Annotated in this window: 70 protein-coding genes, 2 tRNA genes, 1 rRNA gene and 2 other annotated features; of the genes, 64 read left to right on the top strand and 9 right to left on the bottom strand. The window is 48.5% G+C overall.

Features of this window, described 5'->3' with window-relative positions; genetic code table 11:
* Positions 1–610: 610 nt before the first annotated feature.
* The 4 genes from DFQ00_RS23715 to DFQ00_RS23700 all read right to left on the bottom strand — a co-directional run bounded on the left by DFQ00_RS23715 (position 611) and on the right by DFQ00_RS23700 (position 5,871).
* Positions 611–2,191, bottom strand: a complete 1,581-nt coding sequence (locus DFQ00_RS23715; protein WP_110898941.1) for an oleate hydratase — start codon at positions 2,189–2,191, stop codon at positions 611–613.
* A gap of 268 nt (positions 2,192–2,459) precedes the next feature.
* Positions 2,460–3,032: a TetR-like C-terminal domain-containing protein gene (locus DFQ00_RS23710; protein ID WP_110898940.1), complete on the bottom strand. Its 573-nt coding sequence runs from the start codon at positions 3,030–3,032 to the stop codon at positions 2,460–2,462.
* 462 nt (positions 3,033–3,494) lie between these two features.
* Positions 3,495–4,850 carry a dipeptidase gene (locus DFQ00_RS23705; protein WP_110898939.1) on the bottom strand — a complete coding sequence of 452 codons (1,356 nt, stop codon included), beginning with the start codon at positions 4,848–4,850 and terminating at the stop codon, positions 3,495–3,497.
* Between the two features lie 145 nt (positions 4,851–4,995).
* The gene (locus DFQ00_RS23700) at positions 4,996–5,871 is read right to left on the bottom strand and encodes a DUF72 domain-containing protein (RefSeq protein WP_110898938.1); all 876 of its coding nucleotides are present in this window, start codon (positions 5,869–5,871) and stop codon (positions 4,996–4,998) included.
* Between the two features lie 177 nt (positions 5,872–6,048).
* On the opposite strand from DFQ00_RS23700, the gene DFQ00_RS23695 reads away from it, so the two are divergent.
* The 5 genes from DFQ00_RS23695 (at position 6,049) to DFQ00_RS23675 (ending at position 10,207) form a co-directional block, all read left to right on the top strand.
* Positions 6,049–6,792, top strand: coding sequence for a class I SAM-dependent methyltransferase (locus tag DFQ00_RS23695; protein WP_110898937.1), 744 nt, complete (start codon positions 6,049–6,051; stop codon positions 6,790–6,792).
* A gap of 59 nt (positions 6,793–6,851) precedes the next feature.
* The gene (locus tag DFQ00_RS23690; protein WP_110898936.1) at positions 6,852–7,847 is read left to right on the top strand and encodes an MBL fold metallo-hydrolase; all 996 of its coding nucleotides are present in this window, start codon (positions 6,852–6,854) and stop codon (positions 7,845–7,847) included.
* A 210-nt stretch (positions 7,848–8,057) separates the two neighbouring features.
* Entirely contained in the window at positions 8,058–8,468 is a 411-nt protein-coding gene (locus DFQ00_RS23685; RefSeq protein WP_110898935.1) for a hypothetical protein, read from the top strand.
* A complete protein-coding gene (locus DFQ00_RS23680; protein WP_110898934.1) occupies positions 8,465–9,514 on the top strand; it encodes an FAD:protein FMN transferase in 1,050 nt (349 codons plus the stop codon). The genes DFQ00_RS23685 and DFQ00_RS23680 overlap by 4 nt, the downstream gene beginning before the upstream one ends.
* A gap of 36 nt (positions 9,515–9,550) precedes the next feature.
* On the top strand, positions 9,551–10,207 hold the full coding sequence (locus DFQ00_RS23675; RefSeq protein ID WP_167433816.1) for a ferric reductase-like transmembrane domain-containing protein: 657 nt from the start codon (positions 9,551–9,553) through the stop codon (positions 10,205–10,207).
* Positions 10,208–10,404: 197 nt separating this feature from the next.
* Here the strand turns inward: DFQ00_RS23675 and DFQ00_RS23670 are convergent, their stop codons facing one another.
* Positions 10,405–10,971, bottom strand: coding sequence for a phosphatidylglycerophosphatase A family protein (locus DFQ00_RS23670; protein WP_110898932.1), 567 nt, complete (start codon positions 10,969–10,971; stop codon positions 10,405–10,407).
* A 323-nt stretch (positions 10,972–11,294) separates the two neighbouring features.
* Here DFQ00_RS23670 and DFQ00_RS23665 point away from each other — a divergent pair, with 323 nt between their 5' ends.
* The 9 genes from DFQ00_RS23665 to DFQ00_RS23625 all read left to right on the top strand — a co-directional run bounded on the left by DFQ00_RS23665 (position 11,295) and on the right by DFQ00_RS23625 (position 21,468).
* Entirely contained in the window at positions 11,295–12,353 is a 1,059-nt protein-coding gene (locus DFQ00_RS23665) for a GerMN domain-containing protein (RefSeq protein WP_110898931.1), read from the top strand.
* Between the two features lie 118 nt (positions 12,354–12,471).
* On the top strand, positions 12,472–13,227 hold the full coding sequence (gene rph, locus DFQ00_RS23660; RefSeq protein ID WP_110898930.1) for a ribonuclease PH: 756 nt from the start codon (positions 12,472–12,474) through the stop codon (positions 13,225–13,227).
* Position 13,228: 1 nt separating this feature from the next.
* Positions 13,229–13,852 (top strand): XTP/dITP diphosphatase, encoded by a 624-nt coding sequence (locus DFQ00_RS23655; protein WP_110898929.1) that lies wholly within the window; start codon positions 13,229–13,231, stop codon positions 13,850–13,852.
* 410 nt (positions 13,853–14,262) lie between these two features.
* The gene (locus tag DFQ00_RS23650; RefSeq protein WP_110898928.1) at positions 14,263–15,105 is read left to right on the top strand and encodes an STM4015 family protein; all 843 of its coding nucleotides are present in this window, start codon (positions 14,263–14,265) and stop codon (positions 15,103–15,105) included.
* A 3-nt stretch (positions 15,106–15,108) separates the two neighbouring features.
* Positions 15,109–16,398: an STM4014 family protein gene (locus DFQ00_RS23645; RefSeq protein ID WP_110898927.1), complete on the top strand. Its 1,290-nt coding sequence runs from the start codon at positions 15,109–15,111 to the stop codon at positions 16,396–16,398.
* The gene (locus DFQ00_RS23640) at positions 16,391–17,176 is read left to right on the top strand and encodes an STM4013/SEN3800 family hydrolase (protein ID WP_110898926.1); all 786 of its coding nucleotides are present in this window, start codon (positions 16,391–16,393) and stop codon (positions 17,174–17,176) included. Before DFQ00_RS23645 ends, DFQ00_RS23640 begins: the two co-directional genes overlap by 8 nt.
* A gap of 33 nt (positions 17,177–17,209) precedes the next feature.
* Positions 17,210–18,574, top strand: a complete 1,365-nt coding sequence (locus tag DFQ00_RS23635) for an STM4012 family radical SAM protein (RefSeq protein WP_110898948.1) — start codon at positions 17,210–17,212, stop codon at positions 18,572–18,574.
* Positions 18,571–19,434, top strand: a complete 864-nt coding sequence (locus DFQ00_RS23630; protein WP_110898925.1) for an STM4011 family radical SAM protein — start codon at positions 18,571–18,573, stop codon at positions 19,432–19,434. The genes DFQ00_RS23635 and DFQ00_RS23630 overlap by 4 nt, the downstream gene beginning before the upstream one ends.
* A gap of 336 nt (positions 19,435–19,770) precedes the next feature.
* Entirely contained in the window at positions 19,771–21,468 is a 1,698-nt protein-coding gene (locus tag DFQ00_RS23625; RefSeq protein ID WP_110898924.1) for a methyl-accepting chemotaxis protein, read from the top strand.
* A gap of 126 nt (positions 21,469–21,594) precedes the next feature.
* On the opposite strand, the gene asnB is transcribed toward DFQ00_RS23625, so the two are convergent.
* Positions 21,595–23,439 carry an asparagine synthase (glutamine-hydrolyzing) gene (gene asnB / locus DFQ00_RS23620; protein WP_110898923.1) on the bottom strand — a complete coding sequence of 615 codons (1,845 nt, stop codon included), beginning with the start codon at positions 23,437–23,439 and terminating at the stop codon, positions 21,595–21,597.
* A 194-nt stretch (positions 23,440–23,633) separates the two neighbouring features.
* On the opposite strand from asnB, the gene DFQ00_RS23615 reads away from it, so the two are divergent.
* Positions 23,634–23,933 carry a hypothetical protein gene (locus tag DFQ00_RS23615; protein ID WP_110898922.1) on the top strand — a complete coding sequence of 100 codons (300 nt, stop codon included), beginning with the start codon at positions 23,634–23,636 and terminating at the stop codon, positions 23,931–23,933.
* Positions 23,934–23,994: 61 nt separating this feature from the next.
* Positions 23,995–24,351, top strand: coding sequence for a hypothetical protein (locus DFQ00_RS23610; RefSeq protein WP_110898921.1), 357 nt, complete (start codon positions 23,995–23,997; stop codon positions 24,349–24,351).
* Between the two features lie 199 nt (positions 24,352–24,550).
* Here DFQ00_RS23610 and DFQ00_RS23605 read toward each other — a convergent pair whose 3' ends face one another.
* The gene (locus DFQ00_RS23605; RefSeq protein ID WP_110898920.1) at positions 24,551–24,844 is read right to left on the bottom strand and encodes a magnetosome magnetite crystal formation protein family; all 294 of its coding nucleotides are present in this window, start codon (positions 24,842–24,844) and stop codon (positions 24,551–24,553) included.
* A 326-nt stretch (positions 24,845–25,170) separates the two neighbouring features.
* On the opposite strand from DFQ00_RS23605, the gene DFQ00_RS23600 reads away from it, so the two are divergent.
* From DFQ00_RS23600 to DFQ00_RS23590, 3 genes are all read left to right on the top strand, one after another.
* Positions 25,171–25,244: transfer RNA gene (locus DFQ00_RS23600), tRNA-Arg, on the top strand.
* Between the two features lie 409 nt (positions 25,245–25,653).
* Positions 25,654–26,433: a class I SAM-dependent methyltransferase gene (locus DFQ00_RS23595; protein ID WP_110898947.1), complete on the top strand. Its 780-nt coding sequence runs from the start codon at positions 25,654–25,656 to the stop codon at positions 26,431–26,433.
* A 415-nt stretch (positions 26,434–26,848) separates the two neighbouring features.
* A complete protein-coding gene (locus DFQ00_RS23590; RefSeq protein WP_167433815.1) occupies positions 26,849–30,796 on the top strand; it encodes a S8 family serine peptidase in 3,948 nt (1,315 codons plus the stop codon).
* Positions 30,797–30,978: 182 nt separating this feature from the next.
* Here DFQ00_RS23590 and DFQ00_RS23585 read toward each other — a convergent pair whose 3' ends face one another.
* Together DFQ00_RS23585 and DFQ00_RS23580 are read right to left on the bottom strand one after the other, a co-directional pair.
* The gene (locus tag DFQ00_RS23585) at positions 30,979–32,241 is read right to left on the bottom strand and encodes a CynX/NimT family MFS transporter (RefSeq protein ID WP_110898918.1); all 1,263 of its coding nucleotides are present in this window, start codon (positions 32,239–32,241) and stop codon (positions 30,979–30,981) included.
* 1,147 nt (positions 32,242–33,388) lie between these two features.
* Positions 33,389–33,462 (bottom strand) — tRNA-Arg (locus DFQ00_RS23580).
* Between the two features lie 185 nt (positions 33,463–33,647).
* Here DFQ00_RS23580 and DFQ00_RS23575 point away from each other — a divergent pair.
* From DFQ00_RS23575 to DFQ00_RS23355, 45 genes are all read left to right on the top strand, one after another.
* Positions 33,648–34,643 (top strand): hypothetical protein, encoded by a 996-nt coding sequence (locus tag DFQ00_RS23575; protein WP_174812154.1) that lies wholly within the window; start codon positions 33,648–33,650, stop codon positions 34,641–34,643.
* A gap of 135 nt (positions 34,644–34,778) precedes the next feature.
* Complete coding sequence (gene tig / locus DFQ00_RS23570) at positions 34,779–36,119, top strand: trigger factor (RefSeq protein ID WP_110898917.1); 1,341 nt, start codon at positions 34,779–34,781, stop codon at positions 36,117–36,119.
* Positions 36,120–36,504: 385 nt separating this feature from the next.
* Positions 36,505–37,095, top strand: a complete 591-nt coding sequence (gene clpP / locus DFQ00_RS23565) for an ATP-dependent Clp endopeptidase proteolytic subunit ClpP (RefSeq protein ID WP_090919143.1) — start codon at positions 36,505–36,507, stop codon at positions 37,093–37,095.
* 12 nt (positions 37,096–37,107) lie between these two features.
* Positions 37,108–38,361 carry an ATP-dependent protease ATP-binding subunit ClpX gene (gene clpX, locus DFQ00_RS23560; protein ID WP_110898916.1) on the top strand — a complete coding sequence of 418 codons (1,254 nt, stop codon included), beginning with the start codon at positions 37,108–37,110 and terminating at the stop codon, positions 38,359–38,361.
* 120 nt (positions 38,362–38,481) lie between these two features.
* Positions 38,482–39,579 carry a flavodoxin-dependent (E)-4-hydroxy-3-methylbut-2-enyl-diphosphate synthase gene (gene ispG / locus DFQ00_RS23555; RefSeq protein ID WP_110898915.1) on the top strand — a complete coding sequence of 366 codons (1,098 nt, stop codon included), beginning with the start codon at positions 38,482–38,484 and terminating at the stop codon, positions 39,577–39,579.
* Positions 39,580–39,771: 192 nt separating this feature from the next.
* Positions 39,772–41,514 carry an ATP-dependent protease LonB gene (gene lonB, locus DFQ00_RS23550; RefSeq protein ID WP_110898945.1) on the top strand — a complete coding sequence of 581 codons (1,743 nt, stop codon included), beginning with the start codon at positions 39,772–39,774 and terminating at the stop codon, positions 41,512–41,514.
* Positions 41,515–41,600: 86 nt separating this feature from the next.
* Entirely contained in the window at positions 41,601–43,940 is a 2,340-nt protein-coding gene (lon, locus tag DFQ00_RS23545; RefSeq protein ID WP_110898914.1) for an endopeptidase La, read from the top strand.
* 278 nt (positions 43,941–44,218) lie between these two features.
* A complete protein-coding gene (gene yihA, locus DFQ00_RS23540; RefSeq protein WP_110898913.1) occupies positions 44,219–44,884 on the top strand; it encodes a ribosome biogenesis GTP-binding protein YihA/YsxC in 666 nt (221 codons plus the stop codon).
* Between the two features lie 330 nt (positions 44,885–45,214).
* The gene (hemA, locus tag DFQ00_RS23535) at positions 45,215–46,600 is read left to right on the top strand and encodes a glutamyl-tRNA reductase (RefSeq protein WP_110898912.1); all 1,386 of its coding nucleotides are present in this window, start codon (positions 45,215–45,217) and stop codon (positions 46,598–46,600) included.
* Between the two features lie 14 nt (positions 46,601–46,614).
* A complete protein-coding gene (locus DFQ00_RS23530) occupies positions 46,615–47,442 on the top strand; it encodes a cytochrome C assembly family protein (RefSeq protein ID WP_425271052.1) in 828 nt (275 codons plus the stop codon).
* Between the two features lie 5 nt (positions 47,443–47,447).
* The gene (locus DFQ00_RS23525) at positions 47,448–48,098 is read left to right on the top strand and encodes a precorrin-2 dehydrogenase/sirohydrochlorin ferrochelatase family protein (RefSeq protein WP_110898911.1); all 651 of its coding nucleotides are present in this window, start codon (positions 47,448–47,450) and stop codon (positions 48,096–48,098) included.
* A 2-nt stretch (positions 48,099–48,100) separates the two neighbouring features.
* Positions 48,101–49,057 (top strand): hydroxymethylbilane synthase, encoded by a 957-nt coding sequence (hemC, locus tag DFQ00_RS23520; RefSeq protein WP_110898910.1) that lies wholly within the window; start codon positions 48,101–48,103, stop codon positions 49,055–49,057.
* 4 nt (positions 49,058–49,061) lie between these two features.
* Complete coding sequence (cobA, locus tag DFQ00_RS23515; protein ID WP_110898909.1) at positions 49,062–50,642, top strand: uroporphyrinogen-III C-methyltransferase; 1,581 nt, start codon at positions 49,062–49,064, stop codon at positions 50,640–50,642.
* A 133-nt stretch (positions 50,643–50,775) separates the two neighbouring features.
* Positions 50,776–51,777, top strand: coding sequence for a porphobilinogen synthase (gene hemB / locus DFQ00_RS23510; RefSeq protein ID WP_110898908.1), 1,002 nt, complete (start codon positions 50,776–50,778; stop codon positions 51,775–51,777).
* Positions 51,778–51,910: 133 nt separating this feature from the next.
* Positions 51,911–53,215: a glutamate-1-semialdehyde 2,1-aminomutase gene (hemL, locus tag DFQ00_RS23505; protein WP_110898907.1), complete on the top strand. Its 1,305-nt coding sequence runs from the start codon at positions 51,911–51,913 to the stop codon at positions 53,213–53,215.
* A complete protein-coding gene (locus tag DFQ00_RS23500; protein WP_110898906.1) occupies positions 53,212–54,132 on the top strand; it encodes an RluA family pseudouridine synthase in 921 nt (306 codons plus the stop codon). The genes hemL and DFQ00_RS23500 overlap by 4 nt, the downstream gene beginning before the upstream one ends.
* A gap of 200 nt (positions 54,133–54,332) precedes the next feature.
* The gene (locus DFQ00_RS23495; protein WP_110898905.1) at positions 54,333–55,871 is read left to right on the top strand and encodes a LysM peptidoglycan-binding domain-containing protein; all 1,539 of its coding nucleotides are present in this window, start codon (positions 54,333–54,335) and stop codon (positions 55,869–55,871) included.
* A gap of 163 nt (positions 55,872–56,034) precedes the next feature.
* Positions 56,035–56,315: a binding site (T-box leader), on the top strand.
* Between the two features lie 120 nt (positions 56,316–56,435).
* Positions 56,436–59,099: a valine--tRNA ligase gene (locus DFQ00_RS23490; RefSeq protein WP_110898904.1), complete on the top strand. Its 2,664-nt coding sequence runs from the start codon at positions 56,436–56,438 to the stop codon at positions 59,097–59,099.
* 90 nt (positions 59,100–59,189) lie between these two features.
* Positions 59,190–60,566, top strand: coding sequence for a bifunctional folylpolyglutamate synthase/dihydrofolate synthase (locus DFQ00_RS23485; protein WP_110898903.1), 1,377 nt, complete (start codon positions 59,190–59,192; stop codon positions 60,564–60,566).
* Positions 60,567–60,622: 56 nt separating this feature from the next.
* On the top strand, positions 60,623–61,942 hold the full coding sequence (gene murC, locus DFQ00_RS23480) for a UDP-N-acetylmuramate--L-alanine ligase (protein ID WP_244213980.1): 1,320 nt from the start codon (positions 60,623–60,625) through the stop codon (positions 61,940–61,942).
* 228 nt (positions 61,943–62,170) lie between these two features.
* Positions 62,171–63,373: an SPOR domain-containing protein gene (locus tag DFQ00_RS23475; protein WP_110898901.1), complete on the top strand. Its 1,203-nt coding sequence runs from the start codon at positions 62,171–62,173 to the stop codon at positions 63,371–63,373.
* 147 nt (positions 63,374–63,520) lie between these two features.
* A complete protein-coding gene (locus DFQ00_RS23470) occupies positions 63,521–63,763 on the top strand; it encodes a DUF4321 domain-containing protein (protein ID WP_110898900.1) in 243 nt (80 codons plus the stop codon).
* 93 nt (positions 63,764–63,856) lie between these two features.
* A complete protein-coding gene (locus tag DFQ00_RS23465) occupies positions 63,857–64,468 on the top strand; it encodes a Maf family protein (RefSeq protein ID WP_110898943.1) in 612 nt (203 codons plus the stop codon).
* 32 nt (positions 64,469–64,500) lie between these two features.
* On the top strand, positions 64,501–65,190 hold the full coding sequence (radC, locus tag DFQ00_RS23460; protein WP_110898899.1) for a RadC family protein: 690 nt from the start codon (positions 64,501–64,503) through the stop codon (positions 65,188–65,190).
* A 193-nt stretch (positions 65,191–65,383) separates the two neighbouring features.
* Complete coding sequence (locus tag DFQ00_RS23455) at positions 65,384–66,418, top strand: rod shape-determining protein (protein ID WP_110898898.1); 1,035 nt, start codon at positions 65,384–65,386, stop codon at positions 66,416–66,418.
* A gap of 180 nt (positions 66,419–66,598) precedes the next feature.
* The gene (gene mreC, locus DFQ00_RS23450; RefSeq protein ID WP_110898897.1) at positions 66,599–67,471 is read left to right on the top strand and encodes a rod shape-determining protein MreC; all 873 of its coding nucleotides are present in this window, start codon (positions 66,599–66,601) and stop codon (positions 67,469–67,471) included.
* Positions 67,471–68,004, top strand: coding sequence for a rod shape-determining protein MreD (locus DFQ00_RS23445; protein ID WP_110898896.1), 534 nt, complete (start codon positions 67,471–67,473; stop codon positions 68,002–68,004). The genes mreC and DFQ00_RS23445 overlap by 1 nt, the downstream gene beginning before the upstream one ends.
* 74 nt (positions 68,005–68,078) lie before the next feature.
* Positions 68,079–68,741: a septum site-determining protein MinC gene (minC, locus tag DFQ00_RS23440; RefSeq protein ID WP_110898895.1), complete on the top strand. Its 663-nt coding sequence runs from the start codon at positions 68,079–68,081 to the stop codon at positions 68,739–68,741.
* A gap of 3 nt (positions 68,742–68,744) precedes the next feature.
* Positions 68,745–69,539, top strand: a complete 795-nt coding sequence (minD, locus tag DFQ00_RS23435) for a septum site-determining protein MinD (RefSeq protein WP_090919093.1) — start codon at positions 68,745–68,747, stop codon at positions 69,537–69,539.
* Between the two features lie 213 nt (positions 69,540–69,752).
* Positions 69,753–70,601: a M23 family metallopeptidase gene (locus tag DFQ00_RS23430; protein WP_110898894.1), complete on the top strand. Its 849-nt coding sequence runs from the start codon at positions 69,753–69,755 to the stop codon at positions 70,599–70,601.
* Positions 70,594–71,454 carry a M50 family metallopeptidase gene (locus DFQ00_RS23425; protein ID WP_110898893.1) on the top strand — a complete coding sequence of 287 codons (861 nt, stop codon included), beginning with the start codon at positions 70,594–70,596 and terminating at the stop codon, positions 71,452–71,454. The genes DFQ00_RS23430 and DFQ00_RS23425 overlap by 8 nt, the downstream gene beginning before the upstream one ends.
* Before the next feature lie 107 nt (positions 71,455–71,561).
* Entirely contained in the window at positions 71,562–72,812 is a 1,251-nt protein-coding gene (locus DFQ00_RS23420) for an Rne/Rng family ribonuclease (RefSeq protein ID WP_110898892.1), read from the top strand.
* Between the two features lie 56 nt (positions 72,813–72,868).
* Positions 72,869–72,952: a sequence feature (ribosomal protein L21 leader region), on the top strand.
* Positions 72,953–72,966: 14 nt separating this feature from the next.
* Positions 72,967–73,278 (top strand): 50S ribosomal protein L21, encoded by a 312-nt coding sequence (gene rplU, locus DFQ00_RS23415; protein ID WP_110898891.1) that lies wholly within the window; start codon positions 72,967–72,969, stop codon positions 73,276–73,278.
* 13 nt (positions 73,279–73,291) lie between these two features.
* Complete coding sequence (locus tag DFQ00_RS23410; protein ID WP_110898890.1) at positions 73,292–73,621, top strand: ribosomal-processing cysteine protease Prp; 330 nt, start codon at positions 73,292–73,294, stop codon at positions 73,619–73,621.
* A 23-nt stretch (positions 73,622–73,644) separates the two neighbouring features.
* Positions 73,645–73,956 carry a 50S ribosomal protein L27 gene (gene rpmA, locus DFQ00_RS23405; protein WP_110898889.1) on the top strand — a complete coding sequence of 104 codons (312 nt, stop codon included), beginning with the start codon at positions 73,645–73,647 and terminating at the stop codon, positions 73,954–73,956.
* Between the two features lie 150 nt (positions 73,957–74,106).
* Entirely contained in the window at positions 74,107–74,844 is a 738-nt protein-coding gene (locus DFQ00_RS23400; protein ID WP_244213979.1) for a Spo0B domain-containing protein, read from the top strand.
* A gap of 16 nt (positions 74,845–74,860) precedes the next feature.
* A complete protein-coding gene (obgE, locus tag DFQ00_RS23395; protein WP_110898887.1) occupies positions 74,861–76,171 on the top strand; it encodes a GTPase ObgE in 1,311 nt (436 codons plus the stop codon).
* Between the two features lie 195 nt (positions 76,172–76,366).
* Positions 76,367–76,804 carry an ACT domain-containing protein gene (locus DFQ00_RS23390; RefSeq protein WP_110898886.1) on the top strand — a complete coding sequence of 146 codons (438 nt, stop codon included), beginning with the start codon at positions 76,367–76,369 and terminating at the stop codon, positions 76,802–76,804.
* A gap of 106 nt (positions 76,805–76,910) precedes the next feature.
* Complete coding sequence (locus DFQ00_RS23385) at positions 76,911–78,197, top strand: homoserine dehydrogenase (protein ID WP_110898885.1); 1,287 nt, start codon at positions 76,911–76,913, stop codon at positions 78,195–78,197.
* Between the two features lie 114 nt (positions 78,198–78,311).
* The gene (thrC, locus tag DFQ00_RS23380; RefSeq protein ID WP_110898884.1) at positions 78,312–79,382 is read left to right on the top strand and encodes a threonine synthase; all 1,071 of its coding nucleotides are present in this window, start codon (positions 78,312–78,314) and stop codon (positions 79,380–79,382) included.
* Positions 79,379–80,347 carry a homoserine kinase gene (thrB, locus tag DFQ00_RS23375; protein WP_110898883.1) on the top strand — a complete coding sequence of 323 codons (969 nt, stop codon included), beginning with the start codon at positions 79,379–79,381 and terminating at the stop codon, positions 80,345–80,347. Before thrC ends, thrB begins: the two co-directional genes overlap by 4 nt.
* Positions 80,344–81,219: a prephenate dehydratase gene (gene pheA, locus DFQ00_RS23370; protein WP_110898882.1), complete on the top strand. Its 876-nt coding sequence runs from the start codon at positions 80,344–80,346 to the stop codon at positions 81,217–81,219. Before thrB ends, pheA begins: the two co-directional genes overlap by 4 nt.
* 147 nt (positions 81,220–81,366) lie before the next feature.
* On the top strand, positions 81,367–82,248 hold the full coding sequence (ilvE, locus tag DFQ00_RS23365; RefSeq protein ID WP_110898942.1) for a branched-chain-amino-acid transaminase: 882 nt from the start codon (positions 81,367–81,369) through the stop codon (positions 82,246–82,248).
* 197 nt (positions 82,249–82,445) lie between these two features.
* On the top strand, positions 82,446–84,011 hold the full coding sequence (locus DFQ00_RS23360) for a LysM peptidoglycan-binding domain-containing protein (protein WP_110898881.1): 1,566 nt from the start codon (positions 82,446–82,448) through the stop codon (positions 84,009–84,011).
* Positions 84,012–84,592: 581 nt separating this feature from the next.
* Positions 84,593–84,763 (top strand): 16S ribosomal RNA (locus tag DFQ00_RS23355); the annotation flags it as partial.

Raw genomic sequence — 84,763 nt, 5'->3', positions numbered from 1 at the left:
CGAAATTTTTTCTTTGGACACATCTAAACCGATGAATTTTGTGGTAGACTGCATAGTGATAGCTCTCCTTTGCTGTGTAGCTCTGAAATGGTGGTATTGACACTTTCCATTTTAACCTACGATGCTCAGCAATATGTGGGGGCTATCCTTGTTTACGTTCATCATAGCTAGAGCGTGGAAGCTGTTGTTTCCTTGTCTGCATGACTGTCCAGTTAGAGTCAGTGCTGTTGTATTAAACGTTATCTGGATGAGCAGTCAGTGAACGGCTGCTTTTCAGAGTTGCTGCTGTTCGGTTGGTGCCGCGTAAAATACAAACTGTGGTGTTGGTTCTCGTGCTACGACTTCTATAAGTCTATCCTTTATAATTCTATACTCTTATAGTTGGAACTCCCCATTATTCTTCATGGATAGGTTCAGTTCAGCGTGTAGGCGACCAAAATCAAAAGCACACACCATTAAGAGTCCTGTCATCTAATCTGCAGGACTCTTAATGGTGGATAAATCTTGCAAGCACATCTGAGCACAAAGCTGAGTGCCTCTCTGAATGCACATCTTAAACGTATATCCGATTATGCAGCTGAATGTGTATTTGAACGCATATGTGAAATTTTTATCTGAACGAAGTTACGAAGCTGCTGAACAGTGTGCGCACATCGTATTGATATTGATGGATCGGCTCCACCGGGCGGTTGATGCCAAGCAGTGTATATATGGCGATGCGTGCGGCGCGAACCGAATATTCCTCCGTAAACACCACATCATCAGGAATCTCGCAAAATTGACTGATAAACGCCAGGTTGGTTGAGCCCTCCGGCACCACTTGAGGGCGGTCACTGTTCAGGCGTGGCATGAATTGCGCGGTGATATATGGCATCATACAAGGGATGCAATTGGCTGTTGCCATGATCGACTCCTGATGCTCCTGAAAATGCAGATGGCCGATCAGTTCCTGCATAATCTCTTCTCCGGTGCAATCACACATTCTTTTTTTCACATAGTCACCTACGTTATCAGGATACAGTCCATAACCCCAGAAGACCTTGACATGCTCCGGCTGATTCCGGAAATGCGGCTGAAAAGCAAGCACAACGGACATGAACCAGCTTGAATCCTTGAATGTGACGAGAGCACCAGTGCCAGCTCTGTTGCGGGTGAACTTTTCCATCAGATCGAAGAAAACCGAATCCTGAAACGTAACCGTGAACGATTCCCATTTGGATTCATCGACATGCTCGTTAAAAGAGGACGGGTTGCCGAGCCGCGGTTTTTTCGCCGCGATGTTCTCCCACAGATGCCAGGAGCTTCCCTTGCCGTTCAGCTTCGGAGCGCAGGTCATCGAGCCGAGATCAGCACCTTCGGTCATGGAACCATTTGTTACAATTACGAGATCCCCTTCACGAATTTCGATCACTTCGTCAGCACCATTCCGCCGCACATGCATCCGTGTGACCGTAATACCATCGCCTTCTTTGAAATCCAGATCGGTGACGGTGCATTTCAGCGTGAAATCTACGCCGAACGGCTCCAAGTATCGGTGTAGCGGTAGAATAATCGAGTCATATTGGTTATAGGGTGTGCGCGTAACCCCTTCCAGCGTCTGAATGCGTGGAAACTCGTGAAAAAATCGAAGCATATATCGTTTGAACTCCACCGCACTGTGCCAAGGCTGAAAAGCAAACGTCGTCGCCCACATATACCAGAAGTTCGTTTGGAAAAAATGGGGGGCAAACCAGTCGTTAATCCGCAATTTGCCCAGCGTATCTTCAGGGGTAATGATCAGCTTGCCCATCGCCAGCCGGTCGGCCATGTCAAAGCCCATGGACAGAACATCCTCGACCTGACCGTCACGATTAATCAACCGTGCATTGGAATGTGTCGGGTTTGCATTGTCAAAGGCCGTGATCTCTTCTCTCACGGACATGCCCGGATGGTCAATAGAAGGAATGGTCCCCAGCAGCTCCCACAGATTCTCATATGCCTCATCATTAAGCATACGTCCACCGCGAATGACGTAACCCTGCTCAGGATTACCTGCCCCGTCATTGCTGCCGCCGAGAATAGGCATTTCTTCGATGATGTGAATATTTTCACCAGGAAAGTCACAGTCTCTCACCAAATAAGCTGCTCCCGCAAGGGATGCAATACCGCCGCCAACAAAATAAACCTGTTTAGAGTCATGTTCTTTTTTCACGACCAATCGCCTCCAAATGATGGTGTACTCACATTCCCAATGTAAACCCAGGCAACGAAAGAAGGTATGATCAAACGAAAGCAGGCGTCTGTTTTTTAGTCACTATTGGAAAAATGTCTAGTTTTAGGACGGTCGGTTTAGTCTCTATTTCTGTTGCAGCAAGCCTGTAATCTGACAGCTTCAAATCTCCTTATCAAGCCAAGCTTAACCTGATTATGCCTAAAAAGCCGCTCACCCCTTGAGGGGATGGCAGCTTTCCGTGTTGTGTTTAGTGCTCATATTTAAGCTCATACTTGTGCAGTGCCCTGACTACATTTCCTTCAATCAGCTCGCTTAGCTTGTTGATGATCTGTTTGGGTGGCTCCTTCATGTCATTTCGCATCCATTGAATAATTAGTCCGGTGAAGGCGAGCGTGTAGAAATTGGCGACAAATTCTTTATCCTCCATGCGAACCTTGACCCCGGAAGCGAGCTCGTTTATTACCCCCATAATCAGATCATGCGTAACCTGATAAAGATATCCATCCAGATGAGCACGCCCCAGCGATTCGAGGGTATTGCAGCAGAAGGTTTTATTATTTTCAATGTAACAGAAGATCTTGTAAAACCCTTCGGTCCATGTATCGTAGCTGCGATATCCCGCAAGGCTGTTCACAGCCTCCGTTTCATAGATCCACCCAAGCAGTGCATAAATGTCCTGAAAATGATAATAAAAGGTTTGCCGGTTTACACCGCAGTCCTCTACCAGATGTTTTACCGTAATTTTGTTCAGCGGCGTATGTTCCATTAAATGTTTGAGTGAATGAGCCAGTGCAGTTTTGGTCAAATGAGAAGCAGACATCACAGTTCACCTCATCATTCAGATTCGGCTTGCAAGAGCGGAGATGCAGGAGTGTATCAGGTTTGAAAAAAGTACCCGAGGTTACAGATACCGTTCCTGTCCCGTAAAAAAGTAATGTTACGAATGCGTTTAGCGCTGCAAACTCTTTATAAGAAGATTAACATGATCTGCCATGACATGGAATCATATGGATCACAGCATCCATGGCGTACAGCAAAAAGAAGAAACCGATAACCATACAGGCTATCGGTTTCTTCTTATCTCGTGATATGAATGACATCTGGCTAAAGAAGGCGCTAACGTAGTGGAGGGGCGAAATCGCGATTCTGTAGAAGCGAAGCGCTCGCCTTTATTACCGGATTTCTCCCTCTGAAGAAGGGATCAAAGAAATCTGGGAGTAACAGCGATCGGAAGCTTGTTCTCCCTACGTAGTGATCTCCGTGTAAGCGTATTTTTTAACTATTATAAACTTTTCATAAACTCTACTACAGTCAGCAATCCCTTATCAAAGTTCTCCAGATTGAAGTGCTCGTTCGGTGCATGCAGATTTTCGTCTGGCAGACCAAAGCCCATCATGACAGCAGGCACGCCGAGCACACGGGAGAGCTTCTCTACAATCGGAATCGAGCCGCCATCTTTGGTGAAGAGGGCACGCACGCCGTATACTTTTTCATAGGCATCAGCGGCTTTTTGCAGAATCGGATCAGTCGGATCGGTGTTGAACGCAAAAGCCTTCTCGATCTGTTTGATCTGAAGCGTTGCCCCTGGTTGTACATGAGCGCGCAGATGAGCTTCAATTGAATCAAGCACTTGCTGCGGGTCTTGATCTGCAACCAGACGGCAGGTGATTTTGGCATGTGCTTCTTTAGGGATAACCGTTTTGCTGCCTTCACCCTGGAAGCCGCCCCACACGCCGTTCAGCTCCAGCGTTGGACGTGCACCGACACGCTCCACGAAGGAGTAGCCTTCTTCGCCATACAATTGCTCCAGTCCGAGATCCTGACGAAGCTGCTCCTCGTTGAAGCCCTGCTTCACAAACTCTTCTCTCATCTCAGGTGACAGCGGCAGAACCCCGTCATAGAAGCCGTCCACGCTCACACGCCCTTGCTCATCATGCAAGGATGCCAGCAGGGATACGAGTGCGTGAAGCGCGTTCGGTACACCGCCGCCGAAGGAACCGGAGTGCAGATCGGTGTTGGCGGTGAACAGGTCCACATGCATGGAGCACAGGCCGCGCAGGCCCGTGGAAATCGCCGGTTTTCCTTTTTCCAGCAGGGACGTATCCGAGATCAGCACCATATCAGCACGCAGCTTTTCGGTATGGTCGTTCAGGTAGATCGGCAGGTTCGGGCTGGAGATTTCCTCTTCGCCTTCGATGCAGAATTTTACGTTGATCGGAAGCTCTTTGTTCTCGGCGAGCAGTGCTTCAACGGCTTTGATATGTATAAAAATTTGTCCTTTATCATCCGTTGCACCACGGGCATACAGCTTGCCATCCCGAATCGTTGGTTCAAAAGGAGGTGTCTCCCACAGGTGAAGCGGATCAACCGGCTGCACGTCATAGTGTCCATAGATCAGTGCTGTTGGTTTGCCCGGAGCATGCAGGTGGTCTGCATACACAATCGGATGCCCGGCGGTTTGGATAATCTCCACATTCTCCATACCAGCACGTGTAAGAGCGTCTGCTGCCCACTGTGCGGCACGTTGGATATCTTCTTTATGCTCAGAAATGGCGGAAATGCTCGGAATGGATAACCATTCATTCAGTTCTGCCAGATGTTTGTCCCGGTTTTGCTCAAAATATGCTTGTTCTTTCATTGAAAAAGGCCTCCTTCAAAATCTGCGTTCAATCTATTGTAATCCATTTTGCCACGTTAATAAAACATTGGTTAAAAAAATGCTGTTCCCCGTATATCTTCAATAAAAAGCGAATTGTGCTTAGAAGGAGGGGGTTAACTCGATTTTAAAATAACTCTAGCTGCTCAGGCCCTTCTTCCTTTTCGGGCTCCGTACGGTCGGGAAATGGCTTGATGGGCTGACCCAGCAGTTCCATCATCATCTGTGCATTGGCAGCGGCATCTCCGGCGGAGTTGTTGTTGAAAATGACAAATACATCTTCGCTCTGCGCCTGCAGCTGCTGCAGATAACCCCTCCATTCGAGCAATTCTTGCTCATTGTACCGATACAGATAACGTGTCTCGCGCCAGTTGGGTGCGCCGTTCTGATGCCAGCCCGACACATTGCGACCATGCATGCGCACAAGCGTCATGTGGGGATCAGTCGCAATCGGCACGATGGGGATCGATCCCGGCCCTGCCTGGGGCTCGTCACAGACGCTGTGAATCCAGCCCTGCTCCTTCAGAAAAGCAAGTGTGCGCTCGCGGAATTTGTCCTCATACCAGCTTCGATGCCGGAATTCAATGGCACATGGAATGCCCTCCATGCGAAGCTTCACTTCCCGCAGTTCATTTACATTGTCCCGGTTGCATTCAAACCAAGGTGGATATTGAAACAAGGCCGCTTGCATTTTGCCAGCTTCGATGACAGGCTCCAGTGATTCCCGAAACGCTTTGTACATCTCGGATGTGCTGTTAAAATACGGCTTGCCCCGCAGATGTCCCGTCATTCCCTGATAGGCCTTCACGATAAATGAGAACGAATCGGGTGTCTCCGCCGCCCAGCGGGCCATCCGGTCACGAGGCTGTACAGCATAGAAGGAGCTGTCCACCTCCACCGTAGAGAAATATTGACTATACAGCTGAAGCTTGTCCTTTGCTTTGGTGCGGTTCGGGTAGAGGTCATCTTGATCGCCCCATCCTGTGAGTCCGATACGAATCATAAGAACACCTCCTGTTGTTTATATTTAACCGATTCGCAGGAGTATGACATGTGTACCATTATATCGTGCGTTATAGGGGCATTCAATGAGACGGCAGGCCGTCATTTTGAGTTTGAGACATAAACGGTTACAATAACTTGAAATGATGAATCACAGACGTGGAGGGCGAAGGTTTTCATGACGGAATGGTACGAAAAGAGCTTTGGCGAAGATTATCTGCTCGTATACAAACACCGGGATGTGCATGGTGCCTATGAGGAAGTACATAAAATGATTAACTGGCTCAAGCTCCGCCCTGATGCAGAAGTGCTGGACCTATGCTGCGGCATGGGCAGGCACTCTCTTGCTCTGGCGGACGCCGGATTACAGGTGACAGGGGTCGACTTGTCGGATGTGCTGTTACAGGAGGCGCGGGAGCTGGATACAGAGCATCGGGTCAGATGGGTTCATGCCGACATGCGCAGCGTTCCGCTCGCAGGTGGATTTGACGCGGTGGTGAACCTGTTCACTTCGTTTGGATATTTTCCCGAGGATGTAGAGCAGCTCAAGGTGTTGCGTGCAATCCATCACATGTTAAGGCCGGGCGGCCGATTTATTATTGATTTTATCAACACGGCCTATGTGAAGGAACATCTGGTTCCACATTCGGTTCGTGAGGATGAAGGGCAGCGAATTGAGGAGCTACGCAGAGTACAGGACGGATTTGTGCAAAAGGAGATTCGGATCACGGACATGGCGGCCGGAGCCGAACCGCGCGTTTATAAGGAAAGTGTCAAGCTGTACTCACGTAAGGAGCTCAGCGACTTGATTCATGAAGCAGGTCTCAGGGTGGATCAGGTTCACGGCGGCTATGATGAAGAGCAATATGACGAGCAGACATCGCCGCGTATGATTTTTGTTGGACATCGTCCTGCGGAATGAGCAAACGATATTCATTGAACGCTTGATTTACACAGAAACGAAAAGGACAGGGGAGAACGATGAAACGTACACGAACTGAAACCATCTCTATGCCAGCGGGTATGCACCGTATTCAGATCACGATGTCTTTTCCGCTACGATGGGTGAATAGCTATATTTTAACCGAGCCAGATGGCAAGGTGAGCATTGTTGATCCGGGACCGCGTACAGCGGGGACCGAGCAGGAGTGGCACGAAGCATTAGCGGCACTTGGCTTGACCTTTCAGGACATTCACCAGATTGTGCTGACTCATCATCATCCAGATCATCTCGGCTTATCCGGCTGGATGCAGCAGATGAGTGGTGCGCCTGTGCTAATGTCGGCGCGCTCCCGTCAGGAGGCGGATTATATGTGGGGACCCGAAGCGAGCATAGACGAGAGGCTGCCGGAGTATTATCGTATCCACGGCATGCCAGAATATAAAACAGTTGAAATCAAAGCGCATATGAGAACCTTTATCTCACAGCTTACCCCGCTTCCCGAGGTAACACTCATTGCGGATGGTGAGACGTTGCATATGGGAGGGAAAGCGTGGATTGCGCTGGAGACGGGGGGACATGCCCCAGGACATCTGTCGTTCTATGCGCCTGAATCGAGAGAAATATTGTGCGGAGACGCGGTATTGCCACAAATCTCACCCAATATCAGCCTGCTGCCGGGCAGTGATCCTGAGCCATTACAGTCCTACATGCAAGGCTTGACTCGTTTGCATGCATTGACGGTGGAGCGAGCCTATCCGGGGCACCGCAATCCGTTTACCCGATTTACGGAACGTACAACAGAGCTGCTTGCACATCATGAAGAACGCCTTGCGAAACTGTCGGAACGTTTGCAGGAGAGCTCGGCTCACGCATACGATATTTGTCTGCATCTGTTTGGCGATCGGCTGGGAACACACCAGCTGCGTTTTGCGATGAGTGAGACGCTGGCACATTTGCAGGAGCTAATCCGGCGTGGCCTGGCGAGAGAGGCACAGGAGTCAGGAGGCATCATTTATTTTCAACATCAGCAGTAAGTAAATGGATATAAAACAGGTGCATTCATTTTTTAATTAACATACAGTCATAATCCAGAGTGAGGATGTTAGCGCATCCTTGCTTTTTTTGTTTGTAATTAGGCCTTTCCAAAAAAGCTTTAGCCGCTCTTAACCGTTTATTCAGCTTCTTTTAAGCCTTCCTGCCTATCATACAACTATGAACTTCGCTATAGAAAGCAGGGATGAGCGATGGCAAGGCGTAAACAAAACCAATGGCGCAAATGGCAAGCTTCGGCTGCAGCTACGTTGACTGTAGCTGCACTCTTCCAATATGTAAGAACTTCAGAAGCGTTTGATGTTGCTTATGCATCAGCAAATGGTTCAGATGCAGGCATAATGACGTCTGCACAGCAGGATTCACGGGATGATGTCATGCATGAGTGGTCCCCGAATTCGACAGATTCGTATAGCCGGGATACAGATGGATACACGGCTGAGTCCAATCAGGAACAGACGGATCATTCCGTGGCAGCGCCCGATGATAGCATCAACCGTGGAAGCTTGGGTTCACCGGGCGAGCAATTCGGACAACGTGATCGGGGCAGAGACTCCGGGACTAGCAGCAGTGGCAATTATCGGTCACACACAGGTGTATCATGAGCCGCGTAGAGCAAGTCTCTCGTCCACTTCGTTTTCGATTTGAGGCTATGAACACAAACGTTGAGTTGCAGCTCTGTGCAGACAAGGAGCAGGCTGAACATGCGGCATCTCTTGTGAAAAACTGGTTTGAAACGCAGGAGCAGCGCTTCAGCCGCTTTGTGGCTGACAGTGAGCTGAACCGTCTGAACAACAGCAGCGGGTGGATGCCCGTATCGGCTGCGATGGATGAAGTCCTGAGTCTGGCTTACGGATATATCGGGCAGACAGAAGGTATTTTTCAGCCAGGCATCTCACAGGCTCTTCGTTTATCCGGTTATAATGCAAGCTTTGAAAAAGTGCTGGAGCGAGCATCTTATCGGCCTTCGATGGATATACCTCATCTGATTGGTGCAAGAGAAATGGAATCGGTCAGCAGAGGGCAAGAGCGATTTGACTACAGTCGTCCCACATGGATACAGCAAGAAGGCAGTCGGATGGTTCATCTGGACCCGGGAACAGAGCTTGATCTTGGTGGAATCGTGAAGGGCTGGGCTGTAGAACGTATTGCGGACTGGCTTCAGAAGAAGATGAGGATTGCTGCGGGCATGATTAATGCAGGCGGTGATGTTCAGGTATGGGGAACAGCCGATCATCCTGGGTGGACGCTTGAGGTGACCAGTCCCTTTGCACAGGAGCAAGGCATGTCCGGGGAGGTTCGACTTCGTAACGGAGCTGTAGCTACATCCGGGATTACCCGAAGACAGTGGCGGTATAACAATGGTCGTACAGCGCATCATTTAATTGATCCCCGTACGATGGAGCCGGCGGATACAGACATTCTACAATGCACAGTTGCCGGAAAGCACACATCACAGTGTGAGATTATTGCCAAAACGGTATGTATTCTGGGCAGCAGCGAGGCGGTAAAATGGCTCAATCGCCATTATGACCGGCACGATATTCTCTGGATGACAAGAGAGGGTACTGTTTATTTTCGAGGCAATACCGCGGCACTTGCAGAATGCTGGCCCGGCTTTGACCCGGATCACCGTTTCAGTCTGATATAAAGGAGTACAAGTCTAACAGATATGGGGGAGCCGGTTATGGCACAGTGGATCGTAGATTACCTGCCAACGTGGAATATCATTCGGATTAGCGGTATTGCGGCATATTTGCTCCTTTTTGTTGGTGTCTTTCTGGGTATTGCTCAAGGCATGCCTATGGCAAAGGGCAAGCCCAAAGCCGTGATGTTTAAGTGGCATACACGGACAACCTGGCTGGCCTTCGGGCTTGGCATCGTACATGGACTTACATTGATTGTAGATCATTATAGTCCGTTCACTTGGAGTGAATTATTCCTACCCTTTACCGCTTCGGTTCATCCAGTAGGTAGCGGACTCGGCACATTAGCGTTCTACGGCCTGGTGATCGTATTGTTATCCAGTGATCTGCGTGACAGGCTGGGACGGAAATGGTGGTTTCTGTTCCATATGTTATCCTACCCGGTGTTCGTGGGATTATTGATTCATGGTCTGGTGACGGGAAGTGATTCCGGGAATGTCTTCATCCGTATGATGTATGTATTTACAGGGCTCAGCATGATCGGCATCACGGTGTTGCGTGGCATGTTACGAGAGCGGAAAGGGCCTGAGATCACGATTGGACCCAAACAGACACCCCCTGAATCGAGGACGGAGCGTAAATGGGCGGAAGCTTACGGACTGGCTGTGCCTGCGGGACAAGAGCAGTTTAACAGGTAAATGCGCTCTGCATGCTTGGATAGCGGCGCATGTTAATTAGGCAGGATGCTCAATGGCATCGTCCAAGAAAATGATAGTAGAAAAGCGGCCTGCATGGGCCGCTTTTTACATGGTTTTGGCGTAAACTTCGATTATCGCTGATATGTATGGATGCGAAATCCAATCAATCCATGTAACTCGCAGCATTGTTATGAATGCTACATTTGTTCATCACTGACCGGCTTTTCTCCCATGGCCTCTTCCATCTCGGACTGCTTGCGGTGGGCAATCCTGCTGCTGGCAGCTGATGCGATAGCGCCTACAATGTCATCAAGGAATGTATGCACAGGTCCAAGGCTTTTGTCGTTTAACCGGTCCAGTACACCGGGCTTCAGCTTGTCCACATATCCGTAATTCGTGAAGCCGATGCTGCCGTAAACATTCACAATTGAAAAGGCCAGAATTTCATCCACGCCGTATAAACCCTCATCGTTCTCAATCATCTCTTGCAGCGGAGAGAGCAGTTGTCCCTGCTCAGCCAGCAGATCAAGCTGAATACCTGTCAGGACAGCGTTCTGTACCTCGCGTTTCTTCAGGACCATCTCCACATTTTCGATACATTCTTCCATTGTCAGTCCAGGATAATACTTTTTCTGTAGCAGCATAACCAGTTCTGCGATCTCAAGGATCGTGACGCCCCGCTTGTGTAGCCATTCCCTTGTGGCTTCTGCAACTTTGCGGCTATTCAGACTGTAAGGGATGTTTTCCTGCTCCGGATGTTCCATGGGCGAGTCCTCCTCTGATGTTAATATAAATTGAACGAAGAGGTTTACACGGGAACACTCCGATGACAGAATAACCTTCCAATCGCTGTTATCCCCAGGTTTTTTCTGTCCTCTCCGTTAACGTGTAAAAAAATCGTTCAATTTATATAGAAATACGTTTATTACCTACATACGTCATTAACCAGATTGCGTTGCTTTTATGTTTGTATCATATGCAGATCGTCAGGTCCAGCAGGAGCTTGTATAAAAAGTAGTTATTTTTTGAGCAAAGGCTCGTATACATGGTAGTACAAACTGTAAAAATGATGAGGGGGAACGTGATCATGAGAAAGATCCCATCTTTGCGTAAGGCATCAGCAGCAGCAGCTTTGCTGAGTATTCCTGTAGTGTTGAGTGGCTGCGGTATGTTTGGTGCCCAATCTTCAGAAGCCATTGATCCGCCGCCGCGTATTCAGGAAGCTGCCATGATTCAGGCTGCGGAAGGCAATGGAAAGCTCGCTACGCTTCCGCTGACGACGGTATATTTGCAGGATCAGCAGGGACTGCTTGCGCCTGTATCCTTAACACTTCCGTCCGGAACAGATGTAAGCAGTCCGAAGACCGCACTGGATACCCTGGTTACGGGCGGAGCATATGCAGGAATGCTGCCTGAAGGCTTCAAGGGTGTACTGCCACAAGGTACGGTGGTACAGAATGTAACACTCCATGCGGAAGACAAACTTGCTGTTGTGGAGTTCTCGGGTAACTTTGCCAAATATGACGCCAAAGATGAACGTAAAATGCTGGAAGCCATCACATGGACGCTGACCGGCACGCCGGATGTGAAAAATGTGCAAATCTGGGTCGATGGCAAAAAGCTGAGCCAGATGCCGGTGAACAGTACACCGTTGCCAGAGCCGCTGAATCGTGCGGTCGGCATCAATCTGGACCTGGGTGACTCCTTTACAACGAACAGTAGTCCGGTAACGGTTTATTTTTCAGCTGCTTCCCCTGCTGGTGTGCAATATTATGTTCCTGTTACACGTCTTGTAACGCCAGGTGGCGACCGCGTTCAGGCGGCTCTGAACGAGCTGATCAAAGGACCAGCCAAGGGTGGGGAGCTGGAGGAAGTGATGACAGGCGGCACAGAGCTGCAATCGGTGAAAACGTCTGAGGATGGGACGGTGACCGTTGCGCTCAAGGACGATATGTTCACCGAAGGTGATATGGTGCCAAGTGAATTGCTGCAGTCCGTTGTCCTGACAACCACTGAGAATACAGCCAGCAAGGATGCCAAGGTGCAGATTGAATGGAATGGACAGAAAACAGTCAAGGGCGATGATAACCAGGACTACAGCGCACCTGTGTCGAAGCCGGAATATATTAACGAAATCCCGATTTAACAGATATGCGCGGCTCAAGGGTGCTTTTAAACGAACTCTTTGGTAAAATATAAAGGATTGTTGTTAGAGAGAACAAGTTCAACATTACAGGATGCTTAAGTCGTAGGAGGCAGAAAATATGAGATCTAACGGACGAACTAGCGAACAGCTGCGCCCGATGAATTTAACAATTAACACAAATAAATACGCCGAGGGCTCTGTATTGATTGAAGTCGGTGATACAAAGGTAATCTGCACAGCAACAGTGGAGGAGAGAGTTCCTCCCTTCATGAAAGGTCAAGGCAAAGGCTGGGTAACGGCAGAATATTCCATGCTACCTCGTGCCACACATACCCGGAACCAGCGTGAAGCCAATCGGGGTAAATTAACAGGACGTACGATGGAAATTCAGCGTCTGATTGGTCGCGCTTTGCGCTCTGTAGTGAATTTGCAGGCGCTTGGGGAGCGTACCATTACGCTGGACTGTGATGTAATCCAAGCAGATGGAGGCACGCGCACCACGTCCATTACCGGTTCATTCGTAGCTCTTGCACTGGCGGTGAACAAAATCGCGCAGCAGCACAAGCTGCAGGTGTTTCCGATTACGGATTTTCTGGCTTCCGTAAGTGTAGGTGTTGTGGGCGAACAGCCGGTGCTGGACCTGAACTATGACGAGGACTCAAAAGCCAAGGTGGACATGAACCTGGTGATGACGGGGAGCGGTAAATACGTGGAGCTTCAGGGTACAGGAGAGGAAGCGCCATTTGACCGCCGTGAACTGAATGCCATGCTGGAGCTTGGTGAGCAGGGGATATTGGAAATGATCGAGCGTCAAAAGGAAGTGCTTGGACCGATTGCGCTCAAGATTGGCTCCCGTGGATTGGGAGAGGCATAAGATGAATCTGGATAGCCCGGTAATCGTTGTTGCCACTCGAAATGCAGGGAAGGTGCGAGAATTTGCACATGCCTTTGCGCCTCTGGGAAAAGAGGTCAAAAGCATGTTCGACTATCCGGAGCTGCCGGATGTTGTGGAAGACGGTGTGACGTTTGCCGAGAACGCGTGGAAAAAAGCCAAAGCGGTTGGTGACGCGCTCGGGTTGCCTGTTCTGGCAGATGATTCAGGGCTATGCGTTGATCTGTTGAACGGGGAGCCGGGGGTTTATTCGGCACGTTATGCGGGTGAGGGTGCAGCCGATGCACAGAACAATGCCAAGCTGCTGGATGCTCTTGCCACGCTGAAGGCAGGCGAGGATACTCAGCCGCCGCTGCTGAGTACAGCACGCTTTGTATGTGCGCTTGTGCTGTACGATCCGGCAAGCGGCGACAAGGTGGAGGCGGAAGGTGCGGCTGAAGGCTGGATTACGGCTGACGCAGCAGGTGAAGGTGGCTTCGGTTATGATCCACTCTTCTATGTGCCGGAATATGAGATGACAATGGCCGAGCTTACGCTGGAGCAAAAACAGGCGATTAGTCATCGGGGCCATGCGTTGCGAGCTCTGGTATCCCGTCTGGAAGCATAAGTCCAAACAAATGCAGGCATGCTTCCTAGTACAACTTGACCCTGATCTTGTCCTTTGAACAGAGCAAGCCTACAAGCTGAAGCACAAGGCGTTAATGGAATTATTGTGTTTATTCCTGTGGAATAAGCCATGATTCTGTTGGCGTCTTTTTTGTGCCTTCTGAAACTTGCTCTTGCCTGTTGTACGTTATATGTAATACGTCATGCTTCAATATACCTAACTGAAAGGACGGACTCAGGCAATGAAATAACGGGAACATATGTTCTTTTTCCTATGCGGAGAATAAGGTGTTTTGCATGATTGAGAAGCGCACTGGGACTGGGGTTGGAAGAAGTTGCAAGTCAGGCCGGGTATGGGTTAACATTCAAAATAGCAAATGATTATGGAACCATAAACGGGAGGGATTTGACATGCAGGAAGTCAAGCTGGTGGTGTCTTATGATGATTACGAAGAAGGCATGCGGATGGAAACGTTGATCCGTGAATTGGCCTCGAAACCGGAAGCAGCATCGCTGGAAAGTCTGATCATTGGAGATTGGGGACAAGCCTATGAAAATTCACCGCAGGATTTCAAGGATACGCTGATTGAGCTTGCTCCGAGCTTCCCGGCTTTGAAGCAGCTGTTCATCGGAGATATGGAATCCGAGGAGTGTGAGGTATCCTGGATTGTACAGACCAATCTCTCACCCTTGGTACAAGCCTTCCCGAATCTGACCTCCTTTGTGATCAAGGGCAGTAGCGGCTTGGAGCTGGAGCCCCTTCAGCATGGCAAGCTTGAAGAGTTAATTATCATCTGCGGAGGACTTCCGAAGGCCGTATTAAGCTCCATTGCTGCAGCCGAGCTGCCTGGGCTGCGCAAGCTTGAACTGTATTTGGGGGTGGAGGATTACGGCTTCGATGCTTCGATCAACGATGTGTTGCCATTACTTGAGCAGGGACGTTTCCCTAAGCTCGAGTATCTGGGTCTGAAGAACAGTGAGATTCAGGACGAGATCGCCAAAGCGGCGGCGAACGCTCCGATTCTCGACCAGCTTCAGGTGCTTGATCTCTCCGAGGGAACCTTATCCGATGAGGGTGCGGAAGCACTGCTGGCAAGTGACAAGATCAAACAGCTTAAACATCTCAATCTGAGCTATCATTATATGTCAGACGAGATGGTGGCTCGTTGGGAACAATCGGGCATCACGGTGGATGTCAGTGACCAGCAGGAAAGTGACGAGGAAGACTGGCGCTTCCCGATGCTGACGGAATAATTCATGCCGGATGAACAGCCTTTGTTATTGATCGGCAATCCCGACAATCGGCGGACCTCAGGATTGCAGGAGGCCAGGGAACGAATGGGCATGTGCCCGGCAGTGGTGTTGTCGTATGAAAAGTTGCTTCGGACCTGGAGACAGGGAGGAACGCTGGCCGAGCTTGTGAAGTCCAGTCTCCTCTCTTCTGCTCCATTGATTCGGCTGGATGCTCCGGGCGAAGACTGGCATGTGGAGCGGGGGCTGTTACATCTTGGCGCAACAGAGAATGAGATGTGCAGCAATCAAATATCGGGTGCTACAGGACTCGAGCTAGCAGGAATAGAGTCCGTCGTGACCAATGTGTTGTCCTCATCTCCACCAATGATTGGCCAGGAGATGTTGTCCGCCGAAGCCTGTCTCACATTGAAGCAGCAGTGGGGAAGAATTTATGCCCCTGCTCAATGGTTTCGCGGCTGGAAGGCTTGCCTTGAACGGATCAGGGTGGAGGCGCGGGAAGTGTGGCCGGATGTGCGCTTCTGGAATGAGCCGGAGGATATTGGCCTGATGTTTGACAAAAGAGCCTGTCAGCGCCATTTGGCACGCCATGGGATTTCAGTGCCGCCATTATTATCGTCCTCACAGCCTGTCACATGCCGGGAAACGTTACGTGCGGCGATGGAAGACTCGCGGATGCATCGGGTCTTTGTCAAGCTTGCCTGTGGCTCGGGTGCTTCCGGGGTGGTTGCTTACCAGATGAATCCGCGGACGGGTGCGGAGATCGCAACAACTACGGTCGGCATGGAGGCTGTTCGGGGAAAGAACATTTTCTACAATGAGGGGAAGCTTCGGAAGTATACCAGCCCTGACGAAATCGGGATTCTCATGGACTGGCTCTGTGCTGAAGGGGCTCAGATCGAACGCTGGATGCCCAAAGCAACGCTGGGTCAACACGTTTATGATATTCGGCAACTCGTTGCTGCTGGGCAGGCGGGGCATGCAATCATGCGTCTGAGCCGTACACCGATAACGAACTTGCATTTACGTAACGAACGGATGCTGCCAGCCGAGGCGGGTGTGAGTGAGCAGCATATGTCGATGATCCAGCAGGCAGCACAGCAGACGATGATGACTTTTCCTGAGTCATGGTCGGCTGGCATCGACGTGATGCTTACGGGGGGGATGAATCCCCGAGCCTATGTGCTGGATGTGAATCCGTTCGGAGATTTGTTATACAGGGTTCAGCATCACGGCTTGAACACGTATGAATGGCAAATGATGCTCTTACGAAAGGAGCCTGTAACACATGCCTGATATGAACACCATTGTGGGCTCCCACGATATATTGATGATTACACTAGATACACTTCGTTATGACGTCGCCAAGCTGGAGGAGCAGCATTGCCCTAATCTGTGTGGTTCAGGTACCTGGGAGAAAAGGCATACCCCTGGAAGCTTTACCTATGCTGCACATCATGCTTTTTTTGGCGGCTTTATGCCTACACCGGCCAATACAGACAAGGCATCACATATCCGGCTGTTCCATTCACGGAACACGGGAATGAAAACTCACCCTCATACGTGGCTGTTTGATACACCGGATATCGTGTCCGGCTTTGCGGCTGAGGGGTACCGTACGATCTGTATTGGCGGGGTTATTTTTTTCACGAAAAAAAATCCTCTTGCCAAGGTGCTGCCTGGTTATTTCCAGCAAAGTTACTGGCGAATGAATTTTGGTGTAACCCATCCGAGGTCCACAGAAAATCAGGTGAACCATGCATTAAAACTGCTTGGTCAGACTGCACCCGACGAAAAGCTGTTTCTGTTTATGAATGTATCAGCTATTCACGGACCTAATCATTATTTTGTTGAAGGAGCTAGAGAGGACTCGGTGGAGACTCAGCGCGCAGCTCTGCGATATGTGGACAAGGCATTGGGACCCTTGTTTTCAGCGATGAGAGCGCGTGAGCGTCCAACCTTCTGTCTGGTTTTTTCGGATCATGGTACAGCTTATGGAGAAGATGGGTACCACGGACATCGACTTGCACATGATGTCGTCTGGACCGTGCCGTACCGTGAATTTATTTTATAAGGAGGAAGCAGGGTGAATGATTATTCCGAGCGAATGACAACAAGAACTGCAACGTCTGGTAATGATCCGGCATCAAGTCTGCGTGACGTGCTGACATTCCCTTATCGTTCCTATCTGTACTCCTATCCGCACAAGACGGCATATCGGGAGCTAAAGCCCCCCATTCCACTACAGTCGTTGTGGGACAAGGAAGAGACCGAAACTTATTTTTTGTACATGCATATTCCCTTTTGCGCTGCCCGCTGCGGATTCTGCAACCTGTTCACTTTGCCGGACAAGCGGCAGGACAGTCATGAGCAATATGTGCATGCACTTGAACGTCAAGCAAAGCAATGGGCACCCATTACATCGCGCAGGCCATATTCGAGATTTGCCATTGGTGGGGGAACACCAACCCTACTGAATGAGGCACAACTGAGCCGTCTGTTTGACATTGCAGAACATACTATGGGCCTTAACCCGGAGCAGGCCTCGATCTCGGTGGAGACATCACCAGACACGGTAACAGATAGCAAGTTAAGTATTCTGAAGGAGCGGCGAGTGGATCGAGTCAGCATGGGCATTCAGAGCTTCATCGAAGCGGAGGCATCCGCGATCTATCGTCCGCAAAAACCGCAGGAGGTTGAGCGGGCGCTGGAGAAGCTGGTGCGTCATGACTTTCCACTATTGAATCTGGATCTGATCTATGGGCTGCCTGGTCAAACGGTGGAGTCGTGGACGTATTCACTTGAACGAGTGTTGGCTTACGAGCCGGGGGAAGTATTTATTTATCCCTTGTATACAAGAGAAAATACCATTGTGAAGCCGGAAGATATTCAGCGTCAGGGACCCGATATTCGCATGGAGCTGTATAAGGCTGCACGTGAGCTGCTAAAAAGCAAAGGCTATACGCAGCATTCCATGCGGCGATTTGCCAAACCGCAATCCTCTGCCAAAGCATTGCTGCCCTACAGCTGTCAGGAAGAGGGGATGGTTGGCCTTGGATGTGGCGCACGCTCCTATACAAGCGAGGTGCACTATGCTTCCAAGTATGGCGTAACCTACAAAGCGACACAGAGCATTATTGCCGATTATGTTAGCTCGAAGCGCTATGATATAGCGGATTATGGCATTGTGTTAACCCGCGAAGAGCAGAGACGCCGTTTTATTTTAAAAGCACTGCTCCATCGGGAGGGACTGATGCTTACTGCTTACCAGGAGCGCTTCGGGACAGATGTCATGTCTGACTACCCATGGTTGATGGAACTGCTGGAAGAGGATATGGCATGCTTCGAGCGGGATGCAGGTGAGCAAGTGCTGCGTTTGACAGAGGACGGACTGGGTTACTCCGATGCCATTGGAGATTGGCTGATTTCTGCGGACGTTCGGGAGCAGATGGAAGGATTTGTTTTCTCATGAGAGCGACGTTGTATTATCGGGGGAAGCTGTCTTCCTGTAACTATGATTGTCCCTATTGCCCTTTCAGCAAAACGGTGGATTCCAAAGAAACGTTAACTACAGATCAGCAGCAGCTCCGGCAGTTTGTAAAATGGGTGAGAGAACAGGAGCGACATGGGCATCGTTTCTCGATCTTTTTTAATCCATACGGAGAGGCCCTTGTCCGTCGATGGTATCGGGAAGCGATGGTTGAATTATCCCATATGCCCCATGTGCAGAAGGTAGCCATCCAAACCAATCTGTCGGTCAAGCTGGATTGGGCACGTGAGCTAGATGCTGATAAAGCGGCTTTTTGGGCAACGTATCATCCCAGAGAGACGAAGGAGAGTTCTTTTGTCAAGCAATGCATGACTTTACGAGAGATGGGACTTTCTTTTAGTGTAGGTACGGTAGGGCTGCGTAGTGCGTTTCCAGCCATCGAAGCGATGAGGAAGGCGTTGCCTCATGATGTCTACATGTGGATCAATGCGTTTAAGGATCGGCCCAAATATTATACCTCGGACGAGGTTCAGTTTCTGCGTGGAATCGACCCGCTGTTTGAAGGGAATTTGCAGGACTATGATAGTTTAGGTAAACGATGCGCCGCAGGGGAGGATGTTTTTTATGTTCAGGGCTCGGGGCATGTAAAAAGATGTTACAAGGATCGCCGCATCATTGGTCATCTCTATCGTGATGGCTTGCAGGCTCTGTCAGCAGAACGGCCTTGCGGTATGAAAAAATGCGGCTGTTATATCGGGTATATTCATATGCAGGATTCTCCGTTCAGAGACACATTCGGCCAAGGACTGCTTGAACGAAATCCGGCATTTATGCATCAATAAATCAATCCTTCAGCAAGGGCTTGCTTCAAACCGTGAGGTTTGTGTGCGAACCGCACTGAAGGGTATTTTTTGTTCAATTTGGCATTGGATTAATGTAAATGAATTACAATAAAATAGGTCTTGACTTAATTTTTTTGACGAAAAAGATCATTTTGTGATTCAAGTTTATCGTCTTTTGGGTTAGTATTAATTAGTAATAAAGACCTGTTTGTAAGATTGTATGTATGTTTATTATATTGACTTCATCTTCATATAGGTCTTTTGACTCAATAAAGGAGGGTTGGTTACGCAAACGTATAATGTACATCCTTTTAATGACTATCGGGAGGAATCAACGTGAAAAGAGTATCAATTAGTCAAAAATTACTTATTGGTTTTTCATCTGTATTATTATTGCTGGTAGCGGTTACAGTTACATCGTACTCGCAATTTGTAAGTCTGGAGAAAACGTATACCAATTTAATAAATGACAGGACAAGCAAATTGCTGATGATCAAAAATATGTCGATTGATCTGAAGTCACAGCAAGTGGCTTTAAGGAACTACATTATGAAGCCTGTTCAGGAGAATGAGGATGCATTTACGAAGTCGTACGAAGATTACATAAAAACGGGTGAAGCATTAAAGTTAACCATTGCAAGCTCGACGATGAAAGATAATATGGCAAGATCCGACGAAATGATGGGCAAGTATTATGATTTTGCTAAAAATATAATGTCGTTGACCAAACAAGGCAGTACAGAGGAACTATCTCGGTTAATGGAAGGAACCGGACCGCAGATCATTGGTGAGTTTGAGAAAATTGTAGAGGCTATGGAGACTCATCAGCAAAAAGCAATGGATGAAGGAATTGCTGCGGTGAACACTCAGGTAGCTCAGGTCCTTCGCTGGATCAGCATCATGGGTGGTGTATCTATTGTTGCAGGTTTGATCATTGCGATTATTATAGGCGGAATAATCTCCAAACCGGTTCAGTCTGTTGCGCAGGCTGCGAACCGGATTGCGGAGGGGGATTTAACAGGGGAGCCGCTTGTTGTTCGCAACAAGGACGAGATTGGAGAAATGGCGCAGGCGTTTAATACGATGTCTGGTAATTTACGTGCACTGATTCATCAGGTGGGTGATGGTGCGGAGCGTGTGGCGGCTTCTTCGGAGGAGTTGACGGCAAGTACAGAGCAGACCGCGACTGCTACGGAGCAAGTGGCGAAGACGATGGAAGAAATTGCATCAGGCATGGATACGCAAGTAAATATGGTTAGCGAAGGCTTCCAGACGATGAATGAGCTTGCAATTGGTTTTCAGCAGGTAGCGGAGAATACAAGTCTTGTTTCGGAGCAAGCTGCAGAGGCTTCGGCCCAAACGATCTCTGGTAGTGAATCCATTCGCTCAGCGGTGGGGCAGATGAACTCTATTCAAACTACGGTTTCCGGCCTTGCTAAAGTCATCGAGGAACTGAGTAAACATTCCACAGATATTGTGAAAATGGTTGATACCATCTCTGAAATTTCGGCACAGACAAATCTGCTATCGCTTAATGCAGCGATTGAAGCAGCGAGAGCTGGAGAGCATGGACGTGGCTTTCAGGTTGTTGCTACTGAAGTTCGAAAGCTGTCAGAGCAATCGGCGCAATCTGCGGGGGAGATTGTGACTCTGGTTTCGTCTATTGAGTCAGGTATGAAAAATGCTGCACAATCTATGAGTGTCGTGTCATCCGAAGTTGAGGAAGGCATTCAGTTGGTGCGTCAAGCTGGAGGAACTTTCGAAGATATTCGCAACGCAGTTAGTGGTGTGGCTGGACAGACTCAGGAGGTATCGGCTTCGATTGAGCAGATGAACGCAGGGGTGGAGCAGATTAATGCATCCATGAAGTCGATTATGGAGGTTACGGAGAGTGCGGCCGCAGGAACAGAGGAAGTGAGCGCGACAAGTGAGGAGCAGTTATCTGCGATGCAGGAGATTGCTTCCGCTGCTAATGATCTTTCATCAATGGCTGAAATGCTGCAGCAGTCGGTTGCTCGTTTTAAAGTCTCATAATTCAAGTGTGTGGAGAAATGCCCTTACACCGTTTTGGTGGTGTAAGGGCATTTTTGCTTACTTATAATCACATAATACCAGATGCTGACCACTGAATAGATATCGGTGATATCCGTTTCGGCAGAATTATCGGATAGCAACGTTATATGTTTTTAACCAACCGTTGATCTGGGTCAAATAAGCAAATAACTGAGGTCCTGACATTAATTGTCCAAACCATGGCAGATTGGAGGAGGCTTCAGGGGAAGAGGCCAGATTTCGAATCTGTACTTTGTCAATTAACGGAAGGATTGGGGATGCTGGATCATCCAGAATATCAAGCACCTGCTGTTTAACCGCTGCCAGATACTGAGGGTTATGCGTTTTGGGATAAGGACTCTTTTTACGATATAACACATCATCCGGCAGTACGCCTTCAAGTGCTTTTCGCAATATTCCCTTCTCTCGTCCACCGGTGATTTTCATTTCCCAGGGAATGTTAAACACGTACTGAATCAGCCGGTGATCGCAGTAAGGGACTCGCACTTCCAGACCAGCCCCCATACTCATCCGATCTTTGCGATCCAAGAGTGTAGGCATGAAACGGGTAATATTCAAATAGGACATGACGCGCATCTGAGCTGTCTTCCCTGTTTCCCCATCCAGTAACGGAACCTCGGCAACCGCATCCGAATATCGGTCTGCAAGATAGTCAAGTGGTCTGATCCATTCGCGAATGTCCTGAGAAAGTAATCCGGCTCTCATGTCAGGTGCTACAGACCAAGGAAAAGTGCCGGAGTTCAGCATCTCATCCCGGTGGAACCATGGATAACCGCCAAATACCTCATCAGCGGCCTCGCCGGAGATGGCGACAGTGGCTCCTTTTTTAATCTCCTTACAGAATAAATACAGCGATGAATCAACGTCTGCCATACCCGGCAAATCTCGTACCAGCATAGCCTGACTCAGTGCGTGAACAAGCTCTCCGTTCTCAATCTCGATCCAGTGATGATCGGTTTTGAGCTCATCCACCATCCGTTGAATCCACGGGCCGTCTGCACCGGGCTGGAAGGAATGTGCTTGAAAGTGCTTGGCATTATCAACATAATCGACGGAATATGTGCTGATTTGACCTTGCCCTGTTCGATTATAATAGTCAACTGCCAATGCAGACAGGGCGCTGGAATCCAGGCCGCCGGATAAAAGGGAGCATACAGGAACATCGGAAGCTAACTGGCGCTCCAGCGTATCCTGTAACAATCGGCGCACTTCAACGGCAGTCTCCTCCAGGTTATGTTCATGGTTGACGGATTCGAGCTTCCAATAGGCATAGGTTTTAATGCCATTACGACTGTAAATCATTGCGTGAGCGGGCTTTAACTCATGAAGAGAGGAATATACGCCGTGTCCCGGTGTTCGTGCAGGACCAACAATAAATATCTCTGCCAGCCCTTCCGGGCCAACGACGGCTTCTACATCCGGGTGAAGCAGCAGAGCTTTGGGCTCGGAGCCAAAAATAAGGGCGTCCTTCGCATGGCTGTAAAACAGAGGTTTGACCCCTAAACGGTCACGGGCCATGAAGACCTGCTCGCGTCCGCCATCCCAGATGGCAAAAGCAAATATTCCGTTAAACTTTTCAACGCATGCAGGTCCCCATTCGATATATGAGGCAAGCAGCACTTCGGTGTCACATTGAGTGCGGAAGTGATGTCCACGCTGAAGAAGCTCCTTCTTCAACTCGGGTGCGTTGTATAGTTCTCCGTTATACACAACGGTATAGGAGGTATCTCCTTGTAATGCATGCATGGGCTGTGCCCCGTTCTCCGGGTCCATTACGCTAAGGCGGCGGTGTCCAAAAGCACAAGGGTTGGAAATCCACGTACCTGAAGCGTCGGGCCCGCGGTTCGATAAGCTATCCGTCATCCGGACCAGCAGCTCCGATTCCTGCGTCAAATCCCGATTCCACTGCACGAAGCCGGTTATACCGCACATGGTTTGTTCATCCTTTCTTGGTCGAGTCGTTCATCCGTATGCTGCTATGAGTGGAGAGCAGCTAGCAAATGTTGTCTTTTTCGTCAGAAGTCGTAACAAATATATGCCGAATGCAGGCATAAAATGTCTGTCCTCTTCGGAAACTACATCTAGGGATATCAGCTTCTAGCTACCTGTGAAGGAGAGAGCATGCAATGGACAGGATCAACTATTACGTGTCTGTCATGGGTCGCTCGGTTATACCTGATTCCTCTGCAACATCATATGAATGGGTTATTCAGGCCACACCGCAGGAAGCTGAACATTTACTGGGATTGCTTTATCTTATGCAGGAAAAGGAAGAAGAAGCCTTTCCCGGAATGGTATTTCCGTGGCCGGATACGCCAGAACATGATGTGAATCGTGCATACGAGACGGTCTTGCAGCAGGTATATCGGGAGATTTACCGACTAGGCACACCGGAGACCAGGCAACAGATTGAACAAACGACATGAGCAAAGCGAGCAACATGATTGGACTGAAGCAACGGATCAGAACAAAAGGAGAGAGATGAAGATGTATGCCATTCAGGATGCTAAAATACGTAGATTAACGGAAGTGGATGGATTATCTTGTGCAGAAGTTGAAGTACAGCCTGGCAACGCTGGAGATCCCTCATTGCTTGTCTATGTTGCCTCAACCCAACCGGGGAATGAGCTTCAGGTGGTGCGCATTGTGCGCAATCATTCGGATGCAGCGATTGACTGGTACAACAATAACATGCATACAGCCTTTGAAGATGCAACAGACACGGCGTTTGAGAATAGTGAGGGAATCACTGCCGAGGAGGACAAGGCGCAGTTTCAAAGTAATCTGTTTGCGTTTGGCTTGCTTGGCCCCACGCTTCAGCGTTATTTGATTGGTCAGGCTTGAGAGATGAGACAAACAGAGTGGGAGATCAAGGTAGTGTAGAATGAATTGAAATTGATTTGATTTTGAATGTGCTGGAGACAAAGCAGACACCCCCGCCGTTAGAGTACGGAGGGGGTGTTGTAATGTTGTTGTTATTATAGTCTGAGCGGAATGGCCATATATAAATTGAGAAGCAGATGGGATATGATTTGCCGGACAATCAGTAGTATTCACGCAGGACCTGAATGCCTTTTACAATATTGTAGACAAAGCTCAGTCCATAAATTACAAAGAACAAAACAACAAAACCAACAGCCGATCCAGCGCTTTGGGAGGTCACGAAGAAATAGAGCAGCGGAATCGCAGCAAGGAACGGGAAGACGTGGGAGAAGAGTGCGCGCTTTGCATGTCCTTCAATGTATTCATCCCGAGCAACAATCCAAACAATGATAGGAAAGAGAAAAGGGGCAAAGAAGATGCTGAAATAGGATAGTGATGATAAAAGTTGTCTCATAATAAATCGCTCCTTCAATAAAGCTCTCAAATGTATGTATGCAAACCAATTACCCTGCAAGAGGGAAGTTGAATAAGCAGGCGAGGTCCTGGTAATCAATACATAATGGTTAAATTTGGGTGCAGGATTCTGCATATGCTTCCTACGGGGAGGGTGTTATTACTATTACCTCAAAAACACGAGCCTATTCGGCCTCGGGTAGCAGTATGTAACTTATACGTATCAGGGTGTTTGATGGATACATTATTAATTTTTAATAAAACTATTGAAAAATATAGAAATCGGAGTATAATAGAGAACGTTCCGCATTTTTGTTATACATATTTGTCTCAGTAGCTCAGCAGGATAGAGCAACGGCCTTCTAAGCCGTCGGTCGGGGGTTCGAATCCCTCCTGGGACGTCACAAAAAGAAGCTTCCTTCGGGAAGCTTTTTTTACGTTCAAGGGATGAGAACCCCAATGGTTCGTCGGAGCCTAAGCCTTCGGGAGCATTCACTTCGCAGTCTCGACTGTAAGGAGAGTATCCCTCCTGGGACGTCACACAAAGAAGCTTCCTTCGGGAAGCTTTTTTTACGTTCAAGGGATGAGAACCCCAATGGTTCGTCGGAGCCTAAGCCTCGAAAGCATATGCTTCGCAGTCTCGACAGAAAGGAGAGTATCCCTCCTGGGACGTTATACAAAGAAGCTTTTTGCTTTTAATGGCTTCTTTTATTGGTTTTGCCTATGAATCAAATAGATTATATATATTTAAACAATAAGCACGGGTGTGTCACAATATATCTATCAACTAGGAAAGCGACGGTGGAGCATATGAAATCCATTAATCAGTGGCAAGCCGAGGAATACGACGATCAGCTGGCATTTGTATCGGAGTATGGAAAAGATCTGATCTCCTGGCTGCGTCCCAAAACAGGGGAGTACATCCTTGATCTCGGTTGTGGAACAGGGGATTTAACGCATGAGATTTCACTGTTTGGAGCAGAGGTGACGGGCATGGATGCTTCCTCGGATATGATTGCCCGGGCAAAGCAAAAGTTCCCGCAATTGGAGTTCGTAGAGGCAGATGGTGAACAGTTTCATACAGAGCGAGCATATGATGCGGTTTTTTCCAATGCTGCATTGCACTGGATGCGTAATTCGCAAAACGTTGTAGACTGTGTGTGGCATGCTCTCAAGCCGGGAGGGAGATTTGTGGCTGAATTTGGCGGTCAGGGGAACGTGCAGATTATTGTAGAGGCGTTGGAGGAAGTGCTGGCGCGGTACACGGGTATCAATGCTGCCGCACGTAATCCATGGTATTTTCCGACCATCGGGCAATACAGCCGTATTTTAGAGGATAGAGGGTTTATGGTTCGTCAGGCCTACCACTATGACCGTCCTACGAAGCTGGAGGATGGAAAGGATGGAATCGTAGGTTGGCTGACTCATTTCGGAGACGACTATTTTAAGGGGTTTAATCCCGAACAGGTGAAGGCATGGTGTCGTGAAATTAGGGACATCGTAAGCCCTAAGCTGTGGCAGGCTGACGCGATTTATGCAGATTACAAGCGACTGCGCATTGAAGCATTTAAGCCGAATAATCAGGTTTAAATAAATTTAATTCTTTGTTATATGAATTTTAATCTTTAAAAAAGGAGTGCAAATGCACCTTCTTCCACTACTTGAAAATGTTCTAAAGTGAATCAAACCCACTCAAAAACCATGCTTTTTTCTCTTTGGAGAAGCATGTTTTTTTCTTTTCTTCTGCCTGATGTTTAAAGTTTAAATATCCAAACGACAAGAATATACAAATGCGAATGCTTAACCTACTAAAGACCCATATAAGTAATTTCTATATCATAATGTAAGTATTTAGAAGGAAAATGTGATATTTTGGTAGAATAATTTACCAAGGGTCAGACATCTTGCAGATAGGCGGTGAATGTAGTCGAAAGTATTGTAGTGTTTTACAGAGAGCAAGAACCCGTATTGGTGAGGTATTCACACGATGAAGGAGGGCATAACCTTGAATAAACGATTGATATCCATGTTACTGAGTGTCCTTATGGTTTTCTCACTTATCCTGCCTGCGGCTGGAGCTGCTCCTGCAGATTCCGCAATTCAACTGGATAATACGTTAAACAGCGCCGAAGCAAAGCAAATGAGAGAAGTGCTTGCTGGTCGGGAAGCACGAATTGCAGCAGATCCATTTTTGGATAAAAGTCTGGAAGGGCTGGGCGGAGAGAATACTCGCGTCATCGTTGAGCTATCCAATAAACCTGTTGCTGTAGCGCAAGGCGAATCAACCCTCTCTGGAAGATCTTTTACCTCCTCTATGGAAACAAAGGCTGTGACTCAAGTTGAAGAACAACAACAGTCATTTGTACATAGCCTCACTCAGAAAAAAATCAAACATGAAGTGCTGGACAATTATGCATATGCCCTTAATGGTGTAGCCCTTGAACTGAAGGGGAATCAATTGGGACAATTGCTTCAAATACCAGGCGTAGTCAGTGTATATCCTGACCTTGAAGTGAGCCTGGCACCAGACAAAGGTGAAGTTAATCCGCATATGAAAGATACTGCACCTTTTATCGGAGCTCCTGAAGTATGGAACCTGGGGTATAAAGGTAAAGGCGTGAAAGTGGGCGTCATTGATACCGGGATTGATTATAATCACCCGAATCTGCGTGATGCCTATAAAGGCGGATGGGATTTTGTAGATAATGATAATGATCCATATGAAACGACTTATCAAGAGTGGAAAGCATCGGGCCAGCCCGAGTTAAATGAAAGAGGAAGCTCTTATTATACATCTCACGGCACACACGTTTCAGGTACGGTAGCTGCTCGTGAAGCAGGGGACTACGGTATTGTTGGTATCGCTCCTGAAGCGGATGTCTATGCTTATCGTGTTCTTGGGCCATATGGCAATGGACAGACATCATGGGTGCTTGGGGGAATCGACCGTTCGGTATCCGATGGCATGGATGTCATCAACCTGTCTCTTGGTGCCGAAAACAATGATCCAAGCTACGTGACATCGGTCGCGTTGAACAACGCAATGCTGTCAGGTGTAACGGCGGTTGTATCCAGCGGTAACAGCGGCCCTAACCGTTATACGCTTGGTTCGCCGGGTGCATCTGCGATGGCGATTACGGTAGGTAACTCGACAGGTCCTAGCCAGCTGATCACAGCTAATACACATTTCTGGGTTGGTGAAGAGGGTCAGGAGGAAGCGCCTGAGCAGCAACCGGTTCCAGAGAATGAGCAAACGCCTGAACTGGGGAGCGCTCCCGAAGCACCAGCTCCTGAGTCCGCACCCGTAAACGCACCGGAAGGAGACACAGCGGAAGCGGCGACTGCACAAAATGACGGAAATGCTGCAGATGCAGCAGTCTCCGATGAGGAGCAACAAGCATCGCAGCCTGATCAGGCTACAGACGAATCAACGAAGGCCGACAACGAGTCAACAGAAGCAGCTATGGCACCAGCCAAGTCGGAGCAAGCGCCTTTGGCTGTTACCGAATCGGTTTATCGTCTGGATGTGATGGGCTGGAGTCTCGCGGCTGATCCTGAATCTGTTTTGACCGACAAGTATAGTGTTGAATTTGCAGCTTTGGGTAAACCGGCTGATTTTGAAGGCAAGGATTTCACAGGTAAAGTGGCTTTGATTCAGCGTGGCGAGCTTGCATTTGTTGAGAAAATTGCGAATGCCAAAGCCGCTGGAGCTGTAGGTGTCATCGTGTTTAACAATAATCCTGGACCCATTGGCATTAGTCTTGGCGACAGCTTCGATCTGATCCCTACATTGAGCATGTCGAAGGAAGATGGCGAAGTGATCAAGGCTGAGCTGGATGCAGGTCAACCTGTTCAAGTGAGCTTCAGTGATTTCGAGCGCACTCAAACACCTGGGGACGAGATGAGCTCTTCCAGCTCCCGCGGGCCTGCCAAAGTAACGCTCGATATTAAACCGGATGTCGTTGCACCGGGCTCCAACATTTTGTCTACGGTTCCTGCCTACGGCAAAGATGAACCAGATGCAGATTATTCGCAGTCATACGACCGCAAAAGTGGTACAAGCATGGCTGCACCTCACGTAGCGGGTCTGGCTGCACTGCTGCTGGAAAAGCACCCGGATTGGACATCCTTTGACGTTAAGGTTGCTCTGATGAATAACGCTAAGATTATGGATACAGCGAAATATGATGTATTTGATCAAGGTGCAGGCCGTATCCAGGCGGTAAAATCCATTGATCCTGCGGCTTTTGTCAAAGTCATGGATGTTACCCAGTACACTGAGAATGGCTCGGTTGTTGAAAAAGAAAACATCACAGGCAGCATCAACTATGGCAATTTTATGAGTACAGATGAAAAAACAGTCACCAAAACGATCAAGGTTGAGGCCTTGAACGGAAGCGGTGGCGAGTACACGGTCAACGTGAATCCAACTCGCACGGTGCCAGGCGTATCTATTGCCGTGGATAAAACTTCATTCACGCTGAATGGAGAGGAAGAATTGGCAGTAACCGTTACCGTACCTCGCGGGGTTACAGCGGCAACAGAGGCACAGGGATATATTGAAATTACAAATGGCACAAATACTTTTACGGTGCCGTATGTGGCTCACTTTAATGTGAACTTCAGTGGAGTGAAGTACATTGAAACGGTTAAAGGAACTGCGAAAAATCCGTTTTACTATCCATTGAAGGCGGATGGCTCCCTGGATATGTTGAACGTTGCTATGGAATTCCATAATCCAATGACGTTTGCGCTTATTGAAATCTATAACGGCCTTGATCCGGACGGTGGTTATTATCAAGACGGATACCTTGGCTCGATCTTCGGCAATTATTATAATTTTAATGCGAATACCCGATACAACCTGGCTTGGGATGGTCAGTATGCTGACTATACATCAGGTGAAGTCGCTGCACTGCCGGATGGCTTGTATACAGTTGATATTACAACCATTGGTGCTGACAGCAAAACTTATAAGGAAGATACACCTCCTTTTCTGGTTAAAAAGACTGCACCAGCAGTAACAGCTCCACAAAGCCTGGAGTTTAAAGCCGAGGATGCTGTGGTGATTAACGGATCTGTGGAAGATCTGTATTTCCGAGTGGCTCCTGCACTGGCCAAAGGCTGGAGTATCACGTTTGATCCAACTGCGGCGTTGAAAGCTTCCTATGTGGTGAAAAAAGAAGATGGCTCCGTGTTGAAGGAAGGCACATTTACGGTTCAAGCGGATGGCGGCTTCAATTACGCCCTGGAGGGTATTGAGGGTGGCACGTACACGGTAGAAACAACAGTGAAAGACGAGCAGGGTCTTGCAGGAATGACTAGCACCACCATTAAAGTGGAGTCTGCACAGACTGAGCCTGAAACACCAGCGACCAAAGCACCCGGCGCTCCTTCCTTATCCCACAATAACGGCTTTGTTAACGGTCTGTTGGGTGGAGATTATACGGTAACGATGAACATGTGGTGGGGTGAAAATGCGACCAGCTACAAGCTGTATGAGGATGGCGTGCTGGTGGATTCACAAAAGCTGACGTATAATGCGCCTTGGGCACAGTTTGCCCATACGAAAATTACAGGCAAAACCAATGGTACCTACACTTATGTTGCCGAGCTTGCTAACGACAAGGGTGTCACACGCAGTCAGAAACTTACTGTGCGTGTAACCGATGCATTGCCTGGCAAAGCGACGCTCTCTCATGACAACTGGGACGTGGACGGGAACTATAAAGTGATGATGAATCTCTGGTGGGGTACCAATGCAACCGAGTATCGTCTTTATGAGAACGATGTGTTGATTGATACGCAATCCCTCAAAGCGACAACCCCGCTGCCGCAATTCGCTGTGACATCAGTGAAGGGCAAAGCATCCGGCACATATACGTACCGGGCCGAGCTGGTTAATGCTGCTGGAGCAACAAGCACCAACACCATTCAGGTGAAGGTAAAGTAAATGCGATCAAATCATCTTTGTCTGGAAAAGTAAAGCCCTCGCCCGTTCCGGCATAAAGCCGCACGTACGACAGCGAGATATGAGAAACGGCCTCCCCTGTTGAGTACAGGGCGAGGCTGTTTCTTGTTGTGTGCTTACAGGGAGGGAGCGAGACGTGTCCCTGGGGGTGTTTTTTTATCCAACTAAGAAATGGTTCGGTCTTTGCTTGCCTGAATTCCGGTTACCAGCAGCACAATTGCAAGAGAGACCTGAATGAGCAACGGGAGTGTCCAGCCATGGGTCCAGTCGTGCAGCAGGCCAAAGAGCAAGGGGCCGCCCGCCGCAAGCAGATATCCGAAGGATTGAGCCATACCCGACAAACGCGCAGCTTCTCGCGCATGAGTGGTGCGTAGCACAAAAAACATGGTGACCAGTCCAAAGGAAGCTCCTGCACCAACCCCGGCTAACGCTACTCCGGTCGTAACTAGCGCAGGCGTGCCGGTAAATAACAAGGCATACCCGAAGATCAGAGACATACATGTGATGGTGGTTAGCAGTCGCTGGTCCTTCGTTCTTCCAGCAAGGATCGGCACGATGAAGGTGACAGGAACGCTCACCAGCTGCATCAGAGAGAGCATCCAGCCTGCCGAGGTGGCACTGAAGCCTTGGTCCGCCAGAATCTCGGGAAGCCAGGTAATGGTGGTATAGAAAATGAACGACTGCAGCCCCATAAACAACGTCACGAACCAAGCCAAGGAAGACGTTCGTAGTCGTGAGGGCGTGCCTTCGTTTTGGGAGGTGACATATAACATCTGTTGTCGGCCCTTCCATGCTTGGGGAAGCCATAGCAAAACAGCCAAGAGGGAGAAGATGACCCACATCCCTAGTGAGGCTCTCCATCCAAGCGAAGTGGCTTTTGCTACGGGTACACTGATGCCTGACGAGATCGAGGCAAACATATTCATGGAAACCGAGTACAGCCCTGTGACCATGCCGACACGTAACGGGAAATCACGCTTGATCAGACTTGGCAAGAGCACATTGCTAAGCGCAATTCCGCACCCAAGAAGAGCTGTCCCTGCATATAAAGCGACAATAGAGGGCAGCAGCCGTAAAGTAATACCGCCCGTAACAATGATTACTGCAAGCAAGAGGGCGGTCTCCAGCCCAAAGCGTTTGGCAAGGCGAGGGGCGAAAGGTGACACAGCTGCAAAGGCAATCAAAGGCAGTGACGTTAATAATCCAGCCATGGTATGCCCGATCCCGGTGTCTGAACGAATCAATTCGACAACGGGACCTGTGGCTGTAATGGGTGAACGCATCGTAGCGGCAAGTACGATGATTCCAGCAAGTAACAACGCGTAATTTCTGGATGTCTGCTGTGGTTGCTCTGTCCCGTGCTGGGACTGTTCTTGTTCCGTTGAAGGAAGGATGTGCTGGTGTTGTTGTTGGGTATGTGATGACATAATCAATCTCCTGTTTATCGTTGGTTGAAAAAGAGTGTATATGAAGTAAGATCTCCGTCATATGCGAGCTGAATAATATAGCCTCATAAGAAAAATATGGGCTCACAAGAAAATGGTTATGTATGGATTGTTACAATGACCATTAAGCAAGCATAACATTGTGTGTCAACATGGGGCAATGAAATGTAAAACTTAACAGATGCAGTATCTCCATCTCGGGCGACTCAAAACAGACACAAGCAGAGTGGACGAAGGTGAACAGTGTTGGAGGAGATAGCCATGTTAGCAGGATCAAGCGGGTAAGAGAGTGCATGTGTGGAGCGGAGTGCGTAGCTCCAAGAGTGCGCATCAGAGGCAGATAGTAAGAGGTGAGCTTCAGGCAGGCGTAAAACCTAGTGATAGTTAATAAAAACTGGGAGGAGTGCATAGAAAGTGCCGTGTAAAGATAGTAATGAAAATAAAGATACTAATAGTATAGTAATGAAAGTGTGGATACATCTATAGGTAGAGGTGATATCCAGAAGGTTTCGCATTGCTCCAACCCAAGCGTCCCCTCCTAACCCTCCTAACGATCCTGAGTAACCTTATTTAGCGGGAAAAGGGGCTTTTCCCATTCTAACGATCCTCAGAAACGCTATTTAGGCAAAATTGCACGAAAATGCCCAAGAAAACGCCAAAATGAAGAAATAAGCTCTCTGGTGATCATTAGAATTTCAAAACGCCAACAATCGGGCCAATAGCGTTACTGGTGATCGTTGGCATGATTTGGTGCCGTTTCGAGGCGCTGAGCCCTGCTCCTCCGACGAACCCGTTGGGGTTCTTATCCCTTGAACGCAAAAAAAAAGCTTCCCGAAGGAAGCTTCTTTTTATAACGTCCCAGGAGGGATACTCTCCTTACAGTCGAGACTGCGAAGTGAATGCTCCCGAAGGCTATGCTCCGACGAACCCATGGGGTTCTCATCCCCAGAACGCAAAAAAAAGCTTCCCGAAGGAAGCTTCTTTTTATAACGTCCCAGGAGGGATACTCTCCTTACAGTCGAGACTGCGAAGTGAATGCTCCCGAAGGCTATGCTCCGACGAACCCATGGGGTTCTCATCCCCAGAACGCAAAAAAAAAAGCTTCCCGAAGGAAGCTTCTTTTTATAAACGTCCCAGGAGGGATTCGAACCCCCGACCGACGGCTTAGAAGGCCGTTGCTCTATCCTGCTGAGCTACTGAGACATGAAATTTTTCAAGCAAAAATGATTTTATCATAAATAAAATATAATATCAAATGTTTTATTTTCATGCCATTTTCGTATATGATATTTGGCGGCTGTAACGTTTTTTTCATTCTATTTAAGGTTATGTTAGAATATCAGGTGAACTCGGAAAATAGATCAATATTCGTTGATATATATCTATTCATGGTTGATTCCAAATGGAGATTCAGGAACAGAGGAGGTGCTCCCATTAAGGAATCCACAACCCCGGAAAATTCGCACAATAACAAGATTGTGCTGTTTCCAAAAACGCTGGACTACTATCAAATACAATTGACGGTAATGCTCGAAAATGAACGTTATAGTGAAGCAATGGAGTTGCTTCGCTTTTTGTTGCAATGCCAAGGACAGGAAGAGCGTCATTACGATGAATGGCGGGCCTTGCTGGAATGGCTCCAGGCTGCTTTTCCTCAATATGAAGCGATGGAAATGCCAGCGAGTCGCACAGCGGAGCCAGAGCAGGATGATGAGGAAGATGTCAGTGAGGAAGACATGGCTAGGCAGCATGCCAGGCTAAAGCTTGCACAAGACGATGGTTACGCCGAGAAGCTTCTTCGTACCGTTATGGAAGGACCGTTGTCTGAACAGACGATGCTGGCGCTGGAGCAGTTAGCATTTCTGGACGTTGCCAAGGTAGATGAGGAACTTGTCCGCTGGCTGCAAACGAAGTCGCTTCATCCACTGCTGCAGTTCAGGGTGCTGCAAACCTTGCGCCGCCGAGGGATGCAGGATATCATTCAATTTACCAGAGGCGAAGAAGAGGTAGAAATTGATGTGGCTGCCGTACCGCTCAAGCCGGAGGAGTTCCCACTGCCGATCGTGCAGATACTGGAACGGGTGGCGGATCAGACGGAGGTTCATGAGCCTACACTCTTTTATTTTGCCCAGGAATTGTGGATACAATATGTTATGGCAGTTTATGGAACGCGGGATTACCATTCAATGCTTGAGGAAAATGATGCGATGGCAGACATATGGGCCGCTGCACTACATATGACGGTGGCGGACAGTCTCGGCGGTTCTCATGATGAAGAGAATACGCGCTCGATGTACGCTGTAACTGGTGCAATGAGGTTCAGGCTGGAGCAGGCATATCGCTCTATGAAACAGTTTGTTTCGGCCGGTTTGGATAGCAATTAAAGGACGGAAACGTTTACCTTAAACTGTATCAAGGGATTCCCCTTGAAAAAGAATGTAAACTTGTTTATACTAAAATGGTTATTTTGTGCGTGATCGCCTACGTGAACATGTGAATTTTGGAGGGGAAAGTATACAATGAAAGCAACTTGGGAAAAGATAGAGAAGAACCTTGGGGTTCTTGAGGTTGAAGTCAGTGCAGATCGTGTAACTGCAGCACTTGACAAAGCTTTTAATAAAGTAGTTAAACAAGCAAACGTGCCAGGATTCCGTAAAGGTAAAGTGCCACGTTCCATCTTCGAAGCTCGTTTCGGAGTAGAGAGCCTTTATCAAGACGCAATCGACATTTTGCTTCCTGAAGCTTACACAGAAGCGATTGACCAAACGGATATCTTCCCGGTAGATCGTCCTGATGTAGACATCGAGCAATTCGCTAAAGGACAAACTTTCAAATTTAAAGCTAAAGTAACAGTGAAACCTGAAGTTACTCTGGGTGACTACAAAGGAATCGAAGTTGCTGTAGCTAAATCTGAAGTAACGGATGCAGAAGTAACAGAAGAGCTGGAGCGTTTGCAACAGCGTCATGCTGAACTGGTTGTTGTTGACGAAGCTTCTGCAGCGAACGGCGATGTTGCTGTAATCGACTTTGACGGTTCTGTGGATGGCGTACCTTTCGAAGGTGGTAAAGCAGAGCGTTATTCCCTGGAGCTGGGTTCCAACACATTCATTCCAGGTTTTGAAGAGCAAGTTGTGGGTATGTCCACTGGCGACTTCAAAGACGTGGAAGTAACTTTCCCAGAGAGCTACCATGCAGCTGAACTGGCTGGCAAACAAGCGGTATTTAAAGTGAAAATTCATGAAATCAAACGCAAACAACTTCCAGAGCTGGATGATGAGTTTGCTAAAGATGTAAGTGAATTTGATACGCTGGAAGAGTACAAAGCTGACCTCAAAACACAACTGGAATCCCGTAAAGCTGACGAGTTCAAGGCTGCACAGGAAAATGCAGTTGTAGAAAAAGTCGCTGAGAACGCTGAAGTGGACATCCCTTCTGCAATGGTTGAAAGCGAAGTACAGAACATGATGCGTGATTTCGACAACCGTCTTCGCAACCAAGGTATGAACCTTGAAATGTTCCTGAGCTTCTCCGGTCAGACTCAAGCGGATCTGAGAGCACAGATGCAAGATGATGCTGCGAAGCGTGTACGCAACAACCTGGTGCTTGAAGCAGTAGGTAAAGCGGAAAACATCGAAGTATCCGATGAAGAAGTGAACCAAGAGCTCGAGAAAATGGCTGAATCTTACAAGCGTCCTGCTGAAGAGATTCGTGGCATCCTTGAAGGTAATGGTTCTCTGGAGAGCCTTCGTGATGAAGTTAAATTGCGCAAAACAATTGACGTTCTCGTAGAGAACAGCAAAGTTGTTGAGCCGGTTGAAGCTCCAGCTGAGGAAGCTGCTGCAGAAGCTGACGGAAAATAAGACAAGCTGTCTGAGTTTGGCGGCTTTATAAATGATAAGGCACGTGAGTTCATTACGTGCCTTATTTTTAAATTGGTGCATCCAATTTATAGCAATGTGAGTGATGAATTGGAAGTTATTAATTTTTGTTACACGGTGCCCGGTTTTCGTAAGTTCCATTCCTTTGCACTTGAAGTGAAATAAAAAAAGGCAAGACGGCATAGGATGGTTGTAATTTGCACATACATAGAAAACATGGTTAAATATGATCAGGCTTAATCGTAAACAACCGCAAGATGACGTGATTTCTGAAAAATGACATTGTCACAGGAACATGTTAAAATGATTTTGGGTTTGCTTTACAGTCAGCCTATGTCTAATTACATGTAGAAAAGAGGTTGGTCTCATGAGTCTGGTGCCAATGGTTGTTGAACAAACCAATCGAGGCGAGCGTTCTTACGATATATATTCACGTTTGCTGAAGGATCGCATTATTTTTCTAACCAGTGCGATTGATGACGATGTAGCCAATCTTGTCATAGCTCAGCTTTTATTTTTGGCAGCCGACGATCCGGAGAAGGATATCAGCTTGTACATTAATTCACCTGGTGGTTCTGTTACTGCAGGGATGGGTATATACGATACGATGCAATTTATCAAGCCTGATGTATCGACCATTTGCGTAGGAATGGCAGCAAGCATGGGTTCGCTGCTGCTGACTGCAGGTGCTCCTGGCAAAAGATACGCGCTTACGAACAGTGAAGTCATGATTCACCAGCCGCTTGGCGGCGTACAGGGACAGGCTGCGGATATTAAAATTCACGCGGAATGGATCATTAAAACTCGTCAGAAACTGAATCAAATATATGTTGATCGTACAGGTCAGCCCCTTGATAAAATTGAGCGGGATACAGACCGTGACTTTTTCATGAGCGCTGAAGAAGCGAAAACGTACGGCATTATTGACCAGGTGCTCAGCAGACCGATCAATTCCTAAAGGGGTGGTTTCATGTTTAAATTTAACGACGAGAAAGGGCAGCTGAAATGCTCTTTTTGCGGTAAATCTCAAGAACAGGTACGTAAACTGGTTGCAGGACCAGGCGTGTATATCTGTGATGAATGTATTGAACTCTGCACCGAAATTGTAGAGGAAGAGCTCGGTCATGATGAAGAGCTGGATCTGAAAGATATTCCGAAGCCAAAAGAAATTCGTGATATCCTTGATCAGTATGTTATCGGTCAGGATCAAGCTAAAAAATCATTGTCTGTTGCAGTGTACAATCACTACAAACGCATTAATACTCAAAGCAAAATTGAGGATGTAGAGTTGTCCAAAAGTAATATTTTGCTGTTAGGACCTACAGGTTCCGGTAAAACGTTGCTTGCACAAACGATGGCAAAAATTCTGAACGTTCCTTTTGCTATTGCGGATGCGACTTCATTGACTGAAGCCGGATACGTGGGTGAGGATGTAGAGAACATCCTGCTCAAGCTGATCCAGGCAGCGGACTATGACGTGGAAAAAGCAGAGCGCGGCATTATCTATATTGATGAGATTGATAAAGTGGCACGCAAATCGGAAAATCCGTCCATTACGCGTGACGTATCCGGTGAAGGTGTACAGCAGGCGTTGCTGAAAATTCTTGAAGGAACCGTTGCTTCTGTACCGCCACAAGGTGGCCGTAAGCACCCTCATCAAGAATTCATTCAGATTGATACAACAAACATCCTGTTTATCTGTGGCGGTGCTTTTGACGGCCTGGAGCAGATGATTAAACGCCGGATCGGTAAAAAAGTCATTGGCTTTAATGCCGCTACCGAGCAAAAAGATTTGAAGCCGGGTGAATACCTGGGCTTGGTATTGCCGGAGGACCTGCTGAAATTCGGTCTGATTCCTGAATTCGTAGGACGTCTGCCAGTCATCTCTACGTTGGAGCCGCTGGATGAGGATACGTTGGTACGGATTTTGTCCGAACCGAAAAATGCCTTGACGAAGCAATATCAAAAACTGCTTGAGCTGGATAATGTAAACCTGGTATTTGAACCGGGTGCATTGCTGGCGATTGCCAAAGAAGCAATCAAGCGAAACACGGGTGCACGTGGTTTGCGTGCAATCATTGAAGGCATCATGCTGGATATTATGTATGAAGTGCCTTCACGTGAAGATGTGACCAGCTGTGTCATCACCGAAGAAGTCGTTGAGAAAAAAGTTGTGCCTGAACTTGGCCAATCGAAGGACGATAAGCAGGAGGAAAGTGCCTAAGCGGCACTTCTTCAGCTGAGCTCTGAAATATAGACTTGTCAGTTCTCCACTTGGGCAGAAGGCGTATATTTAGTCTTTTGTCAGAGTGGAGCTTTGACGTTGTGGGGAGAGAAATCACTCATGTATTTAAGACAGGATACCCGTCCCGTAAAGGTAGGGAACTTGACGATTGGCGGCAGTAACGAGGTTATTATCCAGAGTATGTGTACAACCAAAACGGCTGACGTCGAGGCCACTGTAGCAGAGATTCTGCGCTTGGAGGAAGCTGGATGCCAGGTTGTGCGTGTAACGGTTAATAACGAAGAAGCTGCGGCAGCGATTAAGGAAATCAAAAAGCGGATTCACATTCCGCTGGTTGCTGATATTCATTTTAACTACAAGCTGGCGCTGTTAGCCATCGAGAACGGCATTGATAAAGTGCGGATTAATCCGGGTAACATCGGTAAACGTGCCAAGGTCGAAGAGGTTGTCAAGGCTTGTAAAGATAAAGGCATCCCGATTCGAATCGGGGTGAATGCGGGCTCACTTGAGAATCATTTGCTTGAGAAGTATGGCTATCCTACAGCGGATGCCATGGTTGAAAGTGCCTTGTATCACATTGGTATACTGGAAGAGCTTGATTTCCATGATATTATCGTATCTCTCAAGGCGTCGGACGTACCAATGGCGATTGAAGCATATACGAAGGCGGCTCAGATTATTCCGTATCCATTGCACCTTGGGATTACCGAAGCAGGAACATTATTCTCGGGCACGATCAAGAGTTCAGCAGGTATGGGAGCTTTGCTCTCCATGGGGATTGGTTCGACCATGCGGATCTCGCTGAGTGCTGATCCTGTTGAAGAGATCAAGGTTGCGCGCGATTTGCTCAAAACGTTTGGGTTGATTTCGAATGCAGCCACACTGATCTCTTGTCCAACCTGCGGCCGACTGGATATTGATCTGTTCTCCATTGCTAATGAAGTAGAAGAGTATATTTCCAAGCTGAAGGTGCCGATCAAAGTATCAGTGCTGGGCTGTGCAGTGAATGGTCCAGGCGAAGCGAAGGAAGCGGATATCGGTATTGCCGGTGCTCGCGGAGAAGGTCTCTTGTTCCGTCATGGTCAGATGATCCGTAAAGTGCCGGAAGAGATCATGGTGGAGGAACTGAAGAAAGAAATCGACAAAATCGTTGAAGCGTATGAAGAGACAGGCGTTATTCCTGGACGTTCGCACTAATTATCGTTACCATTTATTGAAGGCCCGCCATTTCCGGCGGGCCTTTTGCATATGCCTCGAATAAATTCTGAGTACAAATTCAGTCTCTCCCGTTTACGTCTCGGTGAAAAGGCTATACTACCAAGTATTAGCATGATCACAGATGAGAAGAAGCACAGAACAGGAGGATGTTGAGATATGGGTGAGTTTGGCATGGTATTCATGTTGATACAGTTATTTTTTGGAGTGGTGATCGGGTTATATTTCTGGAATTTGCTGCGCGGCCAGAAAACAAACCGTACTGCTGTTGAGCGTGAGTCCCGCAAGGAGCTTGAGAAGCTGCGCAAGCTGCGTTCCATCTCGCTCACCAAGCCGCTGGCGGAGAAAACTCGTCCGGCAACGATCAACGACATTGTCGGGCAAAAGGACGGGCTGCGTGCGCTCAAGGCGGCTTTATGCAGTGCCAATCCGCAGCACGTTATTATTTATGGACCGCCTGGAGTAGGAAAGACTGCTGCAGCCAGAGTCGTGCTGGAAGAAGCAAAGAAAAATCCGTCTTCACCGTTCAAGCCGGATGCCAAATTCACGGAGCTGGATGCAACAACGGCTCGTTTTGATGAGCGTGGAATCGCCGATCCGCTCATTGGCTCGGTTCATGACCCGATCTATCAGGGGGCGGGAGCGATGGGGGTTGCTGGTATTCCTCAACCTAAGCCGGGTGCTGTTACCAAGGCACATGGCGGCATGCTGTTTATTGACGAAATTGGGGAATTACATTCCATTCAGATGAATAAGCTACTCAAAGTGCTGGAGGACCGCAAGGTCTTTTTGGAAAGTGCGTACTATAACTCGGAGGATACGCATACTCCTGCTTATATCCACGATATTTTTCAAAATGGTCTGCCTGCGGATTTTCGCCTTGTCGGTGCAACGACCCGTTCCCCGCACGAGCTCCCACCAGCCTTACGCTCGCGTTGTATGGAGGTTTATTTCCGTCCACTGCTACCGGAGGAGATTGGCAGAATTGCAGAGGATGCAGTGCAAAAAATCGGGTTCAGCCCTTGTCCGGAAGCAGTCGATGTGGTCAAACGTTATGCGACCAATGGCCGCGAGGCGGTAAACATTATACAGCTTGCCGCGGGCCTCGCACTCACCGAGAAGCGTGAAACACTTCAGGCTTCAGATGTCGAGTGGGTCGCGGGCAGCAGTCAGATTCAGCCAAGGCCGGATCGCAAAGTTCCGTCACAGCCGCAGATTGGTTTTGTGAACGGGCTCGCAGTGTACGGACCCAATATGGGCACGATTCTGGAGATCGAGGTATCCGCTGTTCCTGCACCCAAGGAGCAAGGCCGTATCAACATTACGGGGGTTGTGGATGAGGAAGAGATTGGAGGCGGTTCTCGTACACTTCGGCGTAAAAGTATGGCGAAAGGCTCGGTTGAAAATGTGTTAACTGTCTTGAAGGCGATGGGGATTCGCACGAGCGATTATGATCTGCATGTGAATTTCCCGGGAGGCACACCGATTGATGGCCCATCAGCCGGGATTGCGATGGCAACAGCGATCGTTTCAGCTATTCAGGAGCGTCCTGTAGACCACGAGGTCGCGATGACGGGAGAGATCAGTATCCACGGGCGTGTGAAGCCGATAGGCGGTGTTCTTGCAAAGGTGGAGGCGGCTTTTCAGGCAGGAGCGAAGACGGTTATTATACCGGCGGAGAATTGGCAGTCTATTTTTGATAATCTGGATGGCTTGCGGGTGATCCCGGTAGATACGGTCCAGGATGTATTTCGTGAAGTGTTTGGCTGGGAGCCTGGAGCACAGCAAGTGGAGCAACAGGTGGCGGCAGAGGAGACAACAGCACCCAAAACGGACATATTCCCTCCGGCATCCGCTTCGTATTTACGGGCAGAGTCGCCTCGTCCGGGACGTGTTACAGATTCGGGAAGCTGCTAAGCGCTTCCCTTCATTGGTTTTTTATGTGAACATTTGATAGAATAATGAATGACTACAACCTGAGAGCCATTGGAGGTGCGAAAGCGATGGGACCGAGCAAAACGAAAGGTCGTCGTTTTCCTTTACTGCCTTTAAGAGGACTTCTCGTCTACCCGAGTATGGTGCTGCATCTCGATGTGGGCCGGGAGAAATCGGTCAAGGCTTTAGAAAAAGCGATGGTAGAAGAACATTTGATTCTCCTATGTTCCCAAGCCGAGGTAAATATTGAGGAACCCACACGAGAGGATATTTTCCGCATTGGAACCGTGGCGAAGGTAAGACAGATGCTGAAGCTGCCCAATGGAACCATTCGAGTACTTGTGGAAGGCTTGGAACGGGCTGAAATTATTGAATATACGGACAATGAGGACTATTACGAGGTGCTGGCGCAAGAGCTGCCTGAGGAAGAAAATAGTCATCCGGAGACGGACGCCCTGATGCGTACCGTACTGAATCAGTTCGAGAATTATATTAATCTGTCCAAAAAGGTAACCCCCGAGACGCTTGCTGCCGTATCGGACATCGAAGAGCCCGGACGACTCGCTGATGTCATCACCAGCCATCTGTCCTTGAAGATCAAGGACAAACAGGAAATTCTGGAGACCATCGACGTGCGGGAACGTCTGGAGAAGCTGCTCGACATCCTGAATAATGAGCGCGAAGTGCTGGAGCTCGAACGCAAGATCAGCCAACGTGTGAAGAAGCAGATGGAGAAAACGCAGAAGGAATATTATTTGCGAGAGCAGATGAAGGCCATTCAGAAGGAACTTGGTGAAAAAGAGGGGCGCGCGGGCGAAGTGGAGGAACTTCGCAACCAGATGGAAAGTCTTGGCCTGCCGGACAAGGTGAAAGAGAAGGTCGAGAAAGAAATTGATCGACTGGAGAAAATGCCGGCAAGCTCTGCGGAGGGGGGCGTTATCCGCAACTATGTGGATTGGTTGCTTGCCCTGCCTTGGAGCGAGATGACGGAGGACGACCTGGATATCCAGAAGGCCGAGGATGTGCTTAATGCCGATCACTATGGTCTGGAGAAACCCAAAGAGCGTGTGCTGGAATATTTGGCTGTTCAGAAGCTTGTCAAAAAGCTCAAAGGGCCAATTCTCTGTCTCGTAGGGCCGCCAGGGGTAGGTAAAACCTCCCTTGCCCGTTCCATTGCGAGATCGCTGGGCCGGGAGTTTGTACGTATCTCTCTGGGCGGCGTACGGGACGAAGCGGAGATTCGTGGACACCGCCGCACGTATGTAGGAGCGATGCCGGGCCGCATCATTCAGGGCATGAAGACGGCAGGCTCACTCAATCCTGTATTTTTGCTGGATGAGATCGACAAGATGGCTTCAGATTTCCGCGGAGACCCTTCGGCTGCATTGCTGGAGGTGCTTGACCCGGAGCAGAACAATACGTTTAGTGATCATTTTGTAGAGCTGCCTTTTGACTTATCGAACGTTATGTTCATAACTACAGCGAACACCGTGCATAACATTCCGCGTCCACTGCTGGATCGGATGGAAATGCTGAATATTCCGGGTTATACCGAACTGGAAAAGCTGCAAATCTCCAAAAACTATCTGTTGCCAAAACAGAAAAAGGATCATGGTCTGGAAGAAGAGCAGTTGCTAGTACCAGATGACAGTCTGCTGAAAGTCATTCGCGAGTATACACGTGAATCGGGTGTGCGGAATCTGGAGCAGCAGATGGCGTCACTTTGCCGAAAAGCGGCTAAAAATGTTGTATCGGGCACCGAAGGTCAGATTGTCATCTCGCCAGAGGCTGTTAAAGACTATCTTGGCCCAGGTAAATTCCGTTATGGCATGGCAGAGCTGGAGGATCAGATTGGCACGGTAACAGGGCTGGCGTGGACAGAAGTGGGCGGAGACACGCTCGTAATTGAAGTCACCGTTGTACCTGGAACGGGCAAGCTGACGCTTACAGGTAAGCTGGGAGATGTCATGAAGGAATCAGCCCAGGCTGCGTTCAGCTATACACGTTCCAAAGCAGCACAGCTTGGTATTGCATCCGATTTTCATGAGAAAAACGATATTCACATCCACGTGCCGGAAGGAGCAATTCCGAAAGATGGTCCATCTGCTGGCATAACGATGGCAACAGCGTTGATCTCGGCTCTGACCAATAAACATGTGTCCAAGGATATTGCCATGACAGGCGAAATCACGTTGCGTGGACGGGTGTTGCCGATTGGCGGCCTGAAGGAGAAGTCACTGGCGGCCCACCGTGCGGGATATAAAAAAATATTACTGCCTAAGGATAACGAGCGGGATCTGCGTGACATTCCGGACAGCATCAAGGAAGATGTGGAATTTGTACCTGTAGCCCATATGGATCAGGTGCTGCAGCATGCGCTTGTGGAACAGGCAGGCATTCATCTGTAATGGGTTTATTAGCAGGATAATATGAAACACGGACCGTTCTGTGGAGGCTTCGGCATCTGATGGGACGGTCTTTTTTGCGATAATTTTCGTGATAATCTGATGTTTTTTGTGTACGAAAGTTATTTTTTGAGTGAATACCAATGTTTTTTTGGTACATAATTACGTTTTTTTTGCTACATCAGACGTTTTTTTGATATGATAGAAAGAATGATGGCATAATACGAGCAGGAAATGTAGGCATATGCTGCTGCTGGAGTTCAAGAGAGGAAAGATGCAATTTGAAAGTCAATCAGTCTGAGTTTATTATTAGTGCCGTTCGGCCTGAACAATATCCAGATGATGGTCTGCCGGAGATCGCCCTGGCGGGGCGCTCAAACGTAGGTAAATCATCGTTGATCAACCGCATGATCAATCGTAAAAACCTGGCGCGTACAAGCTCTACGCCGGGTAAAACCCAGCAACTGAACTATTACAAGATCAATCAGGATTTGTATTTCGTCGATTTCCCAGGTTACGGGTACGCGAAGGTATCCAAGGAGCAGCGTTTTGCCTGGGGTAAAATGATGGAGAAGTATTTGCTCCAACGCGATGAGCTGAAGCTGGTCATGCAGATGGTCGATATGAGACATGAGCCATCCAAGGACGATAAAATGATGAATGAATGGCTTCGTCATCACGGACTGCCGCTGGTAGTTGTAGCAACCAAGATGGACAAGATCCCGAAGACCCGCAGAGCCAAACATATCAAGGTCATCAAGGAAGCGCTCGGTCTGCGCTCAGGGGATCTGTTTGTACCTTTTTCATCCGAGGAAGGTCTGGGCAAGGAAGAACTGTGGGATATCATTACTCGTCATGCCCAAATAGACAAATATGCACCGGTTGAAGCGGACGCAGACAACGAGCTGGAAGCAGAAGAGGCAGTCGAAGACGAAAATCTCCAATAGCCGAAATAACACATCATGTACCCGCATCTTAGAATAGTCATGGAGGCCTCCATGGCTATTTGTTGTAAGCAGTATTGAATTGGCTTTCAATCACTTCGCAGATCGAATATGCATCATTTGTATGGTTTGGCGCATAACGGTGAACATTGGTGAGACACTACAATAAATGACAATGCATAGGATAATCATCATGGTGATTTCATAAACATTTCATAAAAATGGGCGGGTTGTGGACGTGATGTGTGATATACTTAACTATGTCAATCTTAACTGGATAGACATATACAGTAAGCACTTTGATTGGAAATTTATTAGGCAGGTGAACTTGCAATGCACATCGTTGTTGTTGGTTTGAATTATCGCACGGCGCCTGTAGAGGTCAGAGAACGATTCACATTTGCAGAAAAGGACTTGTCTGAAGCGCTGCAGCAGCTCAAGCTGACCAAGAGTGTATTGGAAGGTGTAATCGTAGCCACTTGTAATCGTACTGAATTGTACGTGGTGGTCGACCGTCTTCATATGTGCGGTTATTTTATTCGAACATTTATGGAGCAATGGTTTAATGTTCCACGCGAAGAATTTACGCAACACTTATATATATATGAAGATGATCAAGCTATGCGCCATTTGTTCCGGGTGACTTGCGGATTGGATTCAATGGTCATCGGAGAGACTCAGATTCTGGGTCAGGTGAAGCAGGCTTTTTTCAAAGCGCAGGGGGAAAAGGCAACCGGCACTTGGTTTAACAAGCTGTTTAAACAGGCGGTTACACTGGGCAAGCGAGCTCACTCGGAGACTTCTATCGGGGAAAGCGCCGTTTCAGTCAGCTATGCTGCGGTGGAACTGGGCAAGCGTATTTTTGGTATGTTCACAGACAAGAAGGTACTGATTCTGGGTGCCGGGAAGATGAGTGAGCTTACTGTAAAACATCTGTATGCGAATGGAGCATCCGAAGTCCTGGTAGCTAATCGCACCTTTGCCAGAGCAGAGGAGCTTGCAAGCAAGTTCCGTGGAACTCCTTGCACAATGGAGCAGGCACTTGCGAGACTAGGTGAGGTCGACATCGTCATCAGTTCTACGGGAGCAGAGCGTTATGTTCTCGATGCAGGCATTGTTCGGGCAAGCATGAAGCGCCGGCAATCGCGACCGCTGTTCCTGATTGATATTGCTGTACCACGTGATATTGATCCGTCTATTGGCGAGATCTCAAACGTATTCCTCTACGATATTGACGATCTGGAAGGTATTGTGGAGAGTAATCTGGAGATGCGCAAGGTAGAGGCGGCGAAGATTGAGAGAATGATTGATCTGGAGATGGAAGAATATTATCAGTGGCTCAGAACGCTTGGCGTTCGTCCAGTTATTCGGGCTTTACAGGAAAAAGGGGTGTCCATTCATGAAGAAACGATGGATAGCCTGTTCAACAAGCTGCCAGAGCTGGATGAGCATCAACGTAAAGTGATTCGTCGTTTGACGAAAAGCATTGTGAATCAAATGACAACCGATCCGATTAACCGGATCAAGGAAATGGCAGGTACGAAGCAAGGTGACGAGGCGCTGCGCATGTTTACGCAGATTTTCGCGCTGGAGGATGCAGTAGAGATGGCTGCTGAAAAAGTAAATCAGAGTGACGCAACAGCTCTGGGCAAGTCAGCGGTTCAGCTTAACGAAAACCGGCAAGACCCCGTGCCGGCATATGTCCCGGCAGGCGTTTAAGGCGGGTGGGGAGTTTGACCCTTGCTGAGCAAGTCTATGAGGCTTTAATTTATATGTATGCCCTGAGCCTACTGTTCTATTTCTCGGACTGCATTCGACGCAATGCGGGGGCGAAGCGGACAGGCACAGGGTTTCTTGTTGTTGTTTGGGTGCTGCAGGTGACCCATGTAATTATGCGGATGTGGACTGAAGGTCACTTCCCGATATATACGACATTTGACTTTTTGTTTATCTTTTCTTTCAGTATTGTGCTGATGTCACTGATTATGACCCGGGTTCAGCGTTCGGAATTTGTTATTCTGCTGCTTAACATCGTAGGGTTCTCAGTGACCGTGCTTAATCGCTTATGGTTTACGGCGGGTGAAATATCGCTGCACAATTGGCAGACGGTTCATGGTTTGCTGATCATGCACATCACGCTGGCGAACCTGGGCTTTGCAGCTCTTACGGTGGCATCCGTTTTTGCGCTGCTGTATCTGTTTCTGCACCACAGATTGAAGAACAAAAAGTGGAATGATACGGTACGACGTCTGCCCAGTCTTGAGGTCATTGGCAAGTATATGGATGGTGCAACCTTGATTGGCACACCGCTATTGGGTGTATCCGTCGTGCTGGCGGTTTTGTCCATCGTGGCAGAACGGCGCTGGCATCTGCTGCTCGACCTGAAAGTCATTGCGACAGGTCTGGCCATTGCCATTTATGTTGGTTATTTTGTGGTGAAAAGAAGAAAGCAGTTTTCCATGATGGTCATGTCCAGATGGACATTAATCGGATATGCGTTTGTCATAATCAGCTTTTTATCCAATGCATATTCGGCATTTCATCGCTGGACGGGAGAGTGAGAGATATGGAACACTACACGCCGATTTATGTGAATACTTCAGGCAAGTCCATCTGTGTGATCGGCGGCGGTCGTGTTGCCGAGCGTAAAGTGAAGGGGCTGCTGCTGGGGGAAGCTCGAATTACGGTCATCAGTCCTCAGCTTACGCCGGAACTTGAACAACTGCATCAGGAATCCCGTATCGAGTGGATAGCCCGGTCCTACCGCAATGGTGATTTGCGGGGGGCCTTTCTCGTATATGCAGCTACGGATGATTTGCTCGTAAATACGTCTGTCGTACAGGAGGCCGAAGCTGCCTCTATTCTGGTGAATGACGCCATGTCTTCCGGCAACAGCCGTTTTATTACGCCGAGTGTAGTTAGACGAGGGCGGCTAAGCATTGCGATCTCGACTGCTGGTGCAGGTCCTGCGGCGGCGGCCGAGATTCGTGCCGTGCTTGAACGTCAGTTTGGAGATGAGTACGAGACGTATCTTGATTTTTTGCACCAGATGAGAATGGAAATTAAATCACGTGAGCTGTCTCCGGCTGTAAGAAGCAAGCTGCTACGGCGTCTGACGGAGATGAATATGCTCGAGAAGATACGTACAGGCCAGTTTCATTGGTGGACTGCAGAAGAAATCGGGGACTGGATATCCCGTAATCAGGAGGAAATGTAGATATGCGTACAATAAAAGTGGGCAGCAGACAGAGTGCTTTGGCGTTAACTCAGACCGGATACGTCATTCAGGATTTACGCGACATCTGTGAGCGAGAAGGTTTAGCTTTTGATTTTGAGGTACATAAGATCGTGACCAAGGGTGACCTCATATTGGATGTCACATTGTCGAAAGTGGGCGGCAAAGGGCTGTTTGTGAAGGAAATTGAGCAGGCGATGCTGGATCGTACGATTGATATGGCCGTGCACAGTATGAAGGATATGCCTTCTGAATTGCCGGAAGGTTTAATCAATGGTGCTGTTCCAAGGAGAGCTGACCCGCGAGATGCGCTGGTATCACGCGAAGGACTCACGCTCGATCAGCTGCCAGAAGGCGCACGGGTGGGTACGAGCAGTCTGCGCAGATCAAGTCAGCTCAAGGCCTATCGCCCGGACCTGCAGCTGGAATCCATTCGGGGCAACATCGACTCCCGTCTGCGCAAGCTGGAAACCGAAGGACTGGATGCGATTATTCTGGCCGCAGCTGGCTTGTATCGAATGGGCTGGCAGGATCGGATTACGGAGTATTTGTCCGAGGAGGCTTGTCTTCCGGCTGTAGGCCAGGGAGCACTTGGGATTGAATGCAGAGAGGATGACGAGGAACTGTTGCATCTGCTGTCCCTATATAATGACCCGGCAACCGCATCGCCAGTTCTGGCAGAACGCCGTTTCCTCAGTGTGTTGAATGGAGGCTGTCAGGTGCCTATTGGTGCTCATGCAGTATGGGTGCCAGGACAAGAAGCAGATTCCCTGAACAGTGAAAACAAGTTACAATTAACAGGTATGGTCGGTTCACCGGATGGTGGACTGATTCTCAAGGAAACGTTGAGCGGCAAAGATCCAGCACGTTTGGGAGAAGAAGTGGCCTGGAGATTGATTGATCGCGGAGCGGAACAGATACTGGCAGAAGTTAGGGGATGAAGGCATGGCGGGCAAGGTCTTTTTGGTAGGTGCAGGTCCTGGGGATGCAAGGCTGATTACGGTAAAAGGATGGGAGACCATCGGCAAGGCAGATGCGGTCGTATACGATCGTTTGGCAAGTCCACGTTTGTTAAAACTGATGAAACCCGGTGCAGTCAAGATTTATGTGGGGAAAAGGCCGGATCGACATACGATGAAACAGGAAGAGATTAACCAGCTGCTTGTGGATCTCGCTCTTGAAGGCAAGGTCGTTGTGCGCCTCAAAGGCGGAGACCCGACGATATTTGGACGAGTAGGTGAAGAGGCGGAGCTGCTGCACAAAAATGGCATTCCGTTTGAGATTGTACCCGGTGTTACAGCAGCCATCAGCGTACCCGCCTACGCGGGTATTCCGGTGACACATCGTGACTATGCTTCCTCCATCTCGATTATTACCGGTCATGAAAGCCCGGACAAGCTGGATCGCAGCATCCACTGGGATAAGGTGACGAATGCGACGGGTACACTGGTATTTATGATGGGTGTTGCCAAAATTGGGTATATCAGTGAACAGCTTATTCGTCACGGTCGTCCGGCCAGTACCCCTGTAGCGCTTGTTCGTTGGGGAACACGAGCAGAGCAGGATACCATTACGGGAACGCTGGAGGATATCGAAGCTAAAGTGATCGCAGCGAATTTTCAGCCACCAGCCGTGATTGTAGTTGGGGATGTGGTCAATCAGCGGGAGCAGTTGAAATGGGCTGAGGCCATGCCGCTCTTTGGCAAACGAATTCTGGTTACTCGTGCCCGCAGTCAGGCAAGTGAATTGGTGAATCGCATTGAGGAACTTGGCGGTGAACCGTATGAGTTTCCTGTGATCGAGACGGTCATGCCATCCAGTGAATCCGCCAAGCGAAGTGTCAAAGATGCGCTGCATGCGTTAAATACGTTTGATTGGGTCTTTTTCACAAGTGTCAATGGCGTGGAGTTTTTCTTCCGTCACCTTGAAAATGAAGGCAAGGATATTCGCTCGCTTCATCAGGCAAGAATTGCGGCAGTTGGCCCGTCCACAGCAGAAGCACTGCGCAAGCACGGGATTGCGCCTGAGGTTGTGAAAGGTCCTTTTCAGGCCGAAGGCATGCTTGAAGCCTTTGAAAGTGAATTAAAGGCAGGTCAGAACGTTCTTATACCCCATGGAGATCTTGCCCGCTCCTGGTTGCCAGAGCAGATGAGGGAACGTGGATTGAACGTTACCGAGGCCATTATCTATGACACCATTCTTGCAGGTGAGGAAGACGATGAATTATTAAAGCTACTTGAAGAGGGTGGCATTCACGCAGTGACCTTTACCAGCTCCTCCACCGTGAAGAACTTTTTCAAGATGCTTGAGCGTATGGGTGTGCAGGATCCTCTGCCGCTGCTGCAGGGAATAGAGGTGGCATGTATTGGCCCGGTTACGGCGCAAACGGCTGAGGCAGCCGGGCTAAAGGTCACGTTGATGGCTGAGGAAGCAACGATGACCAGTTTGATTGATGTTTTGTGTGAGTGGAAACGTGCGGATCACGGGAGCGCTGTTCAAACATCAGTAGATCAGTTACACCGATAACAGAGGTTATGACAGGCTTCGGCTGAACATATGAAGCGTGCTGAATTCGTGAAGAACCGGCGCGCTTCCCTTTTTGCCGGTAATTTTCCTTAGTTGTTCGATTTAAAATAAAATATCAGGAGGTAGAGTGTTTATGGGTTTTCCAATCGTACGTCATCGCCGGTTACGTCAATCGGCAGGCATTCGTAATATGGTGAGAGAGACACATTTGACGGTGGATGATTTTATTCAACCGATCTACATCACTTATGGTGAAAATGTGAAGTCGGAGATCAAGTCCATGCCAGGCGTATTCCGCTTCTCGCTGGATCGTCTGCAAGAAGAAGTGAAAGACATTGCCGAACTGGGTATTCCGGCTGTGCTTCTGTTTGGTATTCCGGAAACGAAGGACAGCGTGGGCTCGTCCGGGTTTGCAGAGGATGGCATTGTGCAGGAGGCGACGAGATTAATCAAATCCTGGTATCCTGAGCTGCTGGTTATTGCCGATACTTGTCTTTGCGAATTTACAGATCATGGTCACTGCGGAATGGTGCATACTACCGAGGTTGACGGGCACATCTGCGGTGATGTACTGAATGATGAATCTCTGGAGTTGCTTGTCAAAACGGCAGTATCGCAGGCAAAAGCCGGCGCCGATATTATTGCCCCTTCGAACATGATGGATGGTTTTGTACAGGCCATTCGTGCGGGTCTCGATGAGCATGGATTCAACCATATTCCAATCATGTCCTATTCTGTCAAATACGCTTCGGCATTCTACGGACCATTTCGTGAAGCCGCGGATTCCACTCCGCAATTCGGGGATCGGAAATCTTATCAGATGGATCCGGCGAATGCTCGTGAGGCACTGCGTGAGGCCGAGACGGATGTGCTTGAGGGAGCGGACATGCTGATGGTGAAACCATCCTTGTCTTATCTGGATATTATGCGTACGATCAAGGACCAGTTTGATCTTCCGCTCGTAGCTTACAATGTAAGTGGAGAGTATGCCATGGTGAAGGCTGCCGCAATTCAGGGATGGATTGATGAGAAAAAGGTAGCTATGGAAATTTTGCTGAGCATGAAACGCGCAGGGGCGGACATGATTATTACCTACTATGCCAAGGATGCATCCCGCTGGCTGGCTGAAAAGTAAAATTGGTGTTCACACCTTGCAATTAGATTTAAAAACGACAATAGGCCTTGTTTTTTCAAGAGAGCGCTGCGGCAAGTACAATTAGGCTGCATCCCATCTGAAAGGCTGGGCCTTTATATCAAGGAGGATGTTCATGACTGCACAACAAGGCAATCGCCGTAATGATGAGCGCTCGCGTAGCGCATTTGAAGAAGCCAAGCAGTACATACCTGGAGGGGTCAACAGCCCTGTTCGCGCATTCAAATCCGTCGGACTCACGCCGATCTATGCTGAGCGTGGAGAAGGCTCCAAAATCTATGATATTGATGGCAATATGTTCATTGACTATGTAGGTTCATGGGGACCGTTAATTATGGGACATGCGCATCCTGAGGTTGTTGAGGCGCTGCGCGAAACCGCTCTGAAAGGTACAAGCTTTGGTGCACCAACACTGCTTGAGACGGAAATGGCCAAGCTTGTGTGTGAGCGTGTACCATCCATTGATATTGTGCGCATGGTGAATTCAGGTACAGAAGCTACGATGAGCGCGATTCGACTGGCACGAGGTGTAACAGGACGCAGCAAAATTTTGAAATTCGAGGGTTCCTATCATGGACATGCTGACAGCTTGTTAATCAAGGCTGGATCGGGTGTGGCTACACTGGGATTGCCAGACAGCCCTGGGGTGCCAGAGGGCGTAGCCCTGAATACAATCACGGTGCCTTACAATGATTTGCAGTCCGTGCGCCTTGCTTTTGAACGATTCGGAGAAGAGATTGCCGCTGTAATTGTAGAGCCGGTTGCAGGGAATATGGGTGTAGTTCCTCCAGCTACCGGTTTTCTGGAAGGCCTGCGCAGCGTGACTACGGAGTATGGCAGTCTGCTGATCTTCGACGAGGTCATGACTGGATTCCGCGTAGGCTTGAACTGCGCGCAAGGGAGATTCGGTGTTACACCGGATCTGACGTGTCTGGGTAAAGTTATCGGCGGTGGGCTTCCAGTAGGTGCTTATGGCGGACGCAGGGATCTGATGGAGCAGATCGCTCCAACAGGACCCATCTATCAGGCTGGAACATTAAGTGGTAATCCGCTGGCGATGGCTGCAGGTTATACAACGCTCAAGCTGTTGACACCAGAGGTGTATGATCGTCTTGAGCTACTGTCCGCACGATTGCAGGCCGGATTCGAGAAAAATGCAGCAGAAGCAGGCGTGGCGGTAACAATTAACCGTGTGGGCTCTATGGTATGTCCATTTTTCAGTGCCGTACCGGTAACCAATTATGATATTGCCAAAGAAAGCAATCTGGATCAATTCCGCCGTTATTTTGCAACGATGATTGATCTAGGCGTTAGTGTGGCGCCATCTCAGTATGAGGGGATGTTTGTCTCTGGTGTGCATACAGAGCAGGATATCGAAGATACCATTGAGGCGAACCGCAAGGCTTTGCAATCATTATGAGCATGCGAAGCTGGAAACGCCGCGGACAATGGCTTGAGCTGATGCCGGGCAAGGCGGTCACTGGAAAAGCAGATAAGCAGGCTGCTGCCGATCAATGGCTTCTGGCCGAGCTTCAATTCCCGGAGAAGCTGCTTCGCCAGCTCAAGGCAACGCAAGGCATTCAGCTAGCAGGGGACCGGCTTCGGCTGGCCCTTTTTGCTGCTCAGCCGCTAGGTGTGGAGCCGCGCTGGGCTGATCTGAACGTACTGTACGAGGATGATTTCTGTCTCGTGGTGCATAAACCGGCTGGCATGAAGCTTCACCCGGATGGTAGTCGTGGGGATCAGGCCATTACACTGGATCATGCTGTAGCCTCATATTACGAGATGAATGGAATGGAGACGAGCGTGCGTCATGTCCATCGCTTGGATGAGGATACGACAGGACCAGTATTGTATGCCAAAACTGCATTTTCACTCGCGAAACTGGACGAAGCAATGCGTCGTAAGGCCATTGATCGCCAGTATGTTGCCATCGCTGACGGCCGAATCTCCAGTGAACTTCGCACCATTGATGCGCCTATCGGCAAAGACAGGCATCATAAGCAGCGCAGACGTGTTTCTGATGGAGGGCAGGATGCTGTTACCCAGGTGAGCATTGTGCATGTATGGGAGAGAGCAACACTCGTACGCTTGAAGCTGGAGACGGGACGTACACATCAGATTCGTGTGCATCTTAGTCATGTTGGACATCCGCTTGTAGGGGACAAGCTGTATGGAGGACGTTCTGATCTTATTGGCAGGCAGGCACTGCATGGGGAGAAGCTGAGCTTTGATCATCCTTTAACAGGAGCTTTAATTGAAGTAGAAGACCCGTGGCCAGCGGATTTTGAACAATTGGCTGCAAGAGAAAGTAACATGGGCGGAGAGCGGACCTGAGTAACGGGTCCGTTTTTTTGTTTTCTGCGAGCGCTTAAATCTCAAGGATGAAATGAACATTGAAATCTGGGCAGGCTTTTCACAAAAGGTGGCATGCCCATCCCATTTAAGGCATATAGATGGGTAACGAAGGATTGGACCATGGATCAGTCCCATGAGAAGGATCATGGTGAACATATGCCGAAAGGAGGACGCCACCTTTGTTGAATCAACCTTATGGTTTGCGGTTCGATATTTATGAGCGCGTTCATTTATCTGAGGGAGTGCCTGCCATTGAGGAACTGGAGGAAATTGAGTTATATCCACGTATTCAAGTCATTGGACAGGACGATCATGCGACCTTGCGTGGACATCTGCTGCTTACAGGAGCGTACCGGGGGGAAAGCGACGATTCGGAAGAATTAAAGCACTTTATACCTGTTGAAATTACGGTGCCGCTCAACAGAGTTAGATCCATTGATGATATTTCCATCGAGATTGAAAATTTTGATGTGGATCTGTTGTCCAGCCGAAGCTTGAACATTACAGGGGTATTGTCCTTGCGAGGCATTGAAGGTTTTCCGGTAGAGGAGCCGCAGGTATGGACAGCAGATGAATTCACGGTGGTTCATTCATCTGAGGCTCAGTCGGATAGCCGTGCAGACGAGCCGGGACAGTTCCAGACATCTGAGCATTCGGAGCAGTACGGGCAAGCCGGCCAGTATGATTCGTTAGATCAGTACCAGCAGTTTGGCGGAATGGATCAAGCTTATGCCCAGCAGCAAGAGCAGTTTCAACGGAGCGAGGATGAGGAACTGGCGAATGCGGAGCTTGTTGCGTACGGTTCTCCTGAATCCGCAGATCTGTCCTTGAGGGAACAGACAGAAGCGTATCAAGAAGAACTGCCACGGTCCGATTGGAGTCCCGCCACTATGGAAAACGAAGTATCTTCGCCTATCTCGTCATTCATGGCGGAGACAGCAGATAGACTGGCTTCTTATCCTGAATCTGAACCGTTGCTTCCGATCGAAGACGAAGCCACAGCGGCATGGTCTGAAGCTTCGCTCAGCAGCATTTCCGATACTACAGCATCGGCCGATCTGGAAGGTGAATTCTCGCCTCGTTCGGAGGAGGAGCCAAAAAGGTTAGAGCATCAGCCGGAAGTCTGGCACTTTGAAGAAGCGCGATCCGGCGGACAGCAAGGTGAGCAGGACGCGGGCGGTGCACCGGCTCAGCCGCAGACAGAGAACTGGCAGGATGTTTTTGCCTCCTCCGAAGCAGCTAACGTAGACGATGAGCGGGTTGTGAAGGAGGCTGTGGAAGCAGAGGCTTTGCTCCAGTATGGAGAGAATGTGCCTGAACCGGTGGCTGAGACGGAAGACAAGCCGGAGTTGAAGGTTGCTTTTGGCAGTAAAAAGGAATCGTCACCACGATCCGAAGAGGGAGTAGGCATTTCCTCACTGTTATCCTCCTCCGGCCGCGCTGCTCGTGAAGCAGATGGAGAACGCACGGAAGATGCTCCTGCTGGAATCATTCCTGAAGATGAGAGTCAGACGGAAGAGGTGGAGTGGAAAAATTTATTCCTCGGAACTATTGTGGATCAGACTCCGTTCCGCAAAGTGAAGCTGTGCATTGTGCAACGTGAGGATACACTTGATGCCATTGCTGATCGTTATCAACTCAGTACCCGGGAGCTCCAGCTATATAATCGTTTGAGCGAACAGATTGTAGAAGAAGGACAAATTCTGTATATACCTTAATTGGCTTGCTGTGAATATCGCAGCTAAAATGCCCGCAATCCCTGGCAGGGATTGCGGGTTTGACTTGTTTTTTCGCATTTTCTCTCCGCACACCTTTAGGTTCCGCTGCTGCCAGGTTGACTATCGCGCACGAGCAAGGTATGATGTGTTTAGGTTTTTTTGAATAATGACGTTGATCGGGAGTAGTAGACAGTATGACCTTTCAGAGAGTGGGATTGATGCGCTGTGAGATTCCGCAGGAGCCAACTGATCGAAGTCGCCCGGGAGTTGCCTGTTTGAGCACTTGAGATGAAGAGGTTCAAGTATCCATCTCGGAGGTAGAATGGGCCGGTAGCAGCCGTTATCTGCTTGAAGTGTCACGCCGGAACCAGAGGATCAGTTGTTTGTCCTGCTGTCTGCGTGAAACAAAGGTGGTACCGCGAAAGCTAACCTTTCGTCCTTTGATGGATGAAAGGTTTTTTTGTTTTTTTTGGCCCTAAAGATGGCTTTAATGATGATTCAAGGGCTCTATGGATGATTTTTCGGGGCCATGATGATGATGATCAAGTAACGGAGGAATGACTTATGTCTGAACAAAAAAAAGCAACAACTGAAATGCCAACCACATACGATCCGAAGGCGGCAGAAGACAAATGGTACTCCACCTGGACGGAGCGCGGGTATTTTCAAGCAGGGCAACGCAAAGATGCGGAGCCGTACACCATTGTAATCCCGCCGCCAAACGTAACCGGTATGCTTCATATCGGGCATGCGCTTGACTTCACACTGCAGGATATCCTGATTCGTACGAAGCGTATGCAGGGATATGATGCCCTTTGGCTGCCAGGCTCTGACCATGCAGGGATTGCTACCCAAACGAAGGTAGAGCAGAAGCTGCGTGAAGAGGGTCTAACACGTTATGACCTGGGACGCGAGAAGTTTCTGGAGAAAGTATGGGACTGGAAAGACCAGTATGCTACAACCATTCGTCAGCAATGGGGTAAAATGGGGCTATCGCTGGATTATTCACGTGAACGCTTCACGCTGGATGAAGGTCTGTCCAAAGCGGTTCGTAAAGTCTTTGTACAGTTATACGAGAAAGGTCTCATTTATCGCGGCAAACGCATTATTAACTGGGACCCGGTAAACCGGACTGCGCTATCGGATATTGAGGTTGAATACAAAGAAGTTCAAGGGCATCTTTATCACCTGCGTTATCCGCTCAAAGACGGAAGTGGTCACATTACCGTGGCGACGACCCGTCCCGAGACGATGCTTGGTGATACCGCTGTTGCTGTACATCCCAAGGATGAGCGCTATGCAGACATGATCGGCAAAACGCTCGTACTGCCTATCATTGGACGTGAGATTCCAGTCATTGCAGATGACTATGTAGACAAAGAGTTTGGTAGCGGTGCGGTGAAGATTACACCTGCGCACGATCCAAATGACTTTGAAGTAGGTTTGCGTCATGACCTGCCTCAGATTACAGTAATGGACGAAAGTGGCACGATGAACGCCGAAGCAGGCAAATATCAGGGACTGGACCGCAGTGAATGCCGCAAGCAGATCGTTGCTGATCTCAAAGAACAGGGTGTACTGATCAACATTGAAGATCATATGCATCAGGTTGGACACAGTGAACGTACCGGAGCCGTAGTGGAGCCGTACCTTTCCACACAATGGTTTGTCGAGATGAAGCCACTCGCGGAGAGAGCGATCAAGAAACAGCAAAGCGACGAAGGTGTCAACTTTGTGCCGGATCGTTTTGAGAAAACGTACCTGAACTGGATCGAGAACGTTCGGGACTGGTGCATTTCCCGTCAGCTGTGGTGGGGACATCGCATTCCCGCATGGTACGATGAAGAGACTGGCGAAGTGATTGTATCCGCTGAAGATCCAACAACATTGCCTGAGTATGCAGGACGCAAGCTGAAGCAGGATGAAGATGTTCTGGATACGTGGTTCAGCTCTGCATTGTGGCCGTTCTCCACGCTGGGCTGGCCTGAAAATACGGAAGACCTCAAGCGTTATTATCCAACAAATGTGCTTGTTACCGGATATGACATCATCTATTTCTGGGTAGCTCGTATGATCTTCACTGCCTTGGAATTCACGGATGAGATTCCGTTCAAGGATGTTTTGATGCACGGTCTTGTGCGCGACGCGGATGGACGCAAAATGTCCAAATCTCTGGGGAACGGTGTAGACCCACTGGATGTTATCGAAAAATATGGTGCAGATGCAATGCGGTACATGATCTCGACCAGTAGCACACCTGGACAGGACTTGCGTTTCCGTTGGGAGCGAGTTGAACAGGCCCGTAACTTTGCCAACAAAATCTGGAACGCTTCGCGCTTTGCATTGATGAATCTGGAAGGATTTACTTTTGAAGATCGTGACATTAGCGGCGAGCTTGGCACGGCCGATTATTGGATTTTGCACCGCCTGAACGAAACTTCCCGTGATATTACGCGTCTAATTGATGCTTACGAGTTTGGGGAAACAGGCCGCGTCCTGTACAACTTTATCTGGGATGATCTGTGTGACTGGTACATCGAATTTGCCAAGCTGTCCTTCTACGGTGAAGATCCGGTGGCGAAGAAGAAAACACAGTCGGTGCTGGCTTATGTGCTGGATCAGACGATGCGTCTGATTCATCCGTTCATGCCTTATATCTCTGAAGAAATCTGGCAGCATCTGCCTCATGAAGGGGAAACTATTACACTTGCTTCGTGGCCGGTATATGATCCTGCATTGGAGAATCCGGGAGCTGTTGCCGAGATGAACCTGCTGATGGACACCATTCGCGCTGTTCGAAATATTCGTGCCGAAGTGAATGTGCCGATGAGCAAAAAAATCGAATTGATGGTTAAAGCCAACAATGATGAAGCATCAAGCATCATTGAGCGAAACAGTCATTATATCAAACGATTCTGCAACACTTCTGAATTTGAGAGCGGACTTGATCTGAGCTCTCCAGATAAAGCGATGACTGCAATCATTACAGGAGCAGAATTATACTTGCCGCTGGCGGGTCTGATTGATATTGAGCAGGAAGTGGCCAGACTGGAGAAAGAGCTTCAGAACCTCGAAAGCGAAGTGCTTCGTGTGGAGAAAAAACTGGCGAATGAAGGTTTTGTAGCTAAGGCTCCGGCTAAGGTGATTGAGGAGGAACGTGCCAAACAAGCGGATTATTCCGATAAACGGGATAAAGTGATTGCACGGATTAAAGAGTTGAAAGGTTAATATCCAAAGGGTCGGATGGAGTGTTTACTTGCGCCATCCGGCTGCTTTTTTCAATTATTAATCAAACAGGGAACCGAAGGTGAATCAGAGATGACGGAATTAAATGCGACAGATACAGTAACCCCTTTACAAACGTATGACGAGGCCGTCGACTGGATCAATGGCCTTATTCCTTTTGGCATCCGGCCCGGGCTCGAACGAATTGAGAGCTTGATGGTACAGCTTGGCAATCCGCATCAACGACTCAAATTCATTCATGTCGCGGGAACGAACGGTAAAGGTTCGACTTGCGCTTTTTTGACGTCGGTGCTGCTGCAGGCGGGATATGACGTTGGTACATTCACGTCACCTTATATCACAAAATTCACAAATCGCTTTCAATACAACGGTGAGGACATCCCGGAAGAAATTCTGTTAAAGCTGTCGAACCGCTTGCGTCCGCTTGTGGTGGAGATGGCTTCTACACCGATGGGTTCACCAACGATGTTTGAAGTATCCACAGCTCTCGCACTGCTGTACTATGCGGAAGAGTGTTACCCTGATATCGTGGTATGGGAGACTGGGCTGGGGGGAAGGATGGACGTAACGAACATCGTTACGCCCGTTGTGTCGGTAATTACGAACATCGGTATGGATCATACAGATGTGCTTGGAGATACCATCGAGAAGATTGCGTATGAAAAGGCGGGCATCATCAAGCCGGGTGTTCCTGTTGTGACCTGTGTCTCACAGCCTGAGGCTGTAAAGGTAATTCAAGAGAGAGCGCAGCAGCTGCGAACTACGGTGTATCTGGCCGGAGACCAGTTCTCCTACCGCAGACTGAAGAGCAACAAGGAAGGACAAAGCCTCCAGTTTGCAGGACCGTTCAGGGATATGCAGCTTCACATTCGGATGCAGGGTGTATATCAGTGTGACAATGCTGCGGCTGCATTTATGGCTCTTGAGGTACTTCGGCAGTATATGGCGTTTATGTTGGATGAAGACGATATCAAGCTTGGCTTCAAGAATGCCTTCTGGGCAGGGAGGTTTGAGCAAATCAGTGACAATCCTTTGATTGTGCTGGACGGAGCTCATAATCCTGAAGGGGCGGAATCACTGGCCAAGAGCATTATCGACGTATATCCCCAAAAAAAGTTAATTTTGATGATGGGTATGCTGGCGAATAAGCATCACGAAGCATATTTGCAGCATATACTGCCACTAGTGGATACGCTGATCCTGACCGAGCCAGATTTCCGACGCAAAATGGCTGCACCTGAACTACTGCAGGTTGTAGAACAGGTACGTACTGCCATTGCGAAACGGGAACTGGAAATCATCGTCGAGCCCGATTGGGCTAAGGCACTTGATCTATTGAAGTCACGGACGGAAGCGGAGGATCTGGGGGTGGTTTCCGGCACGCTTTATCTGATTGCAGACGTGCGGGCAGCCCTTTTGCATCAAACCGATTCTGAAAAAGGTTGGTGAAAGTTTTGTTAAACACATCGGAACACGTTCATTTTATAGGGATTGGCGGTTATGGCATGAGTGCCATCGCCCGGGTTATGCTGGAGATGGGATACACCGTTACCGGATCGGATGTCGCTTCACAGGAATTGACGGAGAAGCTGGCAGCCAAAGGGGCGAAAATATATATTGGACATACCGCAGAGCATGTAAACGGAGCGGATCTGGTGGTCTACTCGACCGCAGCTCCTGCGGATAATGTGGAACGTGTAGCTGCTGAGCAGCTTAACATTCCCATTCTTCATCGTGCACAGATGCTGGGGCGGTTGATGAATGAGCGTAAAGGAATTGCCGTAGCTGGAGCCCACGGTAAAACAACAACTTCATCCATGATCGCATTGGTAATGGACAAATGTGGTACAGATCCAACCTACATCATTGGTGGAGAGATTATGAATTTGGGGACCAACGCGAAGGCCGGTCAAAGCGACTGGGTAGTTGCCGAGGCAGACGAGAGCGATGGTTCATTTTTACAGTATCACCCCTATCTCGGGGTTGTTACGAATATCGAGGCCGATCACCTCGAAAATTACAACAGTGATTTTGAGCAGCTTAAAGAGGCTTATGTGCAGTTTTTGAGTCAGATTCGTCCGGAGGGCACGGCAATTGTTTGTGCGGATGATGAAAATATTCAAAGTATTCTGCCACAGCTCCAATCTCGCGTAACGACGTACGGCATTGATTGTGCCGCTGATTATACGGCAACGGATATCGTGCTTGGAGACCGTCTGATCTCCTTTACTATGAATTATCAGGGTGCAGCACTTGGGACCGTGGAATTATCGGTTCCGGGCAAACATAATCTTTACAACGCTATGGCTACGGTAATTTCGTGTTTGGAAGTGGGTATTCCATTTGATCAAATTACGGAAGCCATCATTCAGTTCCATGGAGCCAAACGCAGATTCCAGGTGCTGGGAGAGTCGCGTGATATGCTGATTATTGACGATTATGCTCACCACCCTACGGAGATTGAAGCAACAATTAGTGCAGCCAAAGCGACGGGGAAACGGATCATCGCCGTATTCCAGCCGCAGCGATATACACGCACATTTTTCCTGCTGGATGCCTTCAGCCGGGCGTTTGCCGAGGCGGATGAGGTATTGATTACCGACATCTACTCTCCTGCGGGCGAGAAGCAGATTGAAGGTGTGCATTCGGCCAGATTGGTGGAACTGATTGTACAGAACAGCAACGCCTCGGCAAGATATCTTCCGACAAAAGAAGAGGTTGTCGCTGATCTGCAGCCACGTTTACAGCCGGGAGATCTTGTGCTTACGATGGGCGCAGGGGATATCTGGAAGGTTGGCGATGCACTCGCCAAAGGATTAAAGTAATTAGCTGATTTTAACAGGTGAGTCCTGTCCCAAAAACGTCTTGCTTCTTTATGAAGCCAGGCGTTTTTTTGCAATGTATTTGCAAGAAACCAAGGGGGCTAGGTACATCGTTGAACTATTTGCTTACACATTCCTTTAGTTCAACGTATATAGAAACTACATTTTATGGAATGTTGTGCCTGATGTTCGCATATAGCTGGTACAAAGGGGATAAAGGAGTGGGTACGGGTGAGCAACGCCAGAATGACGTTTCGCTTTGGAAATCAAGAGTCGGACAAGCTTCAGGGTGAGGAGATGCTGGCTTCCGGTTCGCTGGTCACAAACGAAGAGGACATGCCGTATGTATCAGAAGAGAAACTGAAACCTGAATCGGAAACGAGCAGCGTAACAGGCAGCAGCACAGCACCCACATGGCAGGCAGAGGAATTGCCTGTTGACTGGGGAGGAACGATTCTGGCAGATGCCTCCCGCTCTGAATTGCATCATCTCGAATCAAAGCAATCCAAGCATAACAATGTGCCGAATTACCGCAATGAGGATTCTGAATTTGAATTTGATGTGGATCAGGGTCATAACTGGATGATCGAATCCGATAATTATTCTTATAAACGTAATCGTCCGCCAAGAGGCTGGAAGATGATTGGAGCAATCTCAGGTGCACTGGTGACCGGAGCGCTGTTCGGCATGGTGATTCTGTCCTTTTTTAACAGGGAGGGCACGACGAAACCGGATGAAATGTTGCCTGTGAATCAAACAGCATCTGCTGTAACAGGTCAGCAGGAAACGGCCGCGACCACAGGACAACTTGTAACCTCTTCTGCGGGTGGCACCTACTACGCGCTTCAATACGGAGTGTTCAGTTCCCCGGAAAGAGCGGAGCAGGCCAAGCTTGAGCTTACCCAGGCGGGAATAGCGGCGGGTACGGACCCTGATGACGGCAATCGTGTTTACGCAGGCATTTCTGCTGATCGGGAAGAGGCCAAGCTTCTCAGTACGAGATTGAAGTCCCAGGGAGTTGAATTGTATGTCAAGGAAATCGTGAACCCTGACGTGAAGCCTGTTATATTTGGAAGCAAGCAGGATGACGCCTCTCTTTTCTTCAAAAACAGCTCGGCGCTCGTTGATCAGTTATCCACATTATCCATCCAGCAGCTGGGGCAATCGGTTCAGGCGGCTATAGCTCCAGAAATGATGCAGGTATTGTCTAATCAGCACCAAACGTGGATGAACGGTCTGAAGAGCCTTTCTCCTGGAATGACGTCAGAGGTACAGCCGCTTGTTTCCAGTATGGAAAAGTCAATGAACAGTGCGGTAACGGCTATTGCCGAGTACAATAAAAATCCGGATGCTGTGCATATGTGGGCTGTACAGTCCGATTTGATCCAGTATGTGTTGCAGCAGAAAAAGTGGCTTGAGGCAATCAAGCAGTAAGCGGAACTGTTCTGATAACATGGACTTAAAATCCCTGTCCGGCAAGGAACTGGAAATAGTTCCCCCTGCCGGATTTGTGTTTGTATTGACGTACAAAACCCCGTATAATAATGTGGGTGTCAAAAAATGGCGAGGGAAGATTAACCGATGAAAAAAAACTTCGGCGTATTATTATTGTTTCTGCTGCTTGGCTGGATGGCTGGAGCGTGGATCGCCAAGGCACTGCAGCCTGTAAAGGCGGTAGCCTTTTTAACCAAGGTCACAACGATTCGATGGTCGCCTCAGGCTGATCTGGATATTTTCAGTTATGACCTTTCATTTCAATTTCAAATGAGTCTTCTGAGTCTGATCGGCATTATAGCGGCCATATGGCTGTATCGCAGACTGTAGAAGAATGACGAATGTTGACAAAAAAATAAACAAGTGACATCTATTTATCAGTGATTCAGACAGGTGTCGCCGTAGTATAAGGAGCCGTTAATGTTGAATAACAAAGAGCAGCGCCCGATTATTCTGGCCTCCACATCGCCGCGGCGTAAAGAACTGATTGCATCACTCCATCTAGCGTTTGAAGTTATACCAAGTCATGCAGATGAACATACACCTCCGGACTGGACACCGGAGCAGACGGTACAGGAACTTGCTATGCGCAAGGCACTTGCTGTGTATCGTGGACTTGAGGGGAACCAGCAGGAATCAATTATCGTTGGCAGTGACACCATTGTTGTGCTGGACAATGAAATTTTGGGCAAACCGGTTGATGCTGCTGATGCCGAACGTATGCTGTCTCGGCTGCAAGGACGGGAGCATCGTGTGTTCACAGGTGTTGCATGCATTGATGCAGGCACTGGACATGCAGTGGTGCAATATCGTCAAACCGATGTAACGATGAAGGAGCTTTCGGAAGCAACCATTCGTGCATATGTACAAACAGGGGAGCCCTCGGACAAAGCAGGATCATACGCTATTCAAGGCATCGGCGCTTCACTGATCGACCGCATTGAAGGATGTTATTTTAATGTGGTAGGCTTGCCGTTATCTTTACTCAGCGATATGCTTGAAGGCTTCGGAGTATATGTGCTGTCAAGGCAGTAGACCCAATACAATGTTGTGAAAAGAGGGAACATATGGAGTCGGCTCAATACATGATGCGCGACATCCCCCTGGAAGAACGCCCGAGAGAACGCATGATGGAATATGGGGCGGGCGCCTTGAGCCATGCCGAACTGCTGGCTATTTTACTTCGAACGGGAACAAGACAGGAATCTGCTGTGCATATGGCGCAGCGGATATTGAATAATGCAGGCGGAGTTCGCTCACTGATGGATCTGAGTCTGGAAGAGCTGACAGCTATGAAGGGCGTAGGACAAGCCAAGGCTGTGCAGTTGAAGGCCGGTATTGAACTGGGGCATCGCATTGCCAAGAGCCGACTGGCACCTTCATCGTGCATTCGAACACCGCGAGATGCAGCGGATATTTTGATGGAACAGCTGCGTTACTTGCAAAAAGAACATTTTGTATGTCTTTTTCTCAATAGTAAAAATCATATCATTGCTCAGGAAACACTCTCCATGGGCAGCCTTAATGCTTCAATTGTACATCCACGTGAAGTATTTCGGGCCGCCATCAAATGCAGCAGTGCCTCCATTGTTTGTGCACATAACCATCCAAGCGGTGATCCTACGCCCAGCCCGGAAGACATTCAGATAACGAAGAGACTGATCGAAGCTGGTGCGATCGTGGGAATTGACGTGCTGGATCACCTTGTTATCGGTGATGGAACCTATGTAAGTTTGAAGGAGAAGGGCTTGGTATAATATAATGGTTGGCGTTGATGTTTTTTTCTATGAATGATCACGGACATGTCCGTCATAGATAGGTTCACTTTAATGTTAAAGATTCAACAATTAAACAAATGCGAATATTAGCTCGACGGTTCCGTGGAAATAACAATTACGCTCTGCGAATGAATCGGGAGCGGTAATATGAGGCAGAAAAGGAGAATACGTTATGTTTGGTGGTTTTACGAAAGACTTGGGTATTGATTTGGGGACAGCGAATACGCTGGTTTATGTACGGGGTAAAGGAATCGTGGTGCGTGAACCTTCGGTAGTTGCTCTGCGTACGGATACCAAAAGCATTGAAGCAGTGGGTGAGTCAGCCAAAAAAATGATCGGACGTACACCTGGTAACATCCGTGCCATTCGCCCAATGAAGGATGGGGTTATCGCCGACTTTGATACAACTGCAACGATGATCAAATATTTCATTCGTCAGGCACAGAAGCAGCGCTCCATATTCCAGCGTCATCCAAACGTGATGGTTTGTGTACCGTCCGGCATAACGGCAGTAGAACAGCGTGCGGTTGAAGATGCTACCAAACAAGCCGGTGCTCGTGAGGCTTATACGATTGAAGAGCCTTTTGCGGCTGCAATTGGTGCAGACCTGCCGGTATGGGAGCCAACAGGAAGCATGGTTGTTGACATTGGTGGCGGTACAACAGAGGTGGCTGTCATCTCGCTTGGCGGGATTGTAACCAGCCGTTCTGTGCGTGTTGCAGGAGATGAGATGGATGAATCCGTCATTCAATATATTAAACGTCAATATAATTTGATGATCGGTGAGCGTACTTCCGAGCAGCTCAAAATGGACATTGGATCAGCGATGCCATTGGAGCAAGTGGAAACGATGGAGATTCGTGGACGTGACCTCGTGACAGGTCTGCCTAAGACGATTACAATTACCTCGGACGAAATCAGCGAAGCGCTGGCAGATACGGTAAATGCGATTATTGAAGCGGTCAAAGTAACTCTGGAGAAATGTCCTCCCGAGCTTGCTGCGGATATTATGGACCGTGGAATTGTGCTGACTGGCGGCGGAGCATTATTGCGTAATCTGGACAAATTGCTTGCTGGAGAGACAGGCATGCCTGTTATTGTTGCAGAGAATCCGCTTGATTGCGTAGCGATTGGAACCGGTAAAGCACTGGAAAATATTCATATGTTCAAAAGCAGAAGCAGTTCAGCAGTTCGTTCCAAGCGTTAATGGGCAGTCGTCTGCCTGACTCCGGATCAGGCAGCGGCGTATTAATGCAATGAACCCGGTATTTCCGGGAGAGCTATAACCCGCTTAACAGGGGAGGATCAGCTGGTATTCTCGCAGGGACTGCAGATATGATGTCTCCCCGCCGGGCCAAGCTCGGAAGAGAATAATGGATGTTAGAGGGTGTTGGAACTGTTTAAACTGCTTGGTAACAAAAGACTTTTTGTTTTGCTGGTGGGCCTTGTTACATTTATCGCGTTGATGGGCTTTACGCTTAGTCCGCGTGCCACTTTATCCTGGCCGGAGAAATTCCTGAAGGATTCCGTTGGATTTGTACAATACGTATTTTACAAGCCCGCTTCCTATGTAGCGGGCTTTTTCAAAGATGTAGCGAACATGCGTGCGGTGTATCAGGAGAATGAAGAGCTCCGTATTGCAATGGGACATTACACACGCGACCGGTTGAAGTACAATGAAATGGAGCAGACGAACCAACAGCTTCAGAAGGCACTCAACTTCACTGAGGAACAGAAGAACAGGTATAACTATAGTTCTCGAATTGCGCAGGTTATCAGCGCCAATTCGGACCCGAATAGCAGAACGATTAACATTGATATCGGGGAAAATGCGGGCATTAAGCCAGGAATGGCAGTGACTTCGCAGGAAGGGCTGGTCGGAGTCATCAGTCACGTTAGCTCCTATACATCAACGGTAAACCTGTTAACTTCGATGGATGCGAATGATCCCACATCGAATGCAATCGCTGCTACCTCGGTGGGCAAAGAGAAGGTGTTTGGCATGATCGAGAGCTATGATCCGAAGAGTGGCATGCTGAAAATGACCAAAATTGCGGAGGACTCCAACATAGCAGCCGGGGACGAGATCATCTCCTCCGGCATCATCAATAACTTCCCGAAGTACATGCGCATTGGCAAAGTGAAAAGTGTGGAGAAAAGCGAATATGGCTTGACGAAGACGGCTACGATTCAGCCTTATGCCAGCTTCCTGGACTGGAAAGAACTGATTGTTATCATTCCGCCTGAGGTTAAAGAATAATGGTGACGCGCAAACAGGTTCTGTTTCTGTTACTGTTCGTTCTGTTTATTGCTGAAGGAACGATCCTGCCGCAGATTATTCCTTCGGCCTGGCAGATGCGCATTTCAGCTAATCTGGTCTATGTCGTTATTTTGTTCTTTGCTGTGTATTATCACCGGCATACAGCTCTTGTGCTGGGCATCTTGTTTGGACTGCTGCATGACGTTGTCTTCTACGGGGAGATGATTGGACCATACGGCTTCTCCATGGGGTTGTCTGCTTATGTTATGGGGCTCATTTTTCAAGCGCCCCGTGCACCGATGCCGATTATGGTTTCAGTCGTACTTCTGGGGAGCTTGCTGAATGATACAATATTATTTTTCCTGTACAAGCTTTTCCAGCTTAATCATGTGACCTTTGACTGGGCACTGATTGAATACATGATCCCTAATCTGTTTGTTCACTTTGTGTTTGCCCTGATCATCTATGTCCCGTTGCGCAAACAGCTGGAGAAGATCGGCAAGCCGAGAAGCAAGACTGCCGAGCCTGCATGATGACATTTGTGGAGCAGGAAGCAGGAACTTGGGAACCGGGGCACGAAATGTAATGAGATGGGAGGGACAGGCTTATGACGGTAAAATCGAATCACGTAACGATTAAAGGCATCCGAGACGGCTTGGTTTTCCTGTTGGACGATCAATGTGAATTCGAGGAACTGCTCTATGAGCTCCGCTATAAGCTGGAACACAGCCATCAAAATATTTTGACCGGACCGATTGTTCATGTGGATATCAAGCTGGGAGCGCGAGAAATTACGGAAGAGCAGAAGGAAGAGATACTTGATATTCTGAAGCAAAAAGGTAATCTGCTGATTCGCTCCATCGACTCGCCTGCTCTGGTAGAGGAGGTCAAAGGTCCCCCGCCGATTATGACGATGTGCGGCATGGTACGATCTGGACAGGTGCTTCATCATGAGGGTAATCTCCTGTTTCTTGGAGATATCAATCCAGGGGGCACGGTGACGTGTACTGGGGATATATATATTTTGGGTTCACTCAGAGGTATGGCTCATGCAGGAATCAGCGGGGACGAGGAAGCGATTATTGCCGCATCGGTCTTTGCACCGACACAGCTGCGTATTGCAGATGTCATCAGTCGTCCTCCGGATGAATGGGAGAGTCGTGAAACCGGGATGGAATTTGCTTATTTGCAGGACAATCAGATGCAAATCGACAAGATGAGCAATATCGTTCGGTTGCGCCGAGATTTTAATGTGTTTAAAGGAGTGTAGCTCATGGGAGAGGCGATCGTGATCACTTCGGGTAAAGGCGGCGTGGGTAAAACAACCACCTCGGCAAACATCGGGACAGCGCTGGCGCTGCTTGGCAAAAAGGTTTGTCTGGTCGATACGGATATCGGCCTGCGTAATCTGGATGTCGTGATGGGACTCGAGAACCGTATTATTTACGATCTGTGCGATGTTGCGGACGGCCGTTGCCGTCTGAATCAGGCGTTGGTGAAGGACAAGCGTTTCGAAGAATTATACATGCTGCCTGCAGCGCAGACGAGAGACAAAAACTCTGTATCGCCAGAACAGGTGAAGGATATTATCCTTGAACTGAAAAAAGATTTTGAGTACGTCATTATTGATTGCCCGGCTGGTATAGAGCAGGGATTCAAAAATGCTGTAGCAGGAGCAGATCAGGCCATCGTTGTCACTACACCGGAGAATGCAGCAGTACGTGATGCGGACCGTGTTATCGGATTGCTTGAAAGTTCACACATCCAGTCACCGAAGCTGGTCGTGAACCGGATTCGCAACAACATGGTGAAATCAGGTGATATGCTGGATATTGATGGCATTTTACAAGTACTTAATATTGACTTGATTGGTATTGTGCCAGATGATGAACTTGTTATCAAGGCTGCCAATTCAGGTGAACCAACCGTAATGAACCCGGATTCACTTGCGGCGATTGCATATCGTAACATTGCAAGACGCATTCTCGGTGACACGGTACCGTTAATGCAGATGGAGCAGAAGAAGGGTGCATTTTCCCGCTTCAAAAAGTTTTTTGGAATGGGCTGACATCTAAAGTGTATTGAGAATGTTTAAGAGACATTATTGCTATGGAGCAAACAGATTGATATGTAGCGTGTTGTAGCCGAGGCCTTGTGCCCGGCTTTTTTTGTTTTTTCTTCTTCAATCTGCGCTTTATTTAGGAACTAACCAAGGCTTGTTCATATTCTCTGCTCGTAACTCATAGGATGTAGTAAACAAGCCTCAGTGGGAGGATATGTCATGAATACGAAACGGAGAATCAAGCAGAGAAGAGAAGAGCGAATTCGGCGTCTGATGGATGGGGCAGTGCAAGAGATCATACAGGAACAGAAGTCTGCTCCTCGTAGCGAAAGGAATGAGAGCATTCGGCCGAGACCGTTTGTTGTTGAGGAACCGCAGGAGAGAGATCCGGAGTGGCTGTGGAAAAAGGAAAATGGACACTTTAGCTCTCCAGGACACTCCAGCTTTAATATTTTTCGATCATTGCTTCGGCGAACGATGGTGAGTGCAGTTATTTTTGCTGGCGTATGGGGGTTGTTTCAGTTGAATGCATCATGGACGGTAGCGCCCAAAAGTGTTATTGCCGAGGCGTTGCATAATGATATGGATTTTGCAGCAACGGCAGCGTGGTATGAACGAAATTTCGGGGGGACTCCTTCCTTCCTGCCTGTGCTGGGCCATACAACGGATGCGGTGAACGGCTCAGGGATAAGGCAACTGCTCGGCAAACCGGTGTCAGGAACGATAGTTCAGCCGTTTGCCCTGAGCATGAAGGGCATTGAGATCGTTCCTGATGCTACAGCTGCGGGAGGGCTTGTGCAGGTGGTCAGTTCAGGAGCTGGTCGAGTGCTTGAGGTGATTGGAGATGTACAGAGCGGGTACACGGTGGTGATACAGCATGCGGATAAGGTGACGGCGATATACGGTCGATTAAAGGATAGTGAGGTTCAGGTGAACGACTGGGTCGAAGCGGGGAACCGTGTAGGCAGTCTCAAGGCTGGAAGCAGTGAACGGCCGGCTACGCTATATTTTGCGATAAAAGAAGGAGAAGAGTACGTGGACCCTGCGGAAGTTGTCGCCCTTGATTAGGGTATGGGGGGTGCGCATCTCGCTTCACCCTTTTTTTGTGATCATCATGATGACCTCTCTGCTCACAGGACATTTTATTGAGTTGATTACGCTGTTTGCGATTGTATTTATTCACGAATGCGGACATGCTGCCGCGGCAGCCCTGCTGGGTTGTCGTGTGCAATCCATACAGATGCTTCCCTTTGGTGGAGTGGCGGTCATTGAAGATGGGGGCAAACTCACCGCTTATCGCGAAATCGCAATTGCCTTGGCAGGCCCATTGCAAAACCTGCTGATGGTTGGCATGGTTATACTGCTGCGTTATTTTCAGATGGGTGATCCGGTATTTCTGGATTATGTCATACAAGCCAACATGCTCATCGCTTTGTTTAATCTGCTGCCGGTGTTACCTCTGGATGGAGGGAAAATCGTACAAGCCCTGGTCAGCCTGTGGGCTCCGTATTATATAACACTTATGTGGTCCTATCGCATCAGCATCCTGTGTAGCGCAGGGGTTATTTTGGTTGCATTCAGCAGATGGTTTGCCGGTGATTATGGGCTCCCGCTAAACATTTTATTAATCGGTCTTTTTTTATTTTACTCCAATGTGACGGATTATCGGAATGTGCCCTATCGTTTTATTCGTTTTCTTATGAATCGAGAGGCTGTCTTTGTAAGGCATGCTGCCGCGGGCAGTTTGGCTCAGCCAATAATCTCGTTTCCGGCGAAACCTTTGGACACTATTTTGCGTCTATTAAAAAGAGAGAGGTATCATATGGTATATGTTATGAATAAACAGGGACGTGTGATGGCCGTTTTGCCGGAGCAGCGCGTGATAGGCTCCTATTTTCAACAAAATATGGATAAGCGCTAATGTCGCTGATAAGCCTGTTCTGAAACGGGGTAATTCTTGTACTTCGGGAAGGGCCTATAATATGAAATGGATGTGGATGAATTGAAGTGTCTTCTAGAGGTGAAGCCATGAAACAAATGATCGTACATAATGAACATAACCTCATGCAAATGGCGCTTCTGGAAGAAGGCAAAGCTGTGGAATTCACGGCAGAGCGTACACGTGAGCGCGGGCTGCTAGGCTCCTTTTTCAAGGGGCGGGTAGTCAATGTGTTGCCAGGTATGCAGGCTGCCTTTGTAGATATCGGTCAGAAAAAAAATGCATTTCTGTATGTGGACGATGTGCTCCATCCTCATCTGGAGAAGCAGCCCAAGATAAAACCTTCGATCTCGGAACTGTTGCGACCGGGTCAGGAAATCATCGTGCAGGTTCTCAAGGAACCGGTAGGAAGCAAGGGAGCCCGGGTGACTACGCATTATTCACTTCCGGGCCGCTGGCTTGTTTACATGCCGGTAGCAGGATATATTGCAGTTTCGAAGAAAATCGCCAGGGAGGGTGATCGTTCTCGCCTCAAAGCGCTCGGTGAACAGCTTTGCCGGGATGAAGAAGGACTGATTATTCGTACCGTTTCTGCAGAGGAGCAGCACGAGGCAATTCGGACTGATTTGGAGACTCTTCGCTCACAGTGGCTTCTGATCCGGGAAAAAGCGGACAGTCTGCCTTCTCCCAGTCTGCTGCACCGTGATCAAAGCATGATTCAGCGGGTCATTCGTGATGTGTACACACCTGGAAGTGACGAGGTAATTACAGACAGTGAAGCCCAAGCCCAAGCGATTCGCGCGCTGCTGGAGGAGATCTGTCCGGGTGATGAGCCCAGAGTTCGGGTGTATTCAGGAACTGAATCTATCTTTGACGCATATGGCGTGCAGGAACAGCTGATCAGAGATTTTGCTCGCAAAGTCTGGCTGCCTGGAGGCGGTTATATCGTCATTGATCATACGGAAGCATTGACGGTAATTGATGTGAATACGGGCAAATATACAGGCTCAGGCGGAGATAGTCTGGAAGAGACGGTCACGGAAACGAACATGCAGGCCGCAGTGGAGATTGCCCGGTTAATGCGACTGCGGGATATCGGGGGCATGATTATTGTCGATTTTATTGATATGGAAGAGGCAGCGAACCGGCATGAAGTGGCAGCCGCACTGGAGCAGGAGTTGCGCAAGGACCGAACCAAAGCATTTGTTCTGGGATGGACCAAGCTGGGACTGCTTGAATTAACACGTAAGAAGGTAAGAGAAGAGAGCACGCTCCCTTATGTTGAGGCTTGTTCCTCCTGTCATGGGACGGGGAAAAGATATATTTCACCTTTGCATTGATTTTTGATATGCTGCATGATATAATCATCAAGTATGTGTTTAGCCAATAGGTCTTGCACATGCTGTAACCGCACTGGCCGGGTACAAGAACAGTTCCGCAAGGCGCTGTCACCTGAGACCGGGCGAGTCTGAGACATGAGGAGGTGCAAGGCAAATGTACGCAATTATTGAAACAGGCGGCAAACAGTACAAAGTCCAAGAGGGCGATGTTCTGTTCATCGAGAAATTGAATGCGAACGACGGCGAAAGCGTAACGTTCGACCGTGTCCTGGCTGTATCTAACGATCAAGGTTTGACAGCAGGTACACCATTGGTTTCCGGAGCTACTGTAACGGCTAAAGTGGAGAAACATGGCAAAGGTCAAAAGGTTGTTGTATACAAATACAAACCGAAAAAGAACTACCATGTGAAGCAAGGTCACCGTCAACCGTACACTAAAGTAACTATCGAAAAAATCCAAGCGTAAGAAGGTGCGATAAGTGATTATCGTTCAAATCTTTCGTGATGAGGACAGGAACATCGAACGCTTTTCCATCGAAGGGCATGCTAATTTTGCCAAGCGGGGAGAAGATATCGTATGTGCCGGGGTATCTGCTGTAACGGTAGGTACGGTGAACTCGATTGAGGCATTGACTGGTGTCGAGATGGATGCCAAGATGAAGAATGGCTTTCTAAGCGGTTCTTTGCCGGTGCTGAAAAAAGGAGAAACTTTTTCTCAGGTACAGCTGTTGCTCGAATCCATGGTAGTTATGCTCTCTAATATTGAAGAGTCATACGGGAAGTATATTCAAATACAGCAGCACCAATAAGTCAAGAAGGAGGAAAACCAATCATGTTGAAATTAAATCTTCAGTTGTTCGCATCGAAAAAAGGTGTAGGTTCTACGAAGAACGGACGTGACAGTAATGCACAACGTCTGGGTGTTAAACGTGCAGATGGCCAAACTGTAACTGGTGGTAGCATTCTCGTTCGCCAACGCGGAACGAAAATTCACCCAGGAACAAACGTGGGCATCGGTAAAGATGACACTTTGTTCGCGAAAATCGACGGCGTTGTTAAATTCGAACGTTGGGGTCGCGATCGTAAAAAAGTAAGCATCTACCCTGTAGACGTTGCTCCTGTAGCAGCTGCAGTAGAAGCTTAATATCGGCATTCCGCCTAAGGAGCCTTCGGCATTTTTGCCGGAGGTTTTTTGCATTCGGTGAGCATTCTTTAATGAACTGGCAGAAAAGACATGTTATACTGGGTTACGGTGGGTTTAGACCAACCGAGATTTGTAGAACGGGGAGAAGCCATGAAATCCTGGAAAAGAGTGCCGTGGATTGCGGCATGTTCGCTTGTGATTCCTTTGGTTTTTGTTATGCTGTATCCGGCGCCCTTCGCGAGTATCGTGTGTGCGTTGTGGTCGGTTGTGGCGATGTTCATTTCTGCATATGCGCTGAAGCGACAGGCGGAGGCGGTACACAAAAACATCATACAATCCATGGAAAAAACTGCAATAGCTTCATTAAATCATCATCGGCATGACTGGATGAACGATCTTCAGGTGTTATATGGATATCTCAGACTGGGCAAGCTTGATAAATCCCTGCAATGCGTGGAAAGAATAAAGGAGCGGGTCACAGAGGAAAGTCGGATATCCAAACTGGGTATTCCTTCTCTCGTATTTTACTTACAGTCTTTCCGGGCTAGTGGAGTTGCTCTGGAATTGCATGTGCAAGTGGAAGAAGAGTTGCAGCTCAGTGCTCTGGTCTCTCCCGAGGATGGCGAGTCGCTAACGGGGGCGATTGCGGATGCAATTCGGGCCTATCAATATGGCGGCGGCCGGTCGTCTTGGGGAGAGGTTCGCAAACTGACCTTGAACTTCGGGCAGGATCATGGAGATGTAGTCGTTCGACTGGAAGGGGATCAGACTCTTGATCCAGAAACGCTGCGGCAGCTTAATGCCGTACTCAAAGGTAAAAAAGTCAGAACGGAGCACATTCCGTCTGAGGACGCGTTTATACAATTCAGAATGCCTTGTGGAATATAGGAAGAAGGGGTAACCAATGTTTGTTGATAAAGCGAAGATTTATGTAAAAGCCGGAGATGGGGGAGACGGTATTGTCTCTTTCCGTCGCGAAAAGTATGTACCAGAGGGTGGTCCGGCGGGCGGCGATGGCGGCCGTGGGGCTGATATTATTTTCCGGGTAGATGAAGGTTTGCGCACGTTAATGGACTTTCGTTATCAGCGTCACTTTAAAGCCCCGCGTGGGGAAAAGGGACGAAACAAAAGCCAGCATGGTGCAAATGCGGAAAATATGATTGTGCGTATCCCGCCAGGTACAGTTATCGTGGATGAGGACAGTGGCGAAGTGCTTGCCGATCTGACACGTCATGGTCAGCAGGTCGTTGTTGCCAAAGGTGGTCGTGGTGGTCGTGGCAACATTCGTTTTGCAACGCCGAGAAACCCTGCACCTGAGCTTGCAGAGAATGGTGAAGAAGGCGAAGAGCGTTATATTGTGCTTGAGCTCAAAGTGATGGCGGATGTCGGTCTGGTCGGGTTCCCGAGCGTAGGGAAATCTACATTGCTGTCCGTGGTGTCGGCAGCCAAGCCGAAGATTGGAGCCTACCATTTTACGACAATTACACCGAACCTGGGTGTCGTTGATGTGGGTGAGGGCCGCAGCTTTGTGATGGCCGATTTGCCGGGTCTGATTGAAGGTGCGCATGAGGGTGTGGGACTTGGACATGAATTTCTGCGACATGTTGAACGGACACGGGTTATCATTCACGTTGTGGATATGTCCGGTTCAGAAGGACGTGATCCTTTCGAGGACTGGCAGAAAATCAATGATGAGCTGAGACTGTACAATCCGGTGCTCGCCGAGAGACCGCAGGTGGTTGCTGCGAACAAGATGGATATGCCGGAATCCGAAGCCAACCTGGAGCAATTTTTGCAGCAGGTGCGTGAGGTGAAGCCAGATATTGAAGTGATGCCTATATCGTCGCTGACACGTCAGGGCATTCAGGAGCTGCTCTACCGCGCGGCTGATTTGCTGGATCAGATTCCAGATGAGCCTGAGGTGGCGGAAGTTGCAGAGCTTTCAGAGCGCAAGGTCTACAGCCTGGAGAAGAAAGAAGACGAGGGCTTCCGTATTGTGCGTGAGAACGATACCTTCATCGTGGAAAGTGCCAAGATTGACCGCATGATGAAACGTATGCAGTTGAACTCGCATGAAGCTATTCTGAAGCTGGCACGTACGCTTCGGTACATGGGTGTGGATGATGAGCTTCGTAAACGGGGCGCAGTTGAAGGCACCATTGTGCGTATTGGCGATTTCGAGTTTGAGTTTGTGGAAAGCAGCAGTTACTACTAAGAAGAACGCAGTGAAGCGGGCAGTTGCCCGTAACGCTGCGTTTTTTTGCTTTTTTCAAACATGAGGCAGACATAAGCCTGTATACTGTGAGAAACAGTTTTTGAAAAATAGTCATGTCACGTATTGCCCTTTTGCGATTCATCCTATATAATGTCCACTATATGAAAACATGAGTCTTTGAGGAGAGGACGTTCTGTGAATGAACGCTATTACTTAGTACGGGAAGATATTTTGCCAGAGGCTGTGGTTAAAACGATGCAGGTGAAAGAGCTGCTTGCTTCCGGTGATGTCAAAACAGTACATGAGGCTGTGGAGCAGGTTGGATTGAGCCGGAGTGCCTTCTATAAATACAAGGATGGAATCCATCTGATCAATCAGCTGGAGCGTGAACGAATTGTAACCATCTCCATTGACCTGGAGCATCAATCGGGTATTCTGTCCAGGGTGCTTGGACATTTTGCAGGGTATGGAGCTAACGTGCTTACAATTAATCAAAGTATTCCGCTCCAAGGAAGAGCCAATGTTGTTATCTCGGTGGAAACGACACATCTGCACGGAGAGATTGGAGAAATGCTGGATCGAATGCAGGATATGCCTGGAGTGAAGCGCACACGTATCGTAGGCCAAGGTTAATTAGGCTTTCAGATCGTTGAAGATCATATGCAGTGTATGAGTGGAATCAGGATTGCAGCGTTGCAAGCTGGGCAGACGTGATTAGAGATTAGGGGGTAGGTCGTTAGTGAAACCGGTAAAAATCGGATTGTTGGGCCTTGGCACGGTTGGAACGGGTGTTGTTCGTATCGTCGAGGGGAATCAGGAGGATCTGAGCAGTCAGGTTGGATCACCGATTATCATTGAGAAAATTGCAGTGAAAAATACGGAGAAAGATCGCGTTATTCCGATTGATCGTGCGAAGCTGACTGAGGACCCTTGGGAAGTCATTCGTCACCCGGACATAAGTATCATCGTTGAGGTGATGGGCGGTATTGACCAGACGAAGGAATATATTCTTGAGGCGCTGGAGCGCGGAAAACATATTGTGACCGCAAACAAGGACCTGATGGCCTTGCATGGTTCGGAAATTTTGGCCAAAGCGCAGGAAAAGCAATGTGACGTGTTTTATGAGGCCAGTGTGGCAGGCGGTATTCCGATTATTCGCACGCTGATTGAAGGGTTCTCCTCTGACCGGATTACCCGGATTATGGGGATTGTGAACGGTACAACGAACTATATTTTGACGAAAATGAGTCAGGAAGGTGTCTCTTATGAAGAGGTGCTGGCAGAAGCTCAGGCTTTAGGGTATGCAGAAGCAGACCCGACGTCCGATGTCGAAGGACTGGATGCTGCTCGGAAAATGGCAATCTTGAGCACGCTTGGTTTCCGTACCAATGTGGAACTGAAGGATGTTACGGTTAAAGGCATCTCGACTGTCACGCGTGAGGATATCACCTATGCCAAGAGACTGGGGTATGAGCTGAAGCTGCTCGGAATCGCTGATCGTATTGACGACGAAATTACGATTAGCGTGCAGCCAACGATGGTTAGACAGAACCATCCGATTGCCTCGGTGAACGGTGTGTTCAACGCGGTATATGTGCATGGTGAAGCGGTAGGTGAGACGATGTTCTACGGTGCGGGTGCAGGAGAGCTGCCAACAGCAACCTCCGTGGTCGCTGATATCGTCGCGGTAACCAAAAACCTCAAGCTTGGCGTCAACGGGTTAAAGGCAATCGTGCCATATAAACAGAAGAGACTGCAGAGTGATGAGCAGATTTTTTCGAAAAATTTCATACTGCTGCATGTGGATGACAAAGCCGGGGTGCTGGCGCAGATTACGCAGATTTTTGCGGAGTACGAGGTCAGTTTGGCTTCGGTGGTTCAACAGCCGAACGAGCATAACCCGGATGCCGAGATCATTATCGTTACACATAATGCGAGCAAGGCAAGTATGGACAAAGTGCTCAAGCATTTTGAATCGCTGCATGTCATTCGACGGATCAAAAGTGTTTACCGCGTAGAAGGTTAACCCTTCGGAACATTATTGTAAAATAAATGGATTGAATTTGTATTTTGCAAGATATTGCAAAACAGCCAGCATTCGATATTATAGAATAATTAATCATAAAGGAGTTTACCCACAATGAGATATCAAGGATTACTGCAAACGTACAAAGAGCACCTTCCAGTCAATGAAAACACCCCTCAGCTTACGCTTCAGGAAGGGAATACACCCCTGATTCACGCAGAGAATCTGTCGAAAGAGCTCGGCTTGAATCTGTATTTCAAATATGAAGGTTTGAATCCGACAGGTTCTTTCAAGGACCGTGGAATGGTGATGGCTGTTGCCAAAGCAATGGAGGAAGGCAGCCGTACCATTATGTGTGCCTCTACAGGAAATACCTCTGCAGCAGCGGCGGCCTATGCGGCACGTGGTGGACTCAACTGTATCGTGCTGATTCCGAATAACAATATCGCATTGGGTAAACTTGCTCAAGCAATGATATACGGTGCCAAGGTTATTGCCATCAACGGTAACTTTGACCGTGCACTTGAGATCGTGCGTGAAATTACTGCGAAGCACCCGATTACCCTTGTAAACTCTGTCAATCCATACCGGATTGAAGGACAGAAGACAGCTGCTTTTGAATTGGTTGAACAATTGGGAGATGCACCAGATGTGCTGGCTATTCCGGTGGGTAACGCGGGTAATATCTCGGCATACTGGAAAGGCTTTAAAGAGTATAAAGAGGCAGGCAAATCAAACACGCTGCCGCGTATGGTTGGATTCGAGGCTGAAGGGGCTATGGCGATCGTAAAAGGAGAGCCGATTCTTGAGCCGGAAACGATTGCTACAGCTATCCGTATCGGTAACCCGGCAAGCTGGAAAACAGCCGTTGCCGCAGCAGAGGAGTCTGGTGGACAGATCAACTATGTTACGGATGAAGAGATTTTGACAGCTTATCGCACGATTGCTGCACGTGAAGGCGTATTTGCAGAGCCTGCATCTGCTGCTTCCGTAGCGGGTGTGTACAAGCTGAAAAGCGAAGGCTACTTCAAATGTGGAGAAACGGTTGTATGTGTGCTGACTGGTAACGGACTGAAAGACCCGAACGTAGCGATTAAGACGGCTGCTGTGGAGCCTTTGGTGGTTGAAGATACAGAAGAGGCAGTTATGGCAGCTATTGCCCAACTGGAGCAGCAGTCTGTATGAGCTTGCTTGAAAAGGTAACCGTAAAAATTCCGGCAAGCACAGCCAATCTTGGCCCGGGGTTTGATACTCTGGGCATGGCATTGTCTTTGTATGCCTGGCTTGAGATTAAACCGGCAGCACAGACAACCTTTCATCTGTATGGGGATCATCTGACCGGTCTTCCATTAGATAAATCCAATCTCATTTATGAAGTGGCTCAGATGGTATTTGATGAAGCGGGTGTTTCTGTACCTGAGCTTGAAATTTCAATGTATTCCGACATTCCCCTTACCCGTGGACTTGGCAGCAGTGCATCAGCGATTGTTGGTGCGCTGGCCGGGGCAAATGCATTGATCGGCAGTCCGTTATCTAACGATAAACTGCTGGATATGGCAACGCTGCTGGAGAAGCATCCTGATAATGTGGGTGCCTCCTTATTCGGCGGCATCATTACAGCAGCTTGGGATGGCCAGCGTGTTGATTACATTCGGATCGAGCCTCATCAGGATTTGCAGGCTCTGGTTATTGTTCCAGACTTTCAGCTCTCCACTTCCATGGCGAGAAATGTTGTTCCCGATCAGTTTGATAAATCCGATGTTGTGCACAATGTGAGCCGTGTGTCATTGCTCGTGGCTGCATTAACCAGCGGTAGACTGGATATGATTCAAAGGGCGATGTCGGATCGGATTCACCAGCCGTATCGCGCATCGCTGGTACCGGGTATGGCTGAAATTCTGGAGCATGCATCGGATCATGGAGCCTTGGGGGCTGCATTAAGCGGGGCCGGACCAACCTTGCTTACACTGGTGGATCGTCATGACACGCGCAAGGCTGAACTGGAGCAATATTTGACGGGCACCATGGAGCAGGAGGGCATTCATGCCACTGCGATGTGGCTGGACCCGGATATGGATGGAGTGGTCATCCTTGCAGATCAAGATGAACGTCCTTTTCTGGAGCGAATCAAAGGGGAAGTTAACGCATGAAACGAATTGCAGTTTTACCCGAAGGATCGGTCTCACACGAAGCAATCGAGTTTCTTTTTGAGGGCGAACCTCTCGATCTCAAGCATTTCAAGCTCATTTCAGACGTATTCCGTGCGGTCGATAGTGGAAGTGTGCAGTACAGTGTGATTCCGATTGAAAATACAATTGAGGGCTCCGTCAGCCTTCATATGGACTGGCTTGTAAATGAGGTGGATATTCCGATGCAAGCGGAGTGGGTCTATCCATCTATTCAAAATATCATCGGGCATGGAAGTGAATTTCTGCGGCAGGATGGTACCTATGATTTTAGTAAAATCACGAAAATCATGTCTCATCCAGTGGCGATCCCGCAGTGCCAGAATTTCATCCGTCAGCACTCGCCCGATGCAAATCTCGAAGGTGTAAACAGTACGGCCGAAGCGGTAGAAATTGTGAAAAAAAATCCGGGAAACGGCTGGGTGGCTATCGGTACAAAGCTTGCTGCCCGGAAGCATGGTTTGGATATCATGGCTGAGCGAGTGACGGATCATGACAACAATTACACTCGTTTTGTGCTAATTGGACATGAGCCTGTCAGCATTCCGCGTAAAGCGGCTCACGTGAAAACAAGCTTGCTTGTAACGCTGCCTGAGGATGCGCCGGGTGCGCTACATCAGGTGCTGTCGGCTTTTGCTTGGAGAAAGCTGAACTTGACCCGCCTTGAATCGAGGCCTACGAAGAAACGTTTAGGCAGTTATTATTTTTACATTGATGTAGTTGAAACGGTTGATTCAGTACTGCTTACAGCAGCAATGGCAGAGATTGAGGCTCTAAATTGTCAGGTGCGTGTGCTTGGCAGTTATCCATGTTTTACATACCCCTCACGGAGTTAATTGGAGTGTGGGTGGAGTAAGCTGAAGAATCGTCCGTTGTCTGTGTGTAAAAGGCGAGTTATTTCTTTATTTTTGATGTACAATTGGACAAGTTCATTATGTTTCGGAAAGTATGGAAATGCATATTTAATGGAGGTGCAGTTCGTCGTGGCAGAACAGTGGATTTACTTGGATGGTCAGTATGTGACCAAGGAGAATGCAAAGGTTTCGGTGTATGATCATGGATTTTTGTATGGCGATGGTATTTTCGAAGGGATTCGGATATACAATGGCAATATTTTTAGATGTAAGGCGCACTTGGATCGTCTGTATGATTCGGCAAAATCAATCAGTCTGAACATTCCGTTGTCCTACGACGAGATGCTCGAAGTGATGGCTGAAACGGTACGCCGCAATGATATGCGCAACGGTTATATCCGACTGATTGTATCACGTGGTCCGGGGAACCTGGGTCTTGACCCGCTGCGCTGTCCTAAGGCTTCTGTGATCATTATTGTGGAACAGCTTGCGATCTATCCAGAAGAAGCATATCTTACGGGGTTGAAAGCTGTATCTGTATCTCAGCGTCGCAACATACCTGATGCGCTGAATCCAAAAATCAAATCACTCAACTACCTGAATAACATCCTTGTCAAACTGCAATCGAACTATTCAGGTGCTGGTGAGGCCATTATGCTCAACTCGCAAGGTTATGTAACCGAGGGCTCAAGCGATAATATTTTCATCATCAAAAATGGGGTAGTATACACGCCGCCTTGTTATCTCGGAGCGCTGGAAGGTATTACACGTCAAGCTATTATTGATCTGTGCGGAGAGCTGGACATTGAATTAAAAGAAGTGCCGTTCACACTTCATGATGTGTACATTGCGGATGAGGTGTTCTTTACGGGAACGGCTGCCGAGGTTATTGCCGCGTGTGAAGTCGATGGCAGAACGATTGGCTCTGGCGTAGCGGGTCCGGTTACCTTGAAACTGCTTGAAGCTTTCCGTCAGATTGTTGACAAAGATGGCTACAAGGTGTGGGAATAAATGATTTCATCTAACTAAACGAATACAAAAATTCTCCTTGTCCGATAAAATGCGGCATACATGGTGTATGCGGGATTTCGGATTCAGGAGGATTTTTTTTGTTCAGGTGATGTCATTAGCCCAGTTCCTGCATAGGATGTAGTAACGGTATGGGCGAATGCACTGCCCAAGTATGACGTTTAGGAGGTTAGTTCCCTGTGAAAATACACATGGTGAAAAAAGGAGATACACTATATCTGTTGTCTCAAAAATACAACGTAGCTTTAGACACATTAATTGCTGCCAATCCACAGATTGCAGATCCCGACAAGCTTGATATCGGCATGAAGGTTAAAATTCCCACACAGCCAGTAACGCCAAAGCCGGAGGGGGTACTGCACAGTCACAAGGTTATACAAGGGGATTCGTTATGGAAGCTGTCACAAGCCTGGGGAGTACCTTTGAAAGACATGATTAATGCTAATCCGCAGTTGAAAAATCCAAATGCATTGCTGGTAGGAGAGACTGTTTACATTCCTTCCATGCACACACAGGCAAGTAATAGCGCGAATACGGAAATGGGCAACATGGGCATGCAGGAAAAATTGTCGCCTCAAGGTAAAGAGTATACAGGAGTAAAAGAAGAAACGGCGCCTGTCGCTCCGCCTCCACCAGCTGTAGTGGAAACGCCAGTTCCTGCACCGGTTGTGCCGGCGAAGCCTAATGTTATGCCTGAGCTTGAGGTGTTGCCGCAACTGCCTGAAATGCCTGAAATGAAACCTGAGAAGAAGATGGATAAAAAAGAGGAGAAACAACCGGAAGTTCAAGTTAAACCTGTAGCCGAAGCGAAGAAACCTCAACTCCCTAATCCTTCTCCAAATATGATGCCACTACCCGTCATGCCTGAGACCAAGTCTCCTGTGGACATAGCGCCGAGCACTAAAGCGCCTTGCGGATGCGGTTCGAAAATGCTTCACGCTCCAATGGAGCATCCTTATGTCCAGGTTCCCGTACCTGCACAAGAGGTATACAGTGTTCAGCAAAACAACATGTACACGGCAGGGGTAAGCAATAACTCTCCTTTCCCTGGAATTCAGGATGTGGGCTCGTATAGCATAGGAAATATGCCAAACAGTCCATGGACCGGCGATGAGCAGACACATAATCATAACAATGTGATGCCTAATTTGTCGGCAGGGGCGTCAAATACAAACAACGCATTCCCTATTTCGCCAGCTGGCCAACCGCCATTTGTATCCCCCTACTCTATGCTTCCATACCCACCGTGCGGATGTGGCTCACATACACATGCTCCTCAATATACTTATCCTGCATATGGTTATCAGGAACCGGTCTGGGGTATGTACGGTCATGTAAATGGAATGCCGCCTGAAATGTCCACATCTGTAATGCCGAATCAGCCGATGGAGTATGCTTATCAAAATCCATACCCTGCACAAAACATGGTTCCGCCTTCTCCGCTTGGTGCTTTTGGAGAGATGTATCCTTCACAAGTACATGGTGCCAAGAATGGGAAGAAGGGCGGGCGTGACGATGCGAATTTAAGCCAGGCTGCATTTGAAGAGGCAGATTCTGAAGCGGGGTCCAAGCCGAAATCCTTATCAGGCAAATCCGGGGCGGTAAAGCGAAAAGCAACAAAGGCTGTGTCCAAAAATAAATCCAAGGTATCTGTATCGGGCAACGGGTCCAGAGAAAAATCAGCAGCAGCATCTAATCAGCGGAAAGTAGCTAAAAAACGTCGTAATCCATGGATCCAAAGCTAAGTTGTTATAATCAGCAAGAATATCGAAGAGAGTAACTTGCCACATGGAAAAGCCGGTTCTACAAAATGTAGAACTGGCTTTTTGCTCAGGCGATCCTAAGTGCATAAAGAAAGGGAGAATACAGTGGAGGGGATATAAAACAAATGATTTGTAGAATAAGTCAAAAGATTGTGGAATAATGTTTGAAAGCCTATTCATAGATATGTTACAATAAATTTATGTTTTGTTATGCAGGTTCAAATGCAGGCTGCGACTGAAGTTTTCCTGCGTAAGTTATTAATATTCTAAAACTATTAATAAAAACTCTTGCATCTGCTTTGGATATGTGGTACATTATTTAAGTCGCCGCTGAAACAAAGCGTTGATGCGAAACGAAGTTTGATCTTTGAAAACTGAACAACGAGTGAGTAATCATTCTGCTTGCAGAATGAACGTGAAGGTTTTTGGTGCAAGCCATCTGGCTGTATGAAAACTGGAACAACAATGAGATTAACAATCTCGTCAGATTCAAAATGAGCTTATCGCTCTTTTCAATACCCCGATGAGTTCCGAAGCGTTTAACGACGCTGCGAAATTCATCTTTATTGGAGAGTTTGATCCTGGCTCAGGACGAACGCTGGCGGCATGCCTAATACATGCAAGTCGAGCGGACTTGAAGAGAAGCTTGCTTCTCTGATGGTTAGCGGCGGACGGGTGAGTAACACGTAGGCAACCTGCCCTCAAGCTTGGGACAACTACCGGAAACGGTAGCT

It is taken from the genome of Paenibacillus barcinonensis (genome assembly GCF_003217495.1).
GTDB classification, from domain to species: Bacteria; Bacillota; Bacilli; order Paenibacillales; family Paenibacillaceae; genus Paenibacillus; species Paenibacillus barcinonensis.
Note: the sequence above shows the minus strand (reverse complement) of the source record. Positions and strands in the feature narration are given on the sequence as shown.

Bases quoted from the DNA above. Each gene is read 5' to 3' on its own strand.
- murC (WP_244213980.1), top strand. From the start codon at position 60,623: ATGAGTGCCATCGCCCGGGTTATGCTGGAGATGGGATACACCGTTACC.
- DFQ00_RS23605 (WP_110898920.1), bottom strand. From the start codon at position 24,844: ATGAGACAACTTTTATCATCACTATCCTATTTCAGCATCTTCTTTGCC.
- DFQ00_RS23665 (WP_110898931.1), top strand. From the start codon at position 11,295: ATGAGAAAGATCCCATCTTTGCGTAAGGCATCAGCAGCAGCAGCTTTG.
- DFQ00_RS23705 (WP_110898939.1), bottom strand. From the start codon at position 4,850: ATGAAAGAACAAGCATATTTTGAGCAAAACCGGGACAAACATCTGGCA.
- DFQ00_RS23420 (WP_110898892.1), top strand. From the start codon at position 71,562: ATGAAACAAATGATCGTACATAATGAACATAACCTCATGCAAATGGCG.
- DFQ00_RS23685 (WP_110898935.1), top strand. From the start codon at position 8,058: ATGGCAAGGCGTAAACAAAACCAATGGCGCAAATGGCAAGCTTCGGCT.
- DFQ00_RS23490 (WP_110898904.1), top strand. From the start codon at position 56,436: ATGTCTGAACAAAAAAAAGCAACAACTGAAATGCCAACCACATACGAT.
- DFQ00_RS23525 (WP_110898911.1), top strand. From the start codon at position 47,448: ATGGAACACTACACGCCGATTTATGTGAATACTTCAGGCAAGTCCATC.
- DFQ00_RS23675 (WP_167433816.1), top strand. From the start codon at position 9,551: ATGGCACAGTGGATCGTAGATTACCTGCCAACGTGGAATATCATTCGG.
- DFQ00_RS23470 (WP_110898900.1), top strand. From the start codon at position 63,521: ATGAAAAAAAACTTCGGCGTATTATTATTGTTTCTGCTGCTTGGCTGG.
- hemL (WP_110898907.1), top strand. From the start codon at position 51,911: ATGACTGCACAACAAGGCAATCGCCGTAATGATGAGCGCTCGCGTAGC.
- DFQ00_RS23640 (WP_110898926.1), top strand. From the start codon at position 16,391: ATGCCTGATATGAACACCATTGTGGGCTCCCACGATATATTGATGATT.
- hemA (WP_110898912.1), top strand. From the start codon at position 45,215: ATGCACATCGTTGTTGTTGGTTTGAATTATCGCACGGCGCCTGTAGAG.
- rph (WP_110898930.1), top strand. From the start codon at position 12,472: ATGAGATCTAACGGACGAACTAGCGAACAGCTGCGCCCGATGAATTTA.
- DFQ00_RS23610 (WP_110898921.1), top strand. From the start codon at position 23,995: ATGTATGCCATTCAGGATGCTAAAATACGTAGATTAACGGAAGTGGAT.
- pheA (WP_110898882.1), top strand. From the start codon at position 80,344: ATGAAACGAATTGCAGTTTTACCCGAAGGATCGGTCTCACACGAAGCA.
- cobA (WP_110898909.1), top strand. From the start codon at position 49,062: ATGGCGGGCAAGGTCTTTTTGGTAGGTGCAGGTCCTGGGGATGCAAGG.
- minD (WP_090919093.1), top strand. From the start codon at position 68,745: ATGGGAGAGGCGATCGTGATCACTTCGGGTAAAGGCGGCGTGGGTAAA.
- DFQ00_RS23680 (WP_110898934.1), top strand. From the start codon at position 8,465: ATGAGCCGCGTAGAGCAAGTCTCTCGTCCACTTCGTTTTCGATTTGAG.
- obgE (WP_110898887.1), top strand. From the start codon at position 74,861: ATGTTTGTTGATAAAGCGAAGATTTATGTAAAAGCCGGAGATGGGGGA.
- DFQ00_RS23650 (WP_110898928.1), top strand. From the start codon at position 14,263: ATGCAGGAAGTCAAGCTGGTGGTGTCTTATGATGATTACGAAGAAGGC.
- DFQ00_RS23615 (WP_110898922.1), top strand. From the start codon at position 23,634: ATGGACAGGATCAACTATTACGTGTCTGTCATGGGTCGCTCGGTTATA.
- DFQ00_RS23400 (WP_244213979.1), top strand. From the start codon at position 74,107: ATGAAATCCTGGAAAAGAGTGCCGTGGATTGCGGCATGTTCGCTTGTG.
- thrB (WP_110898883.1), top strand. From the start codon at position 79,379: ATGAGCTTGCTTGAAAAGGTAACCGTAAAAATTCCGGCAAGCACAGCC.
- DFQ00_RS23575 (WP_174812154.1), top strand. From the start codon at position 33,648: ATGGTTGATTCCAAATGGAGATTCAGGAACAGAGGAGGTGCTCCCATT.
- asnB (WP_110898923.1), bottom strand. From the start codon at position 23,439: ATGTGCGGTATAACCGGCTTCGTGCAGTGGAATCGGGATTTGACGCAG.
- DFQ00_RS23430 (WP_110898894.1), top strand. From the start codon at position 69,753: ATGAATACGAAACGGAGAATCAAGCAGAGAAGAGAAGAGCGAATTCGG.
- DFQ00_RS23655 (WP_110898929.1), top strand. From the start codon at position 13,229: ATGAATCTGGATAGCCCGGTAATCGTTGTTGCCACTCGAAATGCAGGG.
- DFQ00_RS23445 (WP_110898896.1), top strand. From the start codon at position 67,471: ATGGTGACGCGCAAACAGGTTCTGTTTCTGTTACTGTTCGTTCTGTTT.
- lon (WP_110898914.1), top strand. From the start codon at position 41,601: ATGGGACCGAGCAAAACGAAAGGTCGTCGTTTTCCTTTACTGCCTTTA.
- thrC (WP_110898884.1), top strand. From the start codon at position 78,312: ATGAGATATCAAGGATTACTGCAAACGTACAAAGAGCACCTTCCAGTC.
- DFQ00_RS23585 (WP_110898918.1), bottom strand. From the start codon at position 32,241: ATGTCATCACATACCCAACAACAACACCAGCACATCCTTCCTTCAACG.
- DFQ00_RS23635 (WP_110898948.1), top strand. From the start codon at position 17,210: ATGACAACAAGAACTGCAACGTCTGGTAATGATCCGGCATCAAGTCTG.
- DFQ00_RS23670 (WP_110898932.1), bottom strand. From the start codon at position 10,971: ATGGAACATCCGGAGCAGGAAAACATCCCTTACAGTCTGAATAGCCGC.
- radC (WP_110898899.1), top strand. From the start codon at position 64,501: ATGGAGTCGGCTCAATACATGATGCGCGACATCCCCCTGGAAGAACGC.
- DFQ00_RS23455 (WP_110898898.1), top strand. From the start codon at position 65,384: ATGTTTGGTGGTTTTACGAAAGACTTGGGTATTGATTTGGGGACAGCG.
- ispG (WP_110898915.1), top strand. From the start codon at position 38,482: ATGTATTTAAGACAGGATACCCGTCCCGTAAAGGTAGGGAACTTGACG.
- hemB (WP_110898908.1), top strand. From the start codon at position 50,776: ATGGGTTTTCCAATCGTACGTCATCGCCGGTTACGTCAATCGGCAGGC.
- hemC (WP_110898910.1), top strand. From the start codon at position 48,101: ATGCGTACAATAAAAGTGGGCAGCAGACAGAGTGCTTTGGCGTTAACT.
- DFQ00_RS23710 (WP_110898940.1), bottom strand. From the start codon at position 3,032: ATGTCTGCTTCTCATTTGACCAAAACTGCACTGGCTCATTCACTCAAA.
- DFQ00_RS23630 (WP_110898925.1), top strand. From the start codon at position 18,571: ATGAGAGCGACGTTGTATTATCGGGGGAAGCTGTCTTCCTGTAACTAT.
- DFQ00_RS23690 (WP_110898936.1), top strand. From the start codon at position 6,852: ATGAAACGTACACGAACTGAAACCATCTCTATGCCAGCGGGTATGCAC.
- DFQ00_RS23700 (WP_110898938.1), bottom strand. From the start codon at position 5,871: ATGATTCGTATCGGACTCACAGGATGGGGCGATCAAGATGACCTCTAC.
- DFQ00_RS23645 (WP_110898927.1), top strand. From the start codon at position 15,109: ATGCCGGATGAACAGCCTTTGTTATTGATCGGCAATCCCGACAATCGG.
- DFQ00_RS23595 (WP_110898947.1), top strand. From the start codon at position 25,654: ATGAAATCCATTAATCAGTGGCAAGCCGAGGAATACGACGATCAGCTG.
- lonB (WP_110898945.1), top strand. From the start codon at position 39,772: ATGGTATTCATGTTGATACAGTTATTTTTTGGAGTGGTGATCGGGTTA.
- tig (WP_110898917.1), top strand. From the start codon at position 34,779: ATGAAAGCAACTTGGGAAAAGATAGAGAAGAACCTTGGGGTTCTTGAG.
- minC (WP_110898895.1), top strand. From the start codon at position 68,079: ATGACGGTAAAATCGAATCACGTAACGATTAAAGGCATCCGAGACGGC.
- clpP (WP_090919143.1), top strand. From the start codon at position 36,505: ATGAGTCTGGTGCCAATGGTTGTTGAACAAACCAATCGAGGCGAGCGT.
- DFQ00_RS23500 (WP_110898906.1), top strand. From the start codon at position 53,212: ATGAGCATGCGAAGCTGGAAACGCCGCGGACAATGGCTTGAGCTGATG.
- DFQ00_RS23485 (WP_110898903.1), top strand. From the start codon at position 59,190: ATGACGGAATTAAATGCGACAGATACAGTAACCCCTTTACAAACGTAT.
- rpmA (WP_110898889.1), top strand. From the start codon at position 73,645: ATGTTGAAATTAAATCTTCAGTTGTTCGCATCGAAAAAAGGTGTAGGT.
- DFQ00_RS23695 (WP_110898937.1), top strand. From the start codon at position 6,049: ATGACGGAATGGTACGAAAAGAGCTTTGGCGAAGATTATCTGCTCGTA.
- clpX (WP_110898916.1), top strand. From the start codon at position 37,108: ATGTTTAAATTTAACGACGAGAAAGGGCAGCTGAAATGCTCTTTTTGC.
- rplU (WP_110898891.1), top strand. From the start codon at position 72,967: ATGTACGCAATTATTGAAACAGGCGGCAAACAGTACAAAGTCCAAGAG.